The organism is Bacillus cereus group sp. BfR-BA-01347 (assembly GCF_022663835.1).
In the GTDB taxonomy this organism is placed as follows: Bacteria; Bacillota; Bacilli; order Bacillales; family Bacillaceae_G; genus Bacillus_A; species Bacillus_A thuringiensis_K.
Genome location: NZ_JAKUGG010000001.1, coordinates 1 through 115,343, shown reverse-complemented (window position 1 = coordinate 115,343; position 115,343 = coordinate 1). Strand labels below are relative to the sequence as shown.

The window sequence follows — 115,343 nt, the reverse complement described above, 5'->3', positions numbered from 1 at the left end:
ACAATTGTGCAATAGTTTTGAAATAGAGAGATTATTTTATTTTTTAGAATAAACATTAAAATTTTCGTTTTCCAATATACTTTGCAACATTTTGTAATGCGTACTTTGCTTTTCCACGTGGAAGTGGTTTTATTATTTCTAAAGCTTTATGTAAATAACGTTCACTAAACGCAAATGCTTGATCAATTGCTGTACTATTTTTTACAGCATCAATAATTTCTTGCATTTCACTTGCTGTTGAATTTTCATGTACAGATGTGATTTTCTGACGAAGTACTGGATCTTCCATCGCATATAAAGCAGGAAGTGTAATATTCCCTTGTAGTAAATCTCCGCCAGCAGGTTTTCCAAGTTTCTCTTCTGTGGAAACGAAGTCTAAAATGTCATCAATAATTTGATAAGACATCCCTACAAAATACCCATACCAAAATAGACGATTTACCGTATCACGATTAGCACCAGCAGCAATCGCTCCCAATTGACAACTCGCGGCAATTAATAATGCTGTTTTTCGCTTTATTCTTCTTAAATACGTTCTTAAATTTTGGTCATAATTGTATTTATCTTTAATTTGTTCAATTTCACCTTTACAGACTTCTAAAATAGTATGTGATAACGCTTGATGCGCCTCTGGAATTTCGATATTTGTTATACATTCAAGAGACTTAGCGAACAGATAGTCCCCTGTATACATCGCAATACGATCTCCCCATTTCGCATTCACAGTCGCACTGCCGCGTCGTAAAAATGCAGCATCAATAACATCATCGTGAACAAGAGAAGCCATATGAATAAGTTCTAACGCAACAGCAACATGCTTAATCGCATCTAACTTATAATCTCCAAATTTCCCTGCAAGCAACACAAATACAGGACGAATTCGTTTCCCACCAGCTTCAATAAGCTGTAATGCTGCCTCTTCTACTAATGGCTGTTCAGAAGCGACTGTCTTTTTTAATTCTTTTTCTATCACATTAATATCCGATCGTAAAAAAGAGTACATAAGTTGTAACTTCATATTGTTCACCTTAACCTAAAACTTCTTTTTTCTATTTTGATTCTGGTTTAATACCTAAATGCATCGCTGCTACCCCAAAAGTAAATGGTTTCACTTGCACACGTTCAAGTCCAGCTTGCTCAAACATTTGAGCCAATTCTTTCATTCCTGGGAACGTACTAGCAGATTCTTGAAGCCATGAATATTCTTTATAACTTTTCGCAAACATCTTTCCAAATAACGGCATGATATATTTAAAGTATAAAATATACCCTTGTCGAAAACCAATCATTGTTGGTTGAGATGTTTCTAAACAGATTACTTTTCCACCTGGTTTTACTACACGCGTCATTTCTTTTAATACGTGCATATAATCCGGCACGTTACGTAAACCAAACCCAATCGTCACATAATCAAACGTATTATCTTCAAACGGAAGTTCCATTGCATTCCCATGTAGAAGTTCTACTTGTTTTAATTGTAACGCCTCTACCTTTTGCTTACCGACAGATAACATATTTTCACTGAAGTCTAAGCCAACAACCTTTCCTTGTTCACCTACGGCTCCAGCTAGCGCAATTGTCCAATCCGCGGTTCCACAGCATACATCAAGCGCTTGACTGCCTGGTTGTACATCCATAATTCGCATCGTTTCTTTACGCCACGCTTTATGTCTTTGAAAACTAATTACAGAATTCATCACATCGTATTTATCAGAAATCTTTTCAAATACGTCATGTACTCTTTCTTCTTTTGATTGTTGCATGCTCGTACCTTCTTCCAATGTAAAATTGCTTATGTCTTCTATTTATTCCTTAACACAGAATTTATTTTATTTATATCTGTGTGATTTTCTAAAAATTGTTTTTCTTTCTTTCTCAAGTCCTTCATCCAACCATTAATCACTACTTCTGCTTTATCCCCTAAAGCATCTTGCATAGCTTGAAAAACAGGTGAATGTTGTTTATCAGCATACAATTGAATTTCTTTTTGAAGGCGATTTCCACCTAATACGTATGTGATAAATGGCTTCCAATGTGATAAATGAAAATGATCACATGTTTTTTGAAGGAGTGCAGACTCAATCGTTACTATGCTTTTCATTATGTCATTCATCGTTTCATGCGCTTTTTGGTATAACATAATTTTGTGTTCATTTATCTCTTTAATTCCTTCAGCAAGTGCACGAATTAAAACAATATCACGGTTCATAGACAATAAATAATAATATAGTCCACTATAGTAATCGCCTGCAAGTACTGTTAATTGACGACATTTATGCGATTCAATTTCTTCCTCGCCTACTTTATTTGATACCCTTTCATGTGTATCAAGCGCAATTTGTACAAGCATAATTGTTACTACGTAATGCTCAATTTGTTCTATATGTAAGTTTGCACTCTTTAAAGCACCATATAACAATGCTATCTTTTCTTCATCAATAAATGGTTCTTCAATATAGTTTATAAAATAAGGATGGCGTAATTTCTCCATCAATTTTTCTTTTATACCCGCATACCCTCCGTAGATGTCACACACAAAAAATCACCCTTGTTTTCTAATTCATAAAACTTATTATAACACATACACTCTATTTTCTATAACCAAAACTTGGCTACACCTACCATTCATGTAAGCAATCTTTCTAATCTCACTCTGTCTAGTTAAAACTATATCATTTATTTACTAAAAAAAAAAAGAAAAGCAGTTTCCCGCTTTTCTTTACTTCGTTTTAATAAACGATAAAATTTCACTGCGTGCTGCAGCATCATTTTCAAGCACACCACGTACTGCTGTCGTTACTGTTTTCGCACCTGGTTTTTTCACACCACGCATCGTCATACACATATGTTCTGCTTCTACTACTACCATTACACCATGAGGCTCTAGTACTTCCATAATAGAGTTCGCTACTGTTGATGTAATACGTTCTTGCAGTTGTGGACGACGTGCAATTGTATCTACAGTACGAGCTAATTTACTTAACCCTGTCACCTTTCCACCTTGCGGAATATATGCAACGTGAGCAACTCCATAGAATGGAACTAAATGATGCTCACACATCGAATAAAATGGTATATCTTTTACTAGTACAAGCTCTTCGTGATCTTCTCCGAATACTTTATGCAAATGCTCTTTCGGATCTTCATGCATACCTGAGAACACTTCTGCGTACATTTTTGCAACACGCTTTGGTGTATCAAGTACTCCCTCACGATTTGGGTCATCCCCAATCGCCTCTAAAATAAGGCGTACTGCATGTTCAATTTGTTCTAAATTAACTTTTGCCATCCGCTAGCCCTCCCGAAAACCTAAAAGTGATACGAACACATTCTAGCATATTTATGTTTTTAAAAGCAAAAAGAAGAGTTCCCAAAAAGGAAACTCTTCTTCCCTGTTAATATGTAAGGATTATTTAACCGCATCTTTTAACGCTTTACCAGGTTTGAATGCAGGTACTTTACTTGCAGCGATTTCAATCTCCTCACCTGTTTGTGGGTTACGACCTTTACGAGCCGCACGCTCACGAACTTCGAAGTTACCGAATCCGATCAGTTGTACTTTATCACCTTGTTTTAAAGCTTCTAAGATAGAATCAAAAACAGCGTCTACTGCTTTTGTTGCGTCCTTTTTAGAAAGGGAACTTGCTTCTGCAACAGCATTGATTAAATCTGTCTTGTTCATGCCATTCACCTCCTCCCAAAGATAAGACTGTATAATGATCATAAAATGAGTCTTACTTTCATTTGTAGGCAATTTTTGCAAATTCTATACTACAAAGATGTAGATAAATCATTATCAACGCCTATATTATACGATTCTCCTTTATAATTCAATATTTTTAAGGAAATTGTTACTCTGAAAATGTGAAAATCTGATGAAACTTGACAATTTACAACAATGTATTAGATAATGACTGTTTATTTTTCTATTTTACAATCAAAAAAATAAAAAATCCCTCTACAATGAGAGGGATTTTTTATTATAGTATAATCGCAATTAATCCGCCAGATCCTTCATTAATAATTCTTTCTAGCGTTTCTTTTAATTTATATCTAGCATTTTCTGGCATTAAAGATAATTTTGCCTGAATTCCTTCTCGAACAATCGAGCTAAGTGAACGTCCAAATATATCAGAATTCCAAATTGATAACGGGTCATCTTCAAAATCTTGCATTAAATAACGAACTAATTCTTCACTTTGCTTTTCAGTACCTATAATCGGCTCAAACGTTGACTCTACATCTACTTTAATCATATGAATAGATGGCGCTACTGCTTTTAACTTCACACCAAACCTTGAACCGTGACGAATAATTTCTGGCTCATCTAAGCTCATATCCGCTAATGCAGGCGCTGCTACACCATATCCTGTTTGCTTAACCATACGCAGTGCATCCGCCACTTGATCGTACTCTATTTTCGCATGAGATAAATCGAGCATAAGCTTTAATAAATGATCTTTCCCTCGAATTTCTACTCCTACTACTTCTTTTAAAATCTGATCATATAATTCATCTGGCGCATATAAATCAATCTCCGCCACACCTTGCCCCATATCAATGCCAGCTAGGCTCGCTCGATCAATAAATTCATATTGACTAAACTGCCAAACAACGCGATCCACATCACGAAGACGTTTTATATCCTTCACAGTTTCTTGAACTGCTTCTTGATAACTTTGACGCAACCAATGCCCTTCATTTAGCACCATCACCCAGCTTGGAAGGTTCACATTCACTTCTAATACAGGGAATTCAAATAACGCTTCACGAAGTACATTATATACATCTGTTTCTCTTAAACTCTCCACACTCATTGCAATAACCGGGATATCATATTCTTCTGATAAACTTTGGCGTAATTGCTCTGTATCTGGATGATACGGCTGTACCGTATTAATTATCATAATGAAAGGTTTTCCTACTTCTTTCAACTCATTTACAACGCGTTCTTCTGCCTCTATATAATCTCTTCTTGGAATTTCACCAATTGTTCCATCTGTTGTAATTACAACACCAATTGTTGAATGTTCTTGAATTACTTTACGCGTGCCGATTTCTGCAGCTTCATGGAATGGAATAGGTTCTTCATACCAAGGGGTATTAATCATGCGCGGGCCATTCTCATCTTCATAGCCCTTCGCTCCAGGAACCGTATATCCAACACAATCTACTAATCGAATATTCACTTCAAGTCCTTCATCTACTTCGATAGAAACCGCTTGGTTTGGAACAAACTTCGGTTCCGTCGTCATAATTGTACGACCAGCAGCACTTTGAGGCAATTCATCCTGCGCTCTTTGACGGTCAGACTCATTCTCAATATTTGGAATAACTACAAGTTCCATAAATTTTTTAATGAATGTTGATTTCCCTGTTCGAACAGCTCCTACAACTCCAAAATAAATATCACCGCCTGTTCGTTCTGCAATATCTTTAAAAATATCTACCTTTTCCAAGTGATTCCCTCCCTCAAAATTTTTGGGAATAATTCCGCGTTTATAGTCAACTAATACCTTCTCTAACGTTGCCTATAATATCTGATATAATATAATGGTATTCTAGAAGTTCGGACAATATATCATATAATTTTGTCCAATTTCATATGACTATTAAAAAATATCTTTTGTTTGCATCGTAAGTTGTATAACATAAAAAACCTTTCTTCTAGAACTTATTCACTAAAAGAAAGGTTCATGACTTATCATTTTAAAAAAATTGGTTCTCCGTCCTTTACTGTGTACGGTAAAGAATAAGCTGGTACAAACGGGGAAGCTTTCAAAAGTATATTTCGAATATCTTCTCCCTCTGTAAACTGCCCTTCATTTTTTTTCAAAGCGTCATATAAGTCAATTCTATAATCAACAAAAACTTCTCCCTTTTCATTAATTACAAAAGGAAGTCCTTTACCAGAATATGGACTTGTCACTTGTGGTACATCTTTATATCCTAGTTTTTTGAAATCCAATTCATATACACCATCTGAAATTACTTTTTTAAAAGGTGGATATTGATGTTCATCACGATACATCCTAAGCTTTAAAGAGAGTTCCTGAATTTGTTCAGCCATCCTAACATCAATTAACTTTACTGTTGGATTTGTTTCAACGTCTATTAATACGTATTGATATACTCCTCCACTTTCATACGCATTCCCTGGCGCTTCTTGTATGTAACGCGGGGCAATCTGTTGAAAATCGATTGGATACTTTTGATAAATAGGTGTACTCATATCCCTCGTCTTAATTGGCAATATCCCATCATTTTGCTCCTTAAATGTCACAACAGCTTTTTGAACAACCTGTAGTTGATCTTCATAAGGAACCGCATTTTGCTTTATATTTTCTTTCGGATACAGACACCCCGTTAAAAGGCTCATACAACAAAATATTAAAATAATATAGACTTTTTTCACTAGCATCACCTTTTCATACTAATATAACTTGCTCCGTATATAGTATTTTCGAGACCATTCCATTTACTGCTGTACAGGTCCACTAAATACAACAAGAAAAATAACAATTCCTGACACAATCATAAGGGTGTAGGCTACTAACGCTGTAATCCCTTTCAAAAATTTATTCTTTATTTTATGTCTACTTAATAAAATAAAACTTACTGCAAAAAACATAAATCCAATTGCCCCTAAAGCCAACCACATTTTCATAAGCCCTTCTGACATATACACACCCCTTTTTATTAATCTATTTTTATACTATTTTAACAAATTAAAATCTTTAAACAAATACAAAAAGAACATTTTACTACAAATTGCGAATATGTAACTTTAATCAATAGGTTTTTTCAGCATTTCTCACCAATCTAGGCAAAAATAAAGCCGAAGCGATTGTATCTCTCGCTTCGGTTGACCAAATATGCCCAAAAACAGCTCTATTCCCATTCTTTCATGGCTATCATATGCAATCTACAAACTCTTTGTTTCTCATAATTTATTTTTTAAACATCTTGCTTAACGAGCCAAAATCTGTTGGCATATTATTATTAATAATCGCTTTTACAATTTGATCCTCTTGCTCTTTCGGCACTTCACGTCCCGCCATAAGAGCCACTTGATGAATTAATTGACGAAGTACAGTTTCATCACGTAAATTCGCATTTTGCACGGATGATGCTAATTTAAAAATATCCTCTTTATTTACTTTCGCTTCCTTCTCAATATTATTAAAAATGTTATTATCCATTCTTTTCACCCTCTCCTCAAGTTACTCTTCATCCTATGCAAAAATGAAAAAATGGTGAAAAGACCCAAAAAATAAAAAAGCGCCAGAAGTACAAATGTACTTCTGGCGCTTTTCTTTACAGTAAATCAGGTATAGCTTCCACTTCATGTTTTCGAACACGTCCCATCAATGAGCCTACCGCATCTTTTACGTTATTCCCATTGAACAGCACGTCATATAAAGCAGCTGTAATCGGCATTTCAACTTCCATTTTCTCTGCCAATTCATGAGCAGCTTTCGTTGTTCTTACACCTTCCACAACCATACCCATACTTTCTAACACTTCTTCTAAAGAGTGTCCTTTTCCAAGCATATTTCCAGCTCGCCAATTTCGGCTATGAACACTTGTACAAGTTACAATTAAGTCTCCCATACCAGTTAGACCAGCAAACGTTAACGGATTCCCGCCCATCTTTCTTCCTAAACGAGCAATCTCTGTTAAACCACGTGTCATCAATGCTGCTTTTGCATTATCACCTAATCCAAGACCATCAGTTATACCAGCAGCTAATGCGATAATATTTTTTAACGCACCACCAAGTTCAACTCCAACGATATCTGGATTTGTGTATACACGGAAATAACTATTCATAAATAAATCTTGTACTTCCTCAGCCGCTTCCATACGCTTTGCTGCAGACGTAACTGTTGTCGCTTGTCGTAAACCGACTTCTTCAGCATGACTCGGTCCAGACAGTACAACAACATCTTTAATTAAGTGCTCTGGAATTTCTTCCTCAATCACTTCCGAAATACGTTTTGACGTACCAGGTTCAATTCCTTTGCTCGCATGAATCCAAGTAATTGATTCAGTAACAATTTCTTTCATCTCTTGTAATACATCTCTGTACGCTTTCGTTGGTACTACTAGCAGTACTGTATTTACATCTACTAATGCTTCTTCTAAAGAAGAGTAGGCTACGATTGTGCTTGGCAATGTAATGCCTGGGAGATATCGACTATTCTCATGTTTCGTATTAATTTCATCCATAAGTTCTGGGCGATTCCCCCAAATACGTACATCATGTCCATTGTCAGCTAATACCATCGCTAACGCTGTTCCCCAGCTACCTGCTCCTACTACTGTGATTTTTGTCATAAAATCACATCCTCTCCATTAGTCTCTTGCTCTAGCGATAATGTGAATCGGCGTTCCTACGAAGCCAAATGATTCACGTAAGCGATTCTTTAAGAAACGCTCATATGAGAAGTGCAATAATTCTGGATCGTTTACAAACACAACAAATGTCGGTGGTTTTACCGCAACTTGTGTTGCATAGAAAATTTTCAGACGGCTACCATTATGAGTTGGTGTCGGATTCATCGCTACCGCATCCATAATTACATCGTTTAATACGTTCGTTTGAATACGGATACTATGACTTTCATTTACCTCATCGATAACCGGTATTAATGTTTGTGTACGTTTTCTCGTTTTTGCAGATAAGAAAACAATTGGTGCGTATTCTAAGAATTGGAAATGAGCACGGATATTTTCTTCAAATGCTTTCATTGTTTTCTCGTCTTTTTTCACTGCATCCCATTTATTTACAACGATAACAACAGCTCGCCCTGAATCATGAGCATATCCAGCGATTTTTTTATCTTGCTCAATAATTCCTTCTTCACCATCTAAAACAACTAAAACAACGTCAGAACGTTCAATCGCTCTTAGAGCACGAAGTACACTATATTTTTCTGTACTTTCATACACTTTTCCTTTTTTACGCATACCAGCTGTATCAATAATTACATAATCTTTTCCATCTTTACTATATGGTGTATCGACAGCATCACGAGTTGTTCCTGCTACATTACTAACAATTACACGCTCTTGACCAAGAAGAGCATTTACAAGTGATGATTTCCCTACATTTGGACGTCCAATTAAAGAGAAACGAATTGTGTCTTCATCATATCCGTCTTCTTCAATCTTTGGGAAATGTTGTGCAGCTTCGTCTAGTAAGTCACCTAATCCTAATCCGTGTGTACCTGAAATTGGGAATGGTTCGCCAAATCCTAATGCATAAAAGTCATAAATGTCACTGCGCATTTCCGGATTGTCCACTTTATTTACCGCAAGTACAACCGGTTTATTTGAACGATATAAAATTTTTGCAACTTCTTCATCAGCTGCTGTTACACCGTCACGACCGTTTGTCATAAAAATGATAACATCCGCTTCATCAATTGCTACTTCAGCTTGTTGACGAATTTGTGTCAAAAACGGCTCGTCTCCAATATCAATTCCGCCCGTATCAATAATGTTAAATTCATGATTTAACCATTCTCCAGCGCTATAAATACGATCACGCGTTACACCTGGAATATCTTCTACGATTGAAACTCTTTCTCCAACAATTCTATTGAAAATAGTAGATTTCCCTACGTTCGGGCGACCTACTATCGCTATTACTGGTTTCGGCATATACTTTCATCCTTTCAACTTGCTTCTGTTTATTATGTAAAAAACCCTTCTTTGTGCAAGAAGGGATTTGCATTCCAGAATATTTCTCAACGTATCAAAACACCTCACATTATAACACACGTTGCTAATGTTTCACAATAATATATACATTCTCTTGTAAGCGATGTGCAATACCATCTAAAATTGCCTCTAAATTATTTGCAACAAATTCTAGTTCCTCTGTCGATTCGCAAACGAATAAAGGAGCACCACCTGCAAATTTTTCTGGAGTCGTTGTTATAACTGCCAGAATAACACTTTCTAACATCATCTCTTATCTCCCCTTCCTTTCGGGGCTTCCGATGACATATGGACAGCACTTTCTAACGTTGGTACATTTCCTATGACACCTATCGCTTTCTCTGCATCTTGATCTTGCGGCAGGACAAAAATCCCAACCCTGCCATCCTCTAAATCACGCTTTGCTAACGGTACAAGCGCTGGTGTACCAGAATCTCTATAAATCCCTAACGCTACTGAAACATCGTGTAAAATAGCTTGTCGTTGCCCTAAATTTGAGATTGTAACCATCGCATCAATTGATTTCGGCTTTAAAATAAAACCCATACCATATTTCATAATTTCTTCTTGTCTTGCTGGCAATCCAATATTCATAATGTAAATATTGTCAATATAAAGCCCTGCTCCTTCAAAACGAAGCGGAACGTGCTCAATTTCAACAAGATCATGCAGCCTTTTACCAGACATTAATTTTTTCGCGATAAAAAATGCGATTATAGCCATAATTACTCCTGCAATCCATGAACGGAACCCTATATACGCAAACGTCGTTGCAAACGACGTTAACATTGCCAAATAGTTGCGACTTTCAAAAACCAATGCAATTCCTTCAATGTATGTATTTCCACGCGGTACGAGCTCATACCCATCTAATTGTTGAAGCGTATTTCTTTCCATATTACGTACATCACGAAATTGTGTCGCTGCTAACGTAAGAAATGTAATGGCAGAAAAATCTTTTTTCAAAATAGACGGGATTGCAATCGCTCCTAAAGCAGCTGCAATTAAACCCATTGCAATATGAATGATTTTCCCATGCAGCCTCGTCGGATATTGCCGCGTATCCGTCCGCAGCATTAGCACCCTTGTAACTGTCCCTGCTATTACGCCGCATAAAATGGCTGGTGTATATTCAGTCATGTATTACCCTCGCCTTTCTTTTACGTGTTTTTCTCTTAAACTGTTCCCTGTATACTGATGCTTTTGCAATCAAAAACAATACTGCCATGAATAATGTAGAAACGGCGATGATATCAAAAAATGCTAAACTACCGTAATCATATGGAAAATTCAATTTCCTAAAAATAAATGTCACTAGCAACTCTCCTTGTAACATTCCTACATATAGGGAACATAATCGTAATACGCGATCCCCATGCAATAACACCGATGCATACACAAGAGCACTACTTAGCAGAAACACTCTATCCACCACAATCCAAATCGGATCATATATTTCTAACAGATGAAAACTTGTATATAACATTGCGATAATAAGTGCCGAAAGTAAGCTATACAATTTTCTCCAGACAGAATATAGCGTGATCCCTATAAAAGAAATAATACAAAGTAGAAGAGCATTTACCGATACCACGAATGAGGCAATCGTTACATGTAACGGAGAGCAAATTATAAAAATCAGTATACAAGCGCCTAACTTCCACCGAATAGGGTCCTTTTTCATAAAAAAGGTTGCGATGACCCACCCTATCCAAGCTACAAAATAAAAAGTACTTCCATCCATCAACTTCACCTCCTATGTTTTCCATTATGGGAACTTTTTATGAAAGTTAATCCACTTTATTTACGCATAGTTTTTTCTTATAACAGCAACACTTTTAACAAGGAGGTGTTATTCATTATGGGTAAAGATCGCCAAGAACGAAAACTACGAGAATCACGCCGCGTTGAATCCGATCGTGATCAATCACTACAATATCCAGGTGCGACTGGACTTGATACACCAGAACAGGCTCGAAAACAAAACCAGCACTAATTAATACAAAAAGACGGTTTCGATATTGTCCGAAACCGTCTTTTACATAATCATTTTAATGTTTTAAATTTATATCAAAATAATATTTTGCGCACTATATCCTTCCACTACTTCTTTTTACCTTCACCTATTCCCATTAAAAATTAAATTCTCTCCAGTAATTCGACAACACACCATCTACATTTTCAACCCTTTTTCAATTGTAATTTTCACGAAATGATATTTTCATATAATACTAGTTCCATTCTCCACTTTATATTACGAAAAAGAATAGAACAAAAAAATCAACCGAACGGTTGATTTTTTATCTCCTACTATAATGCGCAGTATCAATACCACGTTGCATTAACCAATGATATGTTTCACCCTTTACAACAAGAGGTACAGATTGCAACTCTTCTATCGTCTTCGCACCAAGAGCTGTCATAATAAATTTCAAATCTGTATGTAGAAGCTCAATTTCATCCACTAACTTCTCGATACCATCTTGCATTAAAATACGTAAAAAGTAACCAGCAAACGCAGTTGTATTCGCCCCTAATGCGATTGCTTTCGCTACGTCAAGCGCTGTTTGTATACCCCCAGATGCAATAAAAGAGAGGTTATTATTTGTAGAGGTTGCTTCAATAATCGAGGTTGCTGTTTGTATGCCCCAGTTATTAAAATAAGAAAGCATTCGCTGTCTTCTTTCATTTTCAACAGCAGCAAAATTCGTACCACCTTGCCCACCAATATCAATGGCTGTTACACCTACGTTCGCTAACTGTTGCATCGTTTCCTTACTCATCCCAAATCCAACTTCTTTTACAATGATAGGAACTTTACTATTTAAAACAATTTTCTCAATGCGCTGAAGTACTCCAGTAAAATCACGGTCTCCTTCTGGCATCGTTAACTCTTGTATGACATTTAAATGAATTTGCAATGCATTCGCTTCAATCATATCAACGGCGCGCTCTGCCTGCTCGATAGTTGCCTCACTACCTAAATTAGCAAAGAAAATACCATTTGGGTTTACCTTTCTAATCACCTTATAAGAAGCAACTTCACTTTCATCTTTTAACGCCGCCATTTGCGAACCTACAGCCATAGCAAGGTTATGATGTTTCGCTACATATGCTAATTGCTCATTAATATGTAACGTTTTCTCTCCTCCACCACCAGTCATCGCATTGATAAAAATCGGCGAACTTAGTGAAAGTTCGCCGATTTTTGTTTCACATGTTATTGTGTCATAATTTGAATTTGGCAAGCTTTGATGCACAAAATCAATATCATGAAAGCCATGCGTACGAGACTGACCAGTAGAAAGAGCATATTCAATATGATCTAATTTACGTTTTGCCCTTACCACTTGTACCCCTCATTATTTCTTTAATTTTTTCAGTTGTTCACCAATAATATCACTTAATTGGAAAGTAGCAGAATCAGCATTTGGCTCATACTGACTATAATCTTCAGTTACATTATTTTCCTCAAGCGCTTCTTTTATACTTAAAGAAATACGTTTCTCTGCTACGTGAACTTCAAGTACTTTCACTTTTACTTCTTGTCCCATTTCCAATACTTCATTCGGATTTTTCACGTGACGATTTGCAATTTGAGATACGTGTACAAGTCCTTCAACGCCAGGTAAAATCTCAACGAATGCACCAAATGTAACAAGGCGTTTTACTACTCCCTCACGAATATCTCCAGCTTTTATTTCGCCAGCAACGTTTTCCCAAGGTCCTGGTTGAGCTGCTTTAATTGATAAAGAAATACGTTGTGTATCAGCATCAACAGATAACACCTTTACCTTAACTTTTTGACCTTGCTCCAACACTTCAGAAGGTTGCTCTACACGTTCGTGTGAAATTTGTGAAATGTGAACTAAGCCGTCCACTCCACCAACGTTAACGAATGCGCCAAAGTCAGTTAATCGTTGCACTGTTCCTTCAACAACGTCCCCTTCTTTTAATGAAGAAATTGCTTCTTTTTTCTTAGAATCTAGTTCTAATTCTACTACCGCTTTATGCGAAAGGATTACACGATTTTTTTCACGGTCTAATTCAACAATTTTCACCGCTAATGTTTTACCTTTATAGTCAGTAAAGTCTTCTACATAATGTACTTCTACAAGTGAAGCTGGAATAAAACCGCGAACACCAAGGTCCACAACTAATCCGCCATTCACAATATCTTTTACAGTAACATCAAATACATGACCAGAAGTAAATTTCTCTTGTAGTTCTACCCATGCTTTTTCTGCATCAACAGCACGTTTAGATAAGACAAGATCATCTTCTTCTAATTTAATAATTTTCAACTCTAGTGTTTGATCTAATTCTACAACATCGCTTGCTTTTTCAATATGAACGTTAGCTAATTCACTAATTGGAATTACGCCATCTGTTTTGTATCCAACATTTACAAGCACTTGTTTCTCTTCAACCTTCGTTACAGAACCTGTAACAACGTCACCAACTTGTAATTCTTTTGAATCCATAACTTCTTCATTCATTTTCTCTACCATGGAAATACCTCCCTACAGAATTGACAAAGCATTTTTTATGTATATACGAAATGAAAACAAAGTTTTCATTTGCACGTTTAAGAATTTCTCATCACATACTCTTTTTCAATACCATTCACAAGAAAATATATTAAACCTATATAAATAGTATACAGCAAAACTAGCTTGAAAAAAGTATGTTTTGAAATATAATAGCGAATATATTCTGACAGTTTTATTCCTCTTTAACTAACTTCTTACAAATCAGCTCATTTGTCAAGGAAAGAGACTCACAATTCACGTATCCTTTACATTTCTATTTAAACAAAAAAAAGAAAGAGGATTATCCCCTTTCTTTATTTCGCAAACACTCCAGAAACAATGCTCATAATTTTTTGGACAACTTCTTCAATTGATAAAGAAGTCGTATCTAATTCCAATGCATCATCAGCCTTTTTTAGTGGAGAAACTTCGCGTTCTGAATCTAATTTATCACGCTGAGCAATTTCTTCTTTTAACTGCTCTAAATTAGAATCGAAACCTTTATTTAAATTTTCTAAATGTCTTCTTTCCGCTCTTTCTTCAACAGAAGCAAGCATAAAGATTTTCACTTCAGCATCCGGTAATACATGTGTACCAATATCACGGCCGTCCATTACAACGCCGCCTTTTTTCGCTAACTCTTGCTGACGACGTACCATTTCTTCACGAACAAGGCGATGTTTCGCTACAATAGATACTCGATTCGTCACATCAGGTGTACGAATTACTTCAGAAACATCTTGTCCATTTAAAAATACAAGCTGTGTATTGTCTCCTTGCTGAAACTCAATATTTACATTCTTTACAACTTCCATTAACTGCTCTTCATTTTCAATGTCTACTTTTTGTTCAAGGGCTGCATATGTAAGCGTACGGTACATTGCGCCTGTATCAATATAAACGTAAGAAAGTTCCTTCGCAACAACTTTTGCCACTGTACTTTTCCCAGCAGCTGCTGGACCATCTATAGCAATTGAAATTCGTTTATCCATCGTAACACCTCATTTTTTCACTTATAAAACAAAACGAAAAGCAGGTGTTCACCCTGCTTCTTCTCATTTGCTTCATGTCATTAAATCCTCAATTATTGTAGCATAATCCTTCATAGAAGAAAATGAAAACTACCTATTCACCTGTAAGATTTCCATTTTGTTTTTTACCATGACACCCTCATAATAAACAATTTTAGATAAATATTTCACTGATGACTTATGTATAAATAACAATTGCACAATAGAAAGACAAATGAATTGTATTATTAATATACGAATAAAAATTCTCTCCATCTTTTTCACCGCAATCCCTCCCTCCTATACTATATTTGCCCATTTCGTTTCGTGATTTTATACATCGTACATATAGCGGTTAATTTTATTGTCATTTTCGAGGCATACTTTTATACATTTCCATTGTCGAATTTACTCAAAACATGTTATGTTCTAAATGTATTTTTTTACTTGAAAGGGGTATAAGCATTGAAAAGAATCCTAGTTTTACACACAGGTGGAACAATTGCAATGGAGGAAGATAAAGAAACTGGGGTCGTACAACCAGGTGAAAAAAATCCTCTTTTAAAATTCATTCCTGATTTAGAAGGCGATGTTGATTTAATCGTTGAAGATGTGTTCCATCTACCATCTCCTCATATGACACCGAGCGAAATGTTACAATTACAAGTCATCATTGATGAAAGAGTAAAACAAGACAACATTCATGGCGTAGTCATTACGCATGGCACGGATACATTAGAAGAAACAGCTTATTTCTTAGATTTAACAGTACAAGCAACTATTCCGATCGTAGTGACAGGTGCAATGCGCTCTAGCAATGAGTTAGGTGCTGATGGTCTATATAACTTCTTATCAGCTGTAAAAGTTGCTAGTTGTGATGAAGCTGCAGAAAAAGGTGTTTTAGTCGTATTAAATGACGAAATTCATTGCGCTACAAATGTAACGAAAACACATACAAGTAATGTCGCAACATTCCAAAGCCCACAATACGGACCAATTGGAATGGTAACAAAACGCGGCGTTGTCTTCCATCACGCTTTAGTACATCACGAAACATATACGATAAACAAAGTGTCTAAAAATGTAGTTGTTCTAAAAGCATATGCTGGTATGGATGATACATTATTAGCAGCAATCGAAAATCTTCCTGTAGACGGCATTGTTATCGAAGCTCTTGGACAAGGTAATCTCCCTCCGAGAACACTACCTAGCCTAGAAAGATTATTAAATAAAGGTATTCCTGTCGTATTAGTTTCTCGCTGTTTCAACGGTATCGTTCAAGACGTATATTCGTATGAAGGTGGCGGTAAACACTTAAAAGATATGGGCATTGTATTCACATACGGCTTAAATGCACAAAAAGCACGCATTAAATTGCTTGTTGCATTAGAGAATACAAATTCTCATGAATCCATTCAAAATATGTTTATGCACGAATAAAAAGAAGCTGTCGAGGTTTTCCCGACAGCTCCTTTTTATTTTTCTCTTAATGCAATGGTTTGCGCAATCGCATCTCCATGAAATCTACCGTTCTCGATAAATATTTCATTTGCATTATTTCCAGCAGCAATGACACCTGCAATGAAAATATTTTCAGCATTCGTTTCCATTCTATCCTCTGTATAAATTGGACGTCCTGTTTCTTCATCAATCTGAACACCCATCTTCGTTAAGAAGCTATGATCAGGATGATAACCAGTCATCGCAAATACAAAATTGTTTTTGATTGTAAAAGCTTCACCATCAACTGTAAACGTTAATGTATGCTCAGTAATTTCTTTCACATGAGCCCCAAAATGCATTTGAATTGTACCATTTCGTACTAACGCCTCAAATTCCGGCAAAATCCAAGGCTTTATGCTTGGTGAATACTCACTTCCACGATACAGTACCGTTACACGTGCACCAGATTTAACAAGTTCTAACGCGGCATCTACACTCGAGTTTTTCCCACCTATAACTACTACATCTCGATCAAAATAAGGATGCCCCTCTTTAAAATAGTGAGCTACTTTCTTCAATTCCTCACCTGGAACATTCATATAATTTGGATTATCATAATATCCAGTTGCTACAACAATATATTTCGCTATATATATTTCTTTACTTCCGTCACGCTTTGTCGTCTCAACCTGAAAAACTTCTCCATCTTTTTGAACTTTCTCCACTCGCTCAAAAGCATTTACACGTACAGATTTACGTTTTACTACTTCACGATAATACGCAAGCGCTTGATTTCGAACTGGCTTACGATTTTCTGTAATAAAAGCTACATCACCAATTTCTAATTTTTCACTCGAAGAGAAAAATGTTTGATGAGTTGGATAATTATAAATGGCATTTACAATGTTTCCTTTTTCAATTACTAACGGATTTATCCCAACCTTTTGCAACGAAATTGCAGCCGCTAATCCGCACGGACCGCCTCCGATTATAATAACTGTTTCTTTCTGCATACTCGTCCACTCCTAGTCTTCTACCAATACACTATTTATAAAAACAAGAAAAAACCTACTTACAGCAGTAGGCACCTATCTTTATTGTATTCATTTTTCATATATTTGTCATCTAAACGAAACGTACATCCGATAGACATCTGCTAAAAACTGCTGAAATTTAATACCTTGTTTCCCTAATACATTCTCAGGATCAATCTTTCTAGCTGGATCAAGCGTTTTATGTGACACGATATCTTTTTTCGGATTTAAGCCAAAGTTTTGGCATAAATACGCATGATACCATGTAAAACGATTATATGCTTCCCAAAAGTTAACATCACCGCCATAACAAAGTTCCACTCCAATGGCCGCCTTATTCGCGTCATAGCCATATAAGTCATTATCCGTCGGCACACCATATCGAACATGATACGCAACTTCATTTATAGGAATAATCTCCAATATTGTTTTATCATCTATAAATGTATGCGCCGAAGCTTTCGGTTGTAATTCATTAAAGTAATCTCGATTTCCTATCGCATTGCTTCCAGGATTCCCCGTATCATGGCTTACAATAAATCTAACTTTAGTCAGAGGAATCCCTGGTCGTGAACTTCCATATCCAATATAGTTGCGCTCTATAGGAAACATTGCCATTGCTACCAACTCCCGCTCTAGAAGGTTACCTTACTTCCTTATATATGTATTCGGTAACAATGTCCTTATCGCATATTTCTTACGCGAAGAGAAAATCGAAAATATTTGAAGTGAACACCATAAACAACAAGATACTTACAGCCACTCCATAAAAACCGTAAAACCAAACACAATCTTCTTTCGTATCTAAACCGAAAAATTTATTTACCGATTGTAATAATGTGCCACGCTTGCTTTGTTTGTTTCGTAATACTTCCACTCGCTCTACAACATCTGCTGGCATCATAAATCTTTGGTCTACTGTCATTTTCATCATTTATCTCTCCTTAAAATCATTTCCGTTTTGTTTATCTAAGGAGAGTATAGCACGTTTGTTCGTATAGAACAAGCGTTCTTTTTTGTTTTTATTTTATTTTTCAGCAATCCAAGTAAAAATTGAGATTACAACGGCAATAATCGCCCCTACTACAACCACACCAAATCTCAAAAACAGTAGCGCTTCCCCGAACATCCGAACGATACTTATTTTTCGAGCTTTCATCGTTCTTGCAAGTTCTCCCTCTAACCTCTTAACCTTTTCTTCTAATTGTTCTACTCGTTCCAGCATTTCATTCTCCATATACAATACCTCATTCAATATTTCAACAAAAAAACGTGATTTCCTCGAAAGGAAATCACGTTTTCTCAAGATATAATATTTTATACCCAACCTCTGAAGCGGCTTGCTTCAGCCATTTTACGAACACCAACCATGTACGCCGCTAAGCGCATGTTCACTTTACGAACTTGTGCTGTTTCATAAATAGAATCAAATGATCTTACCATTACTTTTTCTAAACGTTGTTCTACTTCTTCTTCAGTCCAGTAGTAACCTTGGTTATTTTGTACCCACTCAAAGTAAGATACTGTTACACCACCAGCACTTGCTAACACGTCTGGAACAAGTAAAATTCCGCGATCTGTTAAAATTTTAGTCGCTTCTAATGTTGTTGGACCATTTGCAGCTTCAACAACGATTTTCGCTTTAATATCATTAGCATTTTCTTCTGTAATTTGGTTCTCAATTGCAGCTGGAACTAAAATATCGCAATCAAGCTCTAACAATTCTTTGTTTGAAATTGTATTGTTAAATAGCTTTGTTACTGTACCGAAGCTATCACGACGGTCTAATAAATAATCAATATCTAATCCGTTTGGATCATGTAACGCGCCGTAAGCATCTGAGATTGCAATAACTTTCGCACCTGCATCATGCATAAATTTAGCTAAGAAGCTACCAGCATTACCGAATCCTTGAACAACAACGCGTGCACCCTTAATATCAATGCCACGTTTTTTCGCAGCTTCGCGAATACAAATTGTTACACCTTTCGCTGTTGCTGTTTCACGTCCATGTGATCCACCTAATACAAGCGGTTTACCTGTAATAAATCCTGGTGAATTAAATTCATCAATACGGCTATACTCATCCATCATCCATGCCATAATTTGAGAGTTTGTGAATACATCTGGAGCTGGAATATCTTTCGTCGGACCTACGATTTGGCTAATTGCTCGTACATAACCGCGGCTTAATCTTTCTAACTCACGGAATGACATTTCACGTGGATCACAGATAATTCCACCCTTACCTCCACCATATGGTAAATCAACAATACCACATTTTAAACTCATCCAGATTGAAAGTGCTTTCACTTCATTTTCTGTTACATTCGGATGGAAGCGAATTCCACCTTTCGTTGGACCAACAGCATCATTATGTTGTGCACGATATCCTGTAAATATTTTAACAGTCCCGTCATCCATACGAACTGGTATTTTCACTGTCATCATACGAATTGGTTCTTTTAATAATTCATATACTTCGTTTGGATAACCCAATTTTTCTAACGCTTCACTAATAACAATTTGTGTTGAATTCAATAGTTCAAAATGTTGTTCCCTTTGTTGTTGTGTTTTTGTTTGAGTTCCCTTTTCGGCTACCATAGTAAGTAAACCCCCTGTAATTTCACTTGTTTAGTAAACCTTCATTGCCTAGTATACACCCTTAAATTTGGAATGCAATAGAAAACGCTAACAAATATATACAAACTATTTTATGTTGCAAGCGTTTTCACTATTATTATAGTCCTTTTATTACTTTTAGAAAAGTAAAATACTTAAATATTTAAATGTTTTTTATTTTCATCAACCATACTCCCATAAAACTGCATATTTTATTTTCAAAAAGTATGTTCGAGTATTTACAATCCTCCCTTCCCTTATCCAAATAAAAACAAAACCTCAGCTTTGTTGTATTAGCTGAGGTTTTGTTTTTTCACAAAGTAATTGTGTATTTGTTCTATCGCGTTAACATCCATTAATTCTTTACCGTACTCCATGATGCGATAAATGGTTGCTGTAGACGGATTACCGTATTCCGCTAAAATAGCTATAAAATCCGCCTTTAACAATTGAATTTGTTCCTCTTCTTCCACCCAAAGATAGAAGCGCTCATCCCACGTATATAGCTTTCCGCCAGTTACACCAAGGTTATATAAGCGATTCGACAGGTTAATTACGTCATCTAGCGTAGCAAACTCATATAATATATGCTCACTTTCATCTAGAGTCACTTGCATTTCAATAAACTCGTCACGGAACTCATCATCTGTATCCATTTCTTGATTTTCTTTCGTTACAATTACAACCATCCCTTGTGCTTGTAGAGAAAACACTTCAACTGCAATCGGACCATCTGCTTCAAATCCTAATTCCTTATTTGCTTCTTGCATCATATCACGAAATAATTGCTGTACTTTCGGCGCATTTCTCCATAAATCTTCTTTCGTTAATCCTCGTTCAGATAAATCATCAAATGTTAGAAAAATTTTTATCTTATTGTAATTTAATCGTTCCAGCCTCATCTCATACCCTCCCTACGTAACCAATGCATCTAATTTTATTATATGAAATAGAAAATAGATGGTTCTTTTCGAACAACTATTCCGATATTTTTAACCATTCATCCCATTCTTCTTTCGTATCACCAATTAAGATTGTTTCAATGTCCAACTGGTTTAGAACGCCTAGCTTTCCGATAAATCCAACAGAAAGAGATTCCCTTTTTTCTTGTAATAAATTTATAAAGTTCATCGTCTTTTTCATATCTTGTTCGTCAGCAAAAGATACAAATACATATTTCGGCTGTATTTCCTCTACCGCTGACAACATACCATCTTCAGCTAAGCTTGTCCTAATATATATCGCCTCATATCCTTTTAAGCGTAAATAAGTTGAAAAAATAAATCCTTTCAATGCATTCTTTTCTAACACAATAACTTTGTGTAAAGAGGAAAACATTGAGGCATTGTGATACACCATCCCTAGACGCGTTTGTAAAAATGATAGTGCATATTGGAATTGCACCATTGAAATCTCATTATTATTTTTTGACGTTAATAATTTGTCTGTCACTCGAAGAACGATACTGGCAACAACCTTTTCTGTTGAATATATACTAAAAGCTTCGTTTAATAATGCAGCAATTGTAATTTCATCAAATTTTAACAAAGCTTGTAGCAAATCGTCCACTAAAACAACTTCTTTATCGAAATGTATCTCTTTTTGAACTGTACTCGGCAAACGATTCTCTTCTAATAACTGAACTGCTTGTCCAATCATCATGCCGGAGGAAACTTTTTCCATTAACCATTTTAAAATTTGAATATGCTCTTCTGTATATAAACGATGCCCAGCTTGATTTCGCTTTGGGGCAATAATTTGATATCGTCTTTCCCATGCACGAAGCGTGCTCGGCTGAACTCCAATTATATTCGAAACAGCTTTTATATTATATTTCCCACTAAGAGTTGGCATCATTTCCCTCCGCACAATGTAATGATATGTGTTTGAGCAGGTGCTCGGAAACGAAGTGGTATCAATGTTGTTCCGTACCCATTACTAACAAAGAGAATCGTATTCAAATGGTTATATACGCCACCTTTTAAATATTTTTTAGATGGGAATAATCGGATTTGTCCTCCATGCGTATGTCCACTTAACACAAGTGAAATCTGTTCATTTCCAGACATTTTTTTTATTATATCAGGGTTGTGACTAACTAGGATACGAAAACCATCTTCTTTACAATCCGCCAATGCCAAATCTAGACGATCACGGTGCAATCCAACATCATCGATACCGAGCAAACAAATTTTCTCTCCTAATTCAGACTCAAATACCACTCTTGTATTATCTAAAACTTTTACGTTATTTTCTAATAATAACGCATCTAATTCATGATATTCTATCTCATAATCATTGTTTCCCCACACAAAATATACAGGACCTATCTCTCTTAACTTTTGAATATTCGCAGAGATTTTTGATAAAGAGACACCTTTCTCTGCTAAATCTCCTCCGATAATTACAATATCTACTTTTCCTTTTACTTGTTCAATTAACAAATTCGAAATGACTCTTCTATGAATATCAGAAATAAAAAACACATTTACTTTTTGAAAACTTTTCGGAAATTCTTTAAATACTAAAGTATGTTCCAACACCTTATTACGCATCGCTTCTTTATACATCACAAGAAGTAATAAAATCCCCATGCCTATGAGAGTACTGAATAATATAATCCATATCATATTTTTGACTCCCCTCCTCATAAAGATAATCCTAGGCTTTTATAACAAACTGTGATCGCTTAACTCACTAGCTTTCTTGCTTTGTGGACTTATCTTTTATCGGAATTTTTAATTCTTGACCTGCACTCACTTCATCTTCTTGCAAGTTATTATACTTTTTAATTACTTCAATTCCATTTCCATCTGAAAAATATTGCTTCGCTATACTTTCTAAAGTTTCTCCCTCTTTCACAGTATGCGTTATTACTTTTTCAGACTGTTTCTGCGACTCAGATTTAGCTGAATCAAAGAAGATTACTTCAAACGCACTTTTTCCGGCATTATTACTATCACCCTTCACCTGAATATATTTATCCGTGTACCACAAAATACTAATTGGCAGCAGAATGAATAGAAATGTTAAAACCCGGACGAAAATGTGATTTATTTTAAACTTTTGTTTTTTCTCTTTATTTCTATGAATTTCACTACGCGGCGGTAAACTTTCTTTTTCTTCCACTCGCTCAACTTCTAATTCCTCTTCAAAATCAGGAATTCGTTTCCTCATGTTGTTCACCACCACCTTCCATTTATTTTCTTAATTGGAGTCCCATTATAAAATCAACAAGAAAGTGTGCAAAGATTGTTATAAACAAATTTCCTGTCCATTCAAATACATAACCAAAGACAAAACTAATGAAACAGACGAAACAAAACAAAAATGGCTTTGTTATATAACGAATATGTAACACTGCAAATACGAAGCTCGCAATTACAATTCCAAAATGAGTCTGCACTACACCTCTAAATAAAAACTCTTCTGCAAAACCAATTAAGAACGTAATAACGAGTAAATGCAGAACGGACATTCCTCGAAACATCTTATCGTTAATACCACCATCATCAAACCAAGACTCCGGAAACACTCGCATTGCAACATAATCTAATAACACAATACCAATCGCTAACAAACCACCTATAATAAGTATAGATACTGGTTCCCATTTCCATAAATTAAAGACTTCTTTTACATCTTGAAATAATATATATGCCAGTAAACAGCCAATACCGATAATAATTAACTGTGTTATATATAGATTCAGCCTTATTTCCTGCGGACTCATATCTTCAACATTATGCCTTTGAATGTTCATCATTCCTCCATCTTTTCTAGGCCGAAAAGCTTTTGTAACTCTGTTTCCCAATTATAGTCGAAATCCGATTGTTGCGCTCGTCTTTTTTTATAATCTTCTTTTGTAATACCGCAATAATCGCAGCAATTAATTAACTCTTGCTCTTTCCTATAACCGAACTGTTGCAGCACATATTCACGTCTACATCCTTTAACTTGTATCCATGACTTCATATTTTCTAGCTCACTATATTTATTACGCAACCTTATTTCTACTTCAGCTATTAATCGGTTCATGATTTCATCTGACAAACCTTCTAATAATAATCTTCGTTGTTGTATAATTCCAACCTGTTCGAGATGATAACGAACGAAACGCCAATATTGCTCATTAAATCTTGCTGCATTATAACAAATTTCTTCTACATCTTCTATTGGTAATTCTTTCGTTTGAAACATTCTTTCTTGTAGTAAAGAAAATAAAAATTGTATTTGTGACTTACTTGGCAATTCATCCTCAATGATTGAAATTGGTAAATCATGATCCAACGGACTACATAATAAAATAGCTATACTCGGTTCGCCATCTCTTCCAGCTCTTCCGATTTCTTGTAAGTAAGAAGCTATATTAGTTGGATAATGAAAATGAATAATATATCGCGTATTCGCCTTATTTACCCCCATACCAAATGCACTTGTACATATTACAAGTTGCAATTGATCGTTCATAAACTGCTGTTGAATTAACATACGCTCTTCATGTTCCATACCACCATGATAAAAAGCTACACCAGTAACACCTTTCCCTCTCAAGTATTCCGTTAACCTTTCTGTCCACGCTCTACTTGAGCAATATACAATCCCCGGCCCTTGTAAATACATCACCTGCTCTAAAAGCGTCTCTTTCTTTTCTTCTATCGTCTCTACAAATTGCACATCCATTGCAATATTAGGACGGTCAATAGAGTATACATGTTCCGCAGCACCCTTTAAATTTAAACTATCTGCGATATCCTGCAGTACCCCTTTTGTCGCTGTGGCTGTCAATGCTAATACTGTAGGAGAACCAATATTTTTAATAACTACATTTAGTCTTTTATAGTCCGGTCTAAAATCATAACCCCATTGAGAAATACAATGAGCCTCATCAACAACAAATAATGAAATATGAATTTTCTTCAATTCCCTAATTAATAACTCCGACTGTAACATCTCTGGTGAAACAAAAATAAATTTATATGAAGATAATTTTTTCATCGCTTCTCTTTTTTCATTTAATGTCCGAAAACTATTAAATGCTATTACTCGGTTTTTCACAACATACTTTAATTGTGTCACTTGATCTTCCATTAAAGATAATAACGGTGATACAACAAGCACTGTTCCTTCTCGCATAAGCCCTGGAAACTGATAGCACATAGATTTCCCTCTTCCAGTCGGAAGCATTGCTATCACATCTTTTCCTTCTAATAAATCTGTAATTACTCCTTTTTGACCTGGACGAAATTCAGAATATCCAAACCACTTATATAAATATTCTTCAAGTTTCATTTACACCCTCCATCCGCGCTAATACAAGACGAACTTCAAAATAAGAAATATCTTCTCCAACCGCTTGTTTCAAAACACGTAACTTCCGCGTTTGCAATGCTTCAATTACTTTTATTACTTTGTCTATCTTTTCTTTTTCCATAAACATTTCAATAGAAAAATCTTTTTCTCGCAAAGCAATTTCAACAAAATGATCTTCTATCGTTGCAACCTTTAAATTCCGAATCGTCGCTATTTCTTCTAAAGAACGTCCTTGCCTCCAAAAATTATATGTTTTTTTCGTGGATAAACTAAATAATTCAGCTCTCTCATTTGGATAAGATATAATTTCAGCTAATAGTGGAAATTCATTTTCTTTATCACGAACTTCTTGTATAAAGAAATGCATTGTACCCCAAAATAAAAAATACACCCTGAATATATCTTGTTTCGTAATTTCTGCTAATTGTTGCAATGTACAACCAATACGTTCATAACCCGTTAATCGATATGTTACAATCGTCGCTTCTATCGCATTACTCTTTTCTAAAAGATTCTGTACTTCCGTCCATAGTTTTCTCGCCAACTCACTTCTCTTATATGGCCTTCCTGTTAGAAAACGTTTCACCCACATCATTATTTCTGTATCTTGCTGAATTGGAATAAACCTCGTATTATTCTGTTGTAAATTGGATATGGTTTGAATAATCAATGATAATCTTTTCCAAAATGTTTCACCTAATTCACCGTAATGTAAACCATGCAAATGTGCTGGAAAAGCATAAACTTCCTCCCATTTATGTAACTGCATTTTACCCGTAGGTGTTAACACATATGTATTTTCATGTATTTCTTGAATAAAATCCGCTTGCAACAACTTTGCAACTTCACCATCATAGTCATTTCTATTCAATGATTTATATATTCCGAACAAAAATGAAATTCGGAACATATTTCCATCTTGTAAAGTTTGCGAAGAACGTTTGCCCTTTAGTAAATAATAAATAGAAGAAACGGTTCTCTCACCATTCAATTGTTTTAAACAATGCAACAAAGTATATTGTATTTGCATGACCGCTTCCACCTTCCAATCTTAACTTCATTCTTTTCAGTACAATTACACTATCTACTGTCGCTCATTAAACTTATCATATAAGAACTATATACTTGTATATAGTCTATTGTATCAAACGAAATCATATTTACGTATTTTGAAAATCTTATGACATAATTCAAAAATAAGTTGACACTCTAATTGATAAGCATTATCATTATAATTTTATGTTGAAAAGTTTTACAAACCGTTTTACAATAAGGTTATAATTTTTATGGCGAGCTTTTCACATACATATTATCAGGAGGGAAAAAAGATGGCAAAATATACAATCGTTGATAAAGATACTTGTATTGCATGTGGTGCTTGTGGCGCTGCTGCACCAGACATTTATGACTATGATGATGAAGGTATTGCATTTGTAACATTAGATGATAACCAAGGTATCGTTGAAATTCCAGATGTATTAATTGAAGATATGATGGATGCATTCGAAGGCTGTCCAACTGACTCAATTAAAGTTGCTGACGAATCATTCGACGGAGACGCTTTAAAATTCGAATAGTCTTTTATTAACTTCAAAAAATGCCCCTCATATTGATGAGGGGCATTTTTTGTATCTAAATTTTATTTTCCTTAATAAAAAACCATTAGTAGTTTCACACTACTAATGGTTTTAATATATATTATGCATTTTTCATTTTTGCAAACACCCATACTTTCAGGCGTGAGAATAATGCTACAAATACAATTGTTACAACAATCCCTTTAATTAAATTAAATGGTAAGATTGCCGTTACAACCGTTGTTCTTATGGTTTCGCTAGACATAGCCGGTGAATTTAAAAACCAAGTGTAAGCCGGGAATATGATGATGTAGTTTAATACACTCATAATAAGTGCCATTGTAATTGTCCCTAGCATTAATCCTGTAGTTAAACTCTTCACAGTACGATACTTTCTAAATAAGAAAGCTGCTGGTCCAATAAATAAACATCCTGCAATAAAGTTTGCAATTTCTCCAACTGGTACTCCCGTTAAACTCCCTTGAATCCCGTAATGTAAAATGTTCTTTATCGCCTCTACAATCACTCCTGCTACTGGTCCAAAGATAATTGCTGCAATTAAAGCTGGTACATCACTAAAATCAATTTTCAAAAATGGCGGAAGCCCTGGGAACGGGAAATCCAACATCATTAGTAAATATGCAATACTACTTAGCATCGCTACACTCACCATCTGCACTACACTGTTTTTTTGTTTCATCTTTCTCTCTCCTTTTCCATCGATCATCTCATGGAAAGTGGAAAGGTTCTGCTATGCCTGTTTTTTCATAGAACGAAAAAACCCTTTGTGTTTTACACAAAGGGAGAATTTAAGGCACATCAAACAGACGTTCAAATCCATATCTTTTTTGAACGCTTGAACCTCCATCTTCTCCCATCCAGACTATACTGTCGGCTTTGGAATCACACCAAATCCTGCCTTAACGGCTCGCGGGCTTAGAACAAAATCATAAATAGTTCATCACCGCCGGTCGGGATTTTCACCCTGCCCCGAAGATAGACCGATATTCTATTTTCCCCTTCATTATACAACAACCTCATAACATTGTGAACTAAAAAATTGTAACTTATTTAAAATTAGTTATTTATTTTTCATAACAACAAATAAATTGCGAGATATTTTACAATACAATCCATATTTTTTTATTATTCGGCATTTCTCTTTTGGATTACCTAGTCATATATAATTAAAAGTGATAAGATATTGAATTGTTAAGATAAGAACATTTTCTGAGTTATGGAGGAAATGTCATGAAAAAAGAAAAGAGACATTCTATTCGAGAAGCAATGAAAAAAAACTTAAGAAAAGAATACTTTTACTTAAAAAAAGAATTACTTTTCTACTGCCCAATTGATTTAGGCACATTCTCAAATGAGACATACTATGCTACTTTCGATGAAGATGGCATAAGTATTTATCAGTATGATAAAAAAACAGAAAGTAAATTAAAATTGTGTGAGCGTCATCCGTGGAAGAGTTGGAATAAAGTGAAGATTGATCACTATTTGACAACTTCTCAATTTATTTTTCAGGGTGAGCGAAATTGGATCTTATCTCTTTTTCAAAAAGGAAAAGAAGCTCAAAAAATTATTGAAGAGCATACATCTTTACAAACAGAAGTTGTTTCCCGCTCTTTCTTAAAAAAACTTCCTGGTTTTCGTTCTAATACACCACTGAATAAATACATCGGTAGTATTTGTTACACTGCACTTATTGCATTTTTATTAAAATGGATGATTCCATTTCAAGCACCACAAATCGCCCTGTATTCTATTTCGATTGGTTGTATGCTTCTTGGCCTACTTTGTTTGACAATCGGTTTAATTGAACCGACTATCGTACTGTTTCGAACAAAAGAGAAAACAAGAACAAAAGTTTTTTACTTGTATAGCTATTTAGCTATTTCTGGATTTATATGTGTCTTTATTTTTTGGTAAAAGAAGCCGTCCCAAAATAAACTTTGGGACGGTTTTCTTTTAGATATAGATGCTCTGATTCACTCAATAGTTCTAGCAAAAGCGCCCATATAATTTCATTTACATTGAACATTATTTAAGAAGAACATAAATTTGTTCAAAGTTTAATTTTTGAGACGTTTCCTTTACTTAACATATAATTGTTGATTAGGATAAATTAGCTCTTGCTGCAATCCATTTTTTTCTTTAATTTCCTTAAGTGTCATACTAAATTTCCGTGCAATACTAACTAAAGTATCCCCTTTTTGTACGACATATAATGACGAAGAAACAACTTCATTTCTTTGTTCACTTAAAACAAGCAATGGGTTCATCGCATTCTTTTTCGCCATCGTCCATCTTCCTTGATGAAGTTCTAGATGTAAGTGTGCACCTCGCGATTCTCCCGTGTTCCCTACTTCTCCAATTTTTTCTCCTTTTGAAATATAATCTCCTTGTCCCACATATCTCTTATTTAAATGTGCATATACAGCCTCATATTCTCCGTGTTTAATAAATACAACATTTCCATAACTACTCGAATAATAAGACCTCGTTACCTTACCATCTTGGATAGCTGCCACAGGCGTTCCAATTGGCGCAGCTACATCAATACCATAGTGTTTTCCATGCCTTGTCCCAAAATAATCACTTATCTGACCTTCAACAGGCCATGTCCATCGATTTTCTTCTGCATAAACATGTAATTGAGATACAAACAGTATACTCAATAGCATGACGCCGCATTTTAAAACTTTCATATACATCCTCCGTTTTCTAATTACCACCATACCTTCTCTATTTTGGTATATTACAGAAAAAAGTATACAAAAAAAAAGAAAGTGAATTACTCCACTTCCTTCTCTTTCTTATCACGAAAAACTAATGCACTACGGTTATACTCCACATCTTTCACTTGTAATCGAGCATTTATTACTCGAGCTATTGCAAACAAATAATCAGATAATCTATTTACATACTTTAAGACAACTTCATTTATTTTCACTTCTTTTTGCAATGATACTATAGAGCGTTCTGCTCTCCTTACAACAGTACGTGCAATATGAATAGTAGCCGCCGCCTCGCTACCTCCTGGCAAAATAAAGCGTTCTAATGGCGGGGCTTCTTCTATATACAAATCAATCTTTCTTTCTAAGCTTTCAACCATCTCAATTGTCACCTTATAAGGAATTTTTTGTTCCACTATTGCCAAGTCTCCTCCGCAATCAAATAGCTCATGTTGAATATTTTCGAGCTCATTGTAAATATCTCTATAAGTCCCGCCTTGAAGCTTAGTCATTGCATATCCGATATGAGAATTCGCCTCGTCTATTGTTCCATACGCTTCCACACGGATATCATCTTTATCAACCCTACCGCCTATTACACTTGTCGTTCCTTTATCTCCTGTTTTTGTATATAATTTCATTTCTTCACAGCACCTCTCTTGTTATTCTTTATTCGAGCAACATAGAAAAAAGTTCTACCATTCTTTATTTAATTGAGTTTACAAAAAAATAAAAAACAGCAGAACTTTATTCATTATCAACTTTAAAAACACATATCTAAATTATACGATTCGGTAAATAGACAGAAAATGTAGTTCCTTCTCCAACAACACTTGATACAGAAATTTTACCATCATGGCCTTGCACAATATTTTTCGCAATCGCAAGCCCGAGTCCTGTTCCACCCTTTTTCCCACGTGTTCTTGCTTTATCAGCTTTATAGAAACGATCAAATAAAAATGGAATATCCTCTTCTGGAATGCCTGCACCCGAATCTTGTACTTCAAAAATGAGGCCATTATTTTTCGTATCAATTACAAGCGTTACATGTCCGCCTGCGTTTGTATGACGTATTGCGTTATCAATTAAATTCGTCAATACTTGTTCCATACGATCTGCATCAAACGGGTATTGTTCAATTGGATCTTTGAAATCAACCGTTAACGCGACCTCTTTATCCTTTGCAATCCCTTGGAATTTACGACCTATTTTTTCAACGAAAGGATGAATATCAACTTCACCTATATGTAACTCTACATTACCACTTTCCATGCGTGCTAAATCTAATAATTCATTTACAAGTTTACCTAAACGAACGGATTCATCATAAATGATTTGAACAAACTCATTAATTTCTTCTTTCGTTTGCACAATATCATCTAAAATCGCTTCACTATACCCTTGCAGCATTACCATTGGTGTACGAAGTTCATGCGATACATTCGCAATAAAGTCTTGACGCATCTTTTCAAGACGGCGTTCTTCCGTCATATCTCGCAGTACCGCTACAGCTCCACGAATTTTCGTTTGATTGTAAAGCGGCGTCATAAGAACTACATAGTTCCCTTTTTGTAAATTAATTTCAACAACTTGTTGTTGTTCACTTTCTACAACAAGATGGAATAGTTCCACAAGTTCAGAAGGTAGTTTTTTACTTAGCTCTATCTCTTTTTCTTCTTGCCAAACTTGTAAGAAATGTTCGGCCGGCGGATTGATTACTACAACTTCACCTTCTTGATTTAATGTAATAACCCCATCTGCCATACTACTTAAAATACTAGCTAACTGTTCTTTCTCTTGTTGCAAGGCGTTCATATTAAACTTCAACTGTTTTCCCATTTGATTTAAGGCCGTTGCAAGCTCACCAATCTCATCCTGAGATACCATAGGAGCTTTCGCATCAAACTTCCCACGCGACACTTCAAAAGCAACCTCACGCATTTTACGAAGTGGTGCTGTAATTCGAGTAGATAAGAAGAACGCAAAGAAAGTTGTTAATATAATCGCAATTCCAGCCGATAAGAAAATAAAATCAGTCGTTCTTTCCATACCTTGTATCGGTACTTGTAAAGATTCATATACGAACACTGCACTTTGATTTTTTGATTGCACTGGTTTTCCGACGATCATAATATCATTTTCGGTGTTTTTATTCTTCCTACTATTAGACGCTTTTCTAATGTTATTCTTAATTTCTTTTTTGTCTGTAAACACAGCCGCTAATTCTTTATCTTCTTTTAAGTCATCCATTGTAAGAGTGACTAATCCTTCTTGTTTCGGTGAAGAAGAAATTTCTTTACCATCTTCTACAATAATAATCCTTGAAAGTGGATCAGAGAATTTGTAAGCGATATTCTCAATCGTTTTTACATCGGCACCTTCTTCAATTAACTCTGAAACACTTGTTGCGACTTTTTGAAGCCTAGCTTCACTCATATCAACATAGTATGTTCTAAAAAACTGTGAAAGTAAAATCGCAACAAATCCAAGCACGAACGAAACGAGAAGTAATATGGTCATCCATAACTTCCCTACTACACTTCTCCAAAGCATCAGTCGTTCACAACCTCAAATTTGTAACCTACACCCCAAACAGTAACAATCATTTTCGCTGCATCTGGTGATTTTTTGCTTAACTTCTCACGTAAACGTTTTACATGTGTATCAACTGTACGTAAATCTCCGAAGAATTCATATTGCCATACTTCTTTTAACAGTTGCTCACGATCGAATACTTTATCAGGAGCTTTCGCTAAAAATAATAGTAACTCATATTCTTTCGGCGTTAAGTTTACTTCATTACCATCTGCAGTAACACGGTGTGCATCGTTATCAATTGTTAAGTGCGGGAATACAGTAACATCTTTTGTCGTTGTATCTTGTGTAAAGAATGTTGTTGGTACAGCACGGCGTAATACCGCTTTCACACGTAGTACGACCTCACGTGGACTAAATGGCTTTACAATATAATCATCTGTTCCAACTTCAAATCCTTGTACTCTATTTACTTCTTCACCTTTTGCTGTCAGCATAATAATTGGTGTCGCTTTCTTCTCACGAACCCCTTTACATACTTCAATGCCATCTTTACCAGGCATCATAAGATCTAATAAGATTAAATCGTAATCATTTTGCAACGCCATTTCTAAAGCTGTATCACCATTATCTGCTTCTTCAATCGTATATTGTTCTCTTTCTAAGTACATTTTCAATAAACGACGAATGCGATCCTCATCATCTACAATTAAAATTCTTGATTCATTTTCCATCTCTACCCGCTGCGCACTCTCACCTCAGCGGTTCACACCTACCCTTCTTTAACTATTATGTTGCGCTATTCTCGTTTATTTAAGCAATCTTCTAAATGTTTCACTTCCCATATTATGCTTCACAAGAATAATAAATTTTGTTCAATTTTTTTCCAAAACTATGTATTTTTTTTGAACAGCATATAATGTCCTCGACATCATTTTACAAAATCAACCGCTACTTTGTCATGTTTTTCTCAAAAAAGAAGAAAAGTTGACAAAAATAAAATAGGAAAGTGACATGCACTCTCCTATTTTATTTCTCTATGCATATGAATGTAAACCGGCAATAATTAAGTTTACTACAATAAAGTTAAACATAATTATTGCAAAACCAATTACTGCAAGCCAAGCTGATTTCTCTCCATGCCATCCTTTTGATAGGCGTAAATGTAATACTGCTGCATAAAAGAGCCAAGTGATAAGTGCCCAAACCTCTTTTGGATCCCAGCCCCAAAAACGTGTCCACGCTATTTGTGCCCAAATCATCGCAAAAATTAATGCACCTAATGTGAAAACTGGGAATCCAATTGCAATAGATCGATATCCGATTTCATCTAGTAGATCACTATTCGTATTCTTTACTAACGGCTGAAGTGCCGCCGATACTCGCTTCCGTAAAACAAGTCTTAATACAATATACAGTAACGTTCCTACTAACACTGACCAAATAACAGTATTTAATTTTTTCGCATTTACAATCGCTGGAACTTCAACTGCCGGTTCTAATTTATTTTCTGTCAGTAACTTCCCTTCATGCGGTCCAACTAAGGCCGGAAGATTGTACTTCATTTCCAGTTGTTGTTCATTTTTATCAATCCATTGAAACTTCGCTTCATATTTCATACTAGAAAATACCGTTGTCACTCCAATAAACCCAACCGTACAAACAAGCGTGAATACGACCGTTTCTAACCAAAATGTACGTTTGCTTCTCGTTGATTGATCTACATTTTTCAATAAATACATAACGCCCGTAATAAAACTAATCGCTAAGATTGCTTGTCCTGCTGCTGCAGTCGTCACGTGAATATGTAACCAATTACTTTTTAAAGATGGAATGAGCGGAGATATTTCCCTCGGAAACATACTTGCATAGGCAATTAATAAAAGCGCAACTGGTAATGCAAATAGTCCGATTATACTTACACGGTACATAAAATACATGACAATAAATGCTCCTACAAGCATCATGCCGAAAAATGTACCGAATTCAAAAAAGTTACTAACTGGCGCATGCCCTGATGCAATCCACCTTGTAACAAAATATACTGTTTGTGCTATAAACCCTAAAATTGTAATCGTTATTCCTACATTTGCCCATTTATGACCCTTTTCTTTAATGGCTCCCCCAAAAAATAGAGTCGCAATTAAATATAAAATAAATGCGGTAAAGAGAAAGTTACTACTTATTTGCACCATATCGTTTCCCCACCTTAACTAATTTTTTTATCAATTACTTTATCATTTGGCTGTGGAATTGCTGTACCTTCTATTACTCTTTCAATATCTTTCTTTAAACCGAACCAATTTTTATTTGTATGCCCTGCAATCCACCATTCATCATTAACACGTTGTATCCAAATACGGCGATGATTCCAATACATACCTTGAATGACACCAACCATAAATATAAATCCTCCAATGCCGAGAATCCAAAGCGTTAAATCTTTTCTTACAGTAAGTGCTGTTGCATTTTGCATTTCCACACCTGCGAAGGACATTTTATATTTGTTATTCCCATCTGGTTCTATATTTTGCTGAATACCAACAAAACTCACTTCACCATCTGGCGTTTCAGGTGTAAACATTTTAAATACAAATGCAGGATTGTTTGGTAATTTCGTTTTTGTATTTGGTTTTCCATTCTCATCAAAATAAAAATCAGGAAAATAGCTTAATAGTTCTAAAGAATAACTATTTCCTAAATCATATTTTTCCTTAGGGTTCGTTAAATCTACTTTAATCGGTCCCCACTTTTGATTATTTTCTTTATTTTGCAAGTGAAAGGACATACTTTTAAATTCACTTTCTTTATAATCCACTTGATACACTGCAAATTGATCAAATTTCAGTGGTTCATTCACTCGAATTTCCGCTTCTTTTACTTTTTCTAATTTCGGTTTTTGTCCTGCTATATTTTCTCCTACTGCTTTATATAATACGGCATTCGTTTGGAAGTTTTTCGCAATCATTTTATCGCCTACACGATCAATCGCTTCCTCAAAAACTTCCTTGTCCTTACTTTTATCATAAACTTCTTTTATAAATTTTTCGTTTTTTAAGTAGTATTGTCCATCCGTCCCTGGTATTTCTTTCGTTTCACCGTCACGTAACCAAAGTGCTTCGTCTACGTACATACTCGGTAAAAAACGAAGCATCGCACCGAATAAAAAGATAATAAGACCGATATGATTCACATATGGACCCCAACGCGAGAAGCGTCCCTTTTCTGCTAAAACGTTTCCGTCTTCCACTTTCACGTTATAGTTTCTTTTCTTTAAATTCTTTTGCACTCTTTCCAGGTCACCATCTTGCGGTGTACCAGTCCCATATAATCTCTGTCTCTTTAAAAAGCTAGGATGTCTTTTTACGCCTTGCTTTTTTAAAGCTTTATAAAGTGGAATAACGCGGTCTAAACTACATATCACAAGAGAAATACCGATAGAAGCAATCAAAATCATATACCACCATGAACCGTATAAATTATTAAACCCTAATTGATAGTATAATTGTCCTAAAAATCCGTATTCTTGTTTATAATATTCAGCTGGTGCAATCCCTGGAGTTATGTACATTTCTTGCGGAAAAATAGTTCCTATCGCTGATGCAGCTAAAGTTATTACGATTAGCCATACACCCACTTTTACAGAAGAGAAAAAACTCCAAATTTTATCGACTATCGTTTTTGTCTGCGTGAGAGATCTCCGTGCACTCCCCTCATAGCGCATATCCAATAGTTTTGTATTTTCATTGCTTTCAAATGGTTTCCCGCAAGCTTCACAAAAAACGGTTCCTATCGGATTAACATGTCCACATTCACATTTAATTTCTTTCAACACTCTCACCGCCCCTGTATCTATATGTACTATTGTATATTCTAACCTCAAGTTACCGCAATACTCAGAATTTTTAAACCAGAGGCGCTACAGACACGCACCTCTTATGTAAAGGCTTTCTTTATTACGGAGTAATTTTCTTTAAATACCCTTCTAACTGTTCTTTCGTTTGTTCCCCTATAATTTGCTCCACTACTTTTCCATCTTTATCAATCAAAAAACTTGTCGGTAATGGACCTACGCCATATGTTCCTATAATCTTTTGTCCTTTATCAATGGCAACTGGGAATTTCAAACCATATTGGTTCACAAAGTTCTTTACTGCAATATCCGTTTCATCTGCATCTAACGCTATGATTTCAACGCCTTTTTCTTTATACTTTGGATATAATTCATTCATATAAGGCATTTCTTTTTCACAAGGTTTACACCACGTGCCCCAAAAGTTTAAAAATACACCTTTTCCCTTTAAATCTTTTAGTTCAATTTTCTTCCCTTCTAAATCCGTCACAACAAAGTTAGGTGCTTCTTTTCCGATTTGCATTTTCTCTTTATTAGCAAAGAATCCTTGATAAAGGGTAAATCCTACAGCACCACATAAAATGAGTAGAATAGTAACGCGAAATAATAAGCGATTTTTCTTCATATTACCTCTCCTCGGTACATGTTATGTATTATCTTCTGTAAATGTTGTATGAATAAATCACCAGCAGAGCACTCCACTGGTGAATTTTTAACTCTATAGCTTATCTTGGCTTTGTAGAAGCAAGTGCGCGTAATTGTTTCACCTCATGTGGTGTCAATTCTCTCGCATCACCAGGTCGCAGGCTTCCTACTTCTAAGAAAGCATAACGTTCACGTTTTAATTTCACTACTTTACAGTCTAACGCTTCAAACATACGACGTACTTGACGATTACGTCCTTCATGAATTGTTAATTGTACAATAGCCATCTCTTTACGCTTGTCCCAAGAAATAATTTTCACACGTGCTGGTGCTGTTTTACCGTCTTCTAACGTAACACCGCGTTCTAACATGCGAATTTTCTCACCTGTTAATGGACCTTTTATTTTTGCAACATACGTTTTTTCAACTTTATATCTAGGATGCATTAATACGTTTGCGAAGTCCCCATCGTTTGTCATTAATAATACGCCAGACGTATCATAATCTAAGCGTCCGATTGGGAATAAACGTTGTGTAATTTCCGGGAAAAAGTCCGTTACAACACTTCTTCCTTTATCATCTGATACACTTGAAATTACGCCAGTTGGTTTATATAGTAAAAAATAAACAGGTTCTTCTTTTTCAAGAGGGATGTTATTTACTTCTACTTTATCTTGAGGAGTTACTTTTGTCCCTAACTCCTTCACTATTTTCCCATTAACTTTCACTTTTCCTTGCTGAATTAATTCCTCAGCCTTTCTTCTCGATGCAATACCTGCTTGCGCAATCACTTTTTGTAATCGTTCCATTTCTTTTTTTCACCTCGAATTTATCTTACCTTACATTAGAAAGACTTGGCAACCGCATACGCTTTACGGCTATTCGCTTCATCTTACTTAAACAACATAGCGATGATAATAAACATATAAAGGTCAAATCATGTTTTTACCCTTTATTATTGTCCATATTTTTCATATTTCTCACAATAAAAGTTCATCATTTTGTCAAAAACACCACATAAAAAAACCACTATTAAGCTCTACACCTTAATAGTGGTCGTATACGTATTATAAGCGAAATAGTGTAAAAAATGAATAGTATTACTGAAACAATAAAGAAACGAATACAATTGAGCATATAATCCCGATTAAATCTGCAAAAAGTCCTACTTTTAGTGCATCCCCCATTTTTCTAATCCCAACCGCTCCAAAATATACAGTTAAAATATAGAAAGTCGTATCTGTGCTCCCTTGCATCGTAGAAGCCAATCTCCCAATAAAAGAATCTGGCCCATATGTAGCAATTAAATCGGTCGTAATACTTAAACCAGCAGAGCCTGAAATAGGGCGTATAAGTGCTAATGGTACAATTTCTGCTGGAACATGGATTAAATCTAACATTGGCTTCATTACCGATATCATTGCGTCTAACGCACCTGAAGACCGGAATATAGAAATAGACACAAGCATTCCAACCATAAATGGTAAGATAGAAATTGCAATTTGAATCCCTTCTTTTCCTCCCTCAACGAACGATTCATACGTCGGCACTTTCTTTATCGTGCCATATAAAAGGATAAAACCAATTACACAAGGGATTACCCATAAGGAAATTGTATTTACAATACTCATTTTTTCCGCCCCTTTCTACTCCTTCTTCGGTAAAAATAGCGGTCAATCCAAATTGCTCCAATCATAGAAAGTACTTGTGCAATAAATGTTACCCCAACAATTTCAGTAGGATTCGCTGATTCATACGTCATTCGAATCGAAATGACTGTCGTAGGAATTAATGTAATAGCTGATGTATTTAATGCTAGAAACGTCACCATAGAACGGCTCGCCGAATCCTTTCCTCCATTTAACTCTTTCAGTTGTTCCATCGCTTTAATGCCAAGAGGGGTTGCTGCATTACCTAGACCAAAAAAGTTTGCCATCATATTTGATAGAATAAATCCCATGGACGGATGATCCTTTGGTATTTCTGGAAACAACCTTTTTACTATCGGCATAAAAAGTGTAACTAATTTTTTTAACAATCCGGCTTCCTCTGCAATTTTCATTAAACCGAGCCAAAATACTAAAACACTAATAAGTCCTATACAAATCGTTACCGCATCTTTTGCTCCGTCAAATACAGCTTTATTCACTTCTTCCATCGTTCCATTTATCATGGCGTATACAATCCCAATGACAGCCATCGCTACCCATACGAGATTAACCATCGTTCCCAACACCTATCATGTAAGAAAAAATTTCTTTCACATTATTCCAGTAAAGTCCTGTTGTAGCTACTAACTTCCGTTTACTATAAAATAAATTCCGTTCCCCAACTTTCTCATTGCCAACATAAACATCTGTCTTTCCAACCTTTACTCCATCCTCAAGCTTTATACTTTTATCGAGTTCAACTTTTAATAATACGTTCTTTCTTTCCTCTTCAGTTAACGGCACGGAAAAACTATTTTTCGTATAAACATGGTTGGCATACTTCTTTTCATTTATTTCAGCAATTGCTCCTTGTCCTAAAACTTTCGTTTGTTTAAAACGTTCAAAACCTTTATCAAACAAATTCATATGATCATCCCAATCACTAGAAGCACTCAAAGTTACGACAATTAAATCTAGTCCACCTTTTGATGCCGTTGTCACAAGCGTTCGCCCAGCTTTCTTCGTAAAGCCTGTTTTTCCTCCTGTTGCAAATTCATAATAAGACGTTACCAGCTTATGTTTATTTTTCCACGGGTAATCCCAAGAATCTGATTTATACGTTTTAGTTCCGAAAATTTTCTTAAATGTCTCGTTTCCCATTGCATATTTCGTTAATAATGCCATATCGTAAGCCGATGAATAATGTGATCCATCTCCATCTAAGCCATGGGGGTTTGAGAAGTGCGTATCTTTCATTCCAATTTCTTTCGCTTTTTGATTCATTAAATATACGAATCCATCTATACTCCCACCCACACTTTCAGCAATTACTTGCGCTGCGTCATTACCAGATCTAAGCATGAGTCCGTATACTAAATCTTCTAACTTCACTTTTTGTCCAGGCTTTAAATAGATTGCCGATCCTTCCACCCTCACCGCTTCATTACTAACTGATACCATTTCTTTCATCTTCCCTGATTGAGCAGCTAACAAAGCGGTCATAATTTTTGTTATACTAGCAATTTTTTGAGGCTCATGTTCTGCTTTTCCGTATAATACTCGACCAGACTGTTGCTCCATTAATACAGCATTTCGAGCACTGACATTGCTGTTCATCTTTGCATATGTAGGAATCGGCATAACGCTTGCATACATCATAAGAAGCGTAATGATTATACAAATTCGTCTCATATTTCCCCCCACGTCCTTTTGGCACTTTTTGTACAAGTGTATGCTTGGCCTTTTAAAATATGAACGAAATCTTCCTTCTACTTCCATTAAAAAAGACGCAGAGAATTTGCGTCTAATATGGTGTCCATTCAATTTGTTTCGCAGTTTCAAACCTTTTTTCTACATCAGGCCAATTTACAACATTCCACCAGTTTTTAATATATTCATCTTTTCGATTTTGGTATTGTAAATAATACGCATGTTCCCAGACATCTAGTACAAGGAGCGGTATCGTATCCCATTGTGTAAATAATTGATGAAGTGTACTTTGCAAAATTTCTAACCTTCCAGACCGGGGCACCCAAACGAGAATTGCCCAGCCTGAACCTTCTACTTTAGAGGCCGCTTCTGTAAAATGTTTTTGAAAACGTAAAAAGCTCCCAAAATCTTTTTCAATTTGTTGTGAAAAAGCTCCTCTTGGACTTCCACCACCGTCTTTTTTCATGTTATTCCAAAATATCGTGTGTAAGTAATGACCTGACCCATGAAAAGCCGCTTCCCTTTCCCAATGCTTAATTAAATCAAATTTATTTGTTTTTCTCGCTTCTTCCATCATCTTCTCTGCTTTATTTAACCCTTCCACGTAACTCCGATGATGTTTATCATGATGTAATATCATAATTTCTTTAGAAATATACGGTTCTAATGCATTATACGGATAAGGTAATGGCGGGAGTGTATGTCCTCCAATTGGGACAGCTCGTTCACTATCCCCTCTTTCATATAATTCATATTCTTCTTCTTGCATAAATACTTCCTGCAAGTGATGCTGAATATGTTCTACATCATCGCTTATTTCATACATAAACTCTGCATCTGTTTCATACTCATGCTCTTTCATACGCTCTAATAACGTCTGAATTTTATAAGCAAGCATATGGACATCATACACTTCCATTGCACGGCTATCTAATACGTGAAGAACACTTTCACACCAATTTTCTACTTCATGAAAGTAATCTGTAAATACACCTGGTTGATTCATGTTGCACCTCCCTAATGCTATCCACTTAACTATATTCAATGAAAATCCCTTATATAACTGTACAAAAGGAAAAGAAGCTAAGTCACCTTAGCTTCTTTTCCTCAATCAATATTTGTGTAACATCTTTGTCTGATAATCGGTCTCATAATATTCTAGTTCTTCACGCATCAATTGAAATTTACCTTCTAAACTCTTCATCACTTGCTCTAAAGATACAGGTGGTGTTTGTTGAAAAACGATAGAATTTTTCCCTGTATATGCAGACCGACTATTTTCATACCAATGATCACTCTTCGGTGAAAAAAACTCTGCAATTACTTGATGGTAAATCTTATATAAAATTTTTTCAGCTGCTGTTTTTCGAAATGGCTGACTATTCAACAAAACAAGACATGCATCCTGTCCTTCTTCGCAAAAAACGAGAAGTCGTCTCATTGATGCTAATAACCCTTTATAATATCGCTCATTCCCTGCTGGTGTTTCCTCTAATAAAGAAGGTAACGTATGATAATTCACATAATTGGTTATCAAATTAATAGCATCTTCTAAAAATATAGAAACTTGTTCTGTTTGATTTTCAACCATCAAATTAGACATTTTTTCTCTCTCCTTTGCCATTTCACGCTATTTCTACTCTTTTATTTTTATGTAATTCAGTTAATATTTCTTGTACTTTCGACACCGTTCCCTCATCAAAATATTGTTGAAATTCTTCCATATTATTTAAATACAAACGTTTTTGCGCACGAAGCTCCCTGTCTTTCACTAAACAACATATCGCTACAATATCGCGCAAATATATGTTTTGTTCTTCTACTTTATACACTGGATTTCCTTCAAAAGGATTAATTTCTTGTAAAACTTCTTCAAAATATCGAACGTATAAAACCGAAAAAGTTTTCTCTTTATCATTTAATATATATGTCACTTCAGATCTGTTAAAAAAATCTTCTGATGTATTAGGTTTCGCTTTTTCTAACTCATACCCTACGTAACTTTTTATAATCATATACTCCCCTCCCCTTTCTTTCATTTTATTCTAACTTAATTTTCTGATAAACAAAATATTCCTTTAAATATACCTATATAAAAAATAGCTCGCCTATACAGGATTTTACCTTTTTATTTTTCTTGAAGTTTGTCATAATAATATTATTGTCTCAGTTTTCTTATACAAGGAGAGTTGTATTTATGTCGTTTTCATGGAAACGTTTCTTACAAATCGGGAAAATTATCTTCCCATTTGTTGTATTAACAATTGTATTCTTTCAAGCAAAAAAAGAACTAGCGGGCATTTCTTTTTTAGAAGCGATTGATACAATTAAAAACATTCCAACCGGAGGAGTCTTTTTAGCAATTACACTTGGTGCATTCGCTGTATCAACAATGTTCTTTTATGACTATGTTATGCTTCGTTACTTAAAAGCTGATATCCCTGTCCAAAAGATTTTCCGTATCTCGTGGATTGCTAATACTTTAAATGGATTTATCGGGTTTGGTGGTCTTGTTGGGGCCGGCGTACGCACAATGCTTTATCGTCCATATATAAAAGAAAATGGAAAACTTATTAAAAGTATCGCTTGGATGACAACTGCCTTTATTAATGGATTAGCCATTCTTTCATTTCTTGGTCTTATCGGAATATTAGACACGAGATTTATTCTGCATGAAAAACCATGGCTATGGCCTGTTCTTATCTTCTTCGCTCTTTTCGTCCCTATATATATCGGATTTTCTAAATTAAAAAATAGAAAAGCGACGCAAACAGAGGAACAAGAAGAAGAGGAGAAAAACCCAACTGTTTTATACTCATTAGTTTCATTAGTCGAATGGGTATCTGCTGGTATTGTTATGTACGTCATATTACTATTATTTGGCATTGAAATCGAATTCCAAAAGTTTTTAGGCGTATATGTTATTGCTGCTTTAGCTGGTGTCGTTAGTCTTGTTCCTGGTGGCCTTGGATCATTTGATCTTGTCTTCTTAACTGGGCTTGGGCAATACGGCATCGATACAGGTGTTTTACTCCCTGCTATGTTATTATATCGTCTCGTCTATTACATCTTGCCCTTCTGCCTTGGTCTCATTTTTGCAGCTTTTGAAATGACAGGAGTAGCCATTAAAAAGTTTGAAGATAAACCTTTTATTGCGCCTGCATTAGAGACAACTGGTGTTATATGGACTTTGCAGCGTGACTTTCTAGGAAAGTTAGGTTCTTGGGCATCTGCTGCTTTAACAGTATTTGCTGGCTTAATGGTTATTTTATCAACCATTCTACCAACAAGTATAAATCGGGCACACGCCTTACATATTCTAGCTCCAAAACATCTTATTCAATTTTCTTTTAGCTTATCGCTAACATTCGGTATTCTCCTCCTCATTCTTTCGCGGGGGATATATTACGGAACAAAACGTTCTTATTATATGACGATTGTTTCTTTAATTGGAGCGGCTATTTTTAACACACTAAAAGGAATTGATGTTGAAGAAACTTTTATTTTATTAATCGTACTCGCCGTATTGTATATGCTTCGTAAAAGGTTTGTACGTGAGAAAATGGAAGTCTCACTTTCCGATATCGTAAAAGTTTTTATATTCCTACTTGTAACGTTATATTTATATAAAAACTTAGGTATTTTATTTGCAGGTGCAAAAGAAGCTTTCAAACCTGATTTTGTCGTTCGTAATATTACACAAGTGAAACGAAGTGCATTAGCAGCTGCCTTTTTTGTTCCTACTTTTTTACTAATTGGTTCACTCATTGCAAATCGTTATCGAAATGAATTTCCCGGGCAACCAGCTAATGATAAACGATTACAAAACTTCTTAGATGAACATGGTGGAAATGTACTTAGTCATTTAGGTTTTTTAGGAGATAAACAGTTCTTTTTCAGTAGTGATGGAAAAGCACTCATTCTCTTCTCAATAACTGGAAAACGACTTATTGTACTAGGTGATCCAATTGGAGACCCTTCCTCCTATCGTACTGTATTGCAAGAGTTTTTAGCTGAGGCTGATCGATTTGGATACATTTGTGTATTCTATCAAATTGAAAGTAAATGGATGAGTTTATACCACGATTTTGGTTATAACTTCTTTAAGCTTGGTGAAGAAGCTGTTGTTGATTTAAATACCTTTACAATAACAGGAAAGAAACGCGCTGGCATGCGAGCTACTTTCAACCGTTTTGAAAGAGAAGGCTATACATTCTCTATTCATGAGCCACCTTTCTCCGACGAATTATATGAAGAGTTAAGAAAAGTTTCAGATGCATGGCTTGGTGGAAAAAAAGAGAAAGGTTTTTCACTCGGATACTTCGATCGTGAATATATTAGTCGCGCTCCTATCGCAACATTATCTGATGCGGATGGAAAAATCATTGCATTCACAACATTCATGCCCGTATATCAAAACGGATCATTATCTGTCGATTTAATGCGATATTACCCAGATGCGCCTAGCGGCATTATGGACGCAATTTTCATCCACTTATTCCAGTGGGCAAAAGAAAATGAATACCACTCCTTTAATATTGGTATGGCACCACTTTCAAATGTTGGTTTATCCACACAGTCTTTCTGGTCTGAACGAGTGGCTGCTGCGATCTTTAATAATGTTCGCTATACGTATAGTTTCAGCGGATTACGACATTTTAAAGAAAAATATAAACCAGCATGGAGCGGTAAATATTTAGCATTTAGGAAGAATCATTCTTTACCAATTACAATGCTCTCTGTAACAAAATTAATAGGAAAAAGAAAAAACAGCTAAATTCTTAGCTGTTTTTTCTTTTTTGAACTTGTACAATAAATTCTTTTTCATACTTCTTACCATTTATATAGAAATTCCCCCACATTTTATACGTGCCCTCGGCAGGAAATGTAATCCGGTATTGTAATTGCTCATCCGTATCTACAGGCATAGCGTATAAAAAGTTCTCCTTCGTTTCATCCACTATATAGAGTGACTCTACTTCCCCTCTCTCTGAATGTAATTTCAATTTTCCACCCTTTTTCGCTTGAAACTGAAATGTTAACGTAACTGGTTCATTCGGATGTAATGCGCCAAATAAAAGAGAAACTTCATACTCTCCTATTTTTTTTGTAAGTACACTGTCGATTGGAAATTTCACTTTTTTCTTATTGTTCTCCTCTTTCGTTCTACCAAAATCTTTCCTAGCGAATGACTCTACGGACTTATTTTTGTCTTCGTATAAAAATATTGTATATTCTTCGTCTTTCGCTATTTTGGAAGATAACTTATATGACCCGTTCCCTGCAAATGTGGGTTTAATTTGTTGTATGTTTTTTAACTGTCCATCTACAATCACTGCCCTCATTTGATCATTTACACCACGAATTTCATTATTCTTGTTGTTTAACAACTGAAATACAATATCTACTTTCTCATTTCCCTTTCCATTTGAAACATCCCACTTTACTTCCTGAACATCTCCTACAGTCTCTTCGTTTTCTTGATATTTTTTTATGTAAAATCCTCCTGCCACAATAAGTACTAACGCAATAAGCCCAATGACAAGATTTTTCAAAACATCACCTACCATTTTTATTGTCTCTATTCATACAAAACTTCTTAAGATATATATTCTAGATTATGATTTATGAAATCCTCCTATTTTGTACATATTACAAATAATAAAAAGATTTTAATTGAAAGGATTCGTAGTGTATAATGCAAATGATATTGATTTCTATCAATACATTATAAGGAGGACTTTTTTATGAGTGTACATATCGAAGCAAAACAAGGCGAAATCGCTGAATCTATTCTATTACCTGGTGATCCATTACGTGCAAAATATATCGCTGAAACATTTCTAGAGGACGTTACTTGCTATAATAATGTGCGTGGTATGTTAGGTTTCACTGGAACTTATAAAGGAAAACGTGTATCTGTTCAAGGTACAGGTATGGGTGTTCCTTCTATTTCTATTTATGTAAACGAATTAATCCAAAGCTACGGCGTTAAAAATTTAATTCGCGTTGGAACTTGCGGTGCAATTCAAAAAGATGTAAAAGTTCGTGATGTTATTATCGCAATGACGGCTTGTACTGATTCTAATATGAACCGTTTAACATTCCCAGGATTTGATTTTGCACCAGCTGCAAACTTTGACCTTTTAAAGAAAGCTTATGATGCTGGAACTGAAAAAGGATTACACGTTCGTGTCGGTAACGTTTTAACAGCAGATGTGTTTTATCGTGAAAGCATGGACATGGTTAAAAAACTTGGAGATTACGGTGTATTAGCAGTAGAAATGGAAACAACTGCTCTTTACACATTAGCAGCAAAATACGGTGTAAATGCATTATCTGTATTAACAGTTAGCGATCACATCTTCACCGGCGAAGAAACTACATCTGAAGAGCGTCAAACTACATTTAACGAAATGATTGAAATCGCTTTAGATGCAGCAATTCAACAATAATACACTAAAGAACTTGTCATACGTCTGGCGAGTTCTTTTTATGTGACTTTTTATAAATAACTACTTTATAAAGAGACAGATTTCTCCCCTCTACTTTCTTGTAACGTTTGTTATAATAAAGAAATCATTTACAGTATTTCTCATAAGAGGTGACGCAGTGAAAAACAGAAGTATCGTCTTTAAACTATTTTTATTAACATCCACTTTATTTACAATCATATTCCTACTTTTTTTCCTAGGACAATCTCTATTTTTAGAGAAATTTTATATTAATAAAAAAGTAAAAACAGTCCAAACTGCTTTTGAAAAATTCGTAGATAATTATGATAAAAGTGATAAAAGTTATGAGCAGGTTAGAAAACTAAAACAAGAATTTCATGATAAAACAAATGCAGATATGCAGTTTTTGGATTCTAACGGTATTATTAAAAGTGATAACAATTACTATATCGATGTATTTAATCCCAACAATAATAAACAGTATTCCATTCCACTCAATAATCTTTTAACACCAGAAGAATATAATAAATTCGAAAATTTAGGTTTAAAAAAAGATGTAATAATCAATGTTGATGGAGTCGTACAAGAGAATAATATAATCACACCACAAAAATTAGGAACGAATTATAATCAATGGCAGAACGAACATTTCTATTCGGATTTTCAGTCAATTAATGGTAACCCTTCTAAGAACAGACTTGCAAGCCGATACAAATCTACAACTCGAATCATCTTTACAGGTGTTATAACTAAGTTACAGCTCCCATCCAAAGCTGAGGTTCGTCTTGCAAATGATATTGAAACATTACAAGCCGTTCAATATTTTGCAGATATGATTAGAGAGGGCACTTCTAACTCGAACCAATTAAGTACTTTCATATTAGATGGCGGAGAAAATATAAAAAATAGTATCTTTGTAAAACCTATTATAGAAAATGGAAGGATTACAGAATATGCTTTTGCGATAGCATCTTTGCAGCCTGTTAATGAAGCAATGCTCGTTTTAAAAGATTATTATGTCTATGCCTTAATCATCGTGTTTCTCGTAATTATTTTGTTATCCTTCTACTACTCAAAAATCATTGTTAAGCCATTAATTAAAATAAATCGTGTTACAAAAAAAATGGCTAATTTTGATTTCAGCGAGAAATTACCTGTTACAGCTGACGATGAAATTGGCGGGCTTTCCGGCAGTATCAATACATTATCTGTAAATTTAAAAGATCGAATCGATCGATTAAATGTTGCTAATACAAAGTTACAACAAGATATTGAACGTGAACGTCAATTAGAAAAAACAAGAAAAGAATTCATTTCTGGCGTATCACACGAATTAAAAACACCGCTAAGTGTAATTAGAAGTTTTGCAGAAGGAATTAAGGATGGTGTTAGTAAGGATACTTCGTATTATACTGATGTTATTTTAGAAGAAACAGAAAATATGAACAGGCTGATTGTTGAAATGTTAGAATTAGCAAAGTTGGAATCTGGTACTTACAAACTAGATATGACGACGTTCTCAATCGGTGAATTAACGCAACAAGTCTACACAAAATTATTATTTAGCATGGAAGAAAAACATTTACAAGTGAACATCGATGCAGACCCTTCTATACTTGTTAAAGCAAATCGCAGTCGCATTGAGCAAGTAGTTGTGAACTTACTAAGTAATGCAATCCGTTATACGCCAGATGGAGAAAAAATACAAGTCTCCATTATAGAAGCAGAAGATACCGTAAAAGTCGAAATCGAAAATACAGGAAACCCTATCCCTGAAGAAAGTCTTGAAAAAATTTGGGATCGCTTCTATCGTCTAGATGCATCACGTAGCCGTCACACTGGAGGTACCGGTCTTGGATTATCTATCGTAAAAAACATTTTAGACCTTCATCATGCCGAGTACGGTGTGTATAATACGACTAACAGTGTTGTATTCTATTTCAATTTACAAAAAGTAAAAGAAGTCAAATAATTTGTCTTAATTTCACTAGGAGTTCACATGAAATTCACACTCTCCCTTTATAGTAAGAAACAAGTTAATCCTTTCCTTTACACATATAAAAGAGGAGAGTGCGTGAAATGAAACAAGCAGGACAACCTATTCAAAATGAAAAACAATTAGAAACTATCAAAAATATACTTTTACAATCTTCGAAACGTGATGGCTTATTATTCGTATTAGCTGTAAATTCTGGCTTAAAAGTAAGTGAAATCTTACAATTAAAAGTTAGTGATGTAATCGATGAAAATGAAAATGTTCGCCATTCCATTTTATTTTACAATGAAAAAGTGAAGAAACATAAATGGTTTGCTGTAAATGAAGACTTACAGCACGCAATCGAAGACTACATGAAAGAACGTAAAACTTGGAAACGTAATGAACCATTGCTAAAATCTCAAAAAGGAACAAAATCTATTACGAGACAACATGCATGGTACATTTTAAACAAAGCTGCAAAAGAAGTTGGATTAGAAGGGATTAGCTCACATACACTTCGAAAAACTTGGGGTTATTGTGCATACAAATCAGGTGTTGATATTGCGTTTTTACAACACTTCTTTGATCACAGTACTCCATCAAAAACTTTAAAGTATATCGGTATTGCTTAATAACTCTTATACATAAAAAAGGTTACCATTTGAAAATTTGGTAACCTTTTTTATATTTCATATTCTCTTTTCTTGTCTCTCCTATACTGTAGTGGTACTCTAATAATAAGGGGGAGAAATTATGAACACACTTACAATTGAATTACCAAAAGAAACGGCTGAAAAACTTGATTTATTAAAACAAGCTTATGAAAAGAAAACAGGTGCTTCTATCTCTGAGAGCACTCTCGTTCAAACACTTATCTCAAAAGAATTTATCCAAGCGATAACTCCTTTTGATTTACAACAATTCGTCAATGGAAAAGAACAGCATTAATCGCTGTTCTTTTTTTATCTCTATTTAAAATATACAAGTTTTTTATATATTTTTAGAAAAACCATTGACAATGATAATGATAACCATTATCATTTATTATGAAGCCAACAATTGATGAATCAACCAAACGCTCAGTAACATTGTTACCCCTCTTTTTCATATAGAAAGGCACTGTACATTCCCCCTGTTTGTACAGTGCCTTTCTTGTTTATTATCATTCAAAAAAATTTAATTGCTCCGGCTTCGGCTCACCATATGTAATGTTCATCATTTTCATAAGCTGTTTCGCATTATCTGCTGCATCCCCACCTGAATTGTTGTTAAACAGTACGTATATATCCTTTGTTTTCTTTTTTAATTGCTCTAATCGTTCAACCCATTCTTCCAGTTCTTTATTGTTGTAGCGATATAAACAGCGAACCGCTCTCCAATTTTCCCCTTTATCAAGCCAACCATGAACATTTCGACCGTGAAAACGTATTAATGCCATGTCTGAATTCGTAACCTCTAACACGAGTGGCACAGAACCTATCCCAGCCTGTGGTTCATCACAAATTGTATGAATCCATTTCTCCTGTTCTAGAAACTGTAACGTCTTATCTCTCATTTCTGGATAAAACCATGTTTGATTTCGAAATTCTATTGCACATGGTAAACCTTCCATTTTTTCTTTCGTATATCGAAGAAAATCTACATTTTTCTTTTTGCAATCAAACCATGGCGGATATTGAAATAAAATTGTTTTTAATTTACTAGCTTCAATTAAAGGAAGAATAGATTGTTTATATACATCAAACATCTCATCGAACGTAGAAAAAGGAATTTCACCTTTCATATGTCCTGTCATTCCTTGATATGCTTTTACTATAAAAGAAAAATCTTTCGGTGTTTCCATTGCCCATTTTATATAGTTTCGTGCAGGTTGCATCGCATAAAATGAACTGTCCACTTCTACAATAGAAAAATACTCACTATATGTTCGTAATTTATTTCTATTTTCATAGGCGTCTATATATAAAGAATCATGATCTCCCCACCCTGTTACTCCAATGAAAAGCAAATATATTCCTCCCTTTTTAACTTCACCTTCTATCCATTCTACTCAATTACTGAACACTTCGACCAATCAATTTTATTAAGTAGTCTCTTCTTTAAGAGTATCCGTATAAAAATATGATATACTAGATGGAAGAATTTTTAAATTGAGGGGTTATTTATGCTTCCAAACGATGATATTATATCTCATGAAAAACGAATAGAAGAACTAGAAAATAAAGTACGTTTTTATGAAGAACTTGTAAATCAATTACCACATCATTTCACATATAAAAATTCACATATTGGTTTACAAATAAAGAAAACGAGATCGACTCATTCCATTCAAAACATACAAAAAGAAAATAAAGAGGCCGATTTTCAACTTACTTGCGACTCATTATTTTTATTTAAACAACTTGAAACATACTTTGTTCATATTTTTGATGCTTTTTCACATCATGTAACCTTTGTTGATAATAAAGGAAATATAACTTTATGTAATCAAGCTGCTGCAGATGATTTTGGTGTAGTACGAAATGATATAATTGGAAAACCAATTCAACAATTACTAAAATTGCCTGAAGAAAAAATTAAAGCTCTAGAAACATTAAGAACAGGCACAGAAATATACAATGAAGAAGTTTTAGACAAAAACTATGGCATTTTAAATAACCGAATTATTCGTGATTATAACGGAGAGATTTTTAGAGTTATTAGTGTCTTTCATTATTTAAATACAGAACGTGATGCAGAAAAATTTTCGTTAGCAGGGCGAATCGCGGCTGGTATTGCACATGAAGTACGTAATCCTCTTACAACCGTACGAGGATATTTACAATTTTTACAAGAAAATGTTTCTCCATCTAATAAAGAACTATTTAAAAACTTACTTATTCCTGAATTAGATCGCGCAAATAGTATCATTACAAAATTTTTATCTATTTCAAAAACACGTGAATTTAAAAGAGAACCCTTTCCCATTAATACATTTTTACGTGAGTATATTCAACAGTTATTAGCTAGTGAAGTCTTTTTACATAACATTTCAATTGATTATAATTTTTCTACCGAATTAGATGATATATTAGTTCATATTGATCGTCATGAACTTGTACAAGTTTTTTTAAACTTATTCCAGAACGCTGTCGATGCTCAAAGCGAAAAAAAACTTTCTATACAAATCGCTAGTTACCGCCTTGATAATTTTGTCCGTATTACTTTCACTGATAATGGAACTGGTATTCCACGAGCCATTCAAGAATATATCTTTGATCCATTCTTCTCAACAAAAGATTCCGGTACAGGGCTCGGCTTGTCAGTAACGAAAAAAATCATTCAAAATCATAACGGTACATTAAAAATGACTAGTAATGAAAATGGTACAACTTTTACTATTTCAATTCCAATCTTACCTAAAACAGCCCTTGAAAGATTAAATCAATACAAATAAAATCCAATCCACGAACTGCATGCCAATTGTTAATCCTTCAACAATTGACATGCAGTTTTTTATATTGAACTTTTCTTCTTTACGTTATATAAATCCTTCTATACCTTACTTACTTTTTGCTAAGTGGGCCAATTCCTTATTTTTTTATAAATGGTAGTTTGTCCATTACGAATTTAGTATAAATTTCATTTTAATATATAGTAATGACTATTGATTCTATGAAAGAAAGGAATGAAAAGATGAACAATAAAAATAAAGGAAAAGTATTTTATGGTAATGATTGTTGCGAAGTAAGAGCTTGTAGTCATATTAACATCTCTAAGTCCGAACTTACAGAATTCGTTAGACTTCTTCAAGCTCTTGGCCAAGCTATTCAAGCTGTCTTTCAAAACCCTTCTCAAAATAATATAGATAACTTAATCGCTGCCCTAAATAACTTACAAAAATTCCTCAATTGCTTAGATTTATCCCCAGCACAAAAACAAATTGGAAATTCTATTATTGCTAATTTATTAACTATTTTAAGAACAACACCTTTCTCATGTGGAGCATTATACGTTGAGCTACAAAGCTTGCTTAATTATTTATTGTATATCGCTAAGTTATTCAAAGTAGATTGTTGTACGATCGACAAACTAGTTAGACTCATAACAGAAATCCAAACTATCCTAGTTCAATACGGATCAGGTTGCCTTGGAGGCGGAGGAGCAACAGGTGCTACTGGCGCTACGGGTGCTACCGGTGCTACCGGGCCTCAAGGACCAGCGGGTGCTACCGGTGCTACTGGACCTCAAGGACCAGCGGGTGCTACTGGTGCTACTGGACCTCAAGGACCTCAAGGCGCTCAGGGACCAGCGGGCACTCAAGGTGCTACTGGACCTCAAGGGCCTCAAGGTATTCAAGGACCAGCAGGTGCTACTGGTGCCACTGGCGCTACGGGTGCTCAAGGTGTTCAAGGGCCAGCGGGTGCTACTGGACCTCAAGGGCCTCAAGGTATTCAAGGACCAGCGGGTGCTACTGGACCTCAAGGGCCTCAAGGTATTCAAGGGCCAGCAGGTGCTACTGGCGCTACGGGTGCTCAAGGTGCTCAAGGGCCAGCGGGTGCTACTGGCGCTACGGGTGCTCAAGGTGTTCAAGGGCCAGCGGGTGCCACTGGCGCTACGGGTGCTCAAGGTGTTCAAGGGCCAGCGGGGGCTACTGGACCTCAAGGGCCTCAAGGTATTCAAGGACCAGCGGGTGCAACTGGCGCTACGGGTGCTCAAGGTATTCAAGGACCAGCGGGCGCTACTGGACCTCAAGGGCCTCAAGGTATTCAAGGACCAGCGGGCGCTACTGGCGCTACGGGTGCTCAAGGTATTCAAGGACCAGCAGGTGCTACTGGTGCTACTGGACCAGCGGGTACCCCAATTCCTGTAACGATCGCGGCAATCGGAAACTCCAATGCTCAAACAATATCCCCTGGAACAAATATCCAATTTAATCAAGTTTTTGAAATAAATAACATTAATTTCAATGACACTGCAGATACTTTAACAATTTTAGAAACAGGCGTATATGATATTAGTTTCTCAGCGTCTACAACTTTCCCAGGCTCTTCACCGTTTGGATTCGGTATTTCATTCAACGGCCAACCACCTACTCGTAATTTCTCAACTAACGTTATCGGTAGTGCTGTATCGTTCTCTACAATCGTTACTTTACAAGCTGGTACAACAATTTCTGTACAACCTACAGCAAACACTATTTCTATTCCTAACACGGGCGATACAACTGCAACACTATCTGTATTCCGAATTTACTAATTTTCGCTTGAAAATTATATTTATAATAATATGTATCGTTTAACCGTGCATTAAATCTCTCTTTATATAGAAAGGAGCACTTATTTGGGAGGATAAGTGCTCCTTCTTTACGTTTCTTTACCTCAAATTTACTCTATCTTAATCCTCATTTTGTATGATAAATAGTGAAGTCAAAGATATGAAAGAGGGATGAAAATGAGAGTTATGTCACTAATACGCATTTGGTTTGCACTTATGGTATGCATTATTTTATGTTTAGGATGTTTTTTAACTCTAAAATATTCCACTATATCAAAAGCAGAGAGAAAAACTACTCCATACAAACTTCTATATACGAAACAAAGCAACATCCCTTATTCCAATGCCACAAAGAATGAAAAAAAAGTTATAAAAGGAATGCTTATTACAAAAGCTTCTAGTTCCGAGGCGTTACTTCAGATTGCTGAAACGATTAAAGATCAGTATACAAATAAAAAAATCGATGAAATTACACTTTCTATCCACAATGAAAATAACGGTAATTACGAAGAGGAATTACCTTACGAACCTATTAGTAAAGGCAAAATAATCGTCACATACGATTCCGAATCTTTTGGCAGTACGAATATTATACTTAACGAGTAATATTATGTATCTCAACGGATATGGATTAATAGCTAATTAAGATAGACAAAAATCTCTACCGATTAAAATTTCATTTTGTTTTCATACAAAAAAAGAGGCGAATTTCTTTATTCGCCTCTTTCTTTTACCAAAATGAAGGAATCCATTCTTTCACTTTATCAAGCCACTCTTGTTGCTCTTGTTTTCGTTGTTGTTCTTCTTCTTTTCTTCTCTTCTCTTCTTCTTTTCTTCGTTTTTCCTCTTCTATTGTAGTCAATTGTTTTTTATAATCAGCCTCAGATATGAGCGATAACTGGAACGCTTTTTGAGCTGGATTTGCGTTCGCTTTTTTCATAATATCCCGGAACATTGTCGTCGTAATTTGACTACCACCTGGAACATAATGATCGCTATCTGTTTTATCATATCCTACCCAAATCGCACCTACCAAATCTGGTGTGTATCCAACAAACCATGAATCCTTTGCACCGGTGCTCGGGCCATTTACAATTTGAGTAGTTCCTGTCTTACCTGCTGTATCAACATTAGTAACTTTCGCCTTTTCGCCCGTTCCCTTTTCCACAACACCTTTTAATAAATATGTCATCTTTTGAGAAATTTTCTCGCTCGTCACTCGTGTCTCTTTCTTATACCACTTTCCAATCGTTTCACCTTCAGCATTTTGTATCTCTCTAATTGCATGAGCTTCCACTTGGACACCGTCATTTGCAAATGTACTGTATGCTTGAGCCATTACAAATGGAGATGTCCCCACATGCATACCGCCTAAAGCAATCGGATACGTACGATCTTCTGGTACTAATGGAATACCAAATCGCTCTAAAGATTTCAATCCTTTATCTAATCCAATTTGTTCTAATAGCCACACAGCCGAAACATTGTACGATTTTGCCACAGCTTCATACATTGTCACATCACCGTGAAAAGTATGATCGCTATTTTGTGGTTTATATTCTTTAATGTTAAATGGTTCATCTTTTAATATATCGTATACTTCATATCCTTGTTCTAACGCTGGTACATATACAGCCAAAGGCTTTAGCGTTGAGCCAGGTTGTCTTTTTAATTGCGTTGCATGGTTAAACTGTAAAAACTGATACGGCCCTCTGCCTCCAACTAGAGCTGGTACACCACCTGTTTTTGGATTCATAAGAACTACACCCGTTTGCATAAGTTGGTCTGAGCCACTATCTTTGAAATAACTATCATTATTCACAACGTCTTCTACAGCCTGTTGTTTTTTCGGGTCAAGCTCTGTATAGATACGATAACCACCCGCTAAAATTTCATTTTGTGTTAATTCGTACTTTTCCATCGCTTCTCTAACAATATAGTCTACATATTGAGAGTATTTTCCCTTGTATTTATCATCAACGCCTCGTTTTAACACAAGTCCGCTCTCTTTTTCTTTACTATACTGTTCGTCAGAAATATACCCTTGCTCTTTCATTAAACTTAATACAACATTACGTCTTTCAATTGACTTGTTAAAGTTTTTATAAGGTGAATACGCAGACGGCGCTTTAATTAAGCCCGCAATCGTTGCAGCTTCTGAAATTGTTAAATTTTTTACATCTTTATCAAAATAAGATTTAGCCGCCCTTTTTATACCCCAAGCACCTTCACCAAAATAAATTTGGTTCATATACATTTCAATAATTTCATCTTTCGTATACGTACGCTCTATTTTTTTTGTTAAAAAATATTCCTTTATTTTACGCGAAAATGTGCGGTCTTGTGTCAGAAATACATTCTTCGCAAGCTGCTGTGTAATTGTACTTCCCCCAGCTACAACTTCTCCTGCTGTAATATTTTTAAAAACCGCACTTATAATTCCACTATAATAAATACCATGATGGTTAAAAAATTCCTTATCTTCTACTGCAACAATTGCCTGAACCATAATATCAGGAATATCTTTTCTTTTAACGCCTTCTGTTTTTGAAGAAGCTAATTTTGTTGCAACCTCATTATTTGCATCATAAATTAAAGTCGGTTGTGGAACAGCTTGTTTTAATTCAGATATGTCTTGAATGGAAATTATTATATTTACAGCAATAAATAGAGTAACGAATACACTTCCCAATACAATTAATGAATTACGAAGTTTCTTCCTCTTATTGAACCACTCAAGCATTTTTTTAAAATGAGTGTTCTTCAATTTCATTCGTTCACTTCCTTCATTTATTTACACTCTTCTTTTTAAAAGGAAGAATATACCGCCTTTTAAATTTATTATAATAACGTAGTCATTCCTATAGTGTAAAGCTTTTCTTTTGCATTCATACTTTTTGCAAGAAAAGGACATTCTACAAGTAAGATATTCACTATTGGATATTAATATTATTAATAGAACAACGAGAGTTATGTTAAGTTTTTGTAAACTTTTCGATAAAATGTTTTAAAAAACGACAGTTTTTTGTTAGAATTGATTAGCCAATATATTTTACATATATTACTTTTGTGGGGGTAACAATAATGGTCTTTAAATCAAAAAAAGATAAATTTTCTGAAATGTTAATGAATGTTTCCGAAAATTTAAAAGAAGGCGCGCAGTTTTTCGTGGAGTATAAAATTAAAAATGCTAGCGATTTAAAAGAGTTTTCTATGCGCATGAAAGAGTATGAGTCAAAAGGTGACTCATTTATTCACGAAATCATTATGGAGTTAAACAAAGCGTTTATCACTCCAATTGAGCGTGAGGACATCCTACAACTTGCAATGAGTATGGATGATGTATTAGACGGATTAGATCACAGTGCTGGTCTGTTCGAAATGTATTCTATTACAGAAGCTGATGAATACATGATTAAATTCGTAGAAGCAATTAATCAATGTGCGATTGAGATTGCAAACTCTGTTGAATTAATGTCTAACAAAAAATTAGTCGACATTCGTACAAATGCGATTAAGATTAAGGATTATGAATCACAGTGTGATGATATTCGCCGTCATGCGATTAAGAACTTATTCTCTCGTGAAAAAGATCCGATTAAGATTATTCAATTTAAAGAGATTTACGAAGAGCTTGAAGAAGTAGCTGATAGCTGTCAAAGCGTTGCAAACGTATTAGAAACAATTATTATGAAGAACGCGTAAGGAGTTTGATCATGGATACACTCTTGATACTGACCGTTTTAGTAGTCATTTGCGCTTTAGCTTTTGACTTTATCAATGGATTTCACGATACAGCAAACGCTATTGCAACGGCTGTTTCAACGAAAGCTCTAAAGCCTAGACATGCCATTATTATGGCGGCTATTATGAACTTTTTAGGCGCAATGACATTTACAGGTGTAGCAAAAACGATTACAAAAGATATCGTTGATCCATTCGCCTTACAAAATGGTTCTCTTGTAATTTTAGCTGCTTTGCTTGCGGCAATAGCTTGGAACTTAATTACTTGGTACTACGGTATTCCAAGTAGTTCTTCGCATGCAATTATCGGCTCAATCGCAGGTGCAGCAATTGCGGCCGCTGGGATTAGCTCGCTAAATCTTAAAGGATTTATTAAAATTATTGAAGCTTTAATCATTTCACCGATTATCGCTTTCGTTATTGGTTATATCGTATACAGTATTTTTAAAGTAGTATTTAAAAACTTTAACTTAACGAAAACGAATAAGAACTTCCGTATATTCCAGATTTTCACTGCGGCATTACAAGCCTACACACACGGTACGAATGATGCACAAAAAGCAATGGGAATTATTACGATGGCTCTTATGGCTAATAACTATCATACTTCTAGCGATATCCCGTTCTGGGTACAATTATCTTGTGCTATCGCAATGGGGCTTGGTACTTCTGTCGGTGGATGGAAAATTATTAAAACTGTCGGTGGACAAATTATGAAAATCCGTCCTGTAAATGGTGTAGCTGCCGATTTATCATCATCACTTGTTATTTTCGGTGCAACATTCATTCACTTACCGGTTAGTACGACGCACGTTATCTCTTCTTCTATTTTAGGGGTTGGTGCTTCTCACCGTGTGAAAGGGGTAAAATGGGGAACTGCAAAACGTATGTTAATTACATGGGTTATTACACTTCCTATTTCAGCTTCTTTAGCTGCTCTGTTTTACTACCTATTACATTTTGTTTTCTAATCAAAAGTCGTCTTCCTTATTTTTCTAGGAAGACGACTTTTTTGTGAACAAGCCTATTTCTCATTAAAAAGCGTGTATAATAATTGGTGGATAAGTTATTTAGAGGAGTTGGCAATTTTGGAATACATCATGTTACTTTTCATCGGACTAATCGCCGGAACAGTCGGCAGCCTAGTTGGGCTTGGAGGCGGAATTATTATTGTTCCGTTATTAATTGGATTACACAGTTTATCACCACAACTTGCAGTAGGGACTTCTATGGTAACAGTCGTTTTCACAGGACTATCTTCCACCCTTACTTACATGAAGCATAAGCGAGTAGATTATAAAAGTGGACTTATTTTATTTATCGGAAGCGGCCCTGGTGGTATTATTGGATCATGGGCAAATAAATTTTTAAACCAAGACACATTTTCTTTATACTTTGGGATTTTCCTTATATTCGTCTCAATTCTACTTATGCTTCGAGACAAATTAAAACCTCTTTCCCTCTCAAATACGTCTGTAATTAAGCGTTCTTTTACAGATAATGATGGAAATACTGTACACTACCAATTCCCACCGTTTCTTGCTATCTTTATCGCCTTTATAGTTGGGTTTATATCTGGATTATTTGGAATTGGTGGCGGTGCCTTACTTGTTCCAGCAATGATGCTTCTTTTTGCATTCCCAGCACATATTGCAGTAGCAACTTCAATGTTCATCGTATTTCTATCAGCAATTGTAAGTTCTGCAACTCACATCTCACTTGGAAATGTCAGCTGGATTTATGCATTAATCCTGATTCCGGGTGCATGGATCGGCGGAAAAATCGGGGCTTACATTAATACAAAACTAAGTGGAAATGCCGTAATTAATTTATTACGTATTACGTTAATTATTCTTGGAACTAGATTAATCATTATTTCCCTTTTATAACGTATTCTTTTTAGAATGCGTTTTTCTTATACACATGAATATAAAAATCCTCCGAGGAGAACAAATAAAATTAAACAAACACATAATAACATATAATTTGAAATATGTACTTTCTTCAAGTTGACCACTCCTATAACTGCGACTGTTATCTTTATGATAGCGAAAAAATAGTTCACTTGCAGTTACAGAGCGCTAACAATGCAAAATCAATTATTACAAATTTTATCCTTATATTTCATTTCTTTGTATATTCTATCGATTTAATAAAAAAAGATGTCATATTGACATCTTTTTTAATGAAGAAGTGACCATCCCATGAAGTCTTCATGTACTTGGCACGCCCTCTTATCGTTTCGATCATATAATTCAGCATAACTATCTGTTTCTTCATCATAAGCCATCGTATAAATAATTTGGCCGTCTACTTCAACGGATAAAACGACTCCACCTTTCATCTCTTCTACATGAATGATAGCATTCGCCGGAATTCTCATATCCGTCATTCTCATCGCATCTAACAATATACTAAACCCCCTACAGCGTATTCATTGCTAGTACTATTACACACTAAATAGTATACTACTGTAATAGCATACATTTCGTCAATGAAATTGCTGTTGAAATAGCATATTGTCTATATACATATACGCTAAAATAGAAGAAATAGAAACATATTAATGGGGGGCTAACATTGATTCTACACAAAGGAGATGTACTATTCCGTCAAGGCGAGGACGGTCCTTTATACTTTATAAAAACAGGCTTATTAAAAGTAGTTCGGCTAGAAGAAGACGGAACACCATTTTTATTCAACATTATCGTTCCAGGTGAAACGATACCTCATCATTCTTTAATTTCGCCGAAAGAATATCACGGTACAGCTATCGCTTTAATAAAAACAGAAGTGGAACCGATCACTAGTAATGAATGGTACGAGAGACTTCAAGCAAATCCCGAATCGTATGCTAACATCGCTATGCAATTGCAATCTAAATTAAGAATGATGCAACAACGAATTGATCAACTGACAACCGTCTCTCCGAAAGAACGTCTTCATCGTTTACAAGAATGGTTCACCCTATATTTAGGTGACATTCCTATATATGAAATATTAACACAAACCGAAATTGGCCAACTGATAGGTATACGCCGTGAAACAGTAAACCGTTTATTACGAGAACAAATAAAAAACGAGGTAAAATAAATACCTCGTTTTTTTGCTTATTGTAAGCTTGTTGCTGGGCCGAAAAATTCATAATGAATATGCTCTTGTTTCACACCTAAATCAGTTAGTGCAGCATTTATATGCTTCATAAATGCTACTGGACCACAGAAATAAAATTCTGCTTCAGTTGTCGGAATAATAGTTTTTAACCACTCACTTTCAATGTAACCTTCTTTATCAAAGTTCTTCATTTCTAAATCTTTTTCAGTCGGTGCAGAATAACAAGTATATGCTTTAACTTGTTCATATTCATTTTCTACTGCCTTAACGTGTTCTTTCATTGCATGTGTATTACTATTTATTGCTGCATGAACAAAATATACATTACGTTTTGAATCTTGTTCAATTAACGTATTTAACATACTCATCATCGGTGTAACCCCTACTCCACCACTAATTAGTACAACTGGTAATGTTGAATCCATATTTAACACGAAATCTCCTGCTGGTGCACTTACTGGTAAAACATCTCCTTCTTTTACATGTTCATGTAAGTAATTAGACACTTTACCGTCTGGTGTATCTACACTTTTTTCTTTTTTTACACTAATACGATAATATTCTTTCCCAGGAGCGTCGGATAAACTGTATTGACGATTATGTGTATATGTCTCACCTTCAATATTGATTTGAACCGTTACATATTGACCTGGGATGAATGAAGAAACTTTCCCTCCATCTTCAGGTTTCAAATAAAATGACGTAATAACATCGCTTTCCTTCACTTTTTTAACAATCACAAATTTGCGGAAGTCTTTCCATCCACCTTCTTTATGTGCAGCTTCTTCATACATCTCTGCTTCAATGCTAATGAATGCATCAGCAATGACACCATATGCTTCTCCCCATGCATTTAAAACTTCATCAGGTGCACCTGCGACCTCTTTAATGGCACGTAGTAAACATGTACCTACAATCGGATAATGCTCAGCTTTAATCCCTAAACTTCTATGCTTATGACCAATTTGTTTTACAACTGGAATAATTGCTTCTAAATTATCAATGTACGTTGCAGCTGCATAAACAGCATTCGCTAACGCTTGTTGTTGTCTTCCCTTTTTCTGATTCGTATGGTTGAAAATATTCAACAACTCTGGATGTTCCGAAAATAAAATTTGATAGAATCTCGTTGTAATTTCAACACCTTTTTCTTGTAATAATGGTACTGTTGACTTTACGATTTCAATTGTTTTTGTACTTAACATTGTATCCCACTCCTCTATTTCCTTAACTGTTTTTAGTTTAACTGAATCTTATAATGCAGATTGTGATTTTAATCACTATTAACACGGTGTTTTTGTGAATAATATATGAACATTGCATTTACAAAACAAAATAAGCTAACTAGAATTCTAGCTAGCTTATTATTTTGTTTGTATAGCTTGTTCAATTACTTTTATATCTTTCCCATCGCCAAACTCCGTATACCCCCAGATATTCGTTTCACCTCTATATTTATTTACGATAATATCCAAGTCATGATATACACGGTGGGCATACACTACATACTCAATATTTTGAAGTTCCACACCTTTTTTTACAATTTCATAGCTTCTATTTACATCGCGTTTTATTTTTTCATTCTTTATTTCCGTATGTATATTTTTTAAAGATTGTTCTTGTTGTTGAAACCATTGCTTAAATTGATTCCAATCCCCGTCTGTATAATTCTCTGCTTTACCGTAATTTAAGAAATTATTATAGCTTTCATGTGTCATTCGAATAAAATCTAGCACTTTTGTCTCTTCTTGCACATCTTCTATTTGAGCTATTGTATTTACCTCAGCAGGCTTATTCGCATAATGTAACAGCACTTTCATAAGACTATAACTAGCCATGATCATCACGATAATAATTCCAAATACATTTAACAATTTCTTCATATACAGAACTCCTTCTCTACTAAAAATATTACAACGTATGACTATACATGTAACATTCTCTCGTAGAAATATAATTCCTGTATTAATTCTTCCTATCATTTCGACAATGTTTTTCTATACATTTCTCGTTGGCAAATAATCTTGTAAAACAATATATCCTTCATAAGCTGTGTAACCGAGTATAGCCATTAATCCGATATAACAAGCAAATACTGTCCATTTCGTTTTCGCATCCACTTTATAATAGTTTTCTTGTTGTTCCTTTTCTGTTTTCCATTCATTTAATTTTCTTTCTGACGCTTCAAATGCTTCCCTTATGTGAATTGTATACTCATCTTTTTCATCTTCATATGGAACATAATCTAACGGTTCGAACTTCGGTAAAAGATACTCTAACACTTCCATTTTTTGAAGTTCACCTATTTGTAACTCTTTTTCCCGTTCTCTTTGTCTTAATGCATGCATCTCATGATGCATCACATATATAGTCCGATGTACAGCACCCGTTTCTTTTAATTCCTCTTCAAGCCTAGTAACATATTCTTTCATCCCATCAATTTTATGCCCTAATTCCTTAATCGGCTCATCTCTCTTTATTACTCTATATAACTCCATACAACCGATAATAACAATAAATCCTCCCAAAATACTTTTAAAGTAAATTGAATAGCCAAGTAATAAAATAAGGCCTGCTCCCCAAATTTTAGTACTGACAACTGAAATAATTCTCCCACCATCTAGCGGCGAAACGGGAATTAAATTAAAGAAATTAATCATACTTCCAAGCAAAATAACAAGCGCCCAAAATGGCTCTTTCGTCATTATATAAAGCGGTATCGCTGGTAAAAATGACAGAAGTCCGAAAAGCGGACCCATATAGGCAATGTAAGCTTCATCTTTCGCATTTTTCGGCATCTCTTTCATTCCAATAAGGGCCCCCATAAATGGAATAAAGATTGCTGGCGATGTTGGAATCCCCTTTCTTTTGGCAGCCCATAAATGGCCCATTTCATGAACAAACAACAAATAAATGAGCGCTACTCCAAATTTCCAACCATATAGAACTGCGTATGCGCCAAGCGATAGAAACATACTAAATACCGTTGAAAACTTTGCTAATTTAAAAAATGCAAATACCCACTTTAACTTAGACAGTAAAAATAGACCTATCGCAACAATAATTCCCCATAATCCTTTTTTATTATTTTTCATATTCCTCTCCTTTATCTCTCATTAATGAATCATATTCATTCATCAAAGCTTGTTCTTTTCTCTATTATGACATATTTTTTTCTATTATTAGAAATAATGTTTATATAATCCATTTTAAGCCAAAAATATAAATAAAAGGAGGTGTACACAAATGAATTTACAATCTCTTATAATAGGTGCTCTATCGTTTTTAGCTTCAACTCTTATTTTTTATACCGTTAGTTACGTATTATTATTAGATTTGTTGCCCAATCACGTATTTATTGCCCTTGTCATCCTTTCCGCTCTTATGATTTCTTTTCTTATTACACGAAAATCAATGAATGAGCCATCTACAAAAGCAAAGTAATAGAGAGGGGTGTTTTCCCCTCTCTATTATCATTTCCTAGGAAAGGCCATATAGATTTGACGAGTTTACATTCATTCCAATCAGTAAGGGCTAATTAAAGTCTCACTTTATCTTTGAAAATTCATTTTTTCACCATAATCTTTAACAATCTGAATTATATTTTGAAACAAACCTATTTTTTCTTTTTCACTGTTTAATATTTTCAAATCATAATTTTCGTAATATGTTTCTAATGATTTTAATTGTGATTCTGAAGCGCTTTTTACCTGCACAGTAGCATGCAATTCATATTGCTTATACCCTTCCTTTACTTTTTCACCTAAAATCATTTCACTCTCTTTTGCGCCAATTAATTTTTGAACTTTTTCTGGAAAATTGAGTTGCAAATAATATTCTTTCTCCTTCACTAACTTATTGTATAGTGATTGTGAAATCGTATACCGTACCATATAATTCACGTTTTGATCGCCTGTTTTAATATGAAACGCGGTAATCTGCAAATCTTTTTTTGTTACTTCCGTTAAAGGGCTTACCTGCATCTCATCTTCTTTTTGTTCTGAGACATTTGGAAATATATCCAAAAGCTTTTCCGTATCTTTTTCATTCAACATATACATAGCTTTCTTATATTGCACCCATCCTCGTCTATCTTCTCCCCTTAACCATGCATAATAAGTTTCTTTTTTCCCATCTCTACTAATGTGTATTTCATATTCAGGTTCACCGAAGCTTCCTGTTATTTCTTGTTTTTCAGCTTTATCCAAAATGTCTATTACTAACTTCGCTTCTGATTCTTGCAACTTTTTCTCTTTATGTTTTCTTTGTATAACGGTTACCCCTATTGTTTCTTTCACTTCATTCACCGTCTCTTCTATTTTTTTTGTTTCTTTTTTTGGCTCAACTTGACCACAAGCTGCTAGTAACATAACAAACAACAACACCAATACATATTTCCCTTTCAAATTAATCCTCCTTTTACGATAAGAAATCCTTATAATCTTCATACATAAAACAAAAACGTGACATCCTATTAAATACGCTATACTAATCATTGAAAGGAGGTCTTTATCATGTCCATTAATTTTCATGATGAAAATAATAAGTACACATATGCAACAAGAAACGCTCATATTTCTTGGGCTGAAATGGTAAAAAACATTACAGAAATACAAAACAAGCAAATAATTGATATCGGCTGTGGTGGCGGAATTTATACGAAAGAACTCGCTCTTATGGGAGCAAAAAATGTTGTGGGACTTGATTTTTCAAAAGAAATTTTACAAGCTGCAAAAGAAAATTGTAAAAACTTCCCAAATATTTCATTCGTCCACAGTGATGCACATAATCTCCCATACCTTAATGAAACATTCGACATAGTTATTTCTCGCGCAGTTATTCATCATTTACAAGACATTCCTACATTTTTACGTGAAGCTTCTCGTATATTAAATAAAAACGGTGTACTTATTTTACAAGATCGAACAATTGAAGATTGTACAATTCCAGGAAGTCCCGAACACATTCGCGGATATTTTTTCTCTCTATTTCCAAAACTTATTGAAATAGAGTCAAAAAGACGTCCAAAAACCAACACTATACAGACAGAATTACAAAAACATTCTCTTCATGTACTTCCCACACAAACACAATGGGAAATACGCAAAATACATGATTCTGTAGAAGCATTATTGCAAGATTTATCTCCTCGAACAGGTCGATCCATTCTATATGAGTTAACAGATGATGAACTTTCTCAACTTCTACATCATATACAGACCGCATTACAAAACGTCTCTCCTATTATTGAAAGAGATCGATGGACAATTTGGAGCGCGATGAAGTTGTAAGGAAGGAAGCCTCACAAAATAATGTGAGGCTTCCTTTCTTTCATAATCTAATTTTGCAACACTCTTGATATCCTCCACTTCTAGCCTGTGCACTTCCACACTTCGGACATACTAAATATCTAGACTGATTTGTCAACAAACTACCTTTTTGAAAGAGTAAAACTTCTGCTTGTTTAAACGAACGCGAATAATATAACCACATAAAACCAATTATAGCAATAATGCCAAATAATACTCCCATCGCAAGCATTTCAGTCACCTCTTTTGGTTTGTTCTTTCCAGCAAGTGGATTGTTGTATTATTCTCTATAAATTCAAACAATCCCTTCTTCACTCCTATAAATATCAATTTTCTCTATAAATTTTACAATTCTCCGCAAATTTTTACTCCCATTTTACAATTCATCATTCCCTTTACAACAACGAATATCACTTTCGATATTTTCGTATATAAATATATCTTCCAAAAAACATATTGACTTTCTAAAAAAAACATGCAACAATACTGTCAGAATACTTGAATAAAAATTCATTGACGAGAACGAGTACGTTATAGAACTGTTCCCCAGAGAGTTGGCGATTTGCTGAAAGCCAACGTTCAGTGCGTAACCGAAAATCATCTCCGAGAAGTAGAACCGAATGTTACAGTAAGTTCTTACCGGCCGTCCCCCGTTACAAGGAACACGTATCATGTTGTACGTTGCAAAGCCGTATACATATAGATTTATTTCTACATGTGTAAATTAGGGTGGTATCGCGGGTAAATATAACTCGTCCCTTTCTTTAGGGACGAGTTTTTTTGTGTTCTTACAAATGAATGAATGAAAAAGGAGGAAAAACAATGAACACTGTATCAAAAAAACATATTTTTTTCACGGGTCTTATGCTATTTTCTTTATTTTTTGGGGCAGGTAATTTAATTTTCCCTCCCATGCTTGGACAAAACGCAGGTGAAAACTTTTGGCCAGCAATGATTGGATTTTTACTAACAGGAGTTGGCTTACCACTACTTACTGTTATCGCAATTTCTCTATCAGGAAATGGAATGCAGCAACTTGCAAGTCATGTTCATCCATTATTCGGAATTTTCTTTACGGTAGTTGTATATATTGCCATCGGTCCATCCATGGGCATCCCACGTGTTGCAAATGTCGCTTATGAAATGGGTGTTAGTTCTTTCTTACCAGAAACAATCCGCTCTAGCAGCCTAGTGCTATTTGTATATACAATCATCTTCTTTACTATCGTATTTTGGCTGAGTTTGAATCCATCTAAACTTGTTGATCGTATTGGAAATATATTAACACCTATTTTATTACTCTCAATTTTCTTATTGTTTGTTAAAAGTGTATTCACACCACTTGGGCAATCAGGACCAGCAATGCAAGAGTATCAAACTTCTCCAATCTTCAAAGGATTTATGGAAGGCTACTTAACAATGGACACCATTTCAGCACTTGCATTCGGAATTATCGTTGTAAATGCAATTCGCTCTAAAGGTGTGAATAATCGTAAGTCCATTGCCATCGCCACAGCAAAAGCAGGGCTTAGTGCCGCTACAGGGCTCGTACTTGTATATGGTGCACTCGGCTGGCTCGGGGCAACTAGCGTCTCTCTCGGATATGCAAAAAATGGTGGACAGTTACTTACTGTTATCGTACAACAATTATTCGGTCCGTACGGTTTGCTTCTATTATCTCTTATCGTTACACTCGCTTGCCTAACGACATGTGTTGGACTCGTATCTGCATGCAGCCAATATTTTTCAACGTTATTAACTACATTTTCATACAAAATGTTCGCAAGTATCATTTGTGCTTTAGGGTTACTAGTTGCCAACTTAGGTTTAACAAAAATCATTGCCATCTCTGTTCCAATTCTACTTGTTGTGTATCCAATTGCGATTGTACTCGTACTACTATCATTACTTCATAAATACTTCGGTGGATATCGCTCCGTTTATGTAGGCGCTTTGATTGGAGCAGCAATCGTAAGCGTATTTGATGGATTAAAACAAGGTGGTATTTCCGTTTCATTTATCACATCATATTTTGAATTTATCCCTTTATATAATGAAGGAATAGGCTGGCTAGTACCTGCATTAGCTGGATCTCTTATCGGCCTTACAATCGCTAAGCTAAGTGGTGCGAAAAAAGTCCCCTTGCTAACCGAATCTCATGAAGTAAAAGCATCCTAAAAAAACTCCCAAAAGGGAGTTTTTTACATTTGAGAAGCAGTATGATTAAAACTACTTATTTTATACGCTCTCGTATAATAATCGATATTTGTATCCACTGTTTCTACTTTGACAACATCGTAGCAATCTTCTTGCTTTATTAAAAATAAATAGTACTCTTCTGTCGCCTCAATAATTGCAATTTTATCTGTTTCAACATTATATTGTTCACAAAGCGCTTGTAATACGTTCACATAATCCCCTAATTTTTTAGACTTATCCATGCCAAATATAGTTTGAACTAACATATACATTCTCCCCTTTGTATGTACTGTTAACAACCTAATGATAACGCTTACATATATTGACGTCAATAATAAGATTCGGTGCAAATTAATAATCAGTGAGGATAGCTCCCCACTGATTAAAGTTTCACTGTATCATTTCGTCAATTGATGTCTAAACGCATAAATAACCGCCTGTGTCCGATCACTTACATTTAGCTTATTCAATATATTACTCACATGTGTCTTTACTGTTTTGAGCGCAATAAACAACTCATCTGCAATCTCTTGATTACTTTTCCCCTCTGCAATTAATAACAAAATTTCTGACTCTCTTTCTGTTAACTCCTCATGCAAAGGTTGCTCTTTCTTTTGACGCATACGGGACATCATTTTCCCGGTAACTTTCGGCTCTAATACTGTTTCTCCATCATAAGTAGCTCGTACAGCATCTGCAATATCACTTGCTCTTGATGTTTTTAACAAGTAACTGGTCGCCCCAGCCTCAATAACAGGATACAATTTTTCGTCATCTAAAAAACTTGTTACAACTACAATTTTTGCTTCTGGCCATTCTTGAATAATAGCACGTGTTGCTTCGACACCATCCATCTCGTCCATGACAAGGTCCATCAAAATAATATCCGGTCTTAATTGCAAAGCTAACTCTGAACCTTTTCTTCCATTTTCAGCTTCTCCAACTACTTCAATATCTGGCTGCGTTGATAAATATGCAGATACACCCATTCGAACCATTTCATGATCATCCACTAGTAATACTTTTATCATGATTCTCCCCCTCTCTCAATCATAATGGGTACTTTCACTTCTATCTGTGTACCTTTATTTGGAAAACTAAGCACTTTTAATGTACCACCAATTTCATGAACACGCTCTTGCATCGATCTTAGACCATATGAACCAGCCTTATTAACCCCTACTTTAAACCCAACGCCGTCATCAATGATTTTTAAAATCGCATATTGATCAATTTTTCGAAGGCGCACTTCCGTTTTCTTTGCCTTCGCATGCCGTAAAGTATTAGACAGCGCCTCTTGCACAATACGGAATAAGTGATCTTCTACACCTTTTTTTAATTGAATCGGTTCAATTAACCATTCAATTTTCATATGTTGCTTTCTAGACAGTTCTGTTAATAATTCTTCTATACCCTCTGTTAGTTTTTTACCTTCTAACTGTACTGGGCGTAAATGAAGAAGCAATGCTCTCATTTCTGATTGTGCATTTACGACCATATTTTCAACGAGTTGCAACTGCTTTTTCGTCGTTTCTGGAAATTCAGCTACTTGTTCATTAATAGCCGACATCATCATCGACATTGCAAAAAGCTGCTGACTGACAGAATCATGCAGCTCCCTCGCCAATCGATGCCTTTCTTGAGAAATTGCTTCTTGTCTCATCTCTTCATTCCAATGAGCTCGTTCATTCGTTACTTTTTGAAAGAGTCCAGCTTGCTCCTCTAATCGGCGAGCCAGAACGATTACTTTTCGTTCCACTTCATGAAATTCATCATCTGCAGTAAACGAAACATCACTCGGAAAATTCCCTCGCTCTACTTCAAATAGAAACGTATTTAATCCTTGTATACGCTGCTCTATATAGTAACCGATTGCATATCCTACAATTCCTCCGATAAGTAAACTTGTAGTCATAATAAACAAGCCAATTGGAACAGAAGCGATGGATTCCTTCCATAATAAATCATATACTTGTTGCTCGCTTTTCCATACATATACAATTGTACAAATGAGTGCGATACTAACTGAGGACAACATAGAATAACGAATATACATCCACGAAATATTTTTTTGTTTCTTCATTATACTTTCCTCACTTCCGTATCGCCTACGACAAGCGAAGAAATAATTTTTATACGACGAGGAGCCTCTTTATACTGCTCTGTTCTAAATGTAACATTGCGGTTAAACCCTGTCTCCTCATGACCTGGCAAGAGCACACGTCCGACAATAACAGAATGATTTAGAGACAATTCAATATCATACGGCACATATAAACGAATATTACCAACGACACCCCGAATAACAATTACCGTTTCCCCTTCTGGAATCATAGCAGTTGTTAAATCTATTTCCACATCACAAGCACCATATTGAACATTAATATCCTCAAGTTCATAAATATGATCCATCATTCTTACATTGCCTACAAACATATTTTTCAAATATGGTTCTGTACGATATATTTGCTTCTCTTCGTCTATAATCCCTTTTTCTTTAATTTCAACCTTCATTGCTTTTTGCTGATGTCCTTGTTGAATCAATTGATAACCAATTAAAGCTAAACAAGCAAATACGACAAGAACAAATGCTGCTGATGAAAATAAGAAAAATAAAAATACGATACCACCAACAAATAAAAATACATTTCCCCGTACATAACGATTCTTTTTACGATAATGCCTTCCAAACATAAGCATAATAAATGCAAAAATGAGACCACCTGGTTCAAAATGTCCAAGTATCATATCAAGAAAAAGACCGAATCCAAATATGATGAGGAGCATTCCCATTAATTGTGTCTTTGAAAAATGTTTCTTCATTTCAGCTCCCCCCTTCTTGTCACATATACATAGAAGAAAAGGCATTGCTTTCCAACACCTTTTCTCCTATCACTATATCATAAGCCTGTTTTATAATATACTACTATTATTTTGTTAACTCTTTCGTTAACGATATATCATTCTTTTCTTTCATTTCACGCTCAAGTTTTGCAATTTTCATATCAAATGTGTCACGCTCATGCTCTTCATTCATACGAGTTTCTAAGTCACGAATGTGATCTTCAATTTCTTCAAATCGTAAGAACGGATTATTTTCATCCATTTTATGCATCGCAGTATTCATACGACGATTTGCATGTGCCATATTTTCACGTGCCATTAGTTCCATACGCTTTGCGTGCATTTCTTTTAACTTATTTTTCATTTCAGAAAGACGACGCTCTAACTCATCAATTTGCTCTACAACACCTGCATACATTTCTTCTAATCGAGTTACTTGCCCTTCATAATAAGCTACCTCTTCTAAAGCACGTTCATGCAATTGTAATTCGCCTGCTTCTTGAGCAATGATAGCTTGCTTTGATCTTTTATTAACGAAATAACGCGCTTGCTCAAGCTCACGAGCAAAGTTAGATTTTAATGTTTTATGACGCTCAATTAACTTCTCAATTTTTGTTATTTCGCGCTCACTATCACGTAAATATTGGTTTAACATCGCAATTGGATTTTTTCTTTCCTTCTCATCTAACACGTTATGAAAATCAGCTAAAATTGCATCGCGTACACGTCCGAATAAAGATTGTTTCATTATAAATCTTCCTCTCTTCTACTTTATTTATAATTTGATTTATTGTTTTAATTTTTCATTAATTTGTTCCACTCATCTTCAAAGTTGCTATATGGTTTAGAACTTTCTGGAGCAGATTCAACAACTACATCTTTTTCTTTTTTCCACTCACGGTATCCGTAATATAAAACCACTAAAGCAGCGATACCGATTAATGCTGGCGAATGAGAAAGTGCAATGGATAAACCGATTAAACCAACAATACCCCAAGCTAACTTTCCAAAAAATGATTTAGCTCGCACAAATGATTTATAGCTCCAATATACAACTCCTGCTCCGATTGCGAACCCTACAATACCAGCAAGACTACCAAGAGCAATTAAAGCCAAAATACCGGCTGCGATAAACGCTAGAAATTGTTTCATCTTGTGCTTGCCTCCCTTCGATTTGATACTCTTATCTTAACTATTTTTTCATCTTTCCATAACGAGCTTAAGAACCGTTTTTAACTCAGACTTAAGACCGAGTCATATTCAGCCCTTTACGCAAAAAAACGTGCAGAGTCTATTCTCTGCACGTTTTTTTAATTACTAACATTCATATTAAATTAAGCTGTTTTATGATACTTTTTTTTCTCAGCTACTTTCGAAAACCTTGGAAACCCAATTAAAATAGAAACAATCCCACATACTCCAACTAAGATTGGATAAAATGCATATGGTAACAATTCAACCGGAGATAACGCTGCAAATCCTGCTGCCGTTAACATTTGGGCACCGTACGGAATTAATCCTTGCACACAACATGAGAAAAGATCTAATACACTCGCTGATTTACGAGGGTCTATTTCATATTGATCTGCAATATTTTTTGCAAGCGGGCCTGTAAAGATAATTGAAATCGTATTATTCGCTGTACACATATTTGTCATACTCACTAAACCAGCAATACCAAATTCCGCTCCTTTTTTCGAACGAATATTACGTGTTAATACATTCATTAAATATTGAATACCACCATTATATTGGATTAATTCAACCATACCGCCAATTAATATAGCAAGTAATACTAACTCCATCATACCGCCCATTCCAGTCGTTACACTTTTAAAGAAACTTTCTAACGTGTAACTTCCATCTATAAGACCGATAACACCAGATAGTACAGTTCCACCAGTTAATACAATAAGTACATTCCAGCCAAGTAGCGCTGTAATAAGTACTCCTGCATACGGTAAAATCTTTATCCAATCAAAGCTATGCGCTTTAACCTGCGTATCACTTCCTGAAGTAACTATTACTAATAGTACAATTGTGATAATAGCTGCTGGTAATACAATTAAAAAGTTCGTTTTAAACTTATCTTTCATTTCTGTTCCTTGTGAACGAACAGCTGCGATTGTTGTATCTGAAATAAATGATAAATTATCACCAAACATCGCTCCGCCAACAACAGTAGCCATCGCAAGCGCAATTGAGATATCAGTTTGACCACTAATACCTACAGCAATCGGTGCTAATGCTGCAATTGTTCCCATTGAAGTTCCCATCGCTAATGAAATAAACGCAGCAATAACAAAGATTCCAGCTATGATAAATCCTGGCGGTAAAATAGTTAACGCTAAATTAACAGTTGAGTCTACTCCGCCCATTCCTTTAGCAGTTTCAGAAAATGCACCTGCAAGCACAAAAATTAATACCATAATCATAATATCCGGATTTCCTGCACCTTTAGCGAACCGCTCGACTTTCACATTAAAACTTTCTTTACGATTCATCACTAAAGCGACTCCTACAGCAATTGAAATCGCTACAAGTATCGGCAATTTATAGAAATCACCTGTAATAATTCCAGAACCAATAAATAGCGCCAAAAATATCCCAAGTGGTAATAAAGCTAAACCATTTCCTCTCGTTTCTTTCAAAGTACCATCTCTCCCTAGTTTCAACCTTTTTCTAATGAATAACAAAAGACCTCTTCCAATGAGAAGAGGTCTTATACATCTATAAGAAACGCTCTTCTCATCTTTCAAGCACACGCTTGCTGGATTTGGCACAGCACTCTGAAATCGAGTCCGCTGCCGAGGCATCGTAGGGCCAGTCCCTCCGCCTCTCTTTATAAGAAGGTTTCATATTTATTTTTTAATAATAATTTCTTTCCTAACTTTACTCGCTTACAAAACAAAAGTCAATTGTTTTTTGTATAGATTTTTTTGGTAATTATACAAAAATGTGAATACAACAATCATTTTAACTTTTCGATTTCTTCTTCTAATATTGAAATCCAATAAAATTCACTATTTTTTATTGCAGCTAATATCCATTTCGTAGTGTACCAAGCTAACTCATACTCTTCCTTCGTGACATCGCCACTTTTATAAGCATCCTCTAGCTCCTCTTCATCTAATACATACACCTTACCGCTAGATAATAATACTACATCTAAATATAAATCATCAAAATAAGGTAAACCACGATCGTCTATTTTATATTCTTTCGCCACATCGATATAATATTGCACTAATTTTTTCTGATCATCTAACATAGCGGTAATCGCAAAGTTTTTCCCGTCTATGAAATATTGAATCCACATATACTGATCCGCTGCAATACAAAGTTCTTCACCATCATATTCTTTACAACTAGGCTTCCTCACCTTTTTTATATCCAGTATTCCGAGCATCCCCTCTTCCACTTGCTTAACCGTATAACCCTTCTCTATTAGCCTCTTCCACGAAGAACCGTCACCATATTTACGTTTCATTATGTCTGCTCCTCTTCTATATACAGAAAAGCTCCCACATATTATGTGAGAGCTTGTTCATATTATAATTAAGCCGCTTGACCCTTTTCAGAAATCTCTTTTAAATAAGCTTGTCCTTTTTCAGCGTCATATTGACCTTCCCACTTAGACATAACTACAGCTGCTAAAGAGTTTCCTACAACGTTAACTGCTGTACGAGCCATATCTAAAATACGGTCAATACCAGCAATGAACGCTAAGCCTTCAGGTGGAATACCTACTGTACCAAGTGTCGCTAATAATACAACGAATGATACGCCCGGTACACCTGCGATACCTTTTGATGTAACCATTAATACAAGCAATAATGTAATTTGTTGTGTAATAGATAAATCAATACCGTACATTTGCGCTAAGAAAATAGCCGCAATTGCTTGATATAAAGTTGATCCATCTAAGTTAAATGAATAACCTGTCGGAATAACGAAAGATGTAATTGCTTTCGGACAACCGAATTTCTCCATTTTCTCCATGATTTTTGGTAAAACTGTTTCTGAGCTTGCTGTAGAATACGCTAAAATCAGCTCGTCTTTTAAAATCTTAAAGAATTGGAAAATATTAATTCCAAATATTTTCGCTGTAAGTCCTAAGACAACTACTACGAAGAAAATCATTGCTCCATATACGACAATTAGTAATTTCCCTAATGGAATTAATGAAGCAAGACCAAATGTAGAAACTGTAACACCAATTAGTGCAAACACACCAAATGGTGCAAATTTCATAACTTGGTTTGTTACGTAAAACATTGCGTCAGCTACACCTTGGAAAAATTGAAGAACTGGTCTTCCTCTTTCACCAATTGCCGCTACACCTAAACCAAATAGTACAGAGAAGAAGATAATAGCAAGCATATCTCCGTCAGCTAATGACTTCATAATGTTCGTTGGAACAATATTTACAAATGTATCTGCAAATGAATGACTTTGTACTTGCTCTGTCGTATGTGTATATTTCGAAATATCTGTCTTTGTTAACTGCTCCATATTTACGCCTTTTCCTGGTTGGAAAATATTCGCTATTAATAGACCAACAATAATTGCAATTGTTGTAATAATTTCAAAGTAAATAATTGTTTTTCCGCCTAGTCGACCTAGTTTTTTAACATCGCCAACACCAGCAACCCCAACAACAATGCTTGCTACAACAATCGGTACAACGATCATTTTAATTAATCGGATAAAAATATCACCAATTGGTTGTAAGTACTTCACAACAGCTGGATTATCAAAGAAAATCGCCCCAACCGCAATACCAAGTGCAAGTCCTATTAATATTTGCCATGCAAGTCCTATTCTTTTCATATTTGTTGTAACCCCCTCTTCGATGTGTCACTCTATCTCTCATTCTATCTCTATAAAACTTGAAATTAAGAGTATTACATATTATTCGACAATTCACTACATTTTGTCCCTGTTAAAAATCATAAATCAAAAATTTAAATCTGACAACAAAATAACTTTGCCCGAACACAAATAATTTTCTTGACAAAAAGCAGACCCATGTCAGAAAACCTAACATGAGAACGATTCCTCACTAGTGTTTTATTAGCTTTCCAAGCAATATCTCATCTCATAAAAACGATTACTTTCCTCCTTTATTTTACAGATAAATCCCAAAATATACCTTTGTTACACATATGAATAAAATGTAAGCACTATGACAATTACAGTTGAAAAATGATAAATTCCGACAAAACTTAGCAATTTTATAAATTTTTCTTTACATTATGATTACAACGATAGACACCCTTCTTCTTATGATATATAACATTCATAGGGAAAGGAGTCAGACAACAATGAAAAAGAAATTTGCAGCGTTTAGTGTTTTAGCAGCAGGAACGATTTTTGCTTCCCCGTTACTTTCACCCGTATACGCTGAAACGAATCAAGATAAATTATCTAATATTCAATCTGAATTAGAAGGCAAACAAAGTGACTTACAAAATAAATCAGTCGAGAAAGAACAAATAGAAAAAGAAATTCAAGAATTACAGAAGAAAATCGATGAATTAACTACTTCTATTAATAAAAATGAGGCTGAATTAAACGATACAAAAAAGGAAATTAGCAAAACGCAACAAGTAATTACTGATAAAAAGAAACATATAGAACAATTACAAACAAACATAGATACACGTCAGGAAGTTATTAAACAACGATTACAATCTATGCAAGAAAAACCGCGTACAAATATCATTACAGAAGTATTAACAAACTCTACAAACATTGCTGATCTTGTTGATAATATGTACTCCGTAAGTTTAATATTAAACAACGATACAGATATTGTAAAAAAACAAACATCTGATCAAAATGCTGTAACAACAGAAAAAGAAGCTGTTGAGAAAAAAGAACAACAACTGAAAGAATCTGAACAAAAACTAGAACAAAAACAGCAAGAATTACAAAATAACCAACAACAGCAACAAACCCTTATTAACGATCTACATACGAAAGTAGCAAAAGTAGATTCAGAGATTGAAGGATTAGAAGAATCCAAAGGCATTTTAGAAAATCAACGTCAAGCTGTTCAAAGAGCAATTGAAGAAGAAAAACGTGCCGAAGAAGCTCGTAAAGCGGAAGAAGCTCGCAAGCAACAAGCTACTAAATCTGCTCAAAAAGCTCAAGCAGCCCCAACACCACATGATACAAATATCGGTGGCTTTATCAAACCAGCAGCCGGATCAAAAACTTCCGGATTTGGTGTACGTTCTTTAGATAACCATAAAGGAATTGACATCGCTGCTTCGGGAACGGTTCCAATTATCGCTGCTGCAGATGGCGTTGTTATTCGCTCAGAATTATCATCTAGTTACGGAAACGTAGTGTATTTATCTCACCGTATAAACGGAAAAACATATACGACAGTATATGCTCATATGAATAGCCGTTCTGTATCGAATGGACAAACTGTAAAACAAGGCGATCAGCTTGGATTTATGGGGAATACGGGCCAATCATACGGACAACATTTACACTTCGAACTCCATCTTGGAGAATGGAATGTCGGCAAGACAAACGCAGTTGACCCATCTCCTTATATCGGATTATAAAAAACCTCGGTGCCTACCGAGGTTTTTTTATTTATACTTCACACAATATAGGCATTCTACATAGACTATAACTAAATGCCTCTAGTTTACGAGGTGATCCATATGAATACGCAATTACAACAAAAAATAGAAGAAGCTAGAGCGACATATATCAGCCGGATATTTACATTTGGCGGCTCAGTTTTATTTTTAATCGGTTCATTCCTCGCAGTCACCACAGCCTATAAAGCATATAATCATCTATTACATTCAACAACATAAAAAAGACGGGAGCTCCCCGCCTTTTTTTATGCAAACATTTTAAATACACCTATCGCATTTAAAAATACAATTATTACAGTTATCGGAATAATATAACGAAGTAAGAAGAACCAAATGTTAAATAACGTTTCCCCTTTCGTTTCCGTCACTTCTAATTCTTTCATCAACAATTCTTTACTCATTTTATTTGGTACAAATAATGAAATAGCTAGTACCCCTAACGGTAGCAATACGTTACTTACTGAAAAGTCGACTAAATCAAAGAATGTTTTCCCAAATATTTTCACGTCACTCATAATCCCAAATGATAACGCTGATGGAATACCGACTGCAAAAATAAGAATACCAATTAATAATGATGCTGATGGACGCTTCTTCTCATTACCTTTCGCAACAGATGCTACTACTATTTCAAGCATTGAAATTGCTGATGTTAAAGTCGCAAAGAAGAATAAAATTAAAAACATAATAAAGAAAAATTGACCAAATGGTATTTTTGCAAATACTGCTGGAAGGACGATAAACAGTAATCCTGGTCCTTCAGTCGGTTTAACTCCTAATGCGAAAATCGCCGGGAAAATCGCTAATCCTGCAAGTACTGTAACAAAAACAGTTAAACTTACAATAGATGTTGCTGATTTCGCTAAATGTTCCTCTTTCTTTAAATACGAACTATACGTTACCATTACTGAGGCACCTACTGTTAGCGAGAAGAAAGATTGTCCCATCGCATATAAAATCGTATCTGCTGTAAGCTTTGAAAAATCTGGCTTTAAGAAGAACTCTACTCCAGCAAAAGCACCATCGAGTGTTAACGCACGAACAATAATCGCAATAAATAAAATAAATAATAGCGGCATCATGTACTTACTTGCCTTTTCTATACCTTTCTCTACACCTTTACTTACAACAAAAATCGTACAAAGCATAAAGATAAATTGCGCTCCAATCGCACTTAATGGATTGGAAATCGTTTCACCGAACAATTGTCCATAATCAGCTACTCCATTCCAGAAACTTCCTGTCACACTATAATATAAATAAAGTAAAATCCATCCACCTACAACACTATAAAAAGATAGTACACTAAAACAAGTAACAACTCCCATACGACCAATCCAAGGATATAATTTGCTATTTGGCACTAGTACTTTATAAGCTGTAACCGCCTCTTTTTGCGTGCTACGTCCAATAACAAACTCCGCTATTAGAAGAGGCATACCTATAAATAAAGTTAATAGTAAAAATACAAGGAAGAATGCGCCTCCCCCGCCATTACCTGCAACATATGGAAATTTCCATATCGCACCAAGACCTACTGCGGCTCCGGCTGCTGCGAGTACAAAGCCGATTTTCGACGTCCATTGCTGTGTTTCTTTCATCATAAATTCTCCTTTTCTGAATATTTAAACTTTTGTTAATTATACACTTTCATTTCATACTCGCACACCTCCTTTAGAAAATAAAAAAGTCCCCTACACGCAAATATGCATGTAGAGGACGATATATGTAATGTAAATACCGTGGTACCACCTCAATTGGATTGATAAATCCCACTTGTTCAAGTACAGGAATAATTCCGATACTCTATCCTTTTAACGGCGGAACCCGGGTTGCCTACTACAATGTTCAACATACCTCTCGCAAGCCCATTCTGTATATTTTATCGTACCGGGCTCCCACCTAACCCCAGCTCTCTGAACGCATCAAATATACGTACTCTTCTTGCTCATCGATTTCATCTATTGAAGTTACTTGTGATTATAAATTATATTTTTATATTTGTAAAGCGCACTTTATCTTTTATTATTTTAAAACCTTTTCCTCTAATTCTCGTAAAAAACTTTCTCTTTTCCCCTCGTTTTGCACATATACTGATTTCAACACTTCTTGGAGCAATATATTTCGTTCCCTCTTTTCTAACTGTAAATCTTTTAACTTCACCCTTACTTCATATAAAAAATCTAAATACGATTCATATGTCTCATCATATTTATTTGCAATCTCATCTCGAATTTTTTTTGCAAACTTCGGGCTCGCTCCCCCAGTAGAAACTGCTATATTAAGCAAACCACGATGAATCGCTGCCGGAAAATGAACATTACCACTTTCCGGATTTGTAATAACATTTACTAATTGATTCTCGGCGGCATCTTCAGCAACTTGTTCATTTAATATCGAATCACTACTTGCTGCAACAACTAAAAAAGCACTTTTAATATCACTTTTTTCATATTTTCTTTGATACCAACGAATTTTCTTTTCTTCCACAAGTTTTACTAAATTCGCATCTAATTCTGGACTGATCACAACTATATCCGCACCTTGTTTGAGTAAAGGAATAATTTTAAATCCTGCAACTTTTCCCCCACCAATAACAACAACGCGTTTCTCATTAACTCGCACTGTAAGTGGATACATACTGATCTCCTTTCAATAACTCCGTCGTTTTCTGAATTAACATATCTTGAAACGCTTCATTCTTCCCTAAATATGGACTGATTTTTATCTCTTCCCATTCATATTGGCGCACTTCTTTCTCAATATGTTTCATAAGTAAACCTGTAAATAACAAGTAAGGCAGTACAACGATATTCTTTTCTTTTCGTTCTACAACTTCCTTTAACTTCTCCTCAAATTTTGGCTCTGCAGCCGCTAAATAACAAACTTCTACTTTTTTAACCTTCTCTTTTGTTTGAAATAAAGAAGCAATCCAGTTTATATCTCTTAATACTTCAGGATCACTGCTCCCTCTTGCAACGAGAAGTAATGTCACTTCATTTTTATCTTCCTGTTCGATGCCACTTCCGCTATACACCGATTTAACAAGTGTTTCTGATACACCAAACGGATTACCATAAGTCACTTTAACATTCGGATATTGATTATTGAGCTTTACCAATTCAAACGGAATATCTTTCTTCACATGACCTGCCGCTAATAAAAAAACAGGGATAGCAATAATCTCTGTGGCCCCACGCTTCACACATGTACGAAAACCATCTTCAATAGAAGGATTCGCTAACTCTAAAAAACAAACTTCTTGAATAGTCGCTTCTATACGGCTCATGCACGATGTAATAAATTGAATCGCCTCTTCTTTCGCTGTCTTCAAACGACTTCCATGACATATATATAAAACGGCTTTCATTTTACAACACTCCACTTACTTGATAAGCATTTTCTGTCTGCTTCTCAAACCAATGAATTTTTTCTCTAAAACGGACAACTTCTCCAATTACAATCATGCTCGGATTTTGAATTTGCTCTTTTTTCGCAACATCTACAATTGTCCCTAACGTTCCAACAACTGTGCGCTGCATAGACGTCGTCCCCTGCTCAATAATAGCAGCTGGCGTACTTTTATCTTTTCCATGCTTCATAAGTTGCTCACATATGTAGAGCAAATTACTAACCCCCATATATACCGCTAAAGTCTCTACACCTTTCGCTAAACTTTCCCATTTCACTTCTTCTTCAGCACCTTCTTTCCTATGCCCAGTCACAATAGCAAAACTTGCACTTGCATCACGGTGCGTCACTGGAATACCAGCATAAGCAGGTGCGGCTATTCCAGACGAAATACCTGGGACGATTTCAAATGGTACACCTTGCTTTGCTAATGCTTCGGCTTCTTCTCCCCCTCTACCAAACACAAATGGATCGCCGCCCTTAAGCCTTGTTACAACTTTTCCTTTTTTCGCATACTTAATAAGAAATATATTAATTGTTTCTTGCTTCATCGTGTGATAATTCGGGAGTTTCCCGCAATAAATCAAATCCGCTTCAGGCTTTGCGTGTGAAAGCAGCTCTTTATTCACAAGACGGTCGTATAAAATAACATCTGCCTTCTCAATACATTTCAATCCTTTAACAGTAATTAAATCTGGATCACCAGGACCCGCTCCAACAATATAAACCTTCCCCATCATCTCTCCTCATTTCTACTATTAAAGTGAAACTTCCATCCTTATATATGAATGGAAGTTTTCATTTCTTCATATTTCAATGTTCCTTACTCATGAATAACAAAGGCCGCGCTTTTTCGAATCTTCTTTTTTTCAAATAAAGCAATCTCCTTTACCTCTGGTAACGGTAAAAAATGTTTTTCAAGCTCCATCTCCGCCATCTTAAATGCCTGTTCTTCACTTTCAGCAACAACAACAATTGGAACAATGCTACTCACTAATACCGCTTCAAATCGATATAAATCCATATTGCCCCTCCTAAGACGCTATTACTTCTTCTAACACGTTATTTAACGCTATTTGTAATGTCTCTATACCAACACGACCTACAAAATCATAAAATGTTTCGGCTGGTAATTTGTTCTCTTTGAAATAACTTATAAATGATGCGAGTACATCAGGTAGATCCTCGCCATCTATTTTTCCTTTTAACTTTTGATTGTAGGCACCGCCATCTAACAATGTTCCACCTACGTATATTTCAAACGCTTCAACAATGCCTTTTTCCTTCGTTTTCATTTTCACCCCTTGTAACCCAATGTCAGCAATTTGACGTTGACCACATGAATTCGGGCAGCCTACCATATGAATTCGAACTGGAACATCGAGTGCAATTTGTGTATCTAAGTATTCTGCAATTTTTCTTAATCTTTCTTTCGTTTCTACTAGTGCAAGATTACAATATTCAATACCGGTACATGAAACCGCATAACCAATAAATGATTTCGGGCTAGCAGATATCGCTTCAAACAGCGGTTCACTAAGTAATCCTTTTACATTTTCCGGAGGAACGTTCGGAATAATGAAGTTTTGCGAGTTACATGTACGAATTTGTCCATTTCCATATCGCTTTGCAATTCTTGCAATCTCAAACATTTCTTCTGCATGTAAACGACCTACCGGTACATTAAAACCTACATATTTTAATCCCTTTTGTTTTTGGTCTTGAACACCATAAAAATAGCCTGCATTCCATCCTTTGAGTGCACTTTCCCCTTTACTTTGTAAAGGCCCTGTATACTCTATTAGTTTCTCTTTAAATTTCTCTGCTCCCCAGTCCGCAACAAGAAATTTCAACCGAGCTAAATGACGTTTTTCACGATATCCAAAATCACGGAATATAGTAGCAATTGCAATCGCCACCGCCTTCACTTCTTCTGGTAAAACGAATACATCTAATTCATCAGCTAAATACGGTCGAGCTGATAATCCTCCACCTACTTTTATATGAAAACCAACTTTTTTCTCACCATCTATTTCTTTCGTTGCAGGCGTAAATGCAACACAGTTAATTTCTGCGTTTGCTGAATTATAAATATTAGAACTAATAGACATTTTAAATTTGCGTGGCAAGTTAGAAAACTCTTCATTATGTTGGAAGTAATCATATACTTCTTTTACAATATGCGTTGTATCGAATAGTTCATTTGCATCAATGCCAGCAAGCGGATTACCTGTAATATTCCGCGTTATATCACCACAAGCCCCCGCTGAAGATAACCCAACTCTTGCTAATCTTTTAAAAATATCTGGAATTTGCTGAATTTCTAACCAGTGAAACTGAATCGCCTGTCTCGTCGTAATATCTATTACATCACGTCCATAATCTTCAGCGATAGAAGCAAGTACTTCTGCCTGTGCATTTGTAATAATCCCCGACGGAATATTTACCCGCATCATAAAATAACCAGCTTCTTTCGGTCTTTGTAAATACAAGCCTGCCCATTTAAAGGCATCCCACTCTTCTTTCGGAATAGATTTGAAACCATTTTCCGCATAGTAAGGAATATCATTGAAAATTTCTAAGCCATCTTTTTCTAATTTATTTTTCTCGGTCTGATTTAATTTTTCATTGTTAGCCCATACTTTTTCATAACTCATTGTTTATCCCCCTATATAAAACTACGCTCTTGTAAGTACTTCACGATTTGTTCTGCACATTCTTCAATAGAATATTTGTGCGTTTCTACAATTAATTCCGCTTGCTCTGGCTCTTCATAAGGCGAATCAATACCTGTGAAATCCTTAATATCACCTTTCCTTGCCTTTTTATAAAGTCCTTTCGGATCACGTTTCTCACACTGTTCAATCGGACACTTCACAAAAATTTCAATAAATTCATCTGCCTCTAATAAATCTCTTACTTGTTTGCGGTCTACTCGAAATGGTGAAATAAATGCTGTAAGGACAACTGCTCCTTGATCTACAAATAACTTTGCCACTTCGCCAATACGTCTTATATTTTCCATGCGATCACTTTCAGAAAATCCTAAGTCTTTATTTAAACCGTGGCGAATGTTATCCCCATCCAGCACATAATTTCCAATATTCTTTTCAAAAAGTTTACGAGCGACCGCATTCGCTACTGTAGATTTACCCGAAGCTGATAAACCAGTAAACCAAATTACAAAACTATGATGTCCATTCTTCACTCTTCTCTCATCTTTTGAAACCGAAGCTGTGTGCCAAGTAATATTCGTATCCATCTCGTTCTCTCCCTATTCTGTTACTACTTCTTTTTTCAAACCTTTAATTAGCACTTCCACTACTTCTTTACGACTAAATGTACTTGGCGGAATCTCACCGTTTCTTAATAATTCTCTTACTTTCGTACCCGATAAAATAACATGATCTTCTTTTCCGTGCGGACATGTTTTCGTTGAAGCCATCGCTTCACATTTCGTGCAGTAAAAACTATGTTCAAAGAATAGTGGTGTAATTCCTAACTCTTCTATCGTAAAATTTGTGAAGATTTCTTGCGCTTCATACGTTCCGTAATAATCTCCTACTCCAGCATGATCACGCCCTACTATAAAGTGGGTACATCCAAAATTCTTTCTTACTAACGCATGAAATATCGCTTCCCTTGGTCCTGCGTAACGCATGGCAGCAGGAAATACACTTAAAAAGACACGATTTTTCGGATAATAGTTTTGAAGAAGTACTTCATAGCTTTCCATTCTTACATCAGCAGGAATATCATCCGATTTCGTTTCTCCGACGAGCGGATTTAAAAAGAGACCATCTACAATTTCAAGAGCAGATTTTTGAATATACTCATGGGCACGATGTACCGGGTTTCTCGTTTGAAATCCGACCACTGTTTTCCACCCACGTTTTTTAAATGCTTCCCTCGTTTCAATTGGGTCTAAATGATAAGAAGGAAATTGATTATTTTCAAAGCGTTTTGTTAGAATAATAGTTCCTCCAACGTAAACGTTTGGTCGTTCATATAATTTTTTCACTCCTGGATGAGCCTCATCCGTTGTTTTATATACAAGTAACGCTTCTTTTTCTTTATCTGGTACAAAAATATCTTCTATTTGAATGACACCGTATATCTTTCCGTTGTTGACAAGCTTTACTTCCTCTCCAGTCTTCAGGCTTTCTGCGACTTTTTCTGTTACCGGTAATGTAATCGGTATACTCCACACACTACCATTTGCTAAACGAAGCGTTTCTACAACTGAATCATAATCTTCCTTCCCTAAAAAACCAGTAAGGGGGCTATATCCACCTATCGCCAATAGTTCTAAATCACTTAACGCAATATTGTCTAATTTAATTTCTTTTTCAATTTGTGATACGTCATATGTCTCATCTATACGGTTTACTAATTCGTTTACTATGCTCATTTTTCTATATCCTCTCTTAGATTTATTTCAAGATTCATCTTATTGGTAATGAAGACCACATTCAGTTTTCACTTTTCCAGCCCATCTACCATCTCTTGAATCGCCACCATCCCCTACAGGTAACGTACATTTCTCACACCCAATACTTGGATAGCCAACATCATGCAACGGGTTATACGGCAAGCTATGTTTGTATACATATCGCCAAACTTCTTTCCACGTCCAATGAATGAGTGGACAAACTTTAATAGATTGAAAACGATGATCTTGATTTATAAACTTTGTATGCTTACGTGTTTCTGATTGTTCCCTTCTTAAGCCCGATATCCATGCTTTTTCCACGACTAATGATTTTTCTAAAGGTAAAATTTTTCTAATCTTACAACAAAGATTCGGATTGCTCTCCCACAGTTTTTCACCATGCAACTTCGCCTGTTCATCAAGTGTAAGTTCTGGCTGTTTTTCTATAATATTCAATGAAGGAAATCGTTCCCGCACTTTTTGAATTAATTCATACGTTTCTTGAAAATGAACATTTGTATCCAAAAATACAACTTTAGCAGATGGATTTACTTGGTTTATAATGTGCAGCAATACCATACCTTCCACCCCAAAGCTACATGCGTAGACAACCTCATCTTTATATTCTTTATAAGCCCAATTTAATACTGATAACGCGCCTTTTGTTTCATCTTCTTCCGAAAACGAAACAACATTTTCTTCCCACGTTTCATACGTCAACATGTTTTTTCCCCCTGTAAAAGCAAAAAGACGGTTTTAACCTAATGAAAATAGGTTAAAACCGCCTCTAGTTTTTCTAGTCAGCGCTTTTCACTTTAAACGTACTTTTTCACTTTTCTCTAACTGAATTACTTTTCCATCTTGCACAACAATTGTAATTGAACCATATTTCATATCAGCAAGCATCGCTTCAATCTTCTCGGATACTTCATCAAAATGTTCCCGTAAACTCACGCGAACAGCCCCCCCTTTTTATTCATAAAAAAAATCTTTCCCATTTCGAAAAGACTGTTCGGTAATATATTTTACCTTATCTTTCAAAATGGATCCCATTTTGCTGGATTTAGCACCTTGCTTTCTATAAGCAGGTTGCCGAGCTTCTTCGGGCCAGTTCCCTCCGCTTCTCTTGATAAGCTTTGTATTTGTATTTTATCACAATTCTGATTTTTTTCAATCCTAGTTTTCCGATATATTTTAATTATTTTATTTTATAAAAAAGGAATTGCCCATTCGAACAACTCCTTTTCCTATTTAGACAAGCTCTTTAATACGTATGCGATCGTTCCCAATAATATTTTCATATGTTTCGCGTTCCACAACTACTTGCGATGTTCCGCCTTTTGCAAAGACAACGGCTGGTCTTCGAATCCGATTGTAATTATTCGCCATCGAATACCCGTAGGCTCCTGTACAGGAAACTGCTAGTAAATCAGCAGAAGCGACTTTTGGTAAATGAATATCCCAAATCAACATATCTCCACTCTCACAGCATTTCCCAGCAATCGAAACGAGTTCCTCATTCTCATCATTCCCTCGATTCGCTAACATTGCTTCATAACGCGCACTATATAAAGCAGGTCTTAAATTATCTGTCATTCCACCATCGACTGATACATATTTCCGAATACCAGGAATATCTTTCACAGATCCAACTGTATAAATTGTTGTCCCAGCATCACCTACAATGCTACGGCCTGGTTCAATCCATATTTCTGGCAATGGATATTCACATACAGTAAATTGTTCTCTCACTGCACTTGTTACAGCTCGCACATATGTCTCAAGAGTTAATGGTGTATCCGACTCTGTGTAGCGTATTCCAAATCCCCCGCCTACATTTAGCACTTTTACTACATAGTTTGTTTGCTCTCTCACTTCTTCTAAAAATTGGCGAAGAACTTCAATTGCTCGAACAAAACCAGCTGTTTCAAATATTTGCGATCCGATATGTGAATGAATCCCTAGCACATTATAATTTGATTTTTGTAAAGCAAATCCAATTGCCTGCATCGCTTGACCGTTTGAAACGCCAAATCCAAATTTCGAATCATCTTGGCCTGTTGTAATATATTCATGTGTGTGCGCCTCTACTCCAGGCGTTACACGAATTAATATGTTCACAAATTTTCCATGTTGCATCGCTAAATCGTGTAAAACTTCTAATTCAAAGAAATTATCTACGACAAAACAACCAATATTCGCCTGAAGAGCCATCACTATCTCTTCTTCTGTTTTATTATTTCCATGAAAATGAATACGTGATGCTGGAAATCCTGCTTGGAGCGCAGTATATAATTCTCCCCCAGAAACAACGTCTAATGACATATTCTCTTCACGAGCTACTCGGCACATCTCCATGCACAAGAACGCCTTGCTTGCATATGCTACTTGATAAGAGAAACCACTTTCTTTAAAAGCACGATGAAACGCTCGGCATTTTCCTCGAATAGACTCTTCATCGTATACATAAAGTGGTGTTCCGTATTGCTTTGCTAGCTGCGTCGTATCGCACCCTCCAATTTCTAAGTGTCCTTGCCCATTAATTCGGCTTGTGCCGTGTAAATACATTTAAATTCCTCCCTTATTTCCTCTAAAACTCATAACCCCAATCTTCTATTCATTGCAGCACGCTTTTAGATAGACAAAAAACGCGCGGAACAATGTTCACACGCGTTTCTTATTAGGAAAAATATATATTGAAAAAATAAACGAGTTGTTATCTCCTCAAAATAAGAAACCGCATCAACATCTCCAAATAGCTCTCCATAAAATAAATCTTATGACAGTACTACATTTATTCAATGCAGTCCCAATATATGAATAAGATGGTTATTCTTATATTTCGGCAATAGTCCCTTTCAACCTATGATCACAGATTCCATTAAATCTCCCATAGCTTACTCTTTCCTATCGCGGCCTCTACCTTTGAGAGTAGATGAGGTAAGTCTATTTAATTTTCAAACATCTAATTGTTGCTATTAACAATACCAAAGGACCATTTTATTTGTCAAACAATTTTTTATATTGTTTTTTTACAGTTTAGTTTGGTATCGTTTGGTAAGCGCTTTACTGAAATCTTTGTCACTTCCCATTCGCCTTCTTCGTTATTAAATGTAATCGTTACCTTCTCAAATGGTGGAGCAATTTTCCCAGCAACACGTTCATACTTTGTCACTTCAATACTTGCTTGAAATAAATATGTACCGCTATACACTTTTTTTAAACTAATAATTTTAGGACATTGATAAGGTTTCAAACTTCCATATTGTTTTTCAATTGCTTTATTTATTTTTGGAAATAAAACAGAATAAAGTGCATCTTCCATAAGAGGTGGATCATATTGGGCTACCGACACACTCGGTGAAGTAAAAAGTACAACACTACTGCATGCTATAAAACATAATAATTTTCGCATTATAACCTCCGTATTATCACGCGATTCTTTCTGCGTACGATAATTATCATACATAGAAATTCTGTTTTATTGTCTCCCACCACTCTTTTTCTACTCGATTATTATAAAAAAGCCCACAACCTTCTTTTATTTTCGTATAATGATACTCATAGTATAATAATCATAATAACAAAGGACTGTTCGTATATATAAAATGAGTCGTTAAGCAAACTGACTCTCAAGAACTGTCATGCTTTTTAGGAGAGGAGTATATTATGCTACAACATCTGTTTCCAAAACTGCGATTTGCACTCGTTGCAGTCGTTTTACTATGGATTAAAACATATATTGTGTACAAGCTAGCATTTGATATTAAAATTGATAATTTCTTTGAAGAATTCATGCTTTTTATCAATCCACTAGCTGCGTTACTTTTATTTTTCGGCTTAGCTTTACTTGCATCTAAGCACCGAAACCGAATTATAATTGGAATCAGTTTTATACTGTCATTTATTTTATTTGGAAACGCAATGTTTTATGGGTTCTATAACGATTTCGTTACTTTCCCGGTTTTATTCCAAACAAACAATATGGCTGATTTAGGGACAAGTATAAAAGAACTCTTTACGTACAAAACATTACTTTTATTTGCAGATGCAATTATTTTAATGTTTATTTCGCGTAAATTCCCATCATTTGGCGACAAAACACCACTTTCCCGCTCAGAGAAGCGAACTTTCTTTAGCGGTGTAACAGCTTTATTAGCACTACAAATTGTTGTATCAGTTATTTATAAACCACAAATGTTCTCACGCTCATTTGACCGTCAAACTGTCGTGAAGAATTTAGGTTTATACACATATCATCTATTTGATATTACGCTTCAATCCAAGTCTTCAGCTGAGCGTGTATTTGCAAGTGGGGATGGGTTTTCTGAAATTAAAAACTATACAGACTCAAAAGACAAACAAGTTGATAAAAACTTATTTGGAGCTGCAAAAGGTAAAAATGTAATTTTAATTTCAATGGAATCTACACAAAGCTTTGTTATTAATAAAAAAATAAATGGAAAAGAAATTACACCATTTTTAAATGAATTTATTAAGGATAGTTTCTATTTCGATAACTTCTATCATCAAACTGGACAAGGTAAAACTTCTGATGCTGAATTTATCGTTGAAAACTCACTTTATCCGCTAGATCGTGGTTCTGTATTCTTTACTCATGCAACAAATGAATACACAGCGACACCAGAACAATTAAAGAAATACGGATATTCTTCTGCTGTCTTCCATTCAAATGATAAAACGTTTTGGAATCGGGATGTAATGTATCCTGCGCTTGGATATGATCGTTACTTTAATTTAAATGATTACGCAGGAACGGAGCAAATGTCTGTCGGTTGGGGATTAAAAGATAAAGAGTTCTTTGAACAATCTATTCCAAAGTTAAAATCTTTACCGCAACCGTTCTATACAAAATTTATTACATTAACAAATCATTTTCCGTTTCTTCTAAATCCGGAAGATCAATATGTTGATGAATTCAACTCGGAAAGTGGTGTTGTAAACCGCTACTTCCCAACTGTTCGTTACACAGATGAAGCTCTTAAATTATTTATTAAACAATTAAAAGAAGAAGGATTGTATGATAATTCCGTTATTGTCATCTATGGTGATCATTACGGTATTTCCGAAAACCATAACGCAGCTATTGCACAGTTCCTAGGAAAAGATACTATTACACCATTCGATTCTATGCAATTACAACGAGTCCCTCTTATTATTCATGTGCCTGGCCAAGAAGGAAAAGTTGTTTCTAAAGTATCCGGTCAAATTGATATTAAGCCAACGCTCTTTCATTTACTTGGTATTAAAACAAATAAATCCGTTGAATTTGGAACTGACTTATTTATTAAAGAGAAAGATCCGCTTATGGTAATGCGTGATGGTAGCTTTGTTTCTGAAGAGTATGTTTATACAAAAAATATGTGCTACAAAAGAAGTACAGGTGAAGAAGCTGACATGGCGCTATGTCAGCCGTATATTGAAAAAGCAAAAACAGAATTAAAACTCTCCGATAAATTAATTTATGGAGATTTGTTACGCTTCGATCCTAATAATCGATATAAAACCGGAACGATGACAACGAAATTTGAATAGTAAAGGAAGCAACTTTATACAAGTTGCTTCCTCTTTTTATTTTCACTTAATTTTCAAACCATCCTTCTATGAAATCTTTCACAAATTGGTAATTTTTTTCGTATGAGGAATAAATTTATGGTATGATAAAATAAGTAAACTTTCATACACTAATTAAGAATTTATTACAGAAAGCAAGGGATCAGATTTTGTATAGAGCAGCTATTCCAAACTTATTTACGCTCGGAAATTTATATAGCGGATTTTTATCAATCGGCTATGCATCTTTAGGATATTATAAATCAGCTGCTATTTTAGTACTTATCGGGATGATGTTAGATAGTCTTGATGGTCGTGTTGCTCGTTTATTACGTGTTGATTCACAAATGGGAAAAGAGCTCGACTCGCTTGCAGATGTCGTAACATTTGGTGCAGCACCAGCTGTTTTAATGTATTACACATCTTTCTCAAACTACGGAATCATCGGATTATACATAGCGGGATTATTCCCTCTTTTCGGAGCATATCGTTTAGCACGATTTAATGTAACACCATCTTCTACTTCAATGAAATATTTCACTGGAGTACCGATTACAGCAGCGGGAGGGCTTGTTGCTTTCTTAACATTATTTTCACATACCATTCCAAAAATCGTTCTTATTACCGTATTTGTAACGTTCGCATTTTTAATGGTGAGCCGCATTCGTATCCCAAGTTTAAAAGATGTACCAATTCCACGATATAGCATCATTATTACACTATTTTTAGTTGGAATCATTATTACAATGTATCAAACAGGATTTGGAAATTTTTCTGTTTTCTTATTCATTGCCATTCCACTATATATTTTGTACATGTTATCTCAATTCATTAGACAAAGACCGTCTAAAAAAGCGAATAAAGAAAAATAAGAAAACCTTCCGAGTCCGGAAGGTTTCTTTTTATTTTGTAACTAATACCTTTTGATTTACAGGTGTTACTGGCTCTTCGCCGTTTAATATAGCTAAAATATTTCTGACAGCCATTTCAGCCATCGCATCACGAGTTTCAAATGTTGCATTCCCTACGTGTGGAGCAAGTACTACATTCTTTAATTCTTTTAGCTCTTCTGTAATTTTCGGTTCAAATTCAAACACGTCAAGAGCTGCTCCTTCAATTTCATTCGTTTTTAATGCATGAGCAAGTGCTGCTTCATTCATAATTGGTCCACGTGAAGCATTTACAATATACGCTGTTTTCTTCATCATTTTAAACTGTTCTTCATCAATCATATGATGTAATTTTGGATTATAAGCACAGTTAATTGTAATAAAGTCTGCTGTTTGTAATAATTCTTCCAACGTCACATACGTTGCTCCCAGTTCACTTTCAGCTTCAAACTTACGATTTGGCCCTGTATATAAAACATCCATTCCAAATGCTTTCGCACGTTTTGCAACAGCCTTCCCGATTTCTCCAAGACCTATAATTCCGATTGTCTTACCATGGACTTCTCGTCCTAAGAAAAATAACGGTGCCCATCCGTTAAATCCAGTCGTACGACATAACGTATCCCCTTCAGGAATTCTACGCGCCGCTGCTAAAAGAAGTGCAAATGTTAATTCTGCAGTCGCTTCCGTTGATACTTTCGGTGTATTCGTAACTGCAATTCCTTTTTCACCCGCATACGTGTAATCAATATTGTCGTAACCAGCACCATAGTTTGCAACAATCTTTAAATGAGGCGCTGCATCAATAACTTCTTTTGGCACCTTTGTCGAAAGTAAACTTAACAATGCATCTTTATCTTTTACACGCTCTGTTAATTCATCTATAGAAATTAACTCCTCTTTATCGTACATTTCTACATCATGATCTTTTAATAGTTCTAATCCAATTTCCGGAATTTTTCCTGCTACTAATATTTTTGCCACTACTAACACCTCTTCTATAGAAAATAAGATATCTCTTATATTTCATTGTAAGAAATCCACATATAAAAACCAAGGAATTTGATTATAGTTTTAAAAATCGACACTTTTCCATGAAAAAAGAGGAGATGCAACTCTCCCCTTTTCTTACACTTTTTCCTGCGATTCTTTTCCAAGCTTCACATCAATAGTTCCTTCTGCAACCGTATCGCTAATTTGCTCCTCAATAACCGATTGAGATGCAGCATTCGTTTCAGAAGTATAAGCTTGTTGCTGTGTACCTTGTACATTTTGTTTATTTTGTTGTTTCGCCATTTCTTACCCTCCTTTTCATTCTTTCTTATTTTGAACAAAAAGGACGGTTTTCATCAAAAAATTGCGTTTCATTTTGAATTTGTTACTTCTTCTTCAAGCGACCTCATTACTCTTGCTCGCTTCGTAAATGTTGCAACCTGAGTAACACCGTGAGCTAGTAATGTTTGTACATTTTCTTGTACATAATTCCCTAAATCATTTGGATAATGGGCATCCGAAGAAATCGTAATTGGAACACCATACTTAGCTAATACTTGTAAATATAGTGGACTTGGGCACATTTCACGAACAGGATAACGATAGTATAATCCTGCATTTATTTCTGTTGCCGTATTCGTTTCTACTAACGCACAGGCAATTTCCTCATAATAAGAAAGCTGTTCATTCTCATCCAATCGATAATTAAATACCTTTATATTATCAAGATGAGCGATAATATCAAATAACTCAGTACGAATCGCACTCTCAACTGTTTTAAAAAACATATCATATAATGCGCGTAGGTCATGCTTCTCAAAATATTCTTTCGTATCTGGATTATCGAATCCCCAGCCATTTAGAAAATGAACGGAACCAATTATATAATCAAAGTCTCCTAGCGCTAATAATTCTTTTAACTCTCCTTCACAACCAATAAAATAATCCGCTTCAATTCCAAGTTTAAGTGTGACACCTCTTTTACTCCATCGTTCTTTCGCCTCTTCAATGACCTTTGTAAAATCATACAGTGAAACTACCCTTACTTGATCTAACCATTCCTTCTGTATACGACCGAGCTTAGAATCACTAATATCTACATATTTTTCATAATATCCTTTCGCTTCATGAAAACGATATAAATGATCAACAATCCCAACTTCTGTTATACCTTTTCGCACAGCTTCTTCTAAATAGAGGTCCATCCATTCTGTTGTAAATGGCCCTTCCTTCACACGCTTTTGCAAACGCTCTTGTGTTTTCATAAGCCAATCAATAGAATGCCTTTCTTGAAGCGGTTCATAACATTCCAGCGCTTCATTTATTTTAGCAAGCCATCCTATTGAATACGGTCCTTCTTCTAAGTGAAGATGATAATCTACTTTCATATACATTCCCCCTTATAATGTATCTATTTCCCTTCTATCCCCAACTCTCGAAAGCTTTCCATTTCGTTCTTTCACCTCTCGCATGACATCTTCCAATGTAATATTTTTTTCAGCTAATAAAACGAAACAGTGATAAAATACATCAACCATTTCTTTCACTACTTCTTCTTTATCATTATTTTTACATGCGATAATTACTTCAGCACACTCTTCACCAATTTTCTTTAAAATTTTATCTTCTCCTTTTGAAAATAAATAATTTGTATACGATTCAGGAAGTGGGCTTTCCTTTCGTTCTTCAATTGTTTTATACAGCAACTTAAAGGCATTTTCCATATGTATCCCCCTATAGAATTTGATAGTGAAAACATGTCTTCTCTCCCGTATGACAAGCAGGTCCTACTTGTTTCACATTCACAACAATTGAATCTTGATCACAATCTAAATATAAAGATTGCACATATTGAACATTCCCTGATGTTTCCCCCTTATTCCATAACGACTGCCTCGAACGAGAATAAAACCATGTTCTTTTCGTCTCTAACGTTTTTTCATATGCTTCTTCATTCATATAAGCTAGCATTAAAACTTCTTTCGTACCTTCTTCGATGACAATTGCTGGTATTAATCCTTTTGAAAAATTAGGTTTCATAACCGCACCTCAACATTTGCATCTCTTAATTTTCGCTTTACACTCTGCACTGTCGCCTCACCATAATGAAAGATGGATGCCGCTAACGCTGCATCAACTGTTGTCTTTTGAAAAACTTCTATAATGTGATCCGTATGACCACAGCCCCCTGATGCGATGACTGGAATGGAAACACTTTTTGAAATTTCTTCTGTTAAACGAAGGTCATATCCGCTTTTCGTTCCATCTGCATCCATACTCGTTAACAAAATTTCACCTGCCCCAAGTTTAACAACACGCTTCGCCCATTCTATGGCATCCATTCCTGTGTCAACTCTTCCGCCGTTGACATATACGTTCCATTTACCTTCTGCTACTTTTCTAGCATCAATTGCCACGACAATACATTGTGATCCAAAGTGTTCTGCCCCTTCTTCTATTAACTTCGGGTTTCGCACTGCCGCTGAGTTTATTGAAACTTTGTCTGCTCCAGCTCTTAGTAAATTGTACATATCTTTCACACTTGAAATCCCCCCGCCAACCGTAAGAGGAATAAATACTTTAGCTGCTGTTTTTTCTACAACATCTATAATCGTTTTTCTTCCTTCATGAGTCGCCGTAATATCTAAAAATACGATTTCATCTGCCCCTGCCTCGTTATATGCTTCAGCTATTTCAACCGGATCACCGACATCTTGTAATCCTATAAAATTTACACCCTTTACGACTCTCCCTTCTTTCACATCTAGACATGGAATAATTCGTTTCGCTAACATAACTTCGTTACCTGTAACACTTCTTCTAAATCAATCGTTTTTTCGTAAAGCGCCTTTCCAATTATGACACCATATATATTCATATCATTTAACTTTTTCACATCTTGAATAGATGCCACTCCTCCAGAGGCGATGAGACGAATGCCCACACTTTTTTGAAGTATCGCTAATTGTTCAAAATTTGGACCTGCAAGCGTTCCGTCTTTCGAAATGTCTGTAAACACAATCGTTTGAACACCTAAACTTTCCATTTGTTTCGCTAAACTAACGTAAGAAATTTCAGACAGATCAAGCCACCCTCTCGTTGCTACGAAACCATTTTTCGCATCAATTCCAACAATGATTTTCTCTTTATATAGACGAACTGCTTCCTCTAAAAATGACTTATTATAAAGAGCTGCTGTTCCTAAAATCACTTTTTCTACACCTGCTGACAATAACTTCTCCACCGCTTTAAGTGAACGAATTCCTCCTCCCACTTGCACAGGAATACGTACCGCCTTGCAGATTTTTTCAATGACGGGCAAATTTAACGACTCGCCAGCAATTGCACCATCTAAATCAACAATGTGTAGTATTTCCGCTCCAAGCTTTTCAAATATGATCGCCTGCGCTACCGGATCTTCATTCATCACCGTTTCTTTACTAAACTCTCCTTGATAAAGTCTAACGCATCGCCCTTCTTTTAAATCGATAGCTGGGAAGATTTCCATGCTTCTACCACTCCTTGAAAATTTTTTAATATTTGCATGCCAATTTCGCCACTTTTTTCTGGATGAAACTGTGCACCAAATACATTTCCTTTCGCGACAAACCCTGGTACTTGCATTCCATAATCACTTACTCCGCATACAATTTCATCTGGACAATCCGCGTAATATGAGTGAACATAATACACGAAAGAACCATCCACTAATCCATTCCAAAGCGAAAATTCTCTTTCCTTCCTTAATTCATTCCATCCCATATGAGGAATTTTATACGAAACTTTTAACTTACGAATTTCACCTGGTAGTAAACCTAACCCGCTACAATCTTTTAGTTCCTCACTTCGTTCAAATAAAAGTTGCATGCCCAAACATATACCGAGGAGTGGTTTTCCTATGTCACAAACTTCTTTTAGTACACACACTAAATCTCTTTCTTCTAATACATCCATCGCTTTCGGAAATGCACCTACTCCCGGTAGAATCACGCCATCGCTTCTCAATATCTCTTCTTTATCACTCGTTACAATGTACTCTGCCCCAATATATTTTAATGCTTGCTCTACACTGCGAATATTCCCCATTCCATAATCTATAATGGCAATCAATTACAACATCCCTTTCGTTGAATTTACACCAGTAATGTTGGCATTTTTTTCGACCGCTTCTCTAAGCGCTCTACCAAAAGCTTTAAATAATGCTTCAATTTTGTGATGTGTATTACTTCCGTATAGAACGCGCGCATGTAATGTAATATTGGCAGCATGTGCGACTGCTCTAAAAAATTCTTCCGTCAATTCTGTATCAAAATCCCCGAGCTTCGGATTTGTTAATTCCCCTTGAAATACACAATATGAGCGTCCACTTATATCAATTGCGACAAATCCTAAAGATTCATCCATCGGTACATACGCAGAACCGTAACGATTAATTCCCTCTTTGTTTTGCAATGCTCCTTTCAAGCAATTTCCGAGTACAATTCCAACATCTTCAACGGTGTGATGTGCATCGACAAATACATCACCTTCTGCTTCAACTTGCAATCCAAATCTTCCATGTCTAGCAAATAAAGTCAGCATATGATCGAAAAAACCAACCCCCGTTTGAATAGATACACTCGTACTTTCATCAAGCTGCAAATTTAATTTAATTTTTGTTTCTGTCGTCTCACGTACTTGACTGGACTGACGCATTATTTTTCCTCCTCAAACCTTATTTGGATTGCTCTCGCATGTGCATGTAACCCTTCTTTATTTGCAAGCTCTACAATATGATGCTGTACATTTTTTAATGCTTCCTCTGTATAAGAAATAAAACTTGATTTTTTCACGAAATCATCGACTGATAACGGAGAAAAAAATCTTGCCGTTCCGCTCGTTGGTAATACATGATTCGGTCCCGCCAAATAATCCCCGAGCGGTTCAGGTGCATATGGCCCAAGGAAAATAGAGCCTGCATGTTTCACATAATCTAGAGCATTCATTGGTTCTTTTATATGTAACTCTAAATGTTCTGGAGCAATTTCATTTGATAACTTTAGTGCCTCCTTTAAAGAAGGAACGATAAAGATGGCTCCATTTCTATTTATCGATTCACGTGCAATTTCACTTCTTGGCAACGTTTCTAACTGTCTTTCTACCTCTTTTTCTACTTCTTTAGCTAGTTCCATATTCGTTGTAATACAAATCGCCGTTGCTCTCTCATCATGCTCCGCTTGCGATAATAAATCCGCTGCGATATATTTTGCATTACCTGTTTCATCCGCGACAACTACAATTTCTGATGGACCAGCAATCATATCGATATTTACTATTCCGTATACTTCTCGTTTCGCTAGAGCGACGTACAAATTTCCCGGTCCAACTATTTTATCCACTTTCGGAATCGATTCCGTCCCGTATGCTAAAGCAGCAATTGCTTGCGCGCCACCTATCGTATAAATTTCATCTACCCCCGCAAGATTTGCAGCAGCTAATATGTGAGAATTAATTCCTCCTTTACTCGGCGGTGTTACCATTACAATCTTTTTCACACCTGCGAGTTTCGCCGGCAATACATTCATTAATACTGAAGAAGGATATGAGGCTGTCCCACCCGGTACATATACACCTACATTTTCTAACTGCCGAATGAGCTGCCCTCTAATTATGCCTTTACTTTCACAATCGAATATTGAGTACTTCTTTTGCTTTTCGTGATACGAAACAATGTTTTTCTTCGCCTCTTTTAAAGCTTCTAAAAATGAATTCTCTACAAACATACTCGCTTGCTGTATTTCTTCTTCACTTACACGAAAATCTTTCATCTCTACACCATCAAACTTTTTTGTATAGAAAGATAAAGCCTCATCTTTCCCTTCCCTTACATTTCTAATGATTTTTCTTACACTTCTTTGAACAGTTTCTTCTATTATATTAGCGTTTTCTCTTAGCACTTTTATTTTAGATAATGCCTCCTTAAAATCTTCATAAATGATTTCCATTTTAAGTCCTCCTATTTCCCTGATAAGATTTCTTGCTCCATCATATTTATAATACTGAATATTTCGTCTTTTTTAGTTTTTAAGGCTGCCTTATTTACGATCATCCGAGCCGATATAAAGTGCATTTCCTCAAATACAATGAGTCCATTCTCTTGTAATGTTTTTCCTGTTTCAACAATATCTACAATCGCATCTGCCAATCCAAGAAGAGGAGCAATTTCTACAGAACCTTCTATTTTAATAATTTCTACATCCTCTCCCTTATCATGAAAATAAGTAGAAGTAATATGTGGGTATTTCGTAGCGATTCTTTTCTTCCGGTAACTCTTCGGATTATACGTAGGAATAGAAGCAACACAAAACTTACAAATCCCCACTCCTAAATCCAGCATTTCATAAATATCTTTCTCGTTTTCCATTAAAATATCTTTTCCAACGATGCCAATATCAGCTACCCCATGTTCTACATAAGTAGCAACATCAACCGCTTTTACTAAAATAAATGAAACATTTGTATTTTTACTTTGAAATACAAGCTTCCGACCTTTATTTTTGAGCTCGGAACAATCAATTCCAATCTGCTCAAAAAGTGGAATGACATGTTTTTCTAATCTTCCTTTCGTTAACGCAATTTGAATGTTACGCATGAAGCCTCTCCCTCTTTCTGGACTACCCATTTCTCATTCCATACATATTCCACTAAGTATTCATTCTTTGCCTCAACGACCGTTCCTATTTTATTTTTTCTTGCAAATTGAAAGGTATCGCTTAAATTAGAGAATAGAGATAACCAAGCATTTTTCCCATCCTTTCGAAGTAAATTTCGTAGCCTTTCTGCTTCCGCTAATCTATTTAACTCATAATAAATCACAATATCAATTTGATTTCGTTCATATGGTTCTTGCTGCTCTTGCAGCGCCTTCACAATTTGATTTACTTGTACCGCGAGTCCAACAGCTGGCAGCATTTCTCCAAAATTCCCAATTAGCTCATCGTATCTTCCGCCACTAACGATTTCTTCTCCAATTTCATATATATATCCTTTGAAAATAACACCCGTATAGTAATCTAAGTGTTGAATCATGCCCAAATCAATTGATATGTAAGAACCATATCCTAACATTTCAATTGTTTCATACATTTCTTTTACTCTTGCAATTGCCATTTTCATTTCATTACTTGAAGCAAGCTTTTCTGCTTCCTCAATAACTTCTAAATTTCCAAATAGCCTTGGTAATTTCTCAAGTAATCTTACTGTCTCATCGCATCGATCTAATTTCTTTTCTCTGATAAAATTTGAGAGGGCAGCATAATTTTTACTTTCTATATACGTTCTAAGTACCCTTTCTTCTTCATCCTGGATGGAGAGTTTTTTTATAATACATTTATATAACTGGACTTGCCCAATCTCAATTGTAAAAGATTGCACCTTCAACTTTTGAAGTGCTTGAATGACACTTATTACACATTCAATTTCAGCTCTTACATTATCAATCCCAATAACTTCAATACCACTTTGTACGATTTCATTATATTTTCCAGAATGGGATTCATTCGCTCGAAATACATTCCCGCTATACGTCACTTTAAGTGGCGTATCCCATCTCTGTGTTCCAATAACTCTCGCTAAAGGAATTGTCATATCTGGACGTAAAACGATAATCCTTCCCTTTTCATCAAAAAATTTATACATCTTCTCTTCATCTATCGGTCTATTTTGAAATGCAAAAACATCATAAAATTCAATTGTAGGTGTTCTTATTTCCTCATAACCTCTCTCTAAAAAAGTAAGCCTTAATTTTTGCTCCACTTCTTCAATTAACGTACATTCTTCGAATAAATAATCTCTCGTTCCATTCGGGTTTGCCCGTTTCCATTTTGTCATTTGAATTTTCACACCTTTCCCCTTCTAATGTATGCCTATTTCATTCACCTAAGCCGAAAATAAAAAGAGCCTTGTAGACAAAATACCTACAAGGCTCTTCAGTAGAGTGTAGGTACAACGGGAATAACCCTTGTACCTACACGTTTTCACGCTAGGTTCAAGGGTTTCATGTATGATGATGTAGTTGTGTAAGCATTGTAATAGATTGCACGATATTCATAATACTTACTCCCTTTCTCCTCTGATTTTCACATAGTATATAACAGTTCATTTTGAATGTAAATATATTTTTAATATTCCGTCACTTTTTTTAATGTAAAGCCACTTTTCTTTCATACTCTTTTATTTCTTTTTCATATTGCATTGTAATACTAATTTCATCTAAACCATTTAATAACTTCTCTTTCCACATTTTCTCGATTGTAAAATGGAATCTATGCGTATTCGTTGTCATTATTTCATTTTCTAAATCAACTATGATTTGTTCCCTCGCATCTGTTTTAGCAAGTTGTTCACGCATATCTTTATCCATTACAATCGGTAACATGCCATTCTTCATACAATTCATATAAAAGATATCGGCAAATCCTCCAGCGATAATAACGCGGAAACCATAATCAGCAAGCGCCCACGGAGCATGTTCTCTAGACGAGCCACATCCAAAATTATCACCTGTGATTAATATGCTGGCTCCTTTTCTTTCTTGTGCATTCAGCGGGAAATTAGGGTTTTCTTGGCGATTATTATCATATCGCCACTCATCAAATAAAAACTTTCCAAACCCAGTTCTTTCAATTCTCTTTAAATATTGCTTCGGAATAATTTGATCTGTATCAATGTTATCATTCATCAGTACTGCGGCAGTACCTTTATGAATACGAAATGGCTCCATCATAACTCTCCTTTCTAATATCAACAAAATGACCATATAACGCAGCCGCTGCCGCCATTGCCGGGCTAACTAAATGCGTTCGTGCTCCCTTTCCTTGTCTTCCTTCAAAATTGCGATTTGACGTAGAGGCACAATGTTCTCCTTCAGGCACTTGATCTGGATTCATACCTAGACACATTGAGCATCCAGGCTCTCTCCATTCAAATCCAGCTTCTTCAAATATGCGATGTAATCCTTTATGCATCGCCGCTTCTCTTACCCTTTGAGATCCAGGTACAACAAGTGCTCGCACACCTTCTTTTACTTTTTTACCTTTCACGACAGATGCAGCAATTTCTAAGTCAGAAAGCCTGGAATTTGTACAAGATCCAATGAAAACATGTTGAACTGGAATGTCATACGTACTTTGTCCGGGACTCAATCCCATATAAGAAAACGCTCTTTCGTCATTTGCATCATGCTTTTCTGGCAATTCCTCATCGATCCGAACACCCATACTAGGATTTGTTCCCCACGTAACGTACGGCGCTAAATCCGCAACATCTACTAGAATATGTAAATCATAAACTGCATCTAAATCTGTATAAAGTTCTGACCATTTTTTCTTAATAGATTCATAGTCTTTCGGTGCATATTTACGCCCTTTTACGTAAGCAACTGTTTTTTCATCTGGTGCAATAATGCCAGCCTTTGCTCCCCCTTCAATTGCCATATTGCAAAGCGTCATCCTCTCTTCCATATCCATAGCATGAATGGCCTCTCCGTAAAATTCCATTACGTAACCTGTTCCAACTGCTACTCCGTACTTTGAAAGAAGGTGTAAAATAATATCTTTCGCATAAACACCTTGCGGTAACTTTCCTTTTAACTCAATGCCCATCGCTTTCGGCTTTCGTTGCCATAACGTTTGCGTTGCCAATACATGTTCCACTTCACTCGTACCAATACCAAACGCTAGTGCGCCAAAAGCACCGTGTGTTGCTGTATGACTATCACCACAAACAATCGTTTTTCCTGGCTGTGTGAGTCCAAGTTCTGGTCCTATAACATGAACAATCCCTTGCTCTTCATCTCCGATATCCGCTAATGGCACCTGAAATTGTTTACAGTTTTCCCGAAGTGTATCTAGTTGCTGCTTCGCAATGCGGTCGGTAATATTCCAAACATCTTTCGTTGGAATATTATGATCCATCGTTGCAAATGTTAAATCTGGTCTGCGGACTGTTCGATTTGTAAGCCGCAAGCCTTCAAAGGCTTGCGGTGACGTTACTTCATGAACAAGATGTAGATCGATATATAATAAATCCAATCCATTTTCATTAGTCGCAACTACATGTCTTTCCCAAAGCTTATCTAGTAACCTTTTCGCCATTATCTTCCTCTCCCTACTAACGCTTGCTCTTCCATTTCTTGAATAACTGCCTTTGTAAATGAAGTTGTCGTTTCAGTCCCCCCGATATCTGCTGTACATTTTCCTGATTTAAGGACTGCAGAAACTGCTTCTTCAATTGCATAGCCTTCTCTCGTTAATCCGAACGATTGCCCAAGCAGCATTGCAACAGAACGCATCATCGCAATTGGATTTGCCTTATTTTTCCCCGCAATATCCGGTGCTGATCCGTGAATAGGCTCGTATAATGAAGGCCCCTTTTCAGCGTGACTTGCTGATGGAAGCATTCCTAATGATCCAGCTAATACTGAAGCCTCATCACTTAAAATATCACCAAATAAATTTTCCGTTACAATAACGTCAAATCTTCCTGGATTCCGAATTAATTCCATAGCTGCTGCATCTACTAAAATGTGTTCTACTTCCACATTCGGGTAGCGAAGTGCTACTTCTTCTGTCACAGTTCTCCATAATTTACTAGACTCTAAAACATTCGCTTTATCAATAGATGTTACTTTTTTCTTCCGCTTATTCGCTAATTGAAAAGCATACGAAACGATACGTTCAATTTCATGGCGATGATACGTAAGTGTATCTGTCGCCACTTCTTCCGTTCGCTCTTTCGGATAAGAAAAATAAATTCCGCCTGTTAATTCACGAACGACAACGAAATCAATTTCATCAGCGTTTTTTAATGGTGATAAATGTGCAGTTGCACTTTCTACCGTTACAGGGCGAACATTCGCAAATACACCGAGTCCTTTTCTTAATGCTAATAATCCTTTCTCAGGCCTTTCTTTCGCACTATCCCACCTTGGTCCACCTACTGCTCCAAGCAAAACCGCATCACTCGCTAAACAGGCGGCAAGTGTTCGCTGTGGTAATGGTTGCCCAGTTAAATCGATAGCGACACCACCAAAATACTCATCTTGCAAATGAAAATGATGTCCATATAGCCTTTCTACCATATGCAATACTTCCTTCGCACTTTCCATTACTTCTGGACCAACACCATCACCAGCTAAACAAACGATACGTTTTTCCATTTTTAACACTCCTTTTAACAGAATTTTCAGAACTTTAATTTGATAGGTGAGGAAAGCTTCTCTCACCTATCAAATATTTATTTCACAAGCGCTATAAGAGATTTTAATTTCCCTGCTGCATGGACATAAGCTCTCGCCGACGCTTCCAATACGTCTTGCGCAACTCCGAAACCTGATATTTGGTGACTACCTTCTTTTAATTCAACATGAACATGAGCAAGTGCATCTTGACCTTGTGTAATAGATTGTATGCGATAATCCGCCAATTCACATTCTAATCCTAAAATTCTTTGGATTGCATTATAAATCGCTTCAATACTACCAGAGCCAGTAGCTGCATCTTCATATACATTTCCTTCCTCATCTTTTAGTACAACTGTCGCGCATTGTGTACTATTTGATACGAAATGTACTTGTAATTGCGTAATGTTATATTGCTGGGCTGCAAATGCTGCTTCACCAAGCATAAGTGCGCGTAAATCTTCTTCAGTAATTTCCTTTTTACGATCAGCTAATTTTTTAAATGCTTCAAATACTGTATCCCGCTCTTCGTTTGTAAATTCATAGCCAAGTTCTTTCATTTTTTCTGTAAACGCATGACGCCCAGAATGTTTTCCAAGTACAAATAGGTTTTGAGATTCGCCTACTAGTGCTGGTTCAATAATTTCATATGTTGTCACTTCTTTTAATACACCATCTTGATGAATTCCTGATTCATGAGCGAATGCATTCGCTCCAACAATCGCTTTATTTTTCGGCACCACCATACCTGTTAATCTGCTTACTAATGTACTCGTCGCCTTAATTTCTTTTAAAGTCATCGAAGGCTCTGCTTTATAGAAATCTTTTCTAATATGAAGAGCAACTGCGACTTCTTCTAACGCCGCATTCCCTGCTCTTTCTCCAATGCCATTAATCGTTCCTTCTACTTGCAGTGCTCCCCCTTCAACTGCGGCTAGCGAATTTGCTACTGCCATCCCAAGATCATCGTGACAATGACAAGAAAAAATTGCTTTTTCATATGAAGGAACGGATTCTTGTAAGTATTTAAAAAGAGAATAATACTCTTCCGGATTCGTATATCCAACTGTATCCGGAATATTAATTACATTCGCTCCTGCGCGAATCGCAATTTCTACTGCTTCAGCTAAAAATGCTCTCGATGTTCTTGTCGCATCTTCTGCAGAAAATTGTACTGTCGGAAATAATGATTTCCCGAGCGTAACCGAGCGATGAATACTATTTAACACATCTTCTTTTGACATACAAAGTTTATATTTCATATGAATATCACTCGTAGCTAGAAATACGTGTAGACGAGGAGACACAGCACCTTTCACAGCTTCATATGCTCTTCGAATGTCACTTTCTTTCGCTCTAGCTAAACTCATAACCGTAGCATTTTGAATTGTATTCGCAATGCGCTTTACCGATTGGAAGTCTCCTTCGGAAGCTGCCGCGAATCCAGTTTCCATTACATGAATACCAAGCCTCTCTAATTGTCTAGCAATTTGTAATTTCTCTTGTTCATTTAAATTCACTCCTGGTGATTGTTCGCCATCACGTAGCGTCGTATCCATGAACAAAATCTTCTTCATATTATTTAATCCCTACCTTTACTCGCGGCTGTACGAAAGGCATCATTTCACGTAATTTACGTCCAACTACTTCGATTTCATGTTCATTCTCTTTCTCATTTGTCGCATGGAAATTCGGTCTTCCTGCTTTATGCTCTGCAATCCAACCTCTTGCAAATGTACCATCTTGAATTTCTGCTAGCACTGTACCCATCGCTTTCTTCGTATCTTCAGTAACAACGCGTGGTCCTGATACGAAGTCTCCCCACTGCGCTGTATCTGAAACTGAATATCTCATATTTTCAAGTCCACCTTCGTACATAAGGTCAACGATTAGCTTCAGTTCATGTAAACATTCAAAATATGCAAGTTCAGGCTGATACCCCGCATCAACTAACGTTTCAAACCCTGCTTTTACAAGTGCAGTCACTCCGCCGCAAAGCACAGCTTGCTCTCCAAATAAATCTGTTTCTGTTTCTTCTTTAAACGTCGTTTCTAGTACACCAGCTCTCGTTGCTCCAATTCCGTCAGCATAAGAAAGTGCTTTTTCAGTCGCAACTCCTGTTGCATCTTGATATACTGCAAATAATGCAGGAACAGCCCCTCCCTCGGCGAACGTACGGCGTACGAGATGCCCCGGTCCTTTTGGCGCTACTAGAAATACATCTACATTAGCTGGTGGTTTTACTTGATCAAAGTGAACATTAAATCCATGTGCGAACACTAGAGAGTTTCCAGCCTGTAAATTTGGTGCAATTTCAGCTTCATATACTTCTGGTTGTAATTCATCAGGCAGTAGAATCATTACTACATCAGCTTTTTCCGCTGCTTCTGCTACTGTATATACAGAAAACCCATCTTCATTCGCTTTATCCCAAGACTTACCCTTTCTTAAACCTACTACTACATCAAATCCGTTATCACGTAAATTTTGCGCATGCGCATGACCTTGCGAGCCATATCCGATGATTGCTACTTTCTTTTCTTTTAATACATTTACTGTTACATCTTTCTCATAATAAACTTTTGCCATTTTCATTTCCCCCTATATTTAAATGATTATTGGATTAACATAACTTGCTTATCTTGTTTTTTCATACTACGCGTAAAGGCTGTTACACCTGTTCTTGCAATTTCTTTCAAACCGTATGGACGAAGTAATTCAATTAACGCTTCTACTTTTTCCTGAGTACCTGTTACTTGCACAACTATGGAATCCTTCCCAACATCTATTACAGCGGCTCGAAACGGTTCAATTAAACTGTATAATTCAGCTCTTGCTACTGAAGTCGCTACTTTAATAAGTGCAAGTTCTCTTGCAATCATCGCTTCTTCTGTAATATCTGATACTTTCAAAACATCAATTTGCTTATGAAGTTGTTTAATTAACTGCTCGACTTGCTGTTCACTTTCAACGTGTACAACAATCGTCATCCGCGATATGTCAGATGATTCCGTATGACCTACTGAAATACTTTCAATATTAAAATGTCTTCGTGTCATAACCCCTGTAATTCGGTTTAACACACCACTTTGATTTCGAACTGTCGCTGTAACAATTCTCTTCACCCTTTTTCCACTCCCTCCATTTGGTGAACACCTTTTCCTGGTGCAACCATCGGCATAACCTTCTCTGATTGAAGTACACGACAATCAATTACGACTGGCTCTTGTAATTCAATTGCATGCTGGATTTGCTTCTTTGCAAGAAGTGGATTGTCAATACGAACACCTTTTATGCCATATGCATTCGCAAGAGCGACGAAATCTGGTTGGCATGGCAATAAAGAGTGCGAATATCTTTGGTTGTAAAATTCATCTTGCCATTGTCTTACCATTCCTAAAGCTTCATTATTTAAAATAAATACTTTAACAGGTAAAGCGTGTTCTTTTAATACACTTAATTCTTGCAGAGTCATTTGAAACCCAGCATCACCAACAATTGCAATAACTAATTCTTCAGGCTTTGCAATTTGCGCACCGATTGCTGCTGGAAATCCGAACCCCATCGTTCCTAATCCGCCAGAAGTTACCCATTTATCTGGATTTTTCAGCGGATAATATTGTGCTGCCCACATTTGGTGTTGCCCAACGTCTGTTGTTACAATCGCTTCTCCCTTCGTAATTTCATATAGCATATCAATCGCATATTGAGGTTTAATACGTTGAGAATTTCGTTTATAAGAGAATGGATATTTTTCTTTTCTACTCTTTAATAAAAAGAGCCATTCATGATGATTTTCTTTCTTTCCTTCTGATTGAAGCAATACTTCTAACGCCTGCTTAGCACTTGCAACAATAGGAATCTCTGTTGGCACATTTTTCCCGATTTCTGCTGGATCAATATCGATATGTGCAACAGTCGCCCCTTTAGCAAAAAAAGCTAAATTTCCAGTAAGACGATCATCAAATCTCGCGCCTATATTAATGAGTAAGTCGCATTCATATAATGCCATATTGGCTGTATAAGAACCGTGCATTCCCCCCATCCCTAGAAATAGTTCATCATCTGGCGGAAAACCACCAAGTCCAAGTAATGTATGCACAACAGGGATTTCATATTTACGAGCAAAACTTGTCAATTCTTTCGACGCTTTCGCGTGCAATATACCCGCTCCAGCTAAAATTAACGGTTTTTTTGCGGTTTCAATTACTTGTAGTAATTTGTTTATTTGAAGTAGATTCGGTTCATAATTAGGGTTATATCCTGGTAAATCCATTTGTACATTGCTACATCGCTCACCTTTCTCGACTACCATATCTTTCGGAAGGTCAATAACGACTGGTCCTGGTCTTCCTGTTTTAGCAATATGAAATGCTTCTTTAATAATCCGAGGTAAATCTGAGGCCTTTCGCACTTGATAGTTATGTTTTGTCACTGGCATCGTAAGTCCCATAATATCTGCCTCTTGAAAAGCATCGCTCCCAATTAACGTTGTTGCTACTTGGCCTGTAAATACTACAAGTGGCAATGAATCAATCATCGCATCAGCTAGACCCGTAATTACATTTGTAGCACCTGGTCCACTCGTTGCAATTACAACCCCTGGATTCCCTGTAATTCTGGCATACCCTTCAGCAGCGTGAATCGCCCCTTGCTCATGCCTTGTTAAAATATGTGGAATTTCACAATCATACAATGCATCATAGAGAGGTAAAACGGCACCACCCGGATAACCGAAAATCACTTCTACGCCTTCCTTTTCTAGCGCTTCTAACAATAGCTGTGCACCAGTTGCCAGTTTCTCTTCCGTTTTTGAAGACATTGTTCTTATAAGCCCCCTTTTTCAAACTTTTATACAATAAAAAAACCCTACGTCCACACTCCAGCTATGTGCTGAAGGGACGAAAGATTTCGCGGTACCACCCTTCTTTGCAAGAATACTCTTGCCTCAGTGATCCATAAATGGATCTAGCTAATAACGGAGCTACCGTCTAAGCCTAGACAAATGCTTTAGCTTAGCACTCAAGGGCGATGTTCGTCGACGTGAACCATCGGTTTTCAGCAACCACCGACTCTCTGTGAGGCTTCACAATCAACTACTCCTCCCTATCAACGCTTTCTTATGTTAAAAAAGTTGTTATCCAACTTTGTTTTCTTCGTAAATTTTCTCTCCATCTTCTACAACTAACTTACGAAACTCTTCTAATAAACGGTTCGTATGTGGACCTGTTTGCCCTAAGCCAATCGTTCTACCATCTACTGTCGTAACAGCAATAACTTCAGCAGCTGTTCCTGTTAAAAACACCTCATCAGCTACATATACATCATGTCTTGTAAATAACTCTTCTCTTACGTCATATCCAAGTTTTTCACCAATTTCTAAAATGGCGTTTCGTGTAATACCTTCTAACGCTCCAGCAGAACTTGGTGGTGTAATTAATTTATTTCCTTTAACAATAAACACGTTATCTCCTGATCCTTCAGCTACATATCCTTGATCATTTAACATAAGTGCTTCTTGTACTCCAGCTAATTTCGCTTCAATACGAACTAAAATATTGTTTAAGTAATTTAAAGATTTTACTTGAGGGGATAAAACATCGGGACGATTTCGGCGCGTTGCAACTGTTACAACTGGAATCCCTTTCTCATAATATTCTTGTGGGAATAAAGATAATTGTTCTGCAATTACTACTACATTCGGCTTCTTACATGAATCGGGATCCAATCCAAGATTTCCTGCTCCTCTTGATACAACAAGTCGAATGTATCCATTAGATAATTTATTTTGTTGAATTGTCTCAACAACAATATTTGTTACTTCATCTAATGAATATGGAATTTCTAAAAGGATTGATTTTGCTGATTCATACAACCGGACAAGATGCTCTCTCAAACGGAAAACATTACCGCTATAAACTCTAATTCCTTCAAATACTCCATCGCCATATAAATAGCCATGATCATATACTGAAACTTTTGCTTCATCTTTTGGAACAAATTCTCCATTTAAGAAAATCCATTGCTCATTCACTAGAAGCGCCTCCTATGTTCTATGAATTTTTTATTGTTTCCTAGTTTACTCTCCTTTCTAAATAAATCAAGTGAATTTTTGGAAAATTTATAATTTTTAATCGTACGTACTTCTTTAATTATATTGATTTAACAACATTGTTAACGTTTACAAAAAGTCAAAAAATTTTTTCCGCCAATTTCCACTAAAAAAATATTTGTTTAAAAGAAGGATTTTCATCAATTGATACGAATCTATTGTATTCAATAAACGGACATCCGATTTTATAAATCCGGGAATATATAACGACTTTTGGTGAAAAAGGGGGAAAATAACAAAAATAGCGCTGTCTAAAAATAACATTCATATTTTTCATTTCGTAATCATAATCCTATTTTTAAAAAACAATTTGTCAAAATAAAGGAGGAAATAAATATGGCGTGTGTACAAATTAAAGGAACGAGACAAGAGGTAGTAGAAATGCTGCAATTATTTGATCTAATGGATACGAAAGGTTTTTGTAAATTCGATAATTACGTAGAGGTAGAACCAAATACGAAAGAACATAATCATTTTATTGCTTCAATTGACATCCATTCAAATACTTCTTCAGCACAAGATACATTAAACGACCAATTCGTTAGTCAAATGCTTACTGGCGTATATAACGACTAAACAAAGATTTACTTCCTACCGTCTTTTCATAAATATATGCAGTGAACTTGAGCATACTAGCAATTAGATGGTAGGAGGTGAGAATTATGGCTAGAATTGGCGTTGAAAACTCATTAACAGACGTTCAACAAGCTCTTCAGCAACAAGGTCATGAAGTTGTTACACTTAACTCAGAACAGGATGCACAAGGGTGCGATTGTTGTGTGGTAACTGGGCAAGATTCCAATATGATGGGCATTGCAGATGCATCAATTAAAGGATCAGTCATTACAGCTCACGGTTTAACAACGGATGAAATTTGTCAACAAGTTGAAAGTCGCACTTAAAAAATGAAAGAGGACTCCTTTTAAAAGGAGTCCTCTTTTTTATATTCACCTAACGGGAAAGTAACATATACTGGATGAAAGCCCTACCTCTCTCTCATCATTACGGTTCCACTGACCGCTCCTTGATTCACTAGTATACATATATAGCTTACAAATACAATTTATAGGGTTTGTTCACAAAAGTTGTTGATAAAATTACCCGATCTTTCGCAAACTTTTCGTATTGCATTCATAAGAAATATTTACTCTACACTAGCTGTAACCGAGACACGAATTAAAATTTTAACACCAATACAATAACTTGTCAACATTTTTCTGCAAATTAAAAACAGACAGTAACGGTTTGTCTGTTTTAGAATGGAGCTTTTTCTTTTATTACATATACAACAAAGCCGCTTACTAACATAAATAAGCCAACTACTAAGTTTTTAATATTAATCATAAAGTCCTCTCCCTTATTCCATACATCATATATATTTACATTTCAATTATTCCGATCATCCTAAAGCGCACTTTTTCTAATATATCATAATTCCTAAAAAATGCAAGTTCACTTTTGACGACCATTTACAAATTTATCTACAGTGCTTGGTACAGTATTTAAAGCCTTTTCAATTAAATGTGTACTACTGTTGAGATGTAATACTTGCACCCCATTAGAACCAACTACTAAAAAAGCCACTGGACTAATGGAAACCCCAGCCCCGCTTCCTCCTCCAAATGGATGCCCTTGCTTGTTCTCTTTATGCTGATTTTGCCCACCGTTATGTTTTTCAGTAATGAAATCCCCTTTAAAATCACTTCCACCAGCTCCAAAACCAAAAGCCACTTGAGATACTGTTAATACTACATTTCCGTCAGCTGTTGAAACCGGACTCCCAACAATCGTATTTACATCTACCATCTCTTTTAAATTTGTCATTGCCGTTTTCATTAAATTTTCAATTGGATGTTCCATTATGTATTGCACCCTTTCCTCATTATTCCTTTTTATACTTTCCAAAATAGAGGAAGTCATACTAACTTTTCCTATTTCAAGAAAACATTTTCCTCCTTTTAAAAGATACTACTCCCTGTACATGCTCCGGTATAGTGAAACTTTAATCAGTGGGGGGGTGTTTATCCCCCACTGATTATTAGCCCTAACCAATCGGGCTTTTACGGGCAGCCCAATCCCCACCTAACTTTTTTTGCTTTCGCTGAATTTTGAGATGGGGTCTTACTACCCGTTAATGCGGGATAAAAAAGAAAAAGAGATACATACTACTATTGAACCTTGTTATGAAAGGAGTCATGACTTTGACTGAGAAATTTGATGATTATAAAAGAAGAGATAGAATAGATAGTGATTATAAGGAAGAGTACGCCGCTGAAGTTGCACCACAACGCATTGATTATAATTACGATGATAAAGACGATAAAGATGCTGTAAAATCTTCCGCTGCTGGATCAACTGCTGGTTTTATTGCTCTTGCGCTATCTATCTTATCACTATTTACATTCCCAACACTATTTGGTCTTGTTTCTGTTTTACTCGGTATTTACGCTTATAACCGCGGAGCTACTGTAACTGGGGGTATCGCTGCAGTTGTTGGTGGGATTGCTGCACTTATTGCAATTTTATTCCGAGTAGCACTAATTGGTTTACTGTTCTCTCTGTTCTAAAAAAGAAAAAGGTATCTCGCTTAACGTGGGATACCTTATCCTGTAAACACATCTTCCGATGGATATTTTATTTTTTGTTTTGCTGGTCGCGCTAAAGAGAACACAAGTGTTAATGGTCCAATCAATCCGCAAAACATAACAAACATAATAATACATTTTCCGAATGCCGATAGCTTTGCAGTAATTCCCATCGTTAATCCGACTGTGCCAAACGCTGATATCGTCTCAAATAATAATTGAATAAAGCTGAAGTTTTCTGTCAGCATTAATATAAATACCGCTGCAAAAATAAGTATTTGACTGGCAACAGCAATGGCTAATGCTCTCGTTACTGTTGACATTTTTATCGTACGCTGAAATAATACGATTTCCTCTTTTTTTCTAAAGAAAGAAAGGACAGATGTAATTAAGATAACAAACGTCGTTAATTTAATTCCTCCACCTGTCGATACACTTCCTGCACCAATAAACATCAAAATCATCGTAAATAATATAGATGATTCTTCCATTCCCCCGTAGTCAACTGTATTAAATCCAGCAGTACGAGGAGTTATACCTTGAAAGAAAGAAGCCCATAACTTTTCATTTAAAGGTAAATTCCCTAACGTCTTCACATTATTATATTCCAATACAAAAATAACAATCATCGCTATAACATTTAGCACTACTGTTCCAATAATCATGATTTTCGAATGAAGCGATAATTTTCGAAAACTACGGCTATACCACATATCAATTAATACGGTAAAACCGAGTCCCCCTATTACAATTAAAGAGCAAATCCCAATATTAATAATGGGATCCCCTACATATCTTGTTAAATTATCTGGCCATAAAGCAAAGCCTGCATTATTATAAGATGCAATTACATGAAAAATACTATAGTATAAACCTTTTCCAAAACCAAACTCTGGAATAAAGCGAAACGATAAAAAGATGACCCCAATAAGTTCAATACAAATCGAAAATATAAAGACACGCTTTACTAATTTTACAAGACCACCTATATTTGTTTGATTAAATGCTTCTCCAATTAACAAACGATGACGTAATCCGATTTTTTTACCTAGTACCCAAACAATTAAAATGGCAATTGTCATAAGACCTAGACCACCTGTTTGAATTAAAAACATAATAACAATTTCGCCAAACATCGTAAATGTACTTGCTGTATCCACTACTCCTAAACCAGTTACGGTCGCTGCTGACGTTGCTGTAAAGAAAGCATCTACCCAACTAATATGTACTTTCGTTGCGAATGGTAATTTTAATAACAAACCGCCAACCACAATTAAGCAGAAAAAACCTAATGCTAATATTTGTGGTGGGTTTAATCGTATAAGACGATTATAAAGTCCTTGTTTTTTTGTTATGTCCATATCACTAACTCCCTTATTAAAGTGAAGCTTTCCCCTCATAAATAAAAAGCTTTTTAAAAGCCCTTAAATAACTGGGACAAACCTTATATTCTCATAATATAGTTGAGCATAATCCTTTTTTTTATAGATTACAACTTTTATTTATATTCAGATTCCTTTTTCGTTTTATGCTGGAAAACTATATCCTAGCTCAATATTGCTAGCAATAACAATTTCATATGTACTATTTTTCAAATCCCCATATCTTTCACTCTATGTTCACGCAGAGATCACATCCACCTTTTATAGTATATGTATCGAAGCTGTTCCTCCCTAATTTATAAGACATTCCCCAGTGTCTTTGAATAGCTTCCATCCCTAATTAAATTAACATAAATTGTCCCCTTCCTTGACCATCTTATATGTGATGGTCTTATTTTTTGTTTGCTCTATCTTTTATTCCGCTATTTGTGGGCAATAAACGCCCGATTGGTTAAGGCTAATAATTAACAGGGGATGAACAAAAAACACTCATTAAATTTTCATTTTATTTAAAACTCCCTCTCTCTTTCACCCTATGTTCACACAGAGGTCACATCTACCTTTTATAGTATATGTATCGAAGTTGTTCCTCCCTAATTTATAAGACATTCCCCAGTGTCTTTGAACAGCTTCCATCCCTAATTAAATTGACATAAATTGTCCCCTTCCTTGACCATCTTATAAATGATGGTCTTATTTTTTTGTCTTTCTATCTTTTATTTAAAACTCCCTCTCTCTTTCACCCTATGTTCACACAGAGGTCACATCTACCTTTTATAGTATATGTATCGAAGTTGTTCCTCCCTAATTTATAAGACATTCCCC

At 35.6% G+C, this 115,343-nt stretch carries 124 protein-coding genes, 4 riboswitches and 3 other annotated features; of the genes, 26 read left to right on the top strand and 98 right to left on the bottom strand.

Going from position 1 to position 115,343, the window contains the following annotated elements; genetic code table 11:
* Positions 1 to 55: 55 nt before the first annotated feature.
* The 14 genes from hepT to MR143_RS00555 form a co-directional block, all read right to left on the bottom strand.
* Complete coding sequence (gene hepT, locus MR143_RS00620) at positions 56 to 1,018, bottom strand: heptaprenyl diphosphate synthase component II (protein WP_000776077.1); 963 nt, start codon at positions 1,016 to 1,018, stop codon at positions 56 to 58.
* A gap of 31 nt (positions 1,019 to 1,049) precedes the next feature.
* Complete coding sequence (gene menG / locus MR143_RS00615) at positions 1,050 to 1,763, bottom strand: 2-heptaprenyl-1,4-naphthoquinone methyltransferase (RefSeq protein ID WP_001187674.1); 714 nt, start codon at positions 1,761 to 1,763, stop codon at positions 1,050 to 1,052.
* A 38-nt stretch (positions 1,764 to 1,801) separates the two neighbouring features.
* Positions 1,802 to 2,536 (bottom strand): heptaprenyl diphosphate synthase component 1, encoded by a 735-nt coding sequence (locus MR143_RS00610; protein ID WP_000332856.1) that lies wholly within the window; start codon positions 2,534 to 2,536, stop codon positions 1,802 to 1,804.
* Positions 2,537 to 2,719: 183 nt separating this feature from the next.
* Positions 2,720 to 3,289: a GTP cyclohydrolase I FolE gene (folE, locus tag MR143_RS00605; RefSeq protein ID WP_001151482.1), complete on the bottom strand. Its 570-nt coding sequence runs from the start codon at positions 3,287 to 3,289 to the stop codon at positions 2,720 to 2,722.
* 120 nt (positions 3,290 to 3,409) lie between these two features.
* Positions 3,410 to 3,682, bottom strand: coding sequence for an HU family DNA-binding protein (locus MR143_RS00600; protein ID WP_001043860.1), 273 nt, complete (start codon positions 3,680 to 3,682; stop codon positions 3,410 to 3,412).
* Positions 3,683 to 3,980: 298 nt separating this feature from the next.
* Positions 3,981 to 5,459: a stage IV sporulation protein A gene (gene spoIVA, locus MR143_RS00595; protein ID WP_000416519.1), complete on the bottom strand. Its 1,479-nt coding sequence runs from the start codon at positions 5,457 to 5,459 to the stop codon at positions 3,981 to 3,983.
* Positions 5,460 to 5,704: 245 nt separating this feature from the next.
* Positions 5,705 to 6,415, bottom strand: a complete 711-nt coding sequence (locus tag MR143_RS00590; RefSeq protein WP_000758623.1) for a hypothetical protein — start codon at positions 6,413 to 6,415, stop codon at positions 5,705 to 5,707.
* 63 nt (positions 6,416 to 6,478) lie between these two features.
* Complete coding sequence (locus tag MR143_RS00585) at positions 6,479 to 6,682, bottom strand: DUF2768 domain-containing protein (protein WP_001289004.1); 204 nt, start codon at positions 6,680 to 6,682, stop codon at positions 6,479 to 6,481.
* Positions 6,683 to 6,950: 268 nt separating this feature from the next.
* Positions 6,951 to 7,202, bottom strand: coding sequence for a stage VI sporulation protein F (locus tag MR143_RS00580; RefSeq protein WP_000369754.1), 252 nt, complete (start codon positions 7,200 to 7,202; stop codon positions 6,951 to 6,953).
* A gap of 115 nt (positions 7,203 to 7,317) precedes the next feature.
* Entirely contained in the window at positions 7,318 to 8,340 is a 1,023-nt protein-coding gene (locus tag MR143_RS00575) for an NAD(P)H-dependent glycerol-3-phosphate dehydrogenase (protein WP_000161764.1), read from the bottom strand.
* 18 nt (positions 8,341 to 8,358) lie between these two features.
* On the bottom strand, positions 8,359 to 9,669 hold the full coding sequence (gene der / locus MR143_RS00570; protein ID WP_001125893.1) for a ribosome biogenesis GTPase Der: 1,311 nt from the start codon (positions 9,667 to 9,669) through the stop codon (positions 8,359 to 8,361).
* Positions 9,670 to 9,793: 124 nt separating this feature from the next.
* Positions 9,794 to 9,979, bottom strand: a complete 186-nt coding sequence (locus MR143_RS00565) for a capping complex subunit for YIEGIA (RefSeq protein ID WP_000979059.1) — start codon at positions 9,977 to 9,979, stop codon at positions 9,794 to 9,796.
* Positions 9,976 to 10,869 carry a YIEGIA family protein gene (locus MR143_RS00560; protein ID WP_000141596.1) on the bottom strand — a complete coding sequence of 298 codons (894 nt, stop codon included), beginning with the start codon at positions 10,867 to 10,869 and terminating at the stop codon, positions 9,976 to 9,978. The genes MR143_RS00565 and MR143_RS00560 overlap by 4 nt, the downstream gene beginning before the upstream one ends.
* Positions 10,862 to 11,473, bottom strand: a complete 612-nt coding sequence (locus MR143_RS00555; RefSeq protein ID WP_000349109.1) for a YphA family membrane protein — start codon at positions 11,471 to 11,473, stop codon at positions 10,862 to 10,864. The genes MR143_RS00560 and MR143_RS00555 overlap by 8 nt, the downstream gene beginning before the upstream one ends.
* Before the next feature lie 117 nt (positions 11,474 to 11,590).
* On the opposite strand from MR143_RS00555, the gene MR143_RS00550 reads away from it, so the two are divergent.
* Positions 11,591 to 11,725, top strand: coding sequence for a YpzI family protein (locus tag MR143_RS00550; protein WP_000513900.1), 135 nt, complete (start codon positions 11,591 to 11,593; stop codon positions 11,723 to 11,725).
* 304 nt (positions 11,726 to 12,029) lie between these two features.
* On the opposite strand, the gene MR143_RS00545 is transcribed toward MR143_RS00550, so the two are convergent.
* The 4 genes from MR143_RS00545 to MR143_RS00530 form a co-directional block, all read right to left on the bottom strand.
* Positions 12,030 to 13,079 carry a type 2 isopentenyl-diphosphate Delta-isomerase gene (locus MR143_RS00545; protein ID WP_000251039.1) on the bottom strand — a complete coding sequence of 350 codons (1,050 nt, stop codon included), beginning with the start codon at positions 13,077 to 13,079 and terminating at the stop codon, positions 12,030 to 12,032.
* A gap of 12 nt (positions 13,080 to 13,091) precedes the next feature.
* A complete protein-coding gene (rpsA, locus tag MR143_RS00540; RefSeq protein WP_000229559.1) occupies positions 13,092 to 14,240 on the bottom strand; it encodes a 30S ribosomal protein S1 in 1,149 nt (382 codons plus the stop codon).
* 335 nt (positions 14,241 to 14,575) lie between these two features.
* The gene (gene cmk, locus MR143_RS00535) at positions 14,576 to 15,253 is read right to left on the bottom strand and encodes a (d)CMP kinase (RefSeq protein WP_000361251.1); all 678 of its coding nucleotides are present in this window, start codon (positions 15,251 to 15,253) and stop codon (positions 14,576 to 14,578) included.
* A 129-nt stretch (positions 15,254 to 15,382) separates the two neighbouring features.
* Positions 15,383 to 15,556 carry a YpfB family protein gene (locus MR143_RS00530; protein ID WP_199717564.1) on the bottom strand — a complete coding sequence of 58 codons (174 nt, stop codon included), beginning with the start codon at positions 15,554 to 15,556 and terminating at the stop codon, positions 15,383 to 15,385.
* 180 nt (positions 15,557 to 15,736) lie between these two features.
* Between MR143_RS00530 and ansA the strand changes: the two genes are divergently transcribed.
* The gene (gene ansA / locus MR143_RS00525) at positions 15,737 to 16,711 is read left to right on the top strand and encodes an asparaginase (RefSeq protein WP_000822009.1); all 975 of its coding nucleotides are present in this window, start codon (positions 15,737 to 15,739) and stop codon (positions 16,709 to 16,711) included.
* 35 nt (positions 16,712 to 16,746) lie between these two features.
* On the opposite strand, the gene MR143_RS00520 is transcribed toward ansA, so the two are convergent.
* From MR143_RS00520 to MR143_RS00465, 12 genes are all read right to left on the bottom strand, one after another.
* Positions 16,747 to 17,727, bottom strand: coding sequence for a YpdA family putative bacillithiol disulfide reductase (locus MR143_RS00520; protein WP_001168513.1), 981 nt, complete (start codon positions 17,725 to 17,727; stop codon positions 16,747 to 16,749).
* Between the two features lie 108 nt (positions 17,728 to 17,835).
* The gene (locus tag MR143_RS00515) at positions 17,836 to 18,366 is read right to left on the bottom strand and encodes a peptidoglycan recognition protein family protein (protein WP_001240655.1); all 531 of its coding nucleotides are present in this window, start codon (positions 18,364 to 18,366) and stop codon (positions 17,836 to 17,838) included.
* A gap of 79 nt (positions 18,367 to 18,445) precedes the next feature.
* Positions 18,446 to 18,682: a DUF3961 domain-containing protein gene (locus tag MR143_RS00510; RefSeq protein ID WP_001983018.1), complete on the bottom strand. Its 237-nt coding sequence runs from the start codon at positions 18,680 to 18,682 to the stop codon at positions 18,446 to 18,448.
* Between the two features lie 93 nt (positions 18,683 to 18,775).
* The gene (locus MR143_RS00505) at positions 18,776 to 18,985 is read right to left on the bottom strand and encodes a hypothetical protein (protein WP_199717565.1); all 210 of its coding nucleotides are present in this window, start codon (positions 18,983 to 18,985) and stop codon (positions 18,776 to 18,778) included.
* An 80-nt stretch (positions 18,986 to 19,065) separates the two neighbouring features.
* Positions 19,066 to 20,352 (bottom strand): NAD-specific glutamate dehydrogenase, encoded by a 1,287-nt coding sequence (gene gudB, locus MR143_RS00500; RefSeq protein WP_000225173.1) that lies wholly within the window; start codon positions 20,350 to 20,352, stop codon positions 19,066 to 19,068.
* 311 nt (positions 20,353 to 20,663) lie between these two features.
* On the bottom strand, positions 20,664 to 21,272 hold the full coding sequence (locus tag MR143_RS00495) for a genetic competence negative regulator (protein WP_001235402.1): 609 nt from the start codon (positions 21,270 to 21,272) through the stop codon (positions 20,664 to 20,666).
* Positions 21,273 to 21,348: 76 nt separating this feature from the next.
* Complete coding sequence (locus MR143_RS00490; RefSeq protein ID WP_046945523.1) at positions 21,349 to 22,224, bottom strand: MerR family transcriptional regulator; 876 nt, start codon at positions 22,222 to 22,224, stop codon at positions 21,349 to 21,351.
* Positions 22,224 to 23,000 (bottom strand): metallophosphoesterase, encoded by a 777-nt coding sequence (locus tag MR143_RS00485; protein ID WP_000637795.1) that lies wholly within the window; start codon positions 22,998 to 23,000, stop codon positions 22,224 to 22,226. Before MR143_RS00485 ends, MR143_RS00490 begins: the two co-directional genes overlap by 1 nt.
* A 67-nt stretch (positions 23,001 to 23,067) precedes the next feature.
* Positions 23,068 to 23,547 (bottom strand): LysM peptidoglycan-binding domain-containing protein, encoded by a 480-nt coding sequence (locus MR143_RS00480; protein ID WP_001231556.1) that lies wholly within the window; start codon positions 23,545 to 23,547, stop codon positions 23,068 to 23,070.
* Between the two features lie 22 nt (positions 23,548 to 23,569).
* Positions 23,570 to 24,133 (bottom strand): CPBP family intramembrane glutamic endopeptidase, encoded by a 564-nt coding sequence (locus MR143_RS00475; RefSeq protein WP_001025780.1) that lies wholly within the window; start codon positions 24,131 to 24,133, stop codon positions 23,570 to 23,572.
* The gene (gene recQ, locus MR143_RS00470; protein ID WP_000762981.1) at positions 24,133 to 25,662 is read right to left on the bottom strand and encodes an ATP-dependent DNA helicase RecQ; all 1,530 of its coding nucleotides are present in this window, start codon (positions 25,660 to 25,662) and stop codon (positions 24,133 to 24,135) included. The genes MR143_RS00475 and recQ overlap by 1 nt, the downstream gene beginning before the upstream one ends.
* Positions 25,652 to 26,713: a YpbB family protein gene (locus tag MR143_RS00465; protein WP_001167007.1), complete on the bottom strand. Its 1,062-nt coding sequence runs from the start codon at positions 26,711 to 26,713 to the stop codon at positions 25,652 to 25,654. The genes recQ and MR143_RS00465 overlap by 11 nt, the downstream gene beginning before the upstream one ends.
* Before the next feature lie 298 nt (positions 26,714 to 27,011).
* Between MR143_RS00465 and MR143_RS00460 the strand changes: the two genes are divergently transcribed.
* Positions 27,012 to 27,260, top strand: a complete 249-nt coding sequence (locus MR143_RS00460) for a ferredoxin (protein WP_001151993.1) — start codon at positions 27,012 to 27,014, stop codon at positions 27,258 to 27,260.
* Between the two features lie 121 nt (positions 27,261 to 27,381).
* Here MR143_RS00460 and MR143_RS00455 read toward each other — a convergent pair whose 3' ends face one another.
* Positions 27,382 to 27,960, bottom strand: a complete 579-nt coding sequence (locus MR143_RS00455; protein WP_000810857.1) for an ECF transporter S component — start codon at positions 27,958 to 27,960, stop codon at positions 27,382 to 27,384.
* A gap of 162 nt (positions 27,961 to 28,122) precedes the next feature.
* A riboswitch (FMN riboswitch) is annotated at positions 28,123 to 28,262 on the bottom strand.
* 249 nt (positions 28,263 to 28,511) lie between these two features.
* Here MR143_RS00455 and MR143_RS00450 point away from each other — a divergent pair.
* Complete coding sequence (locus tag MR143_RS00450; RefSeq protein WP_000711797.1) at positions 28,512 to 29,198, top strand: hypothetical protein; 687 nt, start codon at positions 28,512 to 28,514, stop codon at positions 29,196 to 29,198.
* A 164-nt stretch (positions 29,199 to 29,362) separates the two neighbouring features.
* On the opposite strand, the gene MR143_RS00445 is transcribed toward MR143_RS00450, so the two are convergent.
* The 14 genes from MR143_RS00445 to MR143_RS00380 all read right to left on the bottom strand — a co-directional run bounded on the left by MR143_RS00445 (position 29,363) and on the right by MR143_RS00380 (position 42,411).
* On the bottom strand, positions 29,363 to 29,977 hold the full coding sequence (locus MR143_RS00445; protein WP_000866118.1) for a peptidoglycan DD-metalloendopeptidase family protein: 615 nt from the start codon (positions 29,975 to 29,977) through the stop codon (positions 29,363 to 29,365).
* An 86-nt stretch (positions 29,978 to 30,063) separates the two neighbouring features.
* Positions 30,064 to 30,645 carry a cob(I)yrinic acid a,c-diamide adenosyltransferase gene (locus MR143_RS00440; protein WP_000781272.1) on the bottom strand — a complete coding sequence of 194 codons (582 nt, stop codon included), beginning with the start codon at positions 30,643 to 30,645 and terminating at the stop codon, positions 30,064 to 30,066.
* A 136-nt stretch (positions 30,646 to 30,781) separates the two neighbouring features.
* A complete protein-coding gene (gene resE / locus MR143_RS00435) occupies positions 30,782 to 32,557 on the bottom strand; it encodes a sensor histidine kinase ResE (protein ID WP_000964680.1) in 1,776 nt (591 codons plus the stop codon).
* Entirely contained in the window at positions 32,557 to 33,273 is a 717-nt protein-coding gene (resD, locus tag MR143_RS00430; protein ID WP_000426861.1) for a DNA-binding response regulator ResD, read from the bottom strand. Before resD ends, resE begins: the two co-directional genes overlap by 1 nt.
* A gap of 303 nt (positions 33,274 to 33,576) precedes the next feature.
* On the bottom strand, positions 33,577 to 34,734 hold the full coding sequence (gene resC, locus MR143_RS00425; protein WP_000250081.1) for a cytochrome c biogenesis protein ResC: 1,158 nt from the start codon (positions 34,732 to 34,734) through the stop codon (positions 33,577 to 33,579).
* A gap of 14 nt (positions 34,735 to 34,748) precedes the next feature.
* The gene (gene resB / locus MR143_RS00420; protein WP_000910550.1) at positions 34,749 to 36,374 is read right to left on the bottom strand and encodes a cytochrome c biogenesis protein ResB; all 1,626 of its coding nucleotides are present in this window, start codon (positions 36,372 to 36,374) and stop codon (positions 34,749 to 34,751) included.
* Positions 36,375 to 36,495: 121 nt separating this feature from the next.
* A complete protein-coding gene (gene resA / locus MR143_RS00415; protein ID WP_000742212.1) occupies positions 36,496 to 37,017 on the bottom strand; it encodes a thiol-disulfide oxidoreductase ResA in 522 nt (173 codons plus the stop codon).
* A 100-nt stretch (positions 37,018 to 37,117) separates the two neighbouring features.
* A complete protein-coding gene (gene rluB, locus MR143_RS00410; protein ID WP_000440556.1) occupies positions 37,118 to 37,846 on the bottom strand; it encodes a 23S rRNA pseudouridine(2605) synthase RluB in 729 nt (242 codons plus the stop codon).
* 291 nt (positions 37,847 to 38,137) lie between these two features.
* Complete coding sequence (gene spmB / locus MR143_RS00405) at positions 38,138 to 38,668, bottom strand: spore maturation protein SpmB (RefSeq protein ID WP_000029514.1); 531 nt, start codon at positions 38,666 to 38,668, stop codon at positions 38,138 to 38,140.
* Entirely contained in the window at positions 38,665 to 39,261 is a 597-nt protein-coding gene (gene spmA, locus MR143_RS00400; RefSeq protein ID WP_000247811.1) for a spore maturation protein SpmA, read from the bottom strand. Before spmA ends, spmB begins: the two co-directional genes overlap by 4 nt.
* A complete protein-coding gene (locus MR143_RS00395) occupies positions 39,254 to 40,378 on the bottom strand; it encodes a D-alanyl-D-alanine carboxypeptidase family protein (protein WP_001252607.1) in 1,125 nt (374 codons plus the stop codon). The genes spmA and MR143_RS00395 overlap by 8 nt, the downstream gene beginning before the upstream one ends.
* 112 nt (positions 40,379 to 40,490) lie before the next feature.
* On the bottom strand, positions 40,491 to 41,402 hold the full coding sequence (locus tag MR143_RS00390) for a superoxide dismutase (RefSeq protein WP_001075447.1): 912 nt from the start codon (positions 41,400 to 41,402) through the stop codon (positions 40,491 to 40,493).
* A 105-nt stretch (positions 41,403 to 41,507) separates the two neighbouring features.
* The gene (locus MR143_RS00385; protein WP_000067558.1) at positions 41,508 to 41,999 is read right to left on the bottom strand and encodes a YpuI family protein; all 492 of its coding nucleotides are present in this window, start codon (positions 41,997 to 41,999) and stop codon (positions 41,508 to 41,510) included.
* A 22-nt stretch (positions 42,000 to 42,021) separates the two neighbouring features.
* Positions 42,022 to 42,411 (bottom strand): hypothetical protein, encoded by a 390-nt coding sequence (locus MR143_RS00380; RefSeq protein WP_000584658.1) that lies wholly within the window; start codon positions 42,409 to 42,411, stop codon positions 42,022 to 42,024.
* 182 nt (positions 42,412 to 42,593) lie between these two features.
* Between MR143_RS00380 and mprF the strand changes: the two genes are divergently transcribed.
* Positions 42,594 to 45,173 carry a bifunctional lysylphosphatidylglycerol flippase/synthetase MprF gene (gene mprF / locus MR143_RS00375; protein WP_000010848.1) on the top strand — a complete coding sequence of 860 codons (2,580 nt, stop codon included), beginning with the start codon at positions 42,594 to 42,596 and terminating at the stop codon, positions 45,171 to 45,173.
* A 4-nt stretch (positions 45,174 to 45,177) separates the two neighbouring features.
* Here mprF and MR143_RS00370 read toward each other — a convergent pair whose 3' ends face one another.
* Positions 45,178 to 45,966 carry a hypothetical protein gene (locus tag MR143_RS00370; protein ID WP_000232607.1) on the bottom strand — a complete coding sequence of 263 codons (789 nt, stop codon included), beginning with the start codon at positions 45,964 to 45,966 and terminating at the stop codon, positions 45,178 to 45,180.
* A 177-nt stretch (positions 45,967 to 46,143) separates the two neighbouring features.
* Between MR143_RS00370 and deoD the strand changes: the two genes are divergently transcribed.
* The 4 genes from deoD (at position 46,144) to MR143_RS00350 (ending at position 49,777) form a co-directional block, all read left to right on the top strand.
* Positions 46,144 to 46,851: a purine-nucleoside phosphorylase gene (gene deoD / locus MR143_RS00365; RefSeq protein ID WP_000110707.1), complete on the top strand. Its 708-nt coding sequence runs from the start codon at positions 46,144 to 46,146 to the stop codon at positions 46,849 to 46,851.
* Between the two features lie 157 nt (positions 46,852 to 47,008).
* On the top strand, positions 47,009 to 48,823 hold the full coding sequence (locus MR143_RS00360) for a sensor histidine kinase (RefSeq protein WP_000797512.1): 1,815 nt from the start codon (positions 47,009 to 47,011) through the stop codon (positions 48,821 to 48,823).
* A gap of 107 nt (positions 48,824 to 48,930) precedes the next feature.
* Positions 48,931 to 49,461, top strand: a complete 531-nt coding sequence (locus MR143_RS00355) for a tyrosine-type recombinase/integrase (protein ID WP_000806236.1) — start codon at positions 48,931 to 48,933, stop codon at positions 49,459 to 49,461.
* Between the two features lie 121 nt (positions 49,462 to 49,582).
* Positions 49,583 to 49,777: a DUF3924 domain-containing protein gene (locus tag MR143_RS00350; protein WP_001094860.1), complete on the top strand. Its 195-nt coding sequence runs from the start codon at positions 49,583 to 49,585 to the stop codon at positions 49,775 to 49,777.
* Positions 49,778 to 49,991: 214 nt separating this feature from the next.
* Here the strand turns inward: MR143_RS00350 and MR143_RS00345 are convergent, their stop codons facing one another.
* Positions 49,992 to 50,837 carry a DUF72 domain-containing protein gene (locus MR143_RS00345; protein ID WP_074594467.1) on the bottom strand — a complete coding sequence of 282 codons (846 nt, stop codon included), beginning with the start codon at positions 50,835 to 50,837 and terminating at the stop codon, positions 49,992 to 49,994.
* Between the two features lie 156 nt (positions 50,838 to 50,993).
* On the opposite strand from MR143_RS00345, the gene MR143_RS00340 reads away from it, so the two are divergent.
* From MR143_RS00340 to MR143_RS00330, 3 genes are all read left to right on the top strand, one after another.
* A complete protein-coding gene (locus MR143_RS00340; RefSeq protein ID WP_000937259.1) occupies positions 50,994 to 52,265 on the top strand; it encodes an ATP-binding protein in 1,272 nt (423 codons plus the stop codon).
* 239 nt (positions 52,266 to 52,504) lie between these two features.
* Positions 52,505 to 54,067, top strand: a complete 1,563-nt coding sequence (locus MR143_RS00335) for a Gly-Xaa-Xaa repeat protein (protein WP_242280590.1) — start codon at positions 52,505 to 52,507, stop codon at positions 54,065 to 54,067.
* Positions 54,068 to 54,262: 195 nt separating this feature from the next.
* Positions 54,263 to 54,691, top strand: coding sequence for a hypothetical protein (locus MR143_RS00330; protein WP_001265550.1), 429 nt, complete (start codon positions 54,263 to 54,265; stop codon positions 54,689 to 54,691).
* A gap of 124 nt (positions 54,692 to 54,815) precedes the next feature.
* Here the strand turns inward: MR143_RS00330 and MR143_RS00325 are convergent, their stop codons facing one another.
* Entirely contained in the window at positions 54,816 to 56,858 is a 2,043-nt protein-coding gene (locus MR143_RS00325) for a transglycosylase domain-containing protein (protein ID WP_000769237.1), read from the bottom strand.
* A 311-nt stretch (positions 56,859 to 57,169) separates the two neighbouring features.
* On the opposite strand from MR143_RS00325, the gene MR143_RS00320 reads away from it, so the two are divergent.
* From MR143_RS00320 to MR143_RS00310, 3 genes are all read left to right on the top strand, one after another.
* Positions 57,170 to 57,790 carry a DUF47 domain-containing protein gene (locus MR143_RS00320; RefSeq protein WP_000231449.1) on the top strand — a complete coding sequence of 207 codons (621 nt, stop codon included), beginning with the start codon at positions 57,170 to 57,172 and terminating at the stop codon, positions 57,788 to 57,790.
* Positions 57,791 to 57,801: 11 nt separating this feature from the next.
* A complete protein-coding gene (locus MR143_RS00315; protein ID WP_000380272.1) occupies positions 57,802 to 58,800 on the top strand; it encodes an inorganic phosphate transporter in 999 nt (332 codons plus the stop codon).
* A gap of 117 nt (positions 58,801 to 58,917) precedes the next feature.
* Positions 58,918 to 59,718: a sulfite exporter TauE/SafE family protein gene (locus MR143_RS00310; protein WP_000455762.1), complete on the top strand. Its 801-nt coding sequence runs from the start codon at positions 58,918 to 58,920 to the stop codon at positions 59,716 to 59,718.
* A 293-nt stretch (positions 59,719 to 60,011) separates the two neighbouring features.
* Here MR143_RS00310 and MR143_RS00305 read toward each other — a convergent pair whose 3' ends face one another.
* Entirely contained in the window at positions 60,012 to 60,239 is a 228-nt protein-coding gene (locus MR143_RS00305) for a hypothetical protein (protein WP_000883009.1), read from the bottom strand.
* Positions 60,240 to 60,409: 170 nt separating this feature from the next.
* Here MR143_RS00305 and MR143_RS00300 point away from each other — a divergent pair, with 170 nt between their 5' ends.
* Positions 60,410 to 60,922, top strand: coding sequence for a Crp/Fnr family transcriptional regulator (locus tag MR143_RS00300; RefSeq protein ID WP_000600582.1), 513 nt, complete (start codon positions 60,410 to 60,412; stop codon positions 60,920 to 60,922).
* A 17-nt stretch (positions 60,923 to 60,939) separates the two neighbouring features.
* Here MR143_RS00300 and hmpA read toward each other — a convergent pair whose 3' ends face one another.
* The 3 genes from hmpA to MR143_RS00285 form a co-directional block, all read right to left on the bottom strand.
* Entirely contained in the window at positions 60,940 to 62,148 is a 1,209-nt protein-coding gene (gene hmpA / locus MR143_RS00295) for an NO-inducible flavohemoprotein (RefSeq protein WP_000953333.1), read from the bottom strand.
* Positions 62,149 to 62,307: 159 nt separating this feature from the next.
* Positions 62,308 to 62,826 (bottom strand): hypothetical protein, encoded by a 519-nt coding sequence (locus MR143_RS00290; protein WP_000735213.1) that lies wholly within the window; start codon positions 62,824 to 62,826, stop codon positions 62,308 to 62,310.
* 114 nt (positions 62,827 to 62,940) lie between these two features.
* The gene (locus MR143_RS00285; protein WP_000794471.1) at positions 62,941 to 64,038 is read right to left on the bottom strand and encodes a site-2 protease family protein; all 1,098 of its coding nucleotides are present in this window, start codon (positions 64,036 to 64,038) and stop codon (positions 62,941 to 62,943) included.
* A gap of 151 nt (positions 64,039 to 64,189) precedes the next feature.
* On the opposite strand from MR143_RS00285, the gene MR143_RS00280 reads away from it, so the two are divergent.
* Positions 64,190 to 64,387: a hypothetical protein gene (locus MR143_RS00280; protein ID WP_001053357.1), complete on the top strand. Its 198-nt coding sequence runs from the start codon at positions 64,190 to 64,192 to the stop codon at positions 64,385 to 64,387.
* 107 nt (positions 64,388 to 64,494) lie between these two features.
* Here the strand turns inward: MR143_RS00280 and MR143_RS00275 are convergent, their stop codons facing one another.
* Positions 64,495 to 65,349 (bottom strand): YhfM domain-containing protein, encoded by an 855-nt coding sequence (locus tag MR143_RS00275; RefSeq protein ID WP_000677058.1) that lies wholly within the window; start codon positions 65,347 to 65,349, stop codon positions 64,495 to 64,497.
* A 108-nt stretch (positions 65,350 to 65,457) separates the two neighbouring features.
* On the opposite strand from MR143_RS00275, the gene MR143_RS00270 reads away from it, so the two are divergent.
* Positions 65,458 to 66,234, top strand: a complete 777-nt coding sequence (locus MR143_RS00270) for a class I SAM-dependent methyltransferase (protein ID WP_199718194.1) — start codon at positions 65,458 to 65,460, stop codon at positions 66,232 to 66,234.
* A 40-nt stretch (positions 66,235 to 66,274) separates the two neighbouring features.
* Here MR143_RS00270 and MR143_RS00265 read toward each other — a convergent pair whose 3' ends face one another.
* Positions 66,275 to 66,484, bottom strand: a complete 210-nt coding sequence (locus tag MR143_RS00265; RefSeq protein ID WP_000880630.1) for a hypothetical protein — start codon at positions 66,482 to 66,484, stop codon at positions 66,275 to 66,277.
* Between the two features lie 272 nt (positions 66,485 to 66,756).
* Positions 66,757 to 67,015: a binding site (T-box leader), on the top strand.
* 59 nt (positions 67,016 to 67,074) lie between these two features.
* Between MR143_RS00265 and brnQ3 the strand changes: the two genes are divergently transcribed.
* A complete protein-coding gene (brnQ3, locus tag MR143_RS00260) occupies positions 67,075 to 68,430 on the top strand; it encodes a branched-chain amino acid transport system II carrier protein BrnQ3 (protein WP_242280589.1) in 1,356 nt (451 codons plus the stop codon).
* 23 nt (positions 68,431 to 68,453) lie between these two features.
* On the opposite strand, the gene MR143_RS00255 is transcribed toward brnQ3, so the two are convergent.
* The 9 genes from MR143_RS00255 to gltP all read right to left on the bottom strand — a co-directional run bounded on the left by MR143_RS00255 (position 68,454) and on the right by gltP (position 76,128).
* The gene (locus MR143_RS00255; protein ID WP_116777483.1) at positions 68,454 to 68,792 is read right to left on the bottom strand and encodes a DUF3922 domain-containing protein; all 339 of its coding nucleotides are present in this window, start codon (positions 68,790 to 68,792) and stop codon (positions 68,454 to 68,456) included.
* Between the two features lie 57 nt (positions 68,793 to 68,849).
* Entirely contained in the window at positions 68,850 to 69,482 is a 633-nt protein-coding gene (locus tag MR143_RS00250) for a response regulator (RefSeq protein WP_000598709.1), read from the bottom strand.
* Positions 69,479 to 70,534, bottom strand: a complete 1,056-nt coding sequence (locus MR143_RS00245; protein WP_000744331.1) for a sensor histidine kinase — start codon at positions 70,532 to 70,534, stop codon at positions 69,479 to 69,481. The genes MR143_RS00250 and MR143_RS00245 overlap by 4 nt, the downstream gene beginning before the upstream one ends.
* Positions 70,534 to 71,274, bottom strand: a complete 741-nt coding sequence (liaF, locus tag MR143_RS00240) for a cell wall-active antibiotics response protein LiaF (RefSeq protein ID WP_000716094.1) — start codon at positions 71,272 to 71,274, stop codon at positions 70,534 to 70,536. Before liaF ends, MR143_RS00245 begins: the two co-directional genes overlap by 1 nt.
* A gap of 106 nt (positions 71,275 to 71,380) precedes the next feature.
* Positions 71,381 to 72,043 carry a PspA/IM30 family protein gene (locus tag MR143_RS00235; RefSeq protein ID WP_000814126.1) on the bottom strand — a complete coding sequence of 221 codons (663 nt, stop codon included), beginning with the start codon at positions 72,041 to 72,043 and terminating at the stop codon, positions 71,381 to 71,383.
* Between the two features lie 47 nt (positions 72,044 to 72,090).
* A complete protein-coding gene (locus MR143_RS00230) occupies positions 72,091 to 72,447 on the bottom strand; it encodes a lmo0954 family membrane protein (protein ID WP_000808640.1) in 357 nt (118 codons plus the stop codon).
* A 182-nt stretch (positions 72,448 to 72,629) separates the two neighbouring features.
* The gene (locus tag MR143_RS00225; protein WP_000665488.1) at positions 72,630 to 73,946 is read right to left on the bottom strand and encodes a Na+/H+ antiporter NhaC family protein; all 1,317 of its coding nucleotides are present in this window, start codon (positions 73,944 to 73,946) and stop codon (positions 72,630 to 72,632) included.
* Between the two features lie 94 nt (positions 73,947 to 74,040).
* Positions 74,041 to 74,146: riboswitch (SAM riboswitch) on the bottom strand.
* Between the two features lie 120 nt (positions 74,147 to 74,266).
* Positions 74,267 to 74,785, bottom strand: coding sequence for a ribonuclease FAU-1 family protein (locus tag MR143_RS00220; RefSeq protein ID WP_000824650.1), 519 nt, complete (start codon positions 74,783 to 74,785; stop codon positions 74,267 to 74,269).
* 68 nt (positions 74,786 to 74,853) lie between these two features.
* The gene (gene gltP, locus MR143_RS00215) at positions 74,854 to 76,128 is read right to left on the bottom strand and encodes a glutamate/aspartate:proton symporter GltP (RefSeq protein ID WP_000821126.1); all 1,275 of its coding nucleotides are present in this window, start codon (positions 76,126 to 76,128) and stop codon (positions 74,854 to 74,856) included.
* Between the two features lie 494 nt (positions 76,129 to 76,622).
* Between gltP and MR143_RS00210 the strand changes: the two genes are divergently transcribed.
* Complete coding sequence (locus MR143_RS00210; RefSeq protein ID WP_242280588.1) at positions 76,623 to 77,879, top strand: murein hydrolase activator EnvC family protein; 1,257 nt, start codon at positions 76,623 to 76,625, stop codon at positions 77,877 to 77,879.
* A gap of 102 nt (positions 77,880 to 77,981) precedes the next feature.
* A complete protein-coding gene (locus MR143_RS00205; RefSeq protein ID WP_001095999.1) occupies positions 77,982 to 78,140 on the top strand; it encodes a hypothetical protein in 159 nt (52 codons plus the stop codon).
* Between the two features lie 26 nt (positions 78,141 to 78,166).
* Here the strand turns inward: MR143_RS00205 and MR143_RS00200 are convergent, their stop codons facing one another.
* From MR143_RS00200 to MR143_RS00145, 12 genes are all read right to left on the bottom strand, one after another.
* On the bottom strand, positions 78,167 to 79,522 hold the full coding sequence (locus MR143_RS00200) for a sodium-dependent transporter (RefSeq protein WP_199718198.1): 1,356 nt from the start codon (positions 79,520 to 79,522) through the stop codon (positions 78,167 to 78,169).
* A 111-nt stretch (positions 79,523 to 79,633) separates the two neighbouring features.
* Positions 79,634 to 79,882, bottom strand: a binding site (T-box leader).
* A 64-nt stretch (positions 79,883 to 79,946) separates the two neighbouring features.
* Positions 79,947 to 80,561 (bottom strand): NAD(P)-binding protein, encoded by a 615-nt coding sequence (locus MR143_RS00195; RefSeq protein ID WP_199718200.1) that lies wholly within the window; start codon positions 80,559 to 80,561, stop codon positions 79,947 to 79,949.
* Entirely contained in the window at positions 80,536 to 81,291 is a 756-nt protein-coding gene (locus tag MR143_RS00190) for a sirohydrochlorin chelatase (RefSeq protein ID WP_199718202.1), read from the bottom strand. The genes MR143_RS00195 and MR143_RS00190 overlap by 26 nt, the downstream gene beginning before the upstream one ends.
* A 1-nt stretch (position 81,292) precedes the next feature.
* A complete protein-coding gene (cobA, locus tag MR143_RS00185) occupies positions 81,293 to 82,069 on the bottom strand; it encodes a uroporphyrinogen-III C-methyltransferase (protein WP_000521258.1) in 777 nt (258 codons plus the stop codon).
* A gap of 86 nt (positions 82,070 to 82,155) precedes the next feature.
* A complete protein-coding gene (locus MR143_RS00180; RefSeq protein WP_000366922.1) occupies positions 82,156 to 82,356 on the bottom strand; it encodes a DUF3906 family protein in 201 nt (66 codons plus the stop codon).
* A gap of 10 nt (positions 82,357 to 82,366) precedes the next feature.
* Positions 82,367 to 83,989 (bottom strand): nitrite/sulfite reductase, encoded by a 1,623-nt coding sequence (locus tag MR143_RS00175; RefSeq protein WP_000119627.1) that lies wholly within the window; start codon positions 83,987 to 83,989, stop codon positions 82,367 to 82,369.
* 11 nt (positions 83,990 to 84,000) lie between these two features.
* Positions 84,001 to 84,594 carry an adenylyl-sulfate kinase gene (gene cysC, locus MR143_RS00170; protein ID WP_000380505.1) on the bottom strand — a complete coding sequence of 198 codons (594 nt, stop codon included), beginning with the start codon at positions 84,592 to 84,594 and terminating at the stop codon, positions 84,001 to 84,003.
* 12 nt (positions 84,595 to 84,606) lie between these two features.
* Positions 84,607 to 85,743: a sulfate adenylyltransferase gene (sat, locus tag MR143_RS00165; RefSeq protein WP_199718204.1), complete on the bottom strand. Its 1,137-nt coding sequence runs from the start codon at positions 85,741 to 85,743 to the stop codon at positions 84,607 to 84,609.
* Positions 85,744 to 85,782: 39 nt separating this feature from the next.
* Complete coding sequence (locus MR143_RS00160; protein ID WP_000959020.1) at positions 85,783 to 86,487, bottom strand: phosphoadenylyl-sulfate reductase; 705 nt, start codon at positions 86,485 to 86,487, stop codon at positions 85,783 to 85,785.
* 87 nt (positions 86,488 to 86,574) lie between these two features.
* Complete coding sequence (locus MR143_RS00155) at positions 86,575 to 86,718, bottom strand: YezD family protein (protein WP_000058410.1); 144 nt, start codon at positions 86,716 to 86,718, stop codon at positions 86,575 to 86,577.
* 73 nt (positions 86,719 to 86,791) lie between these two features.
* Positions 86,792 to 86,900, bottom strand: a riboswitch (SAM riboswitch).
* 115 nt (positions 86,901 to 87,015) lie between these two features.
* Positions 87,016 to 88,332: a diaminopimelate decarboxylase gene (gene lysA, locus MR143_RS00150; protein WP_000280643.1), complete on the bottom strand. Its 1,317-nt coding sequence runs from the start codon at positions 88,330 to 88,332 to the stop codon at positions 87,016 to 87,018.
* A 180-nt stretch (positions 88,333 to 88,512) separates the two neighbouring features.
* Positions 88,513 to 88,694, bottom strand: a riboswitch (Lysine riboswitch).
* Positions 88,695 to 88,783: 89 nt separating this feature from the next.
* Positions 88,784 to 89,179 carry a DUF3888 domain-containing protein gene (locus MR143_RS00145; RefSeq protein WP_001228752.1) on the bottom strand — a complete coding sequence of 132 codons (396 nt, stop codon included), beginning with the start codon at positions 89,177 to 89,179 and terminating at the stop codon, positions 88,784 to 88,786.
* 254 nt (positions 89,180 to 89,433) lie between these two features.
* On the opposite strand from MR143_RS00145, the gene MR143_RS00140 reads away from it, so the two are divergent.
* Together MR143_RS00140 and pssA are read left to right on the top strand one after the other, a co-directional pair.
* Positions 89,434 to 91,320 carry an LTA synthase family protein gene (locus MR143_RS00140; RefSeq protein ID WP_000939081.1) on the top strand — a complete coding sequence of 629 codons (1,887 nt, stop codon included), beginning with the start codon at positions 89,434 to 89,436 and terminating at the stop codon, positions 91,318 to 91,320.
* Positions 91,321 to 91,508: 188 nt separating this feature from the next.
* On the top strand, positions 91,509 to 92,210 hold the full coding sequence (gene pssA, locus MR143_RS00135) for a CDP-diacylglycerol--serine O-phosphatidyltransferase (RefSeq protein WP_000285417.1): 702 nt from the start codon (positions 91,509 to 91,511) through the stop codon (positions 92,208 to 92,210).
* A gap of 30 nt (positions 92,211 to 92,240) precedes the next feature.
* On the opposite strand, the gene MR143_RS00130 is transcribed toward pssA, so the two are convergent.
* The 20 genes from MR143_RS00130 to ilvE all read right to left on the bottom strand — a co-directional run bounded on the left by MR143_RS00130 (position 92,241) and on the right by ilvE (position 110,473).
* A complete protein-coding gene (locus MR143_RS00130) occupies positions 92,241 to 93,212 on the bottom strand; it encodes an NAD(P)-dependent oxidoreductase (RefSeq protein ID WP_001062832.1) in 972 nt (323 codons plus the stop codon).
* 144 nt (positions 93,213 to 93,356) lie between these two features.
* Entirely contained in the window at positions 93,357 to 93,524 is a 168-nt protein-coding gene (locus MR143_RS00125) for a YozQ family protein (protein ID WP_001118887.1), read from the bottom strand.
* A gap of 68 nt (positions 93,525 to 93,592) precedes the next feature.
* Positions 93,593 to 94,609, bottom strand: a complete 1,017-nt coding sequence (locus MR143_RS00120; RefSeq protein WP_000861842.1) for a histidinol phosphate phosphatase domain-containing protein — start codon at positions 94,607 to 94,609, stop codon at positions 93,593 to 93,595.
* Between the two features lie 12 nt (positions 94,610 to 94,621).
* Positions 94,622 to 94,945: a phosphoribosyl-ATP diphosphatase gene (gene hisE / locus MR143_RS00115; protein ID WP_000426357.1), complete on the bottom strand. Its 324-nt coding sequence runs from the start codon at positions 94,943 to 94,945 to the stop codon at positions 94,622 to 94,624.
* Positions 94,946 to 94,955: 10 nt separating this feature from the next.
* Positions 94,956 to 95,261 (bottom strand): phosphoribosyl-AMP cyclohydrolase, encoded by a 306-nt coding sequence (hisI, locus tag MR143_RS00110; RefSeq protein WP_000803965.1) that lies wholly within the window; start codon positions 95,259 to 95,261, stop codon positions 94,956 to 94,958.
* The gene (gene hisF / locus MR143_RS00105; RefSeq protein WP_000880109.1) at positions 95,258 to 96,016 is read right to left on the bottom strand and encodes an imidazoleglycerol phosphate synthase cyclase subunit; all 759 of its coding nucleotides are present in this window, start codon (positions 96,014 to 96,016) and stop codon (positions 95,258 to 95,260) included. The genes hisI and hisF overlap by 4 nt, the downstream gene beginning before the upstream one ends.
* Entirely contained in the window at positions 96,010 to 96,729 is a 720-nt protein-coding gene (hisA, locus tag MR143_RS00100; protein ID WP_000402292.1) for a 1-(5-phosphoribosyl)-5-[(5-phosphoribosylamino)methylideneamino]imidazole-4-carboxamide isomerase, read from the bottom strand. Before hisA ends, hisF begins: the two co-directional genes overlap by 7 nt.
* The gene (gene hisH, locus MR143_RS00095; protein ID WP_000560354.1) at positions 96,702 to 97,331 is read right to left on the bottom strand and encodes an imidazole glycerol phosphate synthase subunit HisH; all 630 of its coding nucleotides are present in this window, start codon (positions 97,329 to 97,331) and stop codon (positions 96,702 to 96,704) included. Before hisH ends, hisA begins: the two co-directional genes overlap by 28 nt.
* The gene (hisB, locus tag MR143_RS00090; RefSeq protein WP_001249955.1) at positions 97,332 to 97,916 is read right to left on the bottom strand and encodes an imidazoleglycerol-phosphate dehydratase HisB; all 585 of its coding nucleotides are present in this window, start codon (positions 97,914 to 97,916) and stop codon (positions 97,332 to 97,334) included.
* A complete protein-coding gene (hisD, locus tag MR143_RS00085) occupies positions 97,916 to 99,205 on the bottom strand; it encodes a histidinol dehydrogenase (RefSeq protein WP_199718208.1) in 1,290 nt (429 codons plus the stop codon). The genes hisB and hisD overlap by 1 nt, the downstream gene beginning before the upstream one ends.
* 11 nt (positions 99,206 to 99,216) lie before the next feature.
* A complete protein-coding gene (hisG, locus tag MR143_RS00080; protein WP_001244491.1) occupies positions 99,217 to 99,852 on the bottom strand; it encodes an ATP phosphoribosyltransferase in 636 nt (211 codons plus the stop codon).
* A complete protein-coding gene (locus MR143_RS00075) occupies positions 99,828 to 101,090 on the bottom strand; it encodes an ATP phosphoribosyltransferase regulatory subunit (protein WP_242280613.1) in 1,263 nt (420 codons plus the stop codon). Before MR143_RS00075 ends, hisG begins: the two co-directional genes overlap by 25 nt.
* A gap of 310 nt (positions 101,091 to 101,400) precedes the next feature.
* A complete protein-coding gene (leuD, locus tag MR143_RS00070; RefSeq protein WP_000433184.1) occupies positions 101,401 to 101,982 on the bottom strand; it encodes a 3-isopropylmalate dehydratase small subunit in 582 nt (193 codons plus the stop codon).
* Positions 101,960 to 103,354, bottom strand: coding sequence for a 3-isopropylmalate dehydratase large subunit (gene leuC / locus MR143_RS00065; protein ID WP_001129215.1), 1,395 nt, complete (start codon positions 103,352 to 103,354; stop codon positions 101,960 to 101,962). The genes leuD and leuC overlap by 23 nt, the downstream gene beginning before the upstream one ends.
* Positions 103,354 to 104,418, bottom strand: coding sequence for a 3-isopropylmalate dehydrogenase (leuB, locus tag MR143_RS00060; RefSeq protein WP_000415382.1), 1,065 nt, complete (start codon positions 104,416 to 104,418; stop codon positions 103,354 to 103,356). The genes leuC and leuB overlap by 1 nt, the downstream gene beginning before the upstream one ends.
* A gap of 77 nt (positions 104,419 to 104,495) precedes the next feature.
* On the bottom strand, positions 104,496 to 106,016 hold the full coding sequence (gene leuA, locus MR143_RS00055; protein ID WP_242280587.1) for a 2-isopropylmalate synthase: 1,521 nt from the start codon (positions 106,014 to 106,016) through the stop codon (positions 104,496 to 104,498).
* A gap of 1 nt (position 106,017) precedes the next feature.
* Positions 106,018 to 107,028, bottom strand: coding sequence for a ketol-acid reductoisomerase (ilvC, locus tag MR143_RS00050; protein ID WP_001151743.1), 1,011 nt, complete (start codon positions 107,026 to 107,028; stop codon positions 106,018 to 106,020).
* Positions 107,029 to 107,054: 26 nt separating this feature from the next.
* Positions 107,055 to 107,564: an acetolactate synthase small subunit gene (ilvN, locus tag MR143_RS00045; RefSeq protein ID WP_000822953.1), complete on the bottom strand. Its 510-nt coding sequence runs from the start codon at positions 107,562 to 107,564 to the stop codon at positions 107,055 to 107,057.
* Positions 107,561 to 109,261, bottom strand: coding sequence for an acetolactate synthase large subunit (gene ilvB / locus MR143_RS00040; RefSeq protein ID WP_000095836.1), 1,701 nt, complete (start codon positions 109,259 to 109,261; stop codon positions 107,561 to 107,563). The genes ilvN and ilvB overlap by 4 nt, the downstream gene beginning before the upstream one ends.
* Positions 109,262 to 109,333: 72 nt before the next feature.
* Positions 109,334 to 109,561: a binding site (T-box leader), on the bottom strand.
* 15 nt (positions 109,562 to 109,576) lie between these two features.
* Positions 109,577 to 110,473: a branched-chain-amino-acid transaminase gene (gene ilvE, locus MR143_RS00035; RefSeq protein WP_001005480.1), complete on the bottom strand. Its 897-nt coding sequence runs from the start codon at positions 110,471 to 110,473 to the stop codon at positions 109,577 to 109,579.
* Positions 110,474 to 110,887: 414 nt separating this feature from the next.
* On the opposite strand from ilvE, the gene MR143_RS00030 reads away from it, so the two are divergent.
* Together MR143_RS00030 and MR143_RS00025 are read left to right on the top strand one after the other, a co-directional pair.
* A complete protein-coding gene (locus MR143_RS00030; RefSeq protein WP_000752512.1) occupies positions 110,888 to 111,127 on the top strand; it encodes a DUF3911 family protein in 240 nt (79 codons plus the stop codon).
* A gap of 86 nt (positions 111,128 to 111,213) precedes the next feature.
* Positions 111,214 to 111,453 carry a YkuS family protein gene (locus MR143_RS00025; protein ID WP_000101018.1) on the top strand — a complete coding sequence of 80 codons (240 nt, stop codon included), beginning with the start codon at positions 111,214 to 111,216 and terminating at the stop codon, positions 111,451 to 111,453.
* A 352-nt stretch (positions 111,454 to 111,805) separates the two neighbouring features.
* Here MR143_RS00025 and MR143_RS00020 read toward each other — a convergent pair whose 3' ends face one another.
* Complete coding sequence (locus MR143_RS00020) at positions 111,806 to 111,895, bottom strand: hypothetical protein (protein WP_000608227.1); 90 nt, start codon at positions 111,893 to 111,895, stop codon at positions 111,806 to 111,808.
* Positions 111,896 to 112,003: 108 nt separating this feature from the next.
* Positions 112,004 to 112,471, bottom strand: coding sequence for a GerW family sporulation protein (ytfJ, locus tag MR143_RS00015; RefSeq protein ID WP_000204241.1), 468 nt, complete (start codon positions 112,469 to 112,471; stop codon positions 112,004 to 112,006).
* Between the two features lie 281 nt (positions 112,472 to 112,752).
* Between ytfJ and MR143_RS00010 the strand changes: the two genes are divergently transcribed.
* Complete coding sequence (locus MR143_RS00010) at positions 112,753 to 113,118, top strand: hypothetical protein (RefSeq protein WP_000136544.1); 366 nt, start codon at positions 112,753 to 112,755, stop codon at positions 113,116 to 113,118.
* A 35-nt stretch (positions 113,119 to 113,153) separates the two neighbouring features.
* On the opposite strand, the gene MR143_RS00005 is transcribed toward MR143_RS00010, so the two are convergent.
* A complete protein-coding gene (locus tag MR143_RS00005; RefSeq protein ID WP_000355549.1) occupies positions 113,154 to 114,497 on the bottom strand; it encodes a TrkH family potassium uptake protein in 1,344 nt (447 codons plus the stop codon).
* Positions 114,498 to 115,343 lie beyond the last annotated feature (846 nt).

What these genes read in the sequence shown, in the direction of transcription:
- hepT (WP_000776077.1), bottom strand. Translation starts at nt 1,018, where the DNA reads ATGAAGTTACAACTTATGTACTCTTTTTTACGATCGGATATTAATGTG.
- menG (WP_001187674.1), bottom strand. Translation starts at nt 1,763, where the DNA reads ATGCAACAATCAAAAGAAGAAAGAGTACATGACGTATTTGAAAAGATT.
- folE (WP_001151482.1), bottom strand. Translation starts at nt 3,289, where the DNA reads ATGGCAAAAGTTAATTTAGAACAAATTGAACATGCAGTACGCCTTATT.
- MR143_RS00600 (WP_001043860.1), bottom strand. Translation starts at nt 3,682, where the DNA reads ATGAACAAGACAGATTTAATCAATGCTGTTGCAGAAGCAAGTTCCCTT.
- MR143_RS00585 (WP_001289004.1), bottom strand. Translation starts at nt 6,682, where the DNA reads ATGTCAGAAGGGCTTATGAAAATGTGGTTGGCTTTAGGGGCAATTGGA.
- MR143_RS00580 (WP_000369754.1), bottom strand. Translation starts at nt 7,202, where the DNA reads ATGGATAATAACATTTTTAATAATATTGAGAAGGAAGCGAAAGTAAAT.
- MR143_RS00575 (WP_000161764.1), bottom strand. Translation starts at nt 8,340, where the DNA reads ATGACAAAAATCACAGTAGTAGGAGCAGGTAGCTGGGGAACAGCGTTA.
- der (WP_001125893.1), bottom strand. Translation starts at nt 9,669, where the DNA reads ATGCCGAAACCAGTAATAGCGATAGTAGGTCGCCCGAACGTAGGGAAA.
- MR143_RS00565 (WP_000979059.1), bottom strand. Translation starts at nt 9,979, where the DNA reads ATGATGTTAGAAAGTGTTATTCTGGCAGTTATAACAACGACTCCAGAA.
- MR143_RS00560 (WP_000141596.1), bottom strand. Translation starts at nt 10,869, where the DNA reads ATGACTGAATATACACCAGCCATTTTATGCGGCGTAATAGCAGGGACA.
- MR143_RS00555 (WP_000349109.1), bottom strand. Translation starts at nt 11,473, where the DNA reads ATGGATGGAAGTACTTTTTATTTTGTAGCTTGGATAGGGTGGGTCATC.
- MR143_RS00550 (WP_000513900.1), top strand. Translation starts at nt 11,591, where the DNA reads ATGGGTAAAGATCGCCAAGAACGAAAACTACGAGAATCACGCCGCGTT.
- rpsA (WP_000229559.1), bottom strand. Translation starts at nt 14,240, where the DNA reads ATGGTAGAGAAAATGAATGAAGAAGTTATGGATTCAAAAGAATTACAA.
- cmk (WP_000361251.1), bottom strand. Translation starts at nt 15,253, where the DNA reads ATGGATAAACGAATTTCAATTGCTATAGATGGTCCAGCAGCTGCTGGG.
- MR143_RS00520 (WP_001168513.1), bottom strand. Translation starts at nt 17,727, where the DNA reads ATGCAGAAAGAAACAGTTATTATAATCGGAGGCGGTCCGTGCGGATTA.
- MR143_RS00515 (WP_001240655.1), bottom strand. Translation starts at nt 18,366, where the DNA reads ATGGCAATGTTTCCTATAGAGCGCAACTATATTGGATATGGAAGTTCA.
- MR143_RS00510 (WP_001983018.1), bottom strand. Translation starts at nt 18,682, where the DNA reads ATGATGAAAATGACAGTAGACCAAAGATTTATGATGCCAGCAGATGTT.
- MR143_RS00505 (WP_199717565.1), bottom strand. Translation starts at nt 18,985, where the DNA reads ATGGAGAATGAAATGCTGGAACGAGTAGAACAATTAGAAGAAAAGGTT.
- gudB (WP_000225173.1), bottom strand. Translation starts at nt 20,352, where the DNA reads ATGGTAGCCGAAAAGGGAACTCAAACAAAAACACAACAACAAAGGGAA.
- MR143_RS00495 (WP_001235402.1), bottom strand. Translation starts at nt 21,272, where the DNA reads ATGAGGCTGGAACGATTAAATTACAATAAGATAAAAATTTTTCTAACA.
- MR143_RS00490 (WP_046945523.1), bottom strand. Translation starts at nt 22,224, where the DNA reads ATGCCAACTCTTAGTGGGAAATATAATATAAAAGCTGTTTCGAATATA.
- MR143_RS00485 (WP_000637795.1), bottom strand. Translation starts at nt 23,000, where the DNA reads ATGATATGGATTATATTATTCAGTACTCTCATAGGCATGGGGATTTTA.
- MR143_RS00480 (WP_001231556.1), bottom strand. Translation starts at nt 23,547, where the DNA reads ATGAGGAAACGAATTCCTGATTTTGAAGAGGAATTAGAAGTTGAGCGA.
- MR143_RS00475 (WP_001025780.1), bottom strand. Translation starts at nt 24,133, where the DNA reads ATGAACATTCAAAGGCATAATGTTGAAGATATGAGTCCGCAGGAAATA.
- recQ (WP_000762981.1), bottom strand. Translation starts at nt 25,662, where the DNA reads ATGAAACTTGAAGAATATTTATATAAGTGGTTTGGATATTCTGAATTT.
- MR143_RS00465 (WP_001167007.1), bottom strand. Translation starts at nt 26,713, where the DNA reads ATGCAAATACAATATACTTTGTTGCATTGTTTAAAACAATTGAATGGT.
- MR143_RS00460 (WP_001151993.1), top strand. Translation starts at nt 27,012, where the DNA reads ATGGCAAAATATACAATCGTTGATAAAGATACTTGTATTGCATGTGGT.
- MR143_RS00455 (WP_000810857.1), bottom strand. Translation starts at nt 27,960, where the DNA reads ATGAAACAAAAAAACAGTGTAGTGCAGATGGTGAGTGTAGCGATGCTA.
- MR143_RS00450 (WP_000711797.1), top strand. Translation starts at nt 28,512, where the DNA reads ATGAAAAAAGAAAAGAGACATTCTATTCGAGAAGCAATGAAAAAAAAC.
- MR143_RS00445 (WP_000866118.1), bottom strand. Translation starts at nt 29,977, where the DNA reads ATGAAAGTTTTAAAATGCGGCGTCATGCTATTGAGTATACTGTTTGTA.
- MR143_RS00440 (WP_000781272.1), bottom strand. Translation starts at nt 30,645, where the DNA reads ATGAAATTATATACAAAAACAGGAGATAAAGGAACGACAAGTGTAATA.
- resE (WP_000964680.1), bottom strand. Translation starts at nt 32,557, where the DNA reads ATGCTTTGGAGAAGTGTAGTAGGGAAGTTATGGATGACCATATTACTT.
- resD (WP_000426861.1), bottom strand. Translation starts at nt 33,273, where the DNA reads ATGGAAAATGAATCAAGAATTTTAATTGTAGATGATGAGGATCGCATT.
- resC (WP_000250081.1), bottom strand. Translation starts at nt 34,734, where the DNA reads ATGGTGCAAATAAGTAGTAACTTTCTCTTTACCGCATTTATTTTATAT.
- resA (WP_000742212.1), bottom strand. Translation starts at nt 37,017, where the DNA reads ATGAAGAAAAATCGCTTATTATTTCGCGTTACTATTCTACTCATTTTA.
- rluB (WP_000440556.1), bottom strand. Translation starts at nt 37,846, where the DNA reads ATGGAACGATTACAAAAAGTGATTGCGCAAGCAGGTATTGCATCGAGA.
- spmB (WP_000029514.1), bottom strand. Translation starts at nt 38,668, where the DNA reads ATGAGTATTGTAAATACAATTTCCTTATGGGTAATCCCTTGTGTAATT.
- spmA (WP_000247811.1), bottom strand. Translation starts at nt 39,261, where the DNA reads ATGGTTAATCTCGTATGGGTAGCGATGGCTGTCATTGGGATTGTATAC.
- MR143_RS00395 (WP_001252607.1), bottom strand. Translation starts at nt 40,378, where the DNA reads ATGAGACGAATTTGTATAATCATTACGCTTCTTATGATGTATGCAAGC.
- MR143_RS00390 (WP_001075447.1), bottom strand. Translation starts at nt 41,402, where the DNA reads ATGAATCAACCAGGTGTATTTACAGATTACTTTCATGAAGTAGAAAAT.
- MR143_RS00385 (WP_000067558.1), bottom strand. Translation starts at nt 41,999, where the DNA reads ATGTCTAATTTGATGGTTGAAAATCAAACAGAACAAGTTTCTATATTT.
- MR143_RS00380 (WP_000584658.1), bottom strand. Translation starts at nt 42,411, where the DNA reads ATGATTATAAAAAGTTACGTAGGGTATGAGTTAGAAAAAGCGAAACCT.
- mprF (WP_000010848.1), top strand. Translation starts at nt 42,594, where the DNA reads ATGTCGTTTTCATGGAAACGTTTCTTACAAATCGGGAAAATTATCTTC.
- MR143_RS00370 (WP_000232607.1), bottom strand. Translation starts at nt 45,966, where the DNA reads ATGGTAGGTGATGTTTTGAAAAATCTTGTCATTGGGCTTATTGCGTTA.
- deoD (WP_000110707.1), top strand. Translation starts at nt 46,144, where the DNA reads ATGAGTGTACATATCGAAGCAAAACAAGGCGAAATCGCTGAATCTATT.
- MR143_RS00355 (WP_000806236.1), top strand. Translation starts at nt 48,931, where the DNA reads ATGAAACAAGCAGGACAACCTATTCAAAATGAAAAACAATTAGAAACT.
- MR143_RS00350 (WP_001094860.1), top strand. Translation starts at nt 49,583, where the DNA reads ATGAACACACTTACAATTGAATTACCAAAAGAAACGGCTGAAAAACTT.
- MR143_RS00340 (WP_000937259.1), top strand. Translation starts at nt 50,994, where the DNA reads ATGCTTCCAAACGATGATATTATATCTCATGAAAAACGAATAGAAGAA.
- MR143_RS00335 (WP_242280590.1), top strand. Translation starts at nt 52,505, where the DNA reads ATGAACAATAAAAATAAAGGAAAAGTATTTTATGGTAATGATTGTTGC.
- MR143_RS00330 (WP_001265550.1), top strand. Translation starts at nt 54,263, where the DNA reads ATGAGAGTTATGTCACTAATACGCATTTGGTTTGCACTTATGGTATGC.
- MR143_RS00325 (WP_000769237.1), bottom strand. Translation starts at nt 56,858, where the DNA reads ATGAAATTGAAGAACACTCATTTTAAAAAAATGCTTGAGTGGTTCAAT.
- MR143_RS00320 (WP_000231449.1), top strand. Translation starts at nt 57,170, where the DNA reads ATGGTCTTTAAATCAAAAAAAGATAAATTTTCTGAAATGTTAATGAAT.
- MR143_RS00315 (WP_000380272.1), top strand. Translation starts at nt 57,802, where the DNA reads ATGGATACACTCTTGATACTGACCGTTTTAGTAGTCATTTGCGCTTTA.
- hmpA (WP_000953333.1), bottom strand. Translation starts at nt 62,148, where the DNA reads ATGTTAAGTACAAAAACAATTGAAATCGTAAAGTCAACAGTACCATTA.
- MR143_RS00290 (WP_000735213.1), bottom strand. Translation starts at nt 62,826, where the DNA reads ATGAAGAAATTGTTAAATGTATTTGGAATTATTATCGTGATGATCATG.
- MR143_RS00285 (WP_000794471.1), bottom strand. Translation starts at nt 64,038, where the DNA reads ATGAAAAATAATAAAAAAGGATTATGGGGAATTATTGTTGCGATAGGT.
- MR143_RS00280 (WP_001053357.1), top strand. Translation starts at nt 64,190, where the DNA reads ATGAATTTACAATCTCTTATAATAGGTGCTCTATCGTTTTTAGCTTCA.
- MR143_RS00270 (WP_199718194.1), top strand. Translation starts at nt 65,458, where the DNA reads ATGTCCATTAATTTTCATGATGAAAATAATAAGTACACATATGCAACA.
- MR143_RS00265 (WP_000880630.1), bottom strand. Translation starts at nt 66,484, where the DNA reads ATGCTTGCGATGGGAGTATTATTTGGCATTATTGCTATAATTGGTTTT.
- brnQ3 (WP_242280589.1), top strand. Translation starts at nt 67,075, where the DNA reads ATGAACACTGTATCAAAAAAACATATTTTTTTCACGGGTCTTATGCTA.
- MR143_RS00250 (WP_000598709.1), bottom strand. Translation starts at nt 69,482, where the DNA reads ATGATAAAAGTATTACTAGTGGATGATCATGAAATGGTTCGAATGGGT.
- MR143_RS00245 (WP_000744331.1), bottom strand. Translation starts at nt 70,534, where the DNA reads ATGAAGAAACAAAAAAATATTTCGTGGATGTATATTCGTTATTCTATG.
- liaF (WP_000716094.1), bottom strand. Translation starts at nt 71,274, where the DNA reads ATGAAGAAACATTTTTCAAAGACACAATTAATGGGAATGCTCCTCATC.
- MR143_RS00235 (WP_000814126.1), bottom strand. Translation starts at nt 72,043, where the DNA reads ATGAAACAATCTTTATTCGGACGTGTACGCGATGCAATTTTAGCTGAT.
- MR143_RS00230 (WP_000808640.1), bottom strand. Translation starts at nt 72,447, where the DNA reads ATGAAACAATTTCTAGCGTTTATCGCAGCCGGTATTTTGGCTTTAATT.
- MR143_RS00220 (WP_000824650.1), bottom strand. Translation starts at nt 74,785, where the DNA reads ATGAAACGTAAATATGGTGACGGTTCTTCGTGGAAGAGGCTAATAGAG.
- gltP (WP_000821126.1), bottom strand. Translation starts at nt 76,128, where the DNA reads ATGAAAAGAATAGGACTTGCATGGCAAATATTAATAGGACTTGCACTT.
- MR143_RS00210 (WP_242280588.1), top strand. Translation starts at nt 76,623, where the DNA reads ATGAAAAAGAAATTTGCAGCGTTTAGTGTTTTAGCAGCAGGAACGATT.
- MR143_RS00205 (WP_001095999.1), top strand. Translation starts at nt 77,982, where the DNA reads ATGAATACGCAATTACAACAAAAAATAGAAGAAGCTAGAGCGACATAT.
- MR143_RS00200 (WP_199718198.1), bottom strand. Translation starts at nt 79,522, where the DNA reads ATGAAAGAAACACAGCAATGGACGTCGAAAATCGGCTTTGTACTCGCA.
- MR143_RS00195 (WP_199718200.1), bottom strand. Translation starts at nt 80,561, where the DNA reads ATGTATCCACTTACAGTGCGAGTTAATGAGAAACGCGTTGTTGTTATT.
- MR143_RS00190 (WP_199718202.1), bottom strand. Translation starts at nt 81,291, where the DNA reads ATGAAAGCCGTTTTATATATATGTCATGGAAGTCGTTTGAAGACAGCG.
- cobA (WP_000521258.1), bottom strand. Translation starts at nt 82,069, where the DNA reads ATGGGGAAGGTTTATATTGTTGGAGCGGGTCCTGGTGATCCAGATTTA.
- MR143_RS00180 (WP_000366922.1), bottom strand. Translation starts at nt 82,356, where the DNA reads ATGGATTTATATCGATTTGAAGCGGTATTAGTGAGTAGCATTGTTCCA.
- MR143_RS00175 (WP_000119627.1), bottom strand. Translation starts at nt 83,989, where the DNA reads ATGAGTTATGAAAAAGTATGGGCTAACAATGAAAAATTAAATCAGACC.
- cysC (WP_000380505.1), bottom strand. Translation starts at nt 84,594, where the DNA reads ATGGATACGAATATTACTTGGCACACAGCTTCGGTTTCAAAAGATGAG.
- sat (WP_199718204.1), bottom strand. Translation starts at nt 85,743, where the DNA reads ATGAGCATAGTAAACGAATTAGTAAACCGTATAGATGAGACATATGAC.
- MR143_RS00160 (WP_000959020.1), bottom strand. Translation starts at nt 86,487, where the DNA reads ATGTTGACGTATGAAACGTGGGAAGAAAATGTTGTTTCGTTTTCGGAA.
- lysA (WP_000280643.1), bottom strand. Translation starts at nt 88,332, where the DNA reads ATGTATTTACACGGCACAAGCCGAATTAATGGGCAAGGACACTTAGAA.
- MR143_RS00145 (WP_001228752.1), bottom strand. Translation starts at nt 89,179, where the DNA reads ATGCGAAAATTATTATGTTTTATAGCATGCAGTAGTGTTGTACTTTTT.
- MR143_RS00140 (WP_000939081.1), top strand. Translation starts at nt 89,434, where the DNA reads ATGCTACAACATCTGTTTCCAAAACTGCGATTTGCACTCGTTGCAGTC.
- MR143_RS00125 (WP_001118887.1), bottom strand. Translation starts at nt 93,524, where the DNA reads ATGGCGAAACAACAAAATAAACAAAATGTACAAGGTACACAGCAACAA.
- MR143_RS00120 (WP_000861842.1), bottom strand. Translation starts at nt 94,609, where the DNA reads ATGAAAGTAGATTATCATCTTCACTTAGAAGAAGGACCGTATTCAATA.
- hisE (WP_000426357.1), bottom strand. Translation starts at nt 94,945, where the DNA reads ATGGAAAATGCCTTTAAGTTGCTGTATAAAACAATTGAAGAACGAAAG.
- hisI (WP_000803965.1), bottom strand. Translation starts at nt 95,261, where the DNA reads ATGAAACCTAATTTTTCAAAAGGATTAATACCAGCAATTGTCATCGAA.
- hisF (WP_000880109.1), bottom strand. Translation starts at nt 96,016, where the DNA reads ATGTTAGCGAAACGAATTATTCCATGTCTAGATGTGAAAGAAGGGAGA.
- hisA (WP_000402292.1), bottom strand. Translation starts at nt 96,729, where the DNA reads ATGGAAATCTTCCCAGCTATCGATTTAAAAGAAGGGCGATGCGTTAGA.
- hisB (WP_001249955.1), bottom strand. Translation starts at nt 97,916, where the DNA reads ATGCGTCAGTCCAGTCAAGTACGTGAGACGACAGAAACAAAAATTAAA.
- hisD (WP_199718208.1), bottom strand. Translation starts at nt 99,205, where the DNA reads ATGGAAATCATTTATGAAGATTTTAAGGAGGCATTATCTAAAATAAAA.
- hisG (WP_001244491.1), bottom strand. Translation starts at nt 99,852, where the DNA reads ATGCGTAACATTCAAATTGCGTTAACGAAAGGAAGATTAGAAAAACAT.
- MR143_RS00075 (WP_242280613.1), bottom strand. Translation starts at nt 101,090, where the DNA reads ATGACAAAATGGAAACGGGCAAACCCGAATGGAACGAGAGATTATTTA.
- leuD (WP_000433184.1), bottom strand. Translation starts at nt 101,982, where the DNA reads ATGGAGCCATTTCGTATTCATAAAGGTACTGCCGCAGTACTGATGAAT.
- leuC (WP_001129215.1), bottom strand. Translation starts at nt 103,354, where the DNA reads ATGGCGAAAAGGTTACTAGATAAGCTTTGGGAAAGACATGTAGTTGCG.
- leuB (WP_000415382.1), bottom strand. Translation starts at nt 104,418, where the DNA reads ATGGAAAAACGTATCGTTTGTTTAGCTGGTGATGGTGTTGGTCCAGAA.
- leuA (WP_242280587.1), bottom strand. Translation starts at nt 106,016, where the DNA reads ATGAAGAAGATTTTGTTCATGGATACGACGCTACGTGATGGCGAACAA.
- ilvC (WP_001151743.1), bottom strand. Translation starts at nt 107,028, where the DNA reads ATGGCAAAAGTTTATTATGAGAAAGATGTAACAGTAAATGTATTAAAA.
- ilvB (WP_000095836.1), bottom strand. Translation starts at nt 109,261, where the DNA reads ATGTCTTCAAAAACGGAAGAGAAACTGGCAACTGGTGCACAGCTATTG.
- MR143_RS00030 (WP_000752512.1), top strand. Translation starts at nt 110,888, where the DNA reads ATGGCGTGTGTACAAATTAAAGGAACGAGACAAGAGGTAGTAGAAATG.
- MR143_RS00025 (WP_000101018.1), top strand. Translation starts at nt 111,214, where the DNA reads ATGGCTAGAATTGGCGTTGAAAACTCATTAACAGACGTTCAACAAGCT.
- MR143_RS00020 (WP_000608227.1), bottom strand. Translation starts at nt 111,895, where the DNA reads ATGATTAATATTAAAAACTTAGTAGTTGGCTTATTTATGTTAGTAAGC.
- ytfJ (WP_000204241.1), bottom strand. Translation starts at nt 112,471, where the DNA reads ATGACTTCCTCTATTTTGGAAAGTATAAAAAGGAATAATGAGGAAAGG.
- MR143_RS00005 (WP_000355549.1), bottom strand. Translation starts at nt 114,497, where the DNA reads ATGGACATAACAAAAAAACAAGGACTTTATAATCGTCTTATACGATTA.